108 protein-coding genes (2 of these 108 cut by a window edge) are annotated in these 115,343 nt (G+C 36.5%); 41 read left to right on the top strand and 67 right to left on the bottom strand.

Annotation, left to right across the window (positions count from 1 at the left end; all coding sequences use genetic code 11):
- From rplB to rpsL, 8 genes are all read right to left on the bottom strand, one after another.
- A protein-coding gene (rplB, locus tag K1I41_RS06610; protein ID WP_220639590.1) for a 50S ribosomal protein L2 crosses the window boundary here: on the bottom strand, nt 1–14 show its 5' portion. The gene continues 811 nt to the left of window position 1, outside the view; only the first 14 of its 825 coding nucleotides appear in the window; its start codon is at nt 12–14; the stop codon falls past the left edge of the window.
- A 6-nt stretch (nt 15–20) separates the two neighbouring features.
- Nucleotides 21–311: a 50S ribosomal protein L23 gene (rplW, locus tag K1I41_RS06605; protein ID WP_220639589.1), complete on the bottom strand. Its 291-nt coding sequence runs from the start codon at nt 309–311 to the stop codon at nt 21–23.
- A 7-nt stretch (nt 312–318) separates the two neighbouring features.
- Nucleotides 319–948 (bottom strand): 50S ribosomal protein L4, encoded by a 630-nt coding sequence (gene rplD, locus K1I41_RS06600; RefSeq protein WP_220639588.1) that lies wholly within the window; start codon nt 946–948, stop codon nt 319–321.
- Nucleotides 948–1,565 carry a 50S ribosomal protein L3 gene (gene rplC / locus K1I41_RS06595; protein WP_220639587.1) on the bottom strand — a complete coding sequence of 206 codons (618 nt, stop codon included), beginning with the start codon at nt 1,563–1,565 and terminating at the stop codon, nt 948–950. Before rplC ends, rplD begins: the two co-directional genes overlap by 1 nt.
- A 115-nt stretch (nt 1,566–1,680) precedes the next feature.
- Complete coding sequence (rpsJ, locus tag K1I41_RS06590) at nt 1,681–1,986, bottom strand: 30S ribosomal protein S10 (RefSeq protein WP_114676975.1); 306 nt, start codon at nt 1,984–1,986, stop codon at nt 1,681–1,683.
- Nucleotides 1,987–1,996: 10 nt separating this feature from the next.
- Nucleotides 1,997–4,132 carry an elongation factor G gene (gene fusA, locus K1I41_RS06585; protein WP_220639586.1) on the bottom strand — a complete coding sequence of 712 codons (2,136 nt, stop codon included), beginning with the start codon at nt 4,130–4,132 and terminating at the stop codon, nt 1,997–1,999.
- A gap of 20 nt (nt 4,133–4,152) precedes the next feature.
- Nucleotides 4,153–4,629, bottom strand: a complete 477-nt coding sequence (gene rpsG / locus K1I41_RS06580) for a 30S ribosomal protein S7 (RefSeq protein ID WP_220639585.1) — start codon at nt 4,627–4,629, stop codon at nt 4,153–4,155.
- Between the two features lie 27 nt (nt 4,630–4,656).
- A complete protein-coding gene (gene rpsL, locus K1I41_RS06575; RefSeq protein ID WP_220639584.1) occupies nt 4,657–5,037 on the bottom strand; it encodes a 30S ribosomal protein S12 in 381 nt (126 codons plus the stop codon).
- Nucleotides 5,038–5,220: 183 nt separating this feature from the next.
- Between rpsL and K1I41_RS06570 the strand changes: the two genes are divergently transcribed.
- Together K1I41_RS06570 and rlmB are read left to right on the top strand one after the other, a co-directional pair.
- Complete coding sequence (locus K1I41_RS06570; protein WP_220639583.1) at nt 5,221–6,888, top strand: BamA/TamA family outer membrane protein; 1,668 nt, start codon at nt 5,221–5,223, stop codon at nt 6,886–6,888.
- A gap of 51 nt (nt 6,889–6,939) precedes the next feature.
- Nucleotides 6,940–7,674 carry a 23S rRNA (guanosine(2251)-2'-O)-methyltransferase RlmB gene (gene rlmB, locus K1I41_RS06565; protein WP_220639582.1) on the top strand — a complete coding sequence of 245 codons (735 nt, stop codon included), beginning with the start codon at nt 6,940–6,942 and terminating at the stop codon, nt 7,672–7,674.
- Between the two features lie 44 nt (nt 7,675–7,718).
- Here rlmB and K1I41_RS06560 read toward each other — a convergent pair whose 3' ends face one another.
- Nucleotides 7,719–8,513 carry a rhomboid family intramembrane serine protease gene (locus tag K1I41_RS06560; RefSeq protein WP_220639581.1) on the bottom strand — a complete coding sequence of 265 codons (795 nt, stop codon included), beginning with the start codon at nt 8,511–8,513 and terminating at the stop codon, nt 7,719–7,721.
- A gap of 95 nt (nt 8,514–8,608) precedes the next feature.
- Between K1I41_RS06560 and K1I41_RS06555 the strand changes: the two genes are divergently transcribed.
- On the top strand, nt 8,609–9,886 hold the full coding sequence (locus tag K1I41_RS06555; protein ID WP_220639580.1) for a replication-associated recombination protein A: 1,278 nt from the start codon (nt 8,609–8,611) through the stop codon (nt 9,884–9,886).
- A gap of 17 nt (nt 9,887–9,903) precedes the next feature.
- Here the strand turns inward: K1I41_RS06555 and K1I41_RS06550 are convergent, their stop codons facing one another.
- From K1I41_RS06550 to K1I41_RS06520, 7 genes are all read right to left on the bottom strand, one after another.
- Nucleotides 9,904–10,629 (bottom strand): hypothetical protein, encoded by a 726-nt coding sequence (locus tag K1I41_RS06550; protein WP_220639579.1) that lies wholly within the window; start codon nt 10,627–10,629, stop codon nt 9,904–9,906.
- Nucleotides 10,630–10,635: 6 nt separating this feature from the next.
- Entirely contained in the window at nt 10,636–11,325 is a 690-nt protein-coding gene (locus tag K1I41_RS06545) for a YjjG family noncanonical pyrimidine nucleotidase (RefSeq protein WP_220639578.1), read from the bottom strand.
- Nucleotides 11,325–11,831, bottom strand: coding sequence for a hypothetical protein (locus K1I41_RS06540; protein ID WP_220639577.1), 507 nt, complete (start codon nt 11,829–11,831; stop codon nt 11,325–11,327). The genes K1I41_RS06545 and K1I41_RS06540 overlap by 1 nt, the downstream gene beginning before the upstream one ends.
- Nucleotides 11,824–13,212, bottom strand: a complete 1,389-nt coding sequence (locus K1I41_RS06535; RefSeq protein WP_220639576.1) for an ABC transporter permease — start codon at nt 13,210–13,212, stop codon at nt 11,824–11,826. The genes K1I41_RS06540 and K1I41_RS06535 overlap by 8 nt, the downstream gene beginning before the upstream one ends.
- Complete coding sequence (locus tag K1I41_RS06530; RefSeq protein ID WP_220639575.1) at nt 13,209–13,838, bottom strand: ABC transporter ATP-binding protein; 630 nt, start codon at nt 13,836–13,838, stop codon at nt 13,209–13,211. Before K1I41_RS06530 ends, K1I41_RS06535 begins: the two co-directional genes overlap by 4 nt.
- A 200-nt stretch (nt 13,839–14,038) precedes the next feature.
- Nucleotides 14,039–14,788: an SDR family NAD(P)-dependent oxidoreductase gene (locus K1I41_RS06525; protein ID WP_220639574.1), complete on the bottom strand. Its 750-nt coding sequence runs from the start codon at nt 14,786–14,788 to the stop codon at nt 14,039–14,041.
- Between the two features lie 50 nt (nt 14,789–14,838).
- Entirely contained in the window at nt 14,839–15,420 is a 582-nt protein-coding gene (locus K1I41_RS06520) for a TetR/AcrR family transcriptional regulator (RefSeq protein WP_220639573.1), read from the bottom strand.
- Between the two features lie 218 nt (nt 15,421–15,638).
- On the opposite strand from K1I41_RS06520, the gene K1I41_RS06515 reads away from it, so the two are divergent.
- Nucleotides 15,639–16,346, top strand: coding sequence for a hypothetical protein (locus tag K1I41_RS06515; RefSeq protein WP_220639572.1), 708 nt, complete (start codon nt 15,639–15,641; stop codon nt 16,344–16,346).
- Between the two features lie 371 nt (nt 16,347–16,717).
- Here the strand turns inward: K1I41_RS06515 and radC are convergent, their stop codons facing one another.
- Complete coding sequence (gene radC, locus K1I41_RS06510) at nt 16,718–17,416, bottom strand: RadC family protein (protein ID WP_220639571.1); 699 nt, start codon at nt 17,414–17,416, stop codon at nt 16,718–16,720.
- A 97-nt stretch (nt 17,417–17,513) separates the two neighbouring features.
- On the opposite strand from radC, the gene K1I41_RS06505 reads away from it, so the two are divergent.
- Both K1I41_RS06505 and K1I41_RS06500 read left to right on the top strand, forming a co-directional pair.
- Nucleotides 17,514–18,089, top strand: coding sequence for a DUF1287 domain-containing protein (locus K1I41_RS06505; RefSeq protein ID WP_220639570.1), 576 nt, complete (start codon nt 17,514–17,516; stop codon nt 18,087–18,089).
- A 223-nt stretch (nt 18,090–18,312) separates the two neighbouring features.
- Nucleotides 18,313–19,803: a S41 family peptidase gene (locus tag K1I41_RS06500; RefSeq protein WP_220639569.1), complete on the top strand. Its 1,491-nt coding sequence runs from the start codon at nt 18,313–18,315 to the stop codon at nt 19,801–19,803.
- Nucleotides 19,804–19,862: 59 nt separating this feature from the next.
- Here the strand turns inward: K1I41_RS06500 and K1I41_RS06495 are convergent, their stop codons facing one another.
- A complete protein-coding gene (locus K1I41_RS06495; protein WP_220639568.1) occupies nt 19,863–21,221 on the bottom strand; it encodes a UDP-N-acetylmuramate--L-alanine ligase in 1,359 nt (452 codons plus the stop codon).
- A 107-nt stretch (nt 21,222–21,328) separates the two neighbouring features.
- Nucleotides 21,329–23,473 (bottom strand): S46 family peptidase, encoded by a 2,145-nt coding sequence (locus tag K1I41_RS06490; protein WP_220639567.1) that lies wholly within the window; start codon nt 23,471–23,473, stop codon nt 21,329–21,331.
- 268 nt (nt 23,474–23,741) lie between these two features.
- Here K1I41_RS06490 and lysM point away from each other — a divergent pair, with 268 nt between their 5' ends.
- Complete coding sequence (lysM, locus tag K1I41_RS06485; RefSeq protein ID WP_220639566.1) at nt 23,742–24,194, top strand: peptidoglycan-binding protein LysM; 453 nt, start codon at nt 23,742–23,744, stop codon at nt 24,192–24,194.
- Nucleotides 24,195–24,251: 57 nt separating this feature from the next.
- On the opposite strand, the gene obgE is transcribed toward lysM, so the two are convergent.
- The 4 genes from obgE to hpt are packed head-to-tail and all read right to left on the bottom strand — an operon-like array spanning nt 24,252 to nt 27,716.
- Nucleotides 24,252–25,253: a GTPase ObgE gene (obgE, locus tag K1I41_RS06480; RefSeq protein ID WP_220639565.1), complete on the bottom strand. Its 1,002-nt coding sequence runs from the start codon at nt 25,251–25,253 to the stop codon at nt 24,252–24,254.
- Nucleotides 25,254–25,305: 52 nt separating this feature from the next.
- Complete coding sequence (locus K1I41_RS06475) at nt 25,306–26,580, bottom strand: hemolysin family protein (protein ID WP_220639564.1); 1,275 nt, start codon at nt 26,578–26,580, stop codon at nt 25,306–25,308.
- A gap of 11 nt (nt 26,581–26,591) precedes the next feature.
- Nucleotides 26,592–27,167 (bottom strand): adenylate kinase, encoded by a 576-nt coding sequence (locus K1I41_RS06470; RefSeq protein WP_220639563.1) that lies wholly within the window; start codon nt 27,165–27,167, stop codon nt 26,592–26,594.
- A 21-nt stretch (nt 27,168–27,188) separates the two neighbouring features.
- On the bottom strand, nt 27,189–27,716 hold the full coding sequence (hpt, locus tag K1I41_RS06465) for a hypoxanthine phosphoribosyltransferase (protein ID WP_220639562.1): 528 nt from the start codon (nt 27,714–27,716) through the stop codon (nt 27,189–27,191).
- A gap of 193 nt (nt 27,717–27,909) precedes the next feature.
- Here hpt and K1I41_RS06460 point away from each other — a divergent pair, with 193 nt between their 5' ends.
- Complete coding sequence (locus K1I41_RS06460; RefSeq protein WP_220639561.1) at nt 27,910–28,473, top strand: HEAT-like fold family protein; 564 nt, start codon at nt 27,910–27,912, stop codon at nt 28,471–28,473.
- Here the strand turns inward: K1I41_RS06460 and K1I41_RS06455 are convergent.
- Nucleotides 28,470–29,759: an MFS transporter gene (locus K1I41_RS06455; protein ID WP_220639560.1), complete on the bottom strand. Its 1,290-nt coding sequence runs from the start codon at nt 29,757–29,759 to the stop codon at nt 28,470–28,472. The two genes, K1I41_RS06460 and K1I41_RS06455, sit on opposite strands and share 4 nt — an antisense overlap.
- Before the next feature lie 190 nt (nt 29,760–29,949).
- On the opposite strand from K1I41_RS06455, the gene K1I41_RS06450 reads away from it, so the two are divergent.
- Genes K1I41_RS06450 through K1I41_RS06430 form a run of 5 tightly spaced genes read left to right on the top strand, consistent with a single transcriptional unit; the run spans nt 29,950 to nt 34,187 of the window.
- Nucleotides 29,950–31,104, top strand: coding sequence for a 5-(carboxyamino)imidazole ribonucleotide synthase (locus K1I41_RS06450; protein ID WP_220641823.1), 1,155 nt, complete (start codon nt 29,950–29,952; stop codon nt 31,102–31,104).
- 1 nt (nt 31,105) lies between these two features.
- The gene (purE, locus tag K1I41_RS06445; protein WP_220639559.1) at nt 31,106–31,594 is read left to right on the top strand and encodes a 5-(carboxyamino)imidazole ribonucleotide mutase; all 489 of its coding nucleotides are present in this window, start codon (nt 31,106–31,108) and stop codon (nt 31,592–31,594) included.
- Between the two features lie 32 nt (nt 31,595–31,626).
- Nucleotides 31,627–31,857 carry a hypothetical protein gene (locus tag K1I41_RS06440; protein ID WP_220639558.1) on the top strand — a complete coding sequence of 77 codons (231 nt, stop codon included), beginning with the start codon at nt 31,627–31,629 and terminating at the stop codon, nt 31,855–31,857.
- The gene (locus tag K1I41_RS06435) at nt 31,854–32,144 is read left to right on the top strand and encodes a type II toxin-antitoxin system RelE/ParE family toxin (protein ID WP_220639557.1); all 291 of its coding nucleotides are present in this window, start codon (nt 31,854–31,856) and stop codon (nt 32,142–32,144) included. Before K1I41_RS06440 ends, K1I41_RS06435 begins: the two co-directional genes overlap by 4 nt.
- 15 nt (nt 32,145–32,159) lie before the next feature.
- Nucleotides 32,160–34,187: a M3 family metallopeptidase gene (locus K1I41_RS06430; protein WP_220639556.1), complete on the top strand. Its 2,028-nt coding sequence runs from the start codon at nt 32,160–32,162 to the stop codon at nt 34,185–34,187.
- Nucleotides 34,188–34,244: 57 nt separating this feature from the next.
- On the opposite strand, the gene K1I41_RS06425 is transcribed toward K1I41_RS06430, so the two are convergent.
- From K1I41_RS06425 to K1I41_RS06405, 5 genes are all read right to left on the bottom strand, one after another.
- Nucleotides 34,245–36,008, bottom strand: coding sequence for an aromatic amino acid hydroxylase (locus K1I41_RS06425; protein ID WP_220639555.1), 1,764 nt, complete (start codon nt 36,006–36,008; stop codon nt 34,245–34,247).
- A gap of 246 nt (nt 36,009–36,254) precedes the next feature.
- Nucleotides 36,255–38,567 carry a DUF7619 domain-containing protein gene (locus K1I41_RS06420; RefSeq protein ID WP_220639554.1) on the bottom strand — a complete coding sequence of 771 codons (2,313 nt, stop codon included), beginning with the start codon at nt 38,565–38,567 and terminating at the stop codon, nt 36,255–36,257.
- A 129-nt stretch (nt 38,568–38,696) separates the two neighbouring features.
- Nucleotides 38,697–39,224 carry a DUF4136 domain-containing protein gene (locus K1I41_RS06415; protein WP_220639553.1) on the bottom strand — a complete coding sequence of 176 codons (528 nt, stop codon included), beginning with the start codon at nt 39,222–39,224 and terminating at the stop codon, nt 38,697–38,699.
- Nucleotides 39,225–39,284: 60 nt separating this feature from the next.
- Nucleotides 39,285–41,273, bottom strand: a complete 1,989-nt coding sequence (gene hutU / locus K1I41_RS06410) for a urocanate hydratase (protein WP_220639552.1) — start codon at nt 41,271–41,273, stop codon at nt 39,285–39,287.
- A 73-nt stretch (nt 41,274–41,346) separates the two neighbouring features.
- Entirely contained in the window at nt 41,347–41,520 is a 174-nt protein-coding gene (locus K1I41_RS06405; protein WP_220639551.1) for a C1orf53 family protein, read from the bottom strand.
- 28 nt (nt 41,521–41,548) lie between these two features.
- Here K1I41_RS06405 and K1I41_RS06400 point away from each other — a divergent pair, with 28 nt between their 5' ends.
- The 3 genes from K1I41_RS06400 (at nt 41,549) to K1I41_RS06390 (ending at nt 43,635) form a co-directional block, all read left to right on the top strand.
- The gene (locus K1I41_RS06400; RefSeq protein ID WP_374106906.1) at nt 41,549–41,875 is read left to right on the top strand and encodes a hypothetical protein; all 327 of its coding nucleotides are present in this window, start codon (nt 41,549–41,551) and stop codon (nt 41,873–41,875) included.
- A 76-nt stretch (nt 41,876–41,951) separates the two neighbouring features.
- Nucleotides 41,952–42,434 carry a DUF1761 domain-containing protein gene (locus tag K1I41_RS06395; protein ID WP_220639550.1) on the top strand — a complete coding sequence of 161 codons (483 nt, stop codon included), beginning with the start codon at nt 41,952–41,954 and terminating at the stop codon, nt 42,432–42,434.
- Nucleotides 42,435–42,492: 58 nt separating this feature from the next.
- A complete protein-coding gene (locus K1I41_RS06390; protein ID WP_220639549.1) occupies nt 42,493–43,635 on the top strand; it encodes a GNAT family N-acetyltransferase in 1,143 nt (380 codons plus the stop codon).
- On the opposite strand, the gene K1I41_RS06385 is transcribed toward K1I41_RS06390, so the two are convergent.
- On the bottom strand, nt 43,628–44,512 hold the full coding sequence (locus tag K1I41_RS06385) for a diacylglycerol/lipid kinase family protein (RefSeq protein WP_220639548.1): 885 nt from the start codon (nt 44,510–44,512) through the stop codon (nt 43,628–43,630). The genes K1I41_RS06390 and K1I41_RS06385 overlap by 8 nt on opposite strands.
- A 66-nt stretch (nt 44,513–44,578) precedes the next feature.
- Here K1I41_RS06385 and K1I41_RS06380 point away from each other — a divergent pair, with 66 nt between their 5' ends.
- Nucleotides 44,579–45,547 carry an App1 family protein phosphatidate phosphatase gene (locus K1I41_RS06380; protein WP_220639547.1) on the top strand — a complete coding sequence of 323 codons (969 nt, stop codon included), beginning with the start codon at nt 44,579–44,581 and terminating at the stop codon, nt 45,545–45,547.
- A 79-nt stretch (nt 45,548–45,626) separates the two neighbouring features.
- Entirely contained in the window at nt 45,627–45,887 is a 261-nt protein-coding gene (locus K1I41_RS06375; protein WP_220639546.1) for a hypothetical protein, read from the top strand.
- Nucleotides 45,888–45,944: 57 nt separating this feature from the next.
- Here K1I41_RS06375 and K1I41_RS06370 read toward each other — a convergent pair whose 3' ends face one another.
- Nucleotides 45,945–47,849: an ABC-F family ATP-binding cassette domain-containing protein gene (locus tag K1I41_RS06370; protein WP_220639545.1), complete on the bottom strand. Its 1,905-nt coding sequence runs from the start codon at nt 47,847–47,849 to the stop codon at nt 45,945–45,947.
- A gap of 54 nt (nt 47,850–47,903) precedes the next feature.
- Between K1I41_RS06370 and K1I41_RS06365 the strand changes: the two genes are divergently transcribed.
- Nucleotides 47,904–48,299, top strand: coding sequence for a DUF983 domain-containing protein (locus K1I41_RS06365; protein WP_220639544.1), 396 nt, complete (start codon nt 47,904–47,906; stop codon nt 48,297–48,299).
- Here K1I41_RS06365 and K1I41_RS06360 read toward each other — a convergent pair.
- The 7 genes from K1I41_RS06360 to topA form a co-directional block, all read right to left on the bottom strand.
- Nucleotides 48,289–49,329 (bottom strand): NAD(P)/FAD-dependent oxidoreductase, encoded by a 1,041-nt coding sequence (locus tag K1I41_RS06360; protein WP_220639543.1) that lies wholly within the window; start codon nt 49,327–49,329, stop codon nt 48,289–48,291. The two genes, K1I41_RS06365 and K1I41_RS06360, sit on opposite strands and share 11 nt — an antisense overlap.
- Nucleotides 49,330–49,393: 64 nt before the next feature.
- Nucleotides 49,394–50,320: a type IX secretion system ring subunit PorN/GldN gene (gene porN / locus K1I41_RS06355; protein WP_220639542.1), complete on the bottom strand. Its 927-nt coding sequence runs from the start codon at nt 50,318–50,320 to the stop codon at nt 49,394–49,396.
- Nucleotides 50,321–50,364: 44 nt separating this feature from the next.
- Nucleotides 50,365–51,915, bottom strand: coding sequence for a type IX secretion system motor protein PorM/GldM (porM, locus tag K1I41_RS06350; protein WP_220639541.1), 1,551 nt, complete (start codon nt 51,913–51,915; stop codon nt 50,365–50,367).
- Between the two features lie 53 nt (nt 51,916–51,968).
- Nucleotides 51,969–52,604, bottom strand: a complete 636-nt coding sequence (porL, locus tag K1I41_RS06345) for a type IX secretion system motor protein PorL/GldL (RefSeq protein WP_220641821.1) — start codon at nt 52,602–52,604, stop codon at nt 51,969–51,971.
- 65 nt (nt 52,605–52,669) lie between these two features.
- The gene (porK, locus tag K1I41_RS06340) at nt 52,670–54,052 is read right to left on the bottom strand and encodes a T9SS ring complex lipoprotein PorK/GldK (RefSeq protein WP_220639540.1); all 1,383 of its coding nucleotides are present in this window, start codon (nt 54,050–54,052) and stop codon (nt 52,670–52,672) included.
- Between the two features lie 149 nt (nt 54,053–54,201).
- Nucleotides 54,202–55,353 carry a formimidoylglutamase gene (locus tag K1I41_RS06335; RefSeq protein ID WP_220639539.1) on the bottom strand — a complete coding sequence of 384 codons (1,152 nt, stop codon included), beginning with the start codon at nt 55,351–55,353 and terminating at the stop codon, nt 54,202–54,204.
- Between the two features lie 6 nt (nt 55,354–55,359).
- Nucleotides 55,360–57,876, bottom strand: a complete 2,517-nt coding sequence (topA, locus tag K1I41_RS06330; RefSeq protein ID WP_220639538.1) for a type I DNA topoisomerase — start codon at nt 57,874–57,876, stop codon at nt 55,360–55,362.
- 404 nt (nt 57,877–58,280) lie between these two features.
- Between topA and miaB the strand changes: the two genes are divergently transcribed.
- The 9 genes from miaB (at nt 58,281) to K1I41_RS06285 (ending at nt 67,867) form a co-directional block, all read left to right on the top strand.
- Entirely contained in the window at nt 58,281–59,726 is a 1,446-nt protein-coding gene (gene miaB, locus K1I41_RS06325; protein WP_220639537.1) for a tRNA (N6-isopentenyl adenosine(37)-C2)-methylthiotransferase MiaB, read from the top strand.
- 53 nt (nt 59,727–59,779) lie between these two features.
- Nucleotides 59,780–60,151: a GxxExxY protein gene (locus tag K1I41_RS06320; RefSeq protein WP_220639536.1), complete on the top strand. Its 372-nt coding sequence runs from the start codon at nt 59,780–59,782 to the stop codon at nt 60,149–60,151.
- Nucleotides 60,152–60,211: 60 nt separating this feature from the next.
- Complete coding sequence (locus K1I41_RS06315) at nt 60,212–61,492, top strand: sigma-54 interaction domain-containing protein (RefSeq protein ID WP_220639535.1); 1,281 nt, start codon at nt 60,212–60,214, stop codon at nt 61,490–61,492.
- 10 nt (nt 61,493–61,502) lie between these two features.
- Complete coding sequence (locus K1I41_RS06310) at nt 61,503–62,006, top strand: LptE family protein (protein ID WP_220639534.1); 504 nt, start codon at nt 61,503–61,505, stop codon at nt 62,004–62,006.
- A gap of 21 nt (nt 62,007–62,027) precedes the next feature.
- Nucleotides 62,028–62,891: a tetratricopeptide repeat protein gene (locus tag K1I41_RS06305; protein ID WP_220639533.1), complete on the top strand. Its 864-nt coding sequence runs from the start codon at nt 62,028–62,030 to the stop codon at nt 62,889–62,891.
- A 6-nt stretch (nt 62,892–62,897) separates the two neighbouring features.
- On the top strand, nt 62,898–63,248 hold the full coding sequence (secG, locus tag K1I41_RS06300) for a preprotein translocase subunit SecG (protein WP_220639532.1): 351 nt from the start codon (nt 62,898–62,900) through the stop codon (nt 63,246–63,248).
- 147 nt (nt 63,249–63,395) lie between these two features.
- Nucleotides 63,396–63,671, top strand: a complete 276-nt coding sequence (locus K1I41_RS06295) for a co-chaperone GroES (RefSeq protein ID WP_220639531.1) — start codon at nt 63,396–63,398, stop codon at nt 63,669–63,671.
- Between the two features lie 38 nt (nt 63,672–63,709).
- Nucleotides 63,710–65,344 (top strand): chaperonin GroEL, encoded by a 1,635-nt coding sequence (groL, locus tag K1I41_RS06290; RefSeq protein WP_220639530.1) that lies wholly within the window; start codon nt 63,710–63,712, stop codon nt 65,342–65,344.
- A gap of 141 nt (nt 65,345–65,485) precedes the next feature.
- Complete coding sequence (locus K1I41_RS06285) at nt 65,486–67,867, top strand: hypothetical protein (RefSeq protein ID WP_220639529.1); 2,382 nt, start codon at nt 65,486–65,488, stop codon at nt 67,865–67,867.
- 69 nt (nt 67,868–67,936) lie between these two features.
- Here the strand turns inward: K1I41_RS06285 and K1I41_RS06280 are convergent, their stop codons facing one another.
- From K1I41_RS06280 to xrtF, 5 genes are all read right to left on the bottom strand, one after another.
- Complete coding sequence (locus K1I41_RS06280) at nt 67,937–68,281, bottom strand: heavy-metal-associated domain-containing protein (RefSeq protein WP_220639528.1); 345 nt, start codon at nt 68,279–68,281, stop codon at nt 67,937–67,939.
- A gap of 57 nt (nt 68,282–68,338) precedes the next feature.
- Nucleotides 68,339–70,594: a TonB-dependent receptor gene (locus K1I41_RS06275; protein WP_220639527.1), complete on the bottom strand. Its 2,256-nt coding sequence runs from the start codon at nt 70,592–70,594 to the stop codon at nt 68,339–68,341.
- A gap of 68 nt (nt 70,595–70,662) precedes the next feature.
- Nucleotides 70,663–71,085 (bottom strand): HYC_CC_PP family protein, encoded by a 423-nt coding sequence (locus tag K1I41_RS06270; protein ID WP_220639526.1) that lies wholly within the window; start codon nt 71,083–71,085, stop codon nt 70,663–70,665.
- A 55-nt stretch (nt 71,086–71,140) separates the two neighbouring features.
- Nucleotides 71,141–71,581 (bottom strand): exosortase F system-associated membrane protein, encoded by a 441-nt coding sequence (locus tag K1I41_RS06265; RefSeq protein WP_220639525.1) that lies wholly within the window; start codon nt 71,579–71,581, stop codon nt 71,141–71,143.
- Nucleotides 71,559–72,110: an exosortase family protein XrtF gene (gene xrtF, locus K1I41_RS06260; RefSeq protein ID WP_220639524.1), complete on the bottom strand. Its 552-nt coding sequence runs from the start codon at nt 72,108–72,110 to the stop codon at nt 71,559–71,561. Before xrtF ends, K1I41_RS06265 begins: the two co-directional genes overlap by 23 nt.
- Nucleotides 72,111–72,187: 77 nt before the next feature.
- On the opposite strand from xrtF, the gene K1I41_RS06255 reads away from it, so the two are divergent.
- From K1I41_RS06255 to K1I41_RS06245, 3 genes are all read left to right on the top strand, one after another.
- Nucleotides 72,188–72,643 (top strand): XrtF-associated fRMsr-like GAF protein, encoded by a 456-nt coding sequence (locus K1I41_RS06255; protein ID WP_220639523.1) that lies wholly within the window; start codon nt 72,188–72,190, stop codon nt 72,641–72,643.
- A 138-nt stretch (nt 72,644–72,781) separates the two neighbouring features.
- Nucleotides 72,782–73,051 (top strand): 30S ribosomal protein S15, encoded by a 270-nt coding sequence (gene rpsO / locus K1I41_RS06250; RefSeq protein ID WP_220639522.1) that lies wholly within the window; start codon nt 72,782–72,784, stop codon nt 73,049–73,051.
- Nucleotides 73,052–73,206: 155 nt separating this feature from the next.
- Nucleotides 73,207–75,483, top strand: coding sequence for a polyribonucleotide nucleotidyltransferase (locus K1I41_RS06245; RefSeq protein ID WP_220639521.1), 2,277 nt, complete (start codon nt 73,207–73,209; stop codon nt 75,481–75,483).
- Nucleotides 75,484–75,566: 83 nt separating this feature from the next.
- Here the strand turns inward: K1I41_RS06245 and K1I41_RS06240 are convergent, their stop codons facing one another.
- Nucleotides 75,567–76,451 carry a hypothetical protein gene (locus K1I41_RS06240; protein WP_220639520.1) on the bottom strand — a complete coding sequence of 295 codons (885 nt, stop codon included), beginning with the start codon at nt 76,449–76,451 and terminating at the stop codon, nt 75,567–75,569.
- Nucleotides 76,452–76,488: 37 nt separating this feature from the next.
- Here K1I41_RS06240 and K1I41_RS06235 point away from each other — a divergent pair, with 37 nt between their 5' ends.
- From K1I41_RS06235 to rpe, 5 genes are all read left to right on the top strand, one after another.
- On the top strand, nt 76,489–76,851 hold the full coding sequence (locus K1I41_RS06235; protein WP_220639519.1) for a TM2 domain-containing protein: 363 nt from the start codon (nt 76,489–76,491) through the stop codon (nt 76,849–76,851).
- Nucleotides 76,852–77,086: 235 nt separating this feature from the next.
- Nucleotides 77,087–77,950, top strand: a complete 864-nt coding sequence (locus K1I41_RS06230) for a sigma-70 family RNA polymerase sigma factor (protein ID WP_114677033.1) — start codon at nt 77,087–77,089, stop codon at nt 77,948–77,950.
- A 337-nt stretch (nt 77,951–78,287) separates the two neighbouring features.
- The gene (locus K1I41_RS06225; protein ID WP_220639518.1) at nt 78,288–78,761 is read left to right on the top strand and encodes a response regulator transcription factor; all 474 of its coding nucleotides are present in this window, start codon (nt 78,288–78,290) and stop codon (nt 78,759–78,761) included.
- 77 nt (nt 78,762–78,838) lie between these two features.
- Nucleotides 78,839–80,116: an aspartyl protease family protein gene (locus K1I41_RS06220; RefSeq protein WP_220639517.1), complete on the top strand. Its 1,278-nt coding sequence runs from the start codon at nt 78,839–78,841 to the stop codon at nt 80,114–80,116.
- Between the two features lie 154 nt (nt 80,117–80,270).
- Entirely contained in the window at nt 80,271–80,933 is a 663-nt protein-coding gene (gene rpe / locus K1I41_RS06215; RefSeq protein ID WP_220639516.1) for a ribulose-phosphate 3-epimerase, read from the top strand.
- A gap of 2 nt (nt 80,934–80,935) precedes the next feature.
- Here rpe and K1I41_RS06210 read toward each other — a convergent pair whose 3' ends face one another.
- Nucleotides 80,936–82,654, bottom strand: coding sequence for a patatin-like phospholipase family protein (locus K1I41_RS06210; RefSeq protein WP_220639515.1), 1,719 nt, complete (start codon nt 82,652–82,654; stop codon nt 80,936–80,938).
- A 10-nt stretch (nt 82,655–82,664) separates the two neighbouring features.
- A complete protein-coding gene (locus K1I41_RS06205) occupies nt 82,665–83,903 on the bottom strand; it encodes a coiled-coil domain-containing protein (protein ID WP_220639514.1) in 1,239 nt (412 codons plus the stop codon).
- Between the two features lie 245 nt (nt 83,904–84,148).
- On the opposite strand from K1I41_RS06205, the gene K1I41_RS06200 reads away from it, so the two are divergent.
- Both K1I41_RS06200 and K1I41_RS06195 read left to right on the top strand, forming a co-directional pair.
- Nucleotides 84,149–86,389, top strand: coding sequence for a TonB-dependent receptor (locus K1I41_RS06200; protein ID WP_220639513.1), 2,241 nt, complete (start codon nt 84,149–84,151; stop codon nt 86,387–86,389).
- 9 nt (nt 86,390–86,398) lie between these two features.
- Nucleotides 86,399–86,899, top strand: coding sequence for a thioredoxin fold domain-containing protein (locus tag K1I41_RS06195; RefSeq protein ID WP_220639512.1), 501 nt, complete (start codon nt 86,399–86,401; stop codon nt 86,897–86,899).
- Nucleotides 86,900–86,910: 11 nt separating this feature from the next.
- On the opposite strand, the gene K1I41_RS06190 is transcribed toward K1I41_RS06195, so the two are convergent.
- The 15 genes from K1I41_RS06190 to K1I41_RS06120 form a co-directional block, all read right to left on the bottom strand.
- A complete protein-coding gene (locus tag K1I41_RS06190) occupies nt 86,911–87,711 on the bottom strand; it encodes a zinc-dependent peptidase (protein WP_220639511.1) in 801 nt (266 codons plus the stop codon).
- A 55-nt stretch (nt 87,712–87,766) separates the two neighbouring features.
- Nucleotides 87,767–89,044: a kynureninase gene (gene kynU, locus K1I41_RS06185; protein WP_220639510.1), complete on the bottom strand. Its 1,278-nt coding sequence runs from the start codon at nt 89,042–89,044 to the stop codon at nt 87,767–87,769.
- A 101-nt stretch (nt 89,045–89,145) separates the two neighbouring features.
- A complete protein-coding gene (gene queA / locus K1I41_RS06180) occupies nt 89,146–90,195 on the bottom strand; it encodes a tRNA preQ1(34) S-adenosylmethionine ribosyltransferase-isomerase QueA (protein ID WP_220639509.1) in 1,050 nt (349 codons plus the stop codon).
- Between the two features lie 151 nt (nt 90,196–90,346).
- Nucleotides 90,347–91,597 carry a 3-phosphoshikimate 1-carboxyvinyltransferase gene (locus tag K1I41_RS06175; RefSeq protein ID WP_220639508.1) on the bottom strand — a complete coding sequence of 417 codons (1,251 nt, stop codon included), beginning with the start codon at nt 91,595–91,597 and terminating at the stop codon, nt 90,347–90,349.
- 35 nt (nt 91,598–91,632) lie between these two features.
- Nucleotides 91,633–91,842 (bottom strand): hypothetical protein, encoded by a 210-nt coding sequence (locus K1I41_RS06170; protein WP_220639507.1) that lies wholly within the window; start codon nt 91,840–91,842, stop codon nt 91,633–91,635.
- A gap of 41 nt (nt 91,843–91,883) precedes the next feature.
- Entirely contained in the window at nt 91,884–92,210 is a 327-nt protein-coding gene (locus K1I41_RS06165; protein WP_220639506.1) for a nucleotide pyrophosphohydrolase, read from the bottom strand.
- A gap of 2 nt (nt 92,211–92,212) precedes the next feature.
- Nucleotides 92,213–94,180, bottom strand: coding sequence for a DUF3858 domain-containing protein (locus K1I41_RS06160; RefSeq protein ID WP_220639505.1), 1,968 nt, complete (start codon nt 94,178–94,180; stop codon nt 92,213–92,215).
- A gap of 18 nt (nt 94,181–94,198) precedes the next feature.
- Nucleotides 94,199–96,217, bottom strand: coding sequence for a DUF3858 domain-containing protein (locus tag K1I41_RS06155; protein WP_220639504.1), 2,019 nt, complete (start codon nt 96,215–96,217; stop codon nt 94,199–94,201).
- On the bottom strand, nt 96,218–98,233 hold the full coding sequence (locus K1I41_RS06150) for a DUF3858 domain-containing protein (RefSeq protein ID WP_220639503.1): 2,016 nt from the start codon (nt 98,231–98,233) through the stop codon (nt 96,218–96,220).
- A gap of 24 nt (nt 98,234–98,257) precedes the next feature.
- A complete protein-coding gene (locus K1I41_RS06145; RefSeq protein WP_220639502.1) occupies nt 98,258–100,156 on the bottom strand; it encodes a DUF3858 domain-containing protein in 1,899 nt (632 codons plus the stop codon).
- Between the two features lie 47 nt (nt 100,157–100,203).
- The gene (dtd, locus tag K1I41_RS06140) at nt 100,204–100,656 is read right to left on the bottom strand and encodes a D-aminoacyl-tRNA deacylase (RefSeq protein WP_220639501.1); all 453 of its coding nucleotides are present in this window, start codon (nt 100,654–100,656) and stop codon (nt 100,204–100,206) included.
- A complete protein-coding gene (gene rsgA, locus K1I41_RS06135; protein ID WP_220639500.1) occupies nt 100,657–101,622 on the bottom strand; it encodes a ribosome small subunit-dependent GTPase A in 966 nt (321 codons plus the stop codon).
- Nucleotides 101,623–101,670: 48 nt separating this feature from the next.
- Nucleotides 101,671–102,756: a bifunctional 3-deoxy-7-phosphoheptulonate synthase/chorismate mutase type II gene (locus K1I41_RS06130; protein ID WP_220639499.1), complete on the bottom strand. Its 1,086-nt coding sequence runs from the start codon at nt 102,754–102,756 to the stop codon at nt 101,671–101,673.
- Between the two features lie 252 nt (nt 102,757–103,008).
- Nucleotides 103,009–103,656: a hypothetical protein gene (locus K1I41_RS06125; RefSeq protein WP_220639498.1), complete on the bottom strand. Its 648-nt coding sequence runs from the start codon at nt 103,654–103,656 to the stop codon at nt 103,009–103,011.
- 250 nt (nt 103,657–103,906) lie between these two features.
- Complete coding sequence (locus K1I41_RS06120; protein WP_220639497.1) at nt 103,907–104,842, bottom strand: Na/Pi cotransporter family protein; 936 nt, start codon at nt 104,840–104,842, stop codon at nt 103,907–103,909.
- Nucleotides 104,843–105,021: 179 nt separating this feature from the next.
- On the opposite strand from K1I41_RS06120, the gene gldA reads away from it, so the two are divergent.
- Entirely contained in the window at nt 105,022–105,924 is a 903-nt protein-coding gene (gene gldA, locus K1I41_RS06115; RefSeq protein ID WP_220639496.1) for a gliding motility-associated ABC transporter ATP-binding subunit GldA, read from the top strand.
- Here the strand turns inward: gldA and K1I41_RS06110 are convergent.
- Complete coding sequence (locus K1I41_RS06110) at nt 105,921–106,676, bottom strand: head GIN domain-containing protein (RefSeq protein WP_220639495.1); 756 nt, start codon at nt 106,674–106,676, stop codon at nt 105,921–105,923. The two genes, gldA and K1I41_RS06110, sit on opposite strands and share 4 nt — an antisense overlap.
- Before the next feature lie 4 nt (nt 106,677–106,680).
- Nucleotides 106,681–107,778, bottom strand: coding sequence for an acyloxyacyl hydrolase (locus K1I41_RS06105; protein ID WP_220639494.1), 1,098 nt, complete (start codon nt 107,776–107,778; stop codon nt 106,681–106,683).
- Between the two features lie 134 nt (nt 107,779–107,912).
- On the opposite strand from K1I41_RS06105, the gene K1I41_RS06100 reads away from it, so the two are divergent.
- On the top strand, nt 107,913–108,926 hold the full coding sequence (locus tag K1I41_RS06100; protein WP_220639493.1) for a hypothetical protein: 1,014 nt from the start codon (nt 107,913–107,915) through the stop codon (nt 108,924–108,926).
- On the opposite strand, the gene K1I41_RS06095 is transcribed toward K1I41_RS06100, so the two are convergent.
- Together K1I41_RS06095 and K1I41_RS06090 are read right to left on the bottom strand one after the other, a co-directional pair.
- Nucleotides 108,923–109,450, bottom strand: coding sequence for a hypothetical protein (locus K1I41_RS06095; RefSeq protein ID WP_220639492.1), 528 nt, complete (start codon nt 109,448–109,450; stop codon nt 108,923–108,925). The genes K1I41_RS06100 and K1I41_RS06095 overlap by 4 nt on opposite strands.
- A gap of 105 nt (nt 109,451–109,555) precedes the next feature.
- A complete protein-coding gene (locus K1I41_RS06090; protein ID WP_220639491.1) occupies nt 109,556–109,999 on the bottom strand; it encodes an OsmC family protein in 444 nt (147 codons plus the stop codon).
- Between the two features lie 644 nt (nt 110,000–110,643).
- Here K1I41_RS06090 and metK point away from each other — a divergent pair.
- Nucleotides 110,644–111,894 carry a methionine adenosyltransferase gene (gene metK / locus K1I41_RS06085; RefSeq protein WP_220639490.1) on the top strand — a complete coding sequence of 417 codons (1,251 nt, stop codon included), beginning with the start codon at nt 110,644–110,646 and terminating at the stop codon, nt 111,892–111,894.
- A gap of 68 nt (nt 111,895–111,962) precedes the next feature.
- Here metK and K1I41_RS06080 read toward each other — a convergent pair whose 3' ends face one another.
- Nucleotides 111,963–114,716 (bottom strand): TonB-dependent receptor, encoded by a 2,754-nt coding sequence (locus K1I41_RS06080; protein ID WP_220639489.1) that lies wholly within the window; start codon nt 114,714–114,716, stop codon nt 111,963–111,965.
- 56 nt (nt 114,717–114,772) lie between these two features.
- On the bottom strand, nt 114,773–115,343 hold the 3' portion of the coding sequence (locus tag K1I41_RS06075) for a GLPGLI family protein (RefSeq protein WP_220639488.1). The gene runs 323 nt beyond the window's last position; only the last 571 of its 894 coding nucleotides appear in the window; its start codon lies off the right edge, out of view; the stop codon is at nt 114,773–114,775.

Here is a 115,343-nt window from a genome sequence, read left to right as displayed (position 1 = left end):
TTTCTTACTGACATTTTATCTTAGATATTGTTGTAAAAATCTATTGTTTCTCCTTCTTGTACTTGTACAATTGCTTTTTTATAAGCATTTGTCTTTCCTGATATTAAACCACTCTTAGTGTATTTAACCGATCTATCAGCTCTGTAATTCATCGTGTTAACACCTACTACAGAAACCCCATAAGCAGCCTCAACAGCATTTTTTATCTGGATTTTGTTAGCTCTCTTGTCAACAACAAAACCAAAGCGGTTAAAAATCTCTCCGTCCTTAGTTATTTTTTCAGTGATGATAGGCTTAATTATAATGCTCATAATGCTATTATTTGCTTAAATTTTCTACAATCCCTTCTAACGAACTCTCTGCAAGAACTAAACTATTTGTATAAACAATTCCATAAGTGTTTAATTCTGAAGCAGTTATAACGCTAGAGTTTTTTAAATTGCGTGACGACAAATATACATTTTTATTTGTATCGCCCAACACAAATAAAGATTTTTTATTATCTAACCCTAAAGCTTTCAAAACATTAATGAAATTTTTAGTGTTTGGCGCATCAAAATTAAAATCTTCAACCACTACTAAATTAGCTTCTTTTGCTTTTAACGTTAATGCTGTTTTTCTTGCTAAACGCTTAAGGTTTTTATTAAGTTTAAAAGAATAGCTTCTTGGTCTTGGACCGAAAACTCTTCCTCCACCCTTAAATAAAGGGTTTTTAATACTACCTGCACGAGCTGTACCTGTTCCTTTTTGCTTTTTTATCTTACGTGTACTACCTGTTATCTCAGCTCTTTCTTTGGCTTTGTGAGTACCCTGTCTTTGGTTAGCAAGATATTGTTTAACATCAAGGTAAACAGCATGTTTATTAGGCTCGATTGCGAATACTGAATCAGAAAGGGTTACCGTTCTGCCAGTTTCTTTTCCGTTGATATCTAATACTTTTACTTCCATTACTTCTGAATGATTACATACGAGTTTTTATGTCCTGGAACAGCACCTTTAACAACAAGAAGGTTCTTATCTGCCACAACTTTTAAAACTGCAAGGTTTTGTACTGTTACATTTTCTCCACCCATTCTTCCTGCCATACGCATACCTTTAAATACCCTTGATGGATATGATGATGCACCAACAGAACCTGGAGCTCTTAATCGGTTATGCTGACCGTGTGTTGCTTGACCTACACCGCCAAAGCCGTGACGTTTTACAACACCTTGGAAACCTTTACCTTTTGATACTCCTTGTACATCTACAAATTCGCCCTCGCTGAACAAATCTACAGTTAGAACATCTCCTAAGTTATGTTCTTCTTCAAATTCCTTGAATTCAACGACTTTTCTTTTACCAGAAGTACCTGCTTTTTTAAAGTGACCTTCGGCCGCTTTTGTTACGTGTTTTTCTGATTTGTCATCGAAACCAAGTTGCAACGCATTATACCCGTCAACCTCATTGGTTCTGACTTGGGTAACGACACATGGACCTGCTTCGATTACTGTACAAGGAATGTTTTTCCCGTTTTCGTCGAAAATGCTAGTCATGCCGATTTTTCTTCCAATTAACCCAGACATATTAAACTAATTATTAATTACTATTTATTAAATTTTAATTTGGTAATACGATATAAGAATTGAGTACCGAGATAATACTCAGTACTCAACCTTTATAAACTCAATTACTTTGTAATTATACCTTTATCTCTACTTCTACTCCACTAGGAAGCTCTAATTTCATTAAAGCATCAATAGTTTTTGAAGATGAGCTATAGATATCTAAAAGCCTTTTGTAAGAACTAACTTCAAATTGCTCTCTTGATTTTTTGTTTACGTGCGGAGAACGCAGTACTGTAAAAATCTTTTTGTTAGTAGGTAGTGGTATAGGTCCTGTAACTACAGCTCCTGTACTTTTTACCGTTTTTACAATCTTCTCTGCAGACTTGTCTACAAGGCTATGATCGTATGATTTTAATTTTATTCTGATTTTTTGACTCATTTTCTTTAAATTAAGCGGTTCCTTTTGCTTTCTTGATTACCTCTTCTGCAATGTTAGAAGGTGTTTCAGCATAGTGAGAGAATTCCATTGTAGATGTTGCTCTACCTGAAGATAATGTTCTTAGGGTAGTTACATAACCAAACATCTCCGAAAGTGGAACGTCTGCTTTTACTACTTTAGATCCAGCTCTGTCATCCATACTGTTTATCTGACCTCTTCTTCTGTTAAGGTCACCAACAATATCACCCATATTTTCCTCAGGCGTTAATACCTCTAGTTTCATAATAGGTTCAAGGATAACAGCCCCTGCAGCTTTTGCAGATTCTTTATAACCCATTTTTGCAGCTAGCTCAAACGATAGTGCATCCGAATCTACAGGGTGGAAAGAACCATCCTTTAGCGTTACTTTTAAGCTATCAACTTCATAACCTGCAAGAGGTCCTGCTTTCATAGCTTCTTTAAATCCTTTTTCTACAGATGGTATGTATTCTTTAGGAACGTTACCACCTTTAACCTCATTTACAAACTGAAGTCCTACAGGAACTTTTCCGTCCACCTCGTCAGCAGGCTCAATTGTGAAAACGATATCTGCAAATTTACCACGTCCACCAGATTGTTTTTTATAAACTTCTCTGTGATTAGCAGATTTGGTAACAGTTTCTTTATACTCCACTTGTGGCTCACCTTGGTTTACCTCTACCTTAAACTCCCTCTTCATACGATCTACAAGGATATCTAAGTGAAGCTCACCCATTCCTGATATAATTGTTTGTCCTGAAGCATGGTCGGTTCTTACTGTAAATGTTGGATCTTCTTCAGCAAGTTTAGCCAAAGCCATACCCATTTTATCTACATCAGCCTTAGTTTTAGGCTCAATAGCGATACCAATTACTGGATCAGGGAAGTCCATACTTTCAAGTACTATAGGATGTTTTTCATCACATAGTGTATCCCCTGTTTTAATATCTTTAAATCCTACAGCAGCTCCAATATCTCCAGCCTCTATATATTCAATTGCATTTTGCTTGTTAGCGTGCATTTGATAAATACGAGAGATACGTTCTTTATTACCAGAGCGTGTATTGAATACGTACGAACCAGCATCAAGACGACCTGAATATGCTCTAAAGAATGCTAAACGACCAACAAATGGGTCGGTAGCAATTTTAAACGCAAGTGCCGAGAATGGCTCTTTTACAGATGGCTTACGTAAAACAGGCTCTTCTGTATCAGGATCTGTACCTTCAATCGCTTCTTTATCTAAAGGAGAAGGAAGGAATTTACAAACAGAGTCTAGCATAAACTGAACTCCTTTGTTTTTAAATGAAGAACCACATAACATTGGTATGATAGCCATATCAATTGTAGCACTTCTAAGCGCATTATTTATTTCTTCTTCTGTTATAGAGTCTTCATCCTCCATAAACTTCTCAAGAAGATTTTCGTCATAAGCCGCAACCTCTTCAATAAGTTTTGCTCTTAACTCTTTTGCTTCTGCTACAAGTTCCTCAGGAATTGGCACAACATCAAATGTAGATCCGTAGTTGTCATCATGCCATACAATAGCCTGATTTTTTATAAGATCAACTACACCTGTAAAGTCAGCTTCATCACCAATTGGCAATACAATTGGCACAGCGTTGGACTTCAACATATCTTTAACCTGCTTACATACTGCAAGGAAGTTAGATCCCTGACGGTCCATTTTGTTTACAAACCCTAAACGTGGTACTTTATAGTTATCAGCAAGTCTCCAGTTCGTTTCAGATTGTGGCTCAACACCATCAACAGCACTAAAAAGGAATACAAGACCATCTAATACTCTCAACGAACGGTTTACCTCAACAGTAAAGTCAACGTGTCCAGGAGTATCAATAATATTAAAGTGGTAAGGTTTAGACTCTGGTAATGCTTTACCTTGCTCTGTAGGAAAGTTCCAGGTACAAGTAGTAGCTGCCGAGGTAATTGTAATACCTCTTTCCTGCTCTTGCTCCATCCAGTCCATAGTAGCAGCACCGTCGTGCACCTCACCTATTTTGTGAGACATTCCAGTATAAAAAAGGATACGCTCTGTTGTTGTTGTTTTACCAGCATCAATGTGAGCCGCAATCCCTATGTTTCTAGTAAATTTTAAATCTCTTGCCATTGTTATTTTTTCTTTATGAATTAAAATCTAAAGTGAGAGAATGCTTTATTAGCCTCTGCCATTTTATGAGTATCCATTCTCTTTTTAACAGCAGCACCTTCTTCTTTAGCAGCAGCTAAAACCTCAGAAGCTAACCTTTGAGCCATCGATTTCTCATTCCTTTTCCTTGCATAAAGTATTAACCATTTCATCGCCATAGATATTTTTCTATCTGGACGTATTTGCATTGGTATCTGAAAAGTAGCACCACCTACTCTACGGCTTCTTACCTCTACATGAGGCATAACATTTGTTAGAGCATCTTTCCACAACTCTAATGCTGTTTTTTCTTCGTCCTGCTTTTTAGCTTCCACGATGTCTATTGCATCATAAAACACTTTAAAAGCAGTAGATTTTTTACCGTCCCACATTAAGTTATTTACAAAACGTGTTACCAGTTGGTCGTTAAACCTTGGATCCGGTAAAAGAGGTCTTTTTTTGGCCTGTCTTTTTCTCATGTCTTCTCTTTAAAACTCTTTAAAAATTTACTTTTTGTCTTTAGGACGTTTAGCACCATATTTAGATCTTCTCTGTAACCTTCCGCTAACACCGGCAGTATCCAGAGCACCACGAACAATGTGGTATCTAACACCTGGTAAATCTTTAACCCTTCCACCCCTAACTAATACTATCGAGTGCTCCTGTAGGTTATGTCCTTCTCCAGGTATGTATGCATTTACTTCGTTACCATTCGTTAAACGAACCCTTGCAACTTTACGCATTGCAGAGTTTGGTTTCTTTGGCGTAGTAGTGTAAACACGTGTACAAACCCCTCTTCTTTGAGGACAAGAATCTAAAGCAGCCGATTTACTCTTCTTAGTTATCTGGGTTCTCCCTTTTCTTACTAATTGTTGAATTGTAGGCATAATTATTATTAAAAATTTCTTATAATTAAAAAATCCCGCTTTTTTCGGGGTTGCAAATGTAGGAATTATAATTAATAAAACAAATCATAATTCATTAATTTTCAAACACCTCTGCAACATAAAATACCCTTTATATTTTTTCAGGTTTTTTTACGTTATTTTTACCGACAACTGTTTTTTACATTGAAGAATTTCTCCCTCATATTTATACTATTTATAACCTGCTTTTCGATAAAAGGACAAAACCTTTACCTCGAAGTTGAAGGTGCTAGCGTTGCCGAAACAAAAGTTATCGACTCGATTTCGTACAGTAAGGTTCACGAAAATGCTAAATCGGTGAGTAACGAAGCTGCACGCCTATCCGAAACCTTAATGCAAATCGGGTATTTAGAGAATCGAGAAATGAATCGTGCAAAGGTAAACGACTCTGTTTTTAAATACACCTTTTTTGTAGGAAACAGAACAAGTACTATACATATATATACAAGCAAACTTTCAGCCTTTCATAAACAACTTTTAAATATAGATAATGACACTATTGTGATGCCTATATTGGAAACTGAAAGGTTTATGAAAAATAGCATTAGTGTACTGGAAAAAAAAGGGTATTCGTTAAGTAACCTACAACTTACCAACCAAGAAGTAACTAATGGAGTACTTACTGCTTATTTAAATGTTACAATAGCTAAAAAGCGAACGCTTGATGCATTGATAGTAGAAGGCTATAAAAAATTTCCCGAAGGGATACGCCGAAACATTTTACGAAAGTACAGAGGCAAGACATTTAATAAAGAAAATTTGGAGCGGGTATATAACGATTTTAATGCCATACGGTTTATAAACCAACTGCGCTACCCCGAAATACTGTTTAAAGAAGACACTACTAAAGTATATGTGTATCTTGAAAAAGCCAAGCCTAATACGTTTGATGGTTTTATAGGTTTCGCCAACGATGAAGACGAAGGCAAGGTACGTTTTAATGGCTACCTGGATTTACTCCTTAATAATGTATTAAACTCTGGCGAGAAGTTTAACCTGTACTGGAAAAACAATGGCGAGGAGCAAACTACCTTTAATGCAGCGTTGGAGTTGCCTTATATATTTAAAAGCCCCATTGGGGTAAAAGCCAGCTTAAACATTTTTAAGCAGGACAGTACTTTCCAGACTACTGTTACCGACCTTAATGTGGGGTATTATTTTAGTTATAACTCGCGGGTGTATTTGGGGCGCAAACAAACCGAATCAGTCGATATTCAGAATATAGACAATAGTACACTTAGTGATTATTCGAGTACCTTCTGGACGTCTACTTATGAGTATACCAATTACAATTTTGGTGATTTTTTGTTTCCCGAAAAAACAACTGTTTTCTTAAAAGCAGGTTTTGGTACACGAGAAACCAAAACAACCGATACCGACCAATATTTTATAGAAGCTGATGTTTCGCAAAACATTTACTTAAACAAACGAAACATTATAAACCTAAAAAATGAAACATTCTACTTAAAGAGTAACTCCTATATTATTAATGAGCTTTTTCGCTTTGGAGGCATTAATTCCATACGTGGATTTAACGAAAATAGTTTACAGGCAAGTTTGTATACGGCACTTATGGCAGAGTATCGTTATGTACTATCGCCTAACCTATATATATACTCTATTACCGACTATGGTTATTTTCAAGATAAAACAGCCGAACTAAACGATAATTTACTAGGGCTTGGTTTTGGTTTTGGGTTACTTACCAAAAACGGTGTGTTTAATATTGTATATGCCAACGGCAGTACAAAAGGCAATAGTATTAAACTAGCCAACTCCATAGTACACCTAAGTTTTAAAACCCAATTTTAGCACATAGCATATAGTTACTGTTTGCACTAAGCAAATTACTATATTTGCGCTATGGAAAAAGAGCACCAAATATTCGGGATACGCGCCATTATAGAAGCTATACAGGCAGGCAAAGAAATAGATAAAGTTTTTGTACAGAAAGAAGCACAGGGCGAATTGATGCGCGACCTTATGAAGGTACTAAAACGCAACAGCATTAACTTTAGCTATGTACCTGTAGAGAAACTAAACCGCCTTACACCAAATAACCACCAAGGTGCTGTGGCAACCATTGCTCCTGTATCGTTTCATGACCTTGAAACATTGGTAGAGCAAGTGTTAGAAAGCGGTAAAACCCCTTTATTTTTAGTGCTCGACCAAATATCGGATGCGCGTAACTTTGGTGCCATTATTCGTACAGCAGAGTGTACAGGTGTAGATGGTATTATTGTCCAGAAACAAGGCTCGGCACCTGTAAATGGCGATACCGTAAAAACATCGGCTGGTGCTGTATTTAATGTGCCCATCTGTAAGGTAGAACATATTAAGGATGCTATATTCCATTTTCAGGGCTCAGGTATTAAAACCGTTGCTGCTACCGAAAAAACAGACGATACTATTTATGATATTAATTTTAACGAACCTTTAGCCATAATAATGGGTTCGGAAGACAGGGGCGTTAATCCATCAGTACTTAAAATAGTAGATAATAAAGCAAAGCTACCCATGTTTGGTAGTATTTCATCGTTAAATGTATCGGTAGCTTGCGGTGCATTTTTGTACGAAACGGTACGACAAAGAAGATAAAAATAGGAAAGTTCAGGTTTTAAAAAGATTGAATTATACTCTAGCTATAATTCATCATTAGTATCTTGCTCTTCTTCTACATCATCGTTTTTAGTATACGTATATACAACAGTTATACGTGGCATAGTAGCAGATGTAGGTTCTTGCAAATCTACCTCCTCTGGTGCTGGTTTTGGTGGGTTTACAAAGTTCCCGTTTTCATCAAACCGTTTCATAAATGGGTCATCTTCAGGGTTAAAATCAGGTTTTTGCCAATCATAGGTTATCGGTTTTTGGTAATCGGGAGCATCATACCATCGAGAGAAAATTAAACCTGTAATTAAACCTGCCAAATGCCCTTCCCACGATATACCTTTTTCTACATCAGGAAAAACATACCATATCATTCCGCCATATAGCATGATTATGGTTAACGATAAAGCCACCAAACGGTAATACCCTGTTTGTATACCTTTAAAAAACATAAAACTTACCAATACATATATAAGTCCGCTCGCCCCAATGTGGTACGCATCCCTAGCAATAATCCATGTAATAGTACCCGATAACAAAATACCGTACCCCATAACCTGCAACGCATGTTTACGATAAAAATAGCGTAATGCAGCAACGAGTACTAGTAAAGCTATGGAGTTATTATACAGATGTTCCAAACCACCGTGTAAAAAAGGACTAAAAATAATGCCTCGTAATCCTTTTAAAGTTCGAGGGTATACGCCATAATGGCTAAGGTCAATAGGAACTCTTATTTCTATCCAATACACTACCCATAATGCCAACACAAAATAGAGTGGCCAAGCAAATACTGATGTGGAGAATTTAAAGCGATTATCGTTCACGGCATGTAAAGTTATATTGAATATGGTATTGGTTAGTCAAGAATTTAACCACTTTTTATATCGTGCAATTTTGTCATAATGTGTAATTTTACGGTATGGAAGCACCTTTAGCAGAACGCATACGCCCACAAAACTTATCTGAATACATCAGTCAGCAGCATTTGGTAGGACCACAAGGCTCGTTAACCCATCAAATTGCAAAAGGCATAATACCATCGTTACTCCTTTGGGGACCTCCAGGAACGGGTAAAACCACCCTAGCCCAAATTATGGCGGAAGAGTCCAAACGCCCCTTTTATGTGCTGAGTGCTATTAACTCGGGTGTAAAAGAGGTACGCGAAGTAATTGAAAAAGCGAAACAAAGCGGTGGGCTTTTTACGGCTAAAAATCCTATTTTGTTTATTGATGAGATACACCGTTTTAGCAAATCGCAACAAGACTCTTTACTAGCAGCCGTTGAAAAAGGATGGGTTACACTTATTGGGGCTACTACCGAAAACCCGAGTTTTGAGGTAATACCCGCCCTATTGTCAAGATGTCAGGTATACGTACTAAATCCGTTTTCACGAGAAGATTTAGAGGCATTACTGCATCGGGCTATGGAAAAAGATGAAGTACTGCAACAAAAAAACATCACGCTAAAGGAAACCGAAGCCCTCTTACGATTATCGGGTGGCGATGGCAGAAAGTTACTTAACGTTTTTGAACTTGTAATTAATGCTACGGATGGCGATACGATTGAAATTACTAATGATAAAGTAATGCAGCTTGCGCAGAAGCATACGGTACTTTATGATAAAACAGGCGAACAACATTACGATATCGTATCGGCATTTATAAAATCGATGCGAGGCAGTGACCCTAATGGAGCTGTATATTGGTTAGCTCGTATGATTGAAGGTGGCGAAGATTTAAAGTTTATAGCCCGACGCATGCTTATATTGGCAAGTGAGGATATTGGGAATGCTAACCCAACGGCATTAATTATGGCGAACAATACTTTTCAAGCGGTATCGACTATTGGTTATCCAGAATCGCGGATTATTTTGAGCCAATGTGCGGTATACTTAGCAACATCGCCAAAAAGCAACGCCACCTATATGGCAATTGGTAAAGCGCAGCAACTGGTAAAACAAACTGGCGATTTGCCTATACCACTACACTTACGCAATGCGCCTACTAAATTAATGAAGGAATTGGGATATGGTGATGAGTACAAATACGCACATGATTACACCAATAATTTTGCTGAACAGGAATTTTTGCCTGACGAAATAGCCAACACAAAATTGTATGACCCTGGAAGTAATAGTAGGGAAAACAGTACCCGTGACTTTTTAAAAAACAGGTGGAAAGGTAAATATGGATATTAGTACCCCCCCCTTAACTTTTAAAGCTTAATATCTAGTTTTTCGCTAATTAGTTTTTCGTTTTCGTAAAACTCAAAAAACCAACTGCCCCCCTTTTTAAATACTACCCCGCTTCTATCACCCATAACTCCTATGTAAACATCGGGTTGCGATGTATTATATATTTTTAAAACTACTTTAGGCGTACTATCTACCAACTGATAACCGTTACGTATGGGCTGCCCGTATAGGGTTAAATTACCGTTACTATCCACAGCATTTTCAGGTTCAGCCGTTTTTGCAGTCTCTTTTGTAGGTTGAGCAACATTTTTAGCATTAGACCCGTTGTATTCGTAAACAAGCGCATCCAAAGAATACGATGCTTTGCGCAGGGCTTCGTAGTAACCGCGTTGAATATCTTTTTCCTTACTAATTCCTTTTTCAGAGATAAATACCTCTCTATCCCAGCAATCTTTAATCCTGATGCTTACCGCTGTGGTAAGCATACCCGAATCGTCTACTAACTCCGCATACAATGCTTTACATTTATCAAAGTATAACTCATCAGGTAATTTGTCTTCAGGATAAAAGGTAACAAATCCTTTTTTATCGAAAATACCTTTAAGGAGTTGATTTAAGTTATACTGACCCGCTTTTTTCTGAAAATCAAATTTTTTGGGTACAATTAAATACTGGTAATCACTTATATTTTGTGAGAAAGCCGATGTTGTAATTAAGATAAGGAATAAGGATATAAATTTTCTCATAGTGTGCTATAGTATGTTTTTAAGATCGAGCAAGTGGTTTACTTGCTTAATATTGGTGGGGGTTTCGTTATTAAATTCATTAAAGTAAATAGCATCCAAGCCAAAATCGAGTGCGCCTTGTATGTCGGCTTCAATGCTATCGCCTATCATAATACTGGTTTGTTTTTGGGCATTGGCAAGTTTAAGGGCAAATTCGAAAATACAACGGTGTGGTTTTTTACACCCTGCCAACTCAGAGTTGGTTACTGTTTTAAAGTAATGCTGAATATTTGAGTTTTTCAATTTGGTGTCCTGCACTTCTTGGAAACCATTGGTAATAATGTGCAAATCGTATTTTGGTGCTAAATACTCTAACACCTCAATAGCTCCATCATATAAATGGTTATTTAAAGGCAAGTGCTTAATATAGTCTTGCGATAAGGTATTTATCATCGCATCTTCTACAGTATACTCTAAAATATCAAATACCTCTTTTAATCTGTTGTATCGTAGTTCCTGCTGGTTAATATTACCGTCACGATACAGTTTCCAGTACCGTAAATTAATGGGTACGTATTGTGTTACAAAATCGGGTACATTAACTGGAATATTGTGCTTTTGTAAAATGGTATCGAAAGCCAATGCCGAGTTTTTTTCGAAATCCCATAAGGTATGATCTAAGTCAAAAAAAATAGTTTCTTTATTTACTATTCGCATTATTTACCTTTTACAATAATAGCATTTTCTATATGGTATATCCAATCGTCTACATCCGAATCGTTATAACGGAAAGTTCCTTTTAAGGTTACATATTGGTCGGTTTTTAGCCGAACTGATGCATCTTTAAACTTAATACCCATAATGGTTTCTGGTCCTGCCTGTCCGCAAAAAAAGCAAGCAGCAAATACATTTTTACTAAGCGCATAATTTTTATTATCGATAGGGATAATAAAGCCGCTCATTACAATTTCTTTTTTATTTTTTGTTTTTAATGTACTGTTTATTTTTGGGTACATTACCCCTTCTGGGTACTCTTTACTTGGCTTTTTTTCGTATTGTATACGCCCCAATAGTTTCCAACTTAACGTATCGGCAAAAACTGAAGGGGTTGAATTTATGATACTATACGAATGCCCCGCACTGGTACTTTGTGGTGTACTTAATGCCGTAAGGAAAAAACCTGATAGTATAAGTGTTGTTATTATAAAAAATGTTTTACGCATTTGCGAGTGTTTTTGATATGTTTAAACTGTATGCTTTTACGGCTGGTATAACGGCTGCAATAACACCTACTGCAATAGTAAGCAGAAATAAATAGCCTTCCTTATCCCAAACAAATTCCATGGGGTTGAAAGTCATTTTAAACTCTTCTTCCGATGAGCCCGAAATTAGCATTAATGCTATTCTTCCAACAATCGTTCCAAATAAAAAGCCCGTAATACACAAAAGTAAACTTTCTATAAGTACTAGTGCTAGTAATTGGAAACGGCTTGCTCCGTTAACGCGTAATAAAGCAAATTCGTATTTTCTTTCTTTTAACGTGTTGTACAGTGCTATAAAAATACTAATACCTGAGATGAGCATGATACCGTAGGCTAGGTATTGTAAGGCTTGTAAGCCAATACCAAATAATGAGAATAATCGGTTAATTTCTAACCCTGGCGATGCTGCTTGCATTTTGGTATTCATGGGTATCATACGTTGCCACGAGAAAATTGCCATTTTATTTTTCATTTTTACGAGCACAGCAGTTATTTCTTTCCCCTCTTCGCTTATTGGTTTGTCGTGGTCATGTGCATCATGACTATGCCCTTCATGATCGTGATCGTCGTGGTTGTGTGTATCGTGCAAAGCTGCTACTTGGGTATCATCATGGTCGTGATTATCCCCTTTATGGTTATCCTCGTCGTGATTGTGATTATGTGCTTCATCATGATTGTGTGCATCATGATCATGCTCTTCATGGTCGCCATGGTCGTGTCCTTCATGATCGTGATCGTGCATTGCCCAAACACTTTGTACATTACACAATATTAAATTATCGGCAACTTTACCTGTTTCGGTAGCAATACCTACTACTACATAGGCTTGGTCGTCGTGCACTTCGCCCTCTTCGCTATCGCCATGCGAACCAAAAAAAGTATCGCCCAATTTTAATTGCATTTTTTTGGCTACTTCGCTCCCTACTACTACCTCAAAATTTTTATCGAAAACTTTACCTTGCGCTATTTCAGCGTTGTATTTCTTTAAATATTCAGGTGTAGTACCTACTATACGGAAACCTTTATAATTATCGCCAAATGCTAATGGTATAGCGGTTTCTACAAACGGATGGTTCATCCATTGTTTTGCCTCTGTATAACTAATATTTCCTGTGGGCGCATCTACCTGATATACGGACGATAGTATTAATTGCAGTGGGCTACCTTGTGCGCCAATAACTAAATCAATACCATCTATATTACTATTAAATTTCTTCTCAAACTGCTCTTGTAACAGTATTAGTAGTGTAATAATAGCTACACTAGCCGTTAGTAGTATAATACTAAGCAATGTATTAAGGGGCTTAAACCAAATGTTTTTCCAAGCTATTTTTGTAATCATAGTAATGTTATTTGGTTCGAAAAACGATCTTTCAACCTCTGGTCGTGCGTTACAATAATAAGTGCGGCCCCATACTGTTTTGCCAAGCCCGAAAGCATATTGGCTACGATAAACGCATTTTCGTCATCAAGACTCGACGTAGGCTCATCTGCCAAAAGCAATTTGGGTTCGTTTATAATAGCGCGTGCTATAGATACCCGTTGTTGCTGCCCTATACTTAATTGTGAGGGTAACTTTTGTATTTGGTCTTCTAAGCCGAGTTGGGTTAGTAATTGTTGTGCTTTTTGAGTGGCTTGTTTACCTGTTGCCAACCACGATGCCAAAACAACATTTTCTAAAACACTTAGCGATTCTACGAAATACGATTGCTGCAATACCAACCCGATATTCTTACCTCGAAAATGGTCTAGCTTTTTATCTGAAAGTTTTGCTATATTAACATCTTCAATATGTATATCGCCCGATTTTGGTTTTATTAAACCGCCCAATAAATGTAGTAACGTAGTTTTACCTTTACCGGACCCTCCTGTTATAAGGAGTGTTTCGCCACGTTGTATTGCTACATCGGGAAACGTAAAATTGGTGCCTTTTCCGTAAGAAAAATGAATGCTTTTTGTACTTATCATGCAGTAACCATTTATGTGCTTGGCAAGTTACTTAAAAACTGGGTATTATAAAATACGGTAAAATCACAATTGTTGTTAAATTACATAGCTATTGGTTAGGTTACGTTGTTCTTTTTTTAAGAACTGTTACTATTATCCAAAACAAAAAAGCCTCAGTTTAACTAAAATTAAACTGAGACTATATAATTATTGAAAACGATTTATAACTGGCTCAATCCTCCATCAACTTCTATTTCAACACCGTTAATGTACGATGCATCGTCCGAAACTAAGAATAAAGCTGTGGCAGCAATTTCTTCCGAAGCTCCAAACCTACCTAAAGGCACTTGAGCTGCAAAATCTTCGCCTATACTATCAAGCACATCTTGTGGCAATCCCATTTTACCATAAATAGGCGTTTCAATAGGTCCCGGGGCTATTGTATTTACGCGTATTTTTCTGGATTTAACTTCCGACCCTAGTACACGTGCAAAAGCGCTCAAGGCACCTTTGGTTGCCGAGTATACCCCAAAGCCATCAAATGCTTTTTGATTAACAATAGAGCTTGTAAATAAAATAGTACCCCCATCGTTTATATGAGGTAGTGCGGCTTTAACAGCCAATATGGGTCCTTTTACATTGGTATTAAAAACCTCATCATAATGGCTTTCTGTAATTTCATTAGTTGGCGTAGGAGGTGCTATACCCGCATTTAAAAACAGGATGTCTATTTTACCAAAATGGTTTGTTGCCTCGTTAATAAGCCTAACGTTATCTTCGGGTTTAGCAACATCTGCTAAAACGGTTATAAAATCGCCTGTTAAATCTTTGGCAACTTCATCTAATGCTTCTTGTCGTCGTCCAGAAAGCACCACTTTTGCACCTTCTTTTAAATAGAGTTTAGCTGTTGCTAAACCAATTCCGCTGTTTGCGCCTGTTATAATAGCGACTTTGTTTCTTAGTTTACTCATGATTACGCTTTTATTTTGAAACGTTCGTTTCAAATTTGATTAAAAAAAATTTAAATTAATGTTTGTATTGTTGTGTTTATAACACTTTGTAAGTCGTTTTTATTTGATATTAAAATTCCTATTGTTCTAAATCCTTGTATGGACGAAAACAAATACAAGGCATATTCCTTTGGAGTTCTGTTATCATTTACCCCCCCTTCTCGTTGCCCTTTAGCAACCAAATCTTCTAGTAGAGCCAAAAATGTTTCTTGATTCCTGTTTAAAAACTTAGTAATACACGCCTCATGATGTGCCATCTCAGATTTGCAATTTGTTAGCATACACCCCCTATCATCAGGGTCGTTAATAGTATCCTGCAAATACAAATCAAAAATAAGCTCAATAGCATTTAGGGAGTTTTCCGCTTTTTGCAATACCTCCGATATTTTTAGCATGTACCCATCTTGGTAGCTTTTTAAACATTCCATATACAAATCCAGTTTACTCCCGAACGAATTGTATAGGCTAGATCTGTTCAAACCAGTAGCATCCACCAAGTCCTGCATCGACGTAGCATTGTAACCCTTATCGTGAAATACGGCTGTAGCTTGTTTCAATACTAACTCTTTATTAAATGTTTCTACTCTCGGCATATTTAATTGAAATGAACGTTTCAAAATTATAAAATTAATGAAATGCCCGAACATAAATATATGTTAAAGTTTAATCATGACTTCTAGCATCTTTTTGATGAATAAATGTTAATTGCGGAAAAACCGCAATCGAATGACTTTTGTACTATTTATATTTGCGCCGCATTTAGTGTTGACAACCAACATGCTATTAAAAATAATTTAAAATTATAACTATTATGTTAAAAAGAATTTGGATGCCTTTTATAGCATTAGTATTTGTAGGTTGCTCTAGTGACTTAAACGAGAGTGAAACCAATACTAACCAGTCAATTTCTCTTAAAAGCAATGGACAAATGACAATTGATGATTTTGCATACAACCATTGTATTATCAGCAAAGCTATTGTGGCTGTTTGGGAGGATGAGGCTAATGCTGGACGTTTTATAAATGAGGTTGCATTACAAGAAATAGGAAATGCTAAATCTGAAATAGAATTTGAAAATATTTTAGTCAATAATAGTGTTGACAGAAGAAACGCAATAAAAATAGTTCAGTTAGCAAAAGATCAAATAACCAATTTTAATAATTTTTTAATTAGTAATCCTGACTTCAAAAACAAAGATAGAACTTCGCAAGAAAATGCAATTGTTGAAGCTATTGATAATACTTTAACTTTAAATCCTGGAAACATATTTTTATTTGGTGATACCAATGGGCCTAATATACACCCATGCGACAGGGATAAAAGAAATGGTTTAAAAGACTGTTTTGATGATGCAGCTAAAGAACTGGGAGCTGGTCTTGTGAGTTCAATACTAGGTGGTGGTGGTATAGTAGCTCTAGGAAGTGCCATATATGCAACCGTTGAAGGTGAAATTTGTAAAAAAAGAGTTATACGAGATTGGCATAACTGCCTAGATGATGCTGGTATCGCTATACACTAAATAATTTATATAATGAAACAAGAGATAATCAACAAAAAATCAATATTAGCACTTATATTGTTTATTGTGTTCTCAATTCTTTCGTCTTTCAAAGGTAAAGTCTTTTTTTTGCTTAGCTTATTAGTTATGTGCGTTATATCGACTATGTCGATAATTACGCTGATTAACTCGCGTTCAGATAAAAAAATTAATACGTTTATTTTTTATTTGGGCTTTTTGGTTATAATAATTGCTACTGCTTTTGTAATTTATCTTCTCTATAAAAAATATTTTTTGTAATTCTATTTATATAATAAAACAGGGATGGCTCATAGAACCATCCCTGTTTTATTAACATACTATGTAATTGAACCAAGAAAGATTACACTAGTTTATAAAATACCCTCATCGGCAAAACTATAGTAACCATTTTCGGTAACTATAACATGATCGAGTACCGAAATACTTAAACTTTTACCAGCTGCCTTTAACTGGCGAGTTATTTGCTTGTCAGAATCACTAGGTTGTAATTGTCCCGATGGGTGGTTATGCACCAAAATAATACTTGTTGCATTTTGCTCTAGTGCTGTTTTAAACACAATCCGAACATCAACCAATGTACCTGTAATACCTCCTTTGCTCAGTTGATTTTTGTAAATTACCTTATTGGAATTATTTAAGTAAATAATCCAAAATTCCTCGTGAGGTAATTCGCCAATTATGGGCTGCATTAGCTCGAATACGGCACGACTCGAGGTAATTTGCTTCAAGTCAATTCCAGCCTCTTCCCTGCGCCTACGCCCCAATTCCATAGCAGCAGCAATGCTTATTGCTTTTGCCTCGCCTATCCCTTTAAATTGCATTAATTGTTGTATTGATAATTTACCTAATGCGTTAAGGTTATTGTCTACACTTGCCAATATACGCTTACTAAGCTCTACAGCACTTTCGTTACGGCTGCCCGAGCCAATGAGTATGGCTATCAGTTCGGCATCACTTAACGTTGCTTTGCCTTTTTGCATTAATTTTTCACGAGGTTTGTCGTCTTCAGACCAATGTTTTATAGAAAACGGACTTGTAGTTTGTTCCATAGTAATTTTTTGAGGGTGGACTGCTAATATAAGTCTTTTTTAAAAGTAGTTATACTACGTATAAATATTCTTACGTTTTACTACAAAATCAACTTATATGAAATACCTCATACCTCTATTTTTTCTGCTACTTAGTCCAAATCAGGATACTTTTTACAGTAAACTATCTGATGCTGCACTGTTATTAACAAAAGACCATGTAATATACGATGGTAGCTATTGCAAAATACCTTACCCCAACGGTGACGTAGCCAAAAACAGAGGGGTTTGTACTGATGTTGTTATACGTGCTTACAGAAAGCTAGGTATCGATTTACAAAAGGAGGTACATGAGGATATGAAGGCTAATTTCTCGAAATATCCGAAAATATGGGGATTGAAACATACCGATACGAACATTGACCATAGACGTGTGCCGAATTTGGAAACTTTTTTTACTAGAAAAGGAACTGTTTTACCTGTAACAAAAAGAGCTAGCGATTATAAACCAGGTGATATTGTAAGTTGGCGGTTGCCTGGCGGCTTACCACATATTGGTATTGTAGTAAACAAAAAATCTACAGATGGAAAACGTTATAAATTAGTACACAACATCGGTCGCGGTCAAGAATTAGAAGATTGTATTTTCAATTATACTATTACAGGTCATTATAGGTATAAAAAACAAACATAAAATAGCTTATACAGTTTTTTAACTTACATCTTACACAATTACTAGAACCCTCTCTATAAATACTATTACTTTTAGGGTTCCACTCTTAAACAAATTGACATTTTTTAGTAAACTAGAGCATTTATTTACTTTTAATAAAATCTACAGCATTATTTAATAACAATTTAAATAAAACTGTAACACTCAATAACAAAAGCAGTCTTTATAGTAAACTTACTAAAAAATGAAACTAATAAAATTTTTAATTCTTGTTCTTTTCCCATCTCTAATTTTACTGAATTCTTGTAAACAAGAAAGTATAAAAACAGTGATTAATAAAGAAGGCTCACTTACTCAAAGTGAAATGCTTGAAGATTATGACCTTTTGAAATCTATTTACATAAATGCTAATGCAGGGTTATATAAATATCATACAAAGGCAGAAATTGATAGTGTGTTTGCCTCAAATAAAAAATTAATTACCAAAAAATTATCCTATCGTGAATTCTACACCGTTCTATGGAATGTAATAGATTATACTGGTAGTTGTCATAACACTCTGAAATATCCTGATTCTTTAGACAAAAAATTAAGTAAGCAAAAAATATATTTTCCAATACCATTAAAATATATTAATAATAAGCTTTATACAAATCTAGATTACAAAGGAATTCCTCTTGGTAGTGAAATAATTTCGGTAAACAATATGCCCGAAAATCAGTTTTCGACTCTTATCTCAAAATATGTTAGTACGGATGGTTTCAATAAAACTGGAAAATATGCAGGTATTGAAACAGATTGGCTACCATTCTACATTTACTTGACATTAGGGGCACAAAATGAATTTAAATTAAAATACAGAACGCAAAACTCAAGTAGAACTCAAGAATTAAAAATAGCAAGTGTTACATGTAAAGATTTTTATAAAAATTACAACCAGCGATTTTCAAAAACCTATGAGAATAGAAAAAATGAAGATTATACCTATAAATATCTAGACAGCATAAATACTGGGGTTTTAGAGGTAAATACTTTTGCAATGGGCGGCCCAAAATCTAAAGGACATAAAAAATATGTGAAATTTTTAGACTCAGTGTTTACAAATTTAAAGACTAATAATATTCCGAACCTTATTGTCGATATTCGTGGAAATGGTGGCGGAAACGATCCTAACGACCTGCTGCTTTATTCTTTTTTAACAAAAAGGAGCTTTAAAGAAAATACTACTGCTTTTACCTTATTTAATGAGGTTCCGAATCAAGAATATTATGTTTATGATGACATCAAAGAACTAGCTAGTGAATTGGCAGAAGAACATTCAATTCTTAAAGATGGGAAGTATTACCAAAACAGCACTTTCAATAAGACTTGGCATCCTAATAAAAATGCTTTTAACGGACGCATTATATTACTCATTGACCCATTTGTAGCTTCTGCAGGTTCATTATTTGCTAGTTTATTAAAAAGTGACCCAAACACCATAATAATAGGAGAAGAAACGCTGGGCGGATATTATGGACATACTGGACATATCCCTGTAACCTACGAACTACCAAACTCCAAGTTAGATGTAACTTTTTCAATCGTTGATTTAGAGCAAGATGTAGAACAATTATTAGATGAAAAATATGGAGATGGAGTTAAACCCGATTTCAAAGTTACCCAAACCTATCAGGATTTTCTAGACAATAAGGATACAGAATTTAATTTTGCCATTGAGAAAATAAAATTATGAGGTTTCGATAACACTAAAAAGGGGAGCTAATAGCTTCCCTTTTTTATACATAAAATAGTTTATAATAATGTTTTAACCTCATCAAAATTAAGCCCGCCATAATTACCTGAACTCATTAATAACAATGCTGTTCCTTTATCTTGTTTCTTTAAACTGAAAAGATATTCTTTAAACTCATCAGGATTTGTATAGATAATCAAATCTTCACGATTAAAAGCCTTAGCTATTTGTTCGTATGTTACTTCTTCCAGTTGTTTTATTTTAACCGCATCTGGCGAGTAAAACACTATTGCTACATCAGCACTATCCAAAGCGCCTTCGTATTCTTTTAAAAACTCAGCATTAAGGCTGCTGTACGTATGTAGTTCTAGGCAAGCCACAAGTGTTCGGTTTGGGTATTGTTCTTTTACGGCTTTAGTAGTAGCGGCAACTTTACTGGGCGAGTGTGCAAAATCTTTATAGGCAACATTAGTACCATTTTCAGCTATTTTTTCAAGGCGTTTGCTTGCTCCTTTAAAAGTTGAAATCGCTTCATAAAAATCAGCTTCATCTACACCCATATTTTGGCATATCCACTTTGCTCCTGCAAGATTGTTTAGGTTATGCGCTCCAAACACTTCTATAGGCATAGGTCCTTCTGGAGTTTCTAAGTAGGTAGTACCATTGTCCACAGTATAGTCGGGAGTTGTGTATGGTAGTTTGCGAATAGGGTTTGCAGTTGTTTCAGCTACTCTTTTTACTTCTGCATCATCTTCATTATACACTAAAATCCCACCGTTAGTTATCTGCTCCACAAATATTTCGAACTGCTCTACATAATTACTATATTTAGGGAATACATTGATATGATCCCATGCTATACCACTTATTAAAGCAATATTGGGTTGGTACAAATGAAATTTAGGGCGTCTGTCTATAGGAGAAGATAAGTACTCGTCGCCTTCAAGAACAATAAAATCGTTTTCCTCAGTAAGTCGAACCATAGTATCAAACCCCTCCAATTGGGCACCCACCATATAATCTACATCTATATTGTGGTAATGCATTACGTGGAGTATCATACTCGTAATTGTAGTTTTACCATGCGATCCGCCTATTACCACACGGGTTTTGTCTTTACATTGTTCGTATAAAAATTCGGGGTACGAGTATATTTTTAAGCCTAATTGTTGCGCCTTCAATAATTCAGTATTATCGGCTTTGGCATGCATTCCCAATATTATAGCATCAATATCATTCGTTATTTTTTCTGGAAACCACCCCATTTCGTCAGGCAACAAGCCTTTACTTTCCAGTCGTGTTCGCGATGGCTCAAATATAGCATCATCACTACCTGTTATTTTATATCCTTTTTCGTGAAGTGCCAAAGCCAAATTGTGCATTGCTGCACCACCTATAGCTATAAAATGTGTACGCATGTTTTTATTTGTTTTTTCAAAAGTAGGAAAACTATTAATGATACTGAAACTAAAAAAAACGTCCTGCAATTGCAGGACGTTTTTAATTTGAACCAATAATTATATAATTAACGTACAAGTGTCATTTCATCAACAATATGTTTTGCTCCTGCATACTTATCTATAATCCAAAGTACGTAGCGAATATCAACATTAATAGTACGTTGTAAATCCTTGTCAAAAATAACATCACCTGCCATAGCTTCAATATTACCATCAAAGGCAAGCCCTATAAGTTCTCCTTTACCGTTAAGTACTGGCGAACCTGAGTTACCTCCTGTAATATCGTTATCCGTAAGGAAGTTTACAGGCATGTGCCCTGCTTTATCAGCATACTGACCGAAGTCTTTAGCGTTATAAAGTTCTAATAATCTTTTAGGAAGGTCAAATTCTTGGTCGTTGGGCTTATATTTAGCCACTTCACCTTTCATTGTAGTATAGTAGTTTACTTCTGCATCATTTCTCTTATCAGCAGGTAACGAGCGTACTTTACCATACGTTAGTCGTAATGTACTATTAGCATCAGGATAATATTTCTCTTTCGGATTTGCTTCTCTCATTCCTTGTACTAAAAGGCGGAATGCTTTCGAATAATCTGCTTCAAGTTGTGCCTCTTCATCTGTTTTGGCTCTGTACTGCTTAATAATAGCATTAGATAGCTTGTACAATAAATCGTTGTTTAAAGCCTCAGTATCTGGATTTTCTAACCAAGCCATTACTTTTTCTTTGGTTGTAAAAATACTATTATCAAAAGCTTCACTTACATACGATGTATAATCGTAATCGTTTGCCTTACCTACTTCATCAATATAAGATTCTGTTGGGTAACCTTCTGACTTTGTAGCATACAGGTTAAGCTGTGCTGCAAGCACATCTTTTTCTAACGGTAAGTATAGTGTTTTATACGCTTCGTTAACGCCTTCTTTTATTTGTGGTAGCATAGCAGCCCTACCGTTTTCGTTAGCATTGGCATACGCTGTAAGCCCTCTGCCTAAACTGTATGGGAGTACTGCAAAAGTACTGGTACGTAACAAACCTATAAGGTAGTTATCGTGGCGTGCTTTCTCGTTAGTTTTTGCGTAATACTTATTTATGGTAGGTATAACATTACCATATCTTGCTTTGTTATTTTTCTTGTTTGCCCACTTATTAAATTTTTCTTCAGCCTCTGCCTTAGTAGCAGCTGTTTTATGTTTAGTAAGTGCATCAATCATACCCTGTCGGTTTTTCCAGTAATTGGCTACTTGGGCGTACTGTGATGCATAGTTTAAACGAACCTCGTCGCTTTCGTCCATATGCACTTTCATTTTATCCATACCTAGTTTTGACGACTCTACCCATGCTGGATAAGCGTACTTAACGTTTTGCTCAATCCCTCCCGATGGCATCCAACGGTTGGTACGTCCTGGATACCCCAATATCATAGCAAAATCGTTTTCTTGGATACCTTTCATACTTACTGGAAGGTAGTGTTTTGGCTTTAATGGCACGTTATCTTCTGAGTATTCTGCTGGGTTACCGTCTTTATCTGCATAAATACGGAACATAGAAAAATCTCCTGTGTGGCGTGGCCACTCCCAGTTATCAGTATCGCCACCAAATTTACCAATGCTTTCTGGTGGTGTACCTACTAGGCGTACATCTGTATAATCTTCGTAAACAAAATAGTAGTACTCGTTACCTTGAAAGAACGAACGCACAGAAACGGTATACCTACCATCTTCACTATTTTCTTTTTGTATGATGGCAATTTCCTGATTGATAGCTTTTTCTCTTTCTATTTCACTCATACTATCATCTACTTTACTCAATATTCTTTTAGACACGTCGTCCATCCGAACAAAAAAGCGTACGTATAATGATTTTGGCTTTAGCTCAGCTTGGCGGTTTGCTGCCCAATATCCATTTTTAAGGTAGTTTGCCTCTGGCGTAGAAAGCTCTGCAATAGCGTCGTACCCACAGTGGTGGTTGGTAAGTACCAATCCTTCTTTAGAAATTACCTCTGCAGTACAACCACCGTCGAACTGAACGATAGCATCTTTAAGACTATGGTTGTTTATGCTGTAAATTTCTTCAGCCGTAAGCTGTAAGCCCATTTTTTGCATATCTCTGTGGTTCAAACGCTCTATGAACATTAAAAACCACATTCCTTCGTCTGCCCTTACTGGCAGTACCATGATGAACATGGTTACGAATAAAACTAATTTTTTCATCAATTTGATAGAAGTTAAGGTTAATAGCTAATAAGTATAACGATTGTACAAATTGTTACAGCATACTATTAGCAATGTGTTATTTTATGTATTGCGAAGATAGGTTTTTTTGAGAATTTCGTAAAGCAATATTTAGCAAATAGCCTTATATGCGAGGGTTATTTGTTTACAAAACATAAATGTTTATTAAATATAAGCTGATAATTTTATTTTTGGTTTGTTGTTGAATAATTTTAGATAAAAATAAACTTATAAAAAACAACCTATTATGAGAACATTAAATTTTAATACTAGCGCTGGGAAACAGATTTTTGGAAATTCGAATAATTTATCTGGAGACAGTGAGAATATAAAGGCAGGTGAACTTTTGACCTATATAAAGGAACTTGGTTTAACTTACAAAAACATAAAGATAAATACCAAAGGTAGTGATGTAAAAATAGAGGGTGAGGTAGAAAAACAGTCTGATGCCGAAAAAATAGAACTGGCTGTAGGTAATGTTAAGGGTGTAGGTTCGTTAGAAAACAACATGCGTGTAACGGAAACTAAACCAAAATCTGAATTGTATACCGTAGAAAGCGGCGATACACTTTCGAAAATTGCTAAAGAATTTTATGGCGATGCCAATAAGTATAATAAAATATTTGAAGCTAACCAACCTATGCTTTCTGATCCTAATAAAATTTACCCAGGACAAACTTTACGTATCCCTACTGAGTAAATATGAATACAATTAGCACAATAAAAAAGGAGTCTAATAGACTCCTTTTTTATTGTGCTATACGTTAAGCATTTGCCACAACTTATCTTTAAGCTCCACTAGCCCTTGTTGTGCTACGGATGATATAAACATGTATGGAATGCCTTTAAAATCTACATCCAATTGCGCTTTCATTTCCGCTTTTAACTCGTCGTCCAACATATCACTTTTGGATATGGCTACTAACCTATCTTTATCTAACATTTCGGGGTTGTAACGGCGTAACTCATCCAATAATATATCGTATTCTTTTTTAATATCTTCTGCATCGGCAGGTACTAAAAATAGCAAGGTCGAGTTTCGTTCAATATGCCTCAAAAAGTAATGCCCTAATCCTTTTCCTTCGGCTGCTCCTTCTATAATCCCTGGTATATCGGCTATTACAAACGATTTGTAATCTCTATACGCTACAATACCCAAATTGGGTTTTAGGGTTGTAAACGGATAATCGGCTATTTTAGGTTTGGCTGAGGTAAGTACTGAGAGTAGGGTTGATTTGCCTGCATTTGGGAAGCCTACCAAACCAACATCGGCTAGTACTTTAAGCTCCAGAATAATATCAAGCTGCTCACCTGGTATTCCTGGTTGTGCGTAACGGGGTGTTTGGTTGGTAGAGCTTTTAAAGTGCCAGTTACCCAAGCCGCCTTTACCGCCTTTAGCTAGTATTTTTTTCTCGCCATCTTCGGTTATTTCAAAAAGTACTTCGTTGGTTTCTTTGTCCCGAACTACGGTACCTAGGGGTACTTCAATATACTTATCATCGCCATCTGCACCTGTACTACGCGCACTACCGCCATCGCCTCCGTGTCCTGCTTTTACGTGGCGTGCAAATTTTAGGTGGAATAATGTCCATAACCCTTTATTACCTACAAGGTATACGTGACCTCCACGTCCGCCGTCGCCACCATCAGGACCACCCTTGTCAATAAATTTCTCTCTGTGCAAATGCGTAGATCCCTTACCTCCTTTACCAGAGGCTACATATATTTTTACGTAATCTACAAAATTCCCTTCTGTCATTTTTTATTGTTTAGTCTTTAAAAGTACTATGCTTTGGCAATACTCCCTATTTTTATTCTTTTATGGATTTTACGCGAACTTTATCAATTTTTACACCATCCATTTTTAGTACTTGTAACTCGTATAAATTCCAAGCTAGTTTTTCACCCTCCTTAGGTATGTACGATAATTCGGTCATTATAAGTCCGCTTACCGTAGTTACCTCATATTCGCTAGTGAGTTCATCCAAATCGAAGTAGGTAAGAAAATCGTGTAATGGGTAATGTCCGTCTACTGTCCAAGTACCATCGGGATTTTGCAGTAGCTGAAGTTCGTCGTCATAAAAATCAGATGCATCGCCTACTAGGGCTTCCAATATGTCGTTAAGGGTTATTATACCCTGAAAAACGCCATATTCGTCGGTAACAAAAGCATAATGCACTTTTGTGTTTTTAAATATCTCTAGTGCTTTATATGCCGATGTATGTTCTATTAAGTACACAGGCTCTTTAGTAATTTCGCGAAGGTTAAACCCTACTTTTTCGTAGTTGGCAAAAATATCTTTTAATGATACCACACCTACAACATCGTCTAAATTATCGTCACAGACGGGATATATTGAGTGCATTTCATCGAGCATTAGCTCTTTGATACGTTCTTTATTCGAATCGAAAGTAAGATAGGTTACTAGCTTTCGGTGTGTCATCAACGAATTGACTTTTCTGTCGCCAATATGGAAAACACGCTCCATAATATCGTGTTCTATCTCCTGTACTTCTCCTCCTTCTGTACCTTCTTTTATTATGGCTTTAATTTCTTCTTCTGTTACTTTTCCATCTGCTGTAGGGCGTATGTTAAATAACTTCATTAAAAAGCCTGTTGAGGATGTTAGCAACCATATAAAAGGCGCTGTAGCTATAGATACGTATTTCATTGGTAAAGCTACTAACCTTGCTATTGCTTCGGGGTAAATAAGCCCTATACGCTTGGGCAATAACTCGCCTAACACTAACGAGAAAAAGGTTAGTATTACCAATACGGTAATTAATGCTAAGTTTTCGGCGTAGGGTTGTAATGCCTCAAAACCATTAAAAAAAGTTTCAACATCGCCCGTAACATTATCGCCACTATAAATACCTGTAAGAATGCCTATTAAGGTAATTCCTATTTGTACGGTAGATAGAAACTTGTTGGGTGAATTGGCTAAATTTAAAGCCGCAACAGCACTTGCATTTCCTTTTTTGGCCGCACTTTCTAAGCGGTTTTTTCTTGCAGAAATTAGTGCAATCTCTGACATGGAGAAAACTCCATTGAGCAGTATTAAGAATAATATTATAGCTATTTCCAATCGCTAATTTTTTAGTTAAGCTTATCTAATACCGCGCTTAGCCTTTCGGTTACTTCGGTAACAGATCCTATACCATTTACAGTATAAAATTTATCTTGCTTTTGGTAGTACCCCATTAAGGGAGCGGTTTTTTCGTTATACTCTTGGTAGCGGTTTCGTATCAGGTTTTCATCTTGGTCATCGGGTCTACCGCTTGTTTTACCACGCTCTAGTAAGCGTTGTACTAAAATTTCATCATCAGCTTCTAAAGCTACTGTACCTGTTACTTCCCATCCTTTGGTTGCCAAAAATGCATCTAGGGCTTCGGCTTGTGCAATCGTTCTTGGAAAACCATCAAATAAAAATCCTGCTGTATCGGTATTTTTCTCTACCTCATCTTGTAGCATTTTTATGGTTATCGAGTCAGGTACAAGGTCACCCCTATCAACATATACTTTTGCTTCTTTACCTAGCGCCGTATTGTTTTTAAAGTTGTAACGAAACACATCACCAGTAGAGATGTGTGTAAGGTTGTATTTTTCTTTTAAAAACGCTGCTTGTGTTCCTTTTCCTGCTCCGGGTTTCCCGAATAATACGATATTAATCATTTAGTTATGTATTGTTGTTTGTTACTTTAATTGGTAAACTTCGGGTAGGTTGCGCCCTAGTCCATCATAATCTAAGCCAAAACCTACTATAAATTTGTTTGGTATTTTAAAACCAATATAATCTAGCTTTACATCTTTAGTATATGCTTCTGGTTTAAAAAACAGTGTTGCTATTTTTAATGCTTTTACGCGTTTTGCCTCAAGTGTTTTTTTGAGTTCCACTACAGTATTACCTGTATCTACAATATCTTCAATTATCACAACCGTTCTGCCCTCTAAATCTTGGTTAAGCCCTATCAATTCTTTTACATCATTGGTAGAGGTAGTACCTTCATACGAGGCTAATTTTATAAAGCTTACTTCGCAATCCTTTTTGTACTGTTTCATAAAATCAGAAACTACCATAAAAGCACCGTTAAGCACCCCTATAAAAACAGGTGTTTCGTTATCCATATCGTTTTGTACCTCTTGTGCCATTCGGGTTATTACGGCATAAATTTCGGTTGCGGTAATAAAAGGCACAAAATGTTTATCGTGAAGCTGTATCAATTTTCTATTGTTGGTTAGCAATAATCTGCAAATATACTAATTACAGTACAGCTCTTGGTAAACTCAGGCTTATTTTATAAAATTTAATATGACAATAATTTAACTAATAGTAACACATATTGCTTTAAAACGATTACGTGTTTTTTTACGATATTTGACTTTAGATTACAACTAAAGATTTCTGTTCGGGTTTATGAATATTACTTTATACAACAAAATAGCCTATAGTAGTGGCTGCCGTGATAGCCGCGAAGAAGTAGCCAATATGGTGTTAAACGATAAAAGTTTACTTGCTGATTTGGTACATGTTGCCCTTGATACGACCGATAAACACCACCATAGGGCGTGCTGGATATTAGAATTGGTTTGCGAAGCTAAAATAACGTGGTTAAAAGAGTACTTACCCCATTTTTGCAGCAAACTATCGTACCTGAAAAATGAAAGTGCTATACGCCCTATGGGGAAAATTTGCCTTTTTGCTGTAAAGCAAAATGATAAAAATAGTGGTTTTATTAGTGAGGAAGAGTTGCAGCAAATAACTGAAGTTTGTTTTGACTGGCTAATAACGCCTAACCGAAAAGTAGGAGCCAAATACTACGCCATACATACCCTTTATATATTGGGCAAAAACAACAATTGGATATACCCCGAATTACGCCCGATACTGGAACAAGGGTTTAACGAGCATACGGCAGCCTATAAAATAGCCGCACGGGATATACTCCGTAAAATTGATAGCGCAAATAACAAGCGTTAGTCCTCTTTTTTATCTTCATGGTCATCAAAACCAAACCTGCGTAATTGTGGGGCTGTAAAAAAGGTTATGGCCACTACACCTAATGTAAGGCAACCGCCTACTACAACGGCACGTACTGTACCCAGCCAATGTGCCATAACACCACTTTCAAAATCACCTAATTCGTTAGACGAACTTACAAACATGGTATTTACCGATGCTACACGACCCCGCATATGGTCGGGCGTTACCAATTGCAATATTGTACCCCGAATTACAACACTTATAGCATCAAACATTCCTGAAAACAATAGCATAAAAAAGGAGAGTAGAAAATTAGTAGAAATCCCGAAGACTATTATGGATAACGCAAACCCTGTAACAGCAATAAATAATTTTCTGCCTGGGTAGGTGCGTAAAGGTATAAAAGCCAATATTACCATGGTAACTATTGCTCCTATACCAGGGGCAGCACGCAAAATACCAAAGCCAACCTCATCTACGTGCAATATTTCTTTCTGGTATACGGGCAGCAATGCTACTGCACCGCCAAAAAGTACCGAAAACATATCTAGCAACTGTGCCCCGAGCAATTCGGGTGTTTTTAGTACAAACCGCAGCCCCATAGTAAGGCTTTGCAGTATGGGTTCTTTTTCTTTCTTAAGTATTGGTTTAACACTTATGGATAATAGCGGAATTAGTAATAATAACTCTAATACTACTACCGCTAGCATACCCGCCTCTATACCATCAAACGCAATAAGTATTCCTGCTGCAACAGGACCCAAAACCAAGCCCATTTGCCTAATCATGCTACTCCAACTGGTAGCATTAACATAGTCTTTTCGGGGTACTACTAAACCAAATAACGAAAATATGGATGGTCCTGTAAACGAACGAATAATACCGCCACAAAACACAAAAAAGTAAATTAAATACAAGGTATTATTCAGCCCTAAGGCTTCAAAAGCATACGGTGTGGTAAGTGCAAACAACCCCAACCCCAAGAGTACGTAGGTGATAACGCAAATAAGCACCATTTTTCTTTTCTCAACAAGGTCCACGTAATGCCCTGCAAATAACGAGAAACCAACGGCGGGTATTACTTCTGCGAGCCCTACATAACCTAAAGCTAGTTTATCTTCGGTTAACTGGTATACCCAATAAAATATAATGGTTATTTGCATGTTTAGGGCGAAAATAAGCCCAAACCGAACACTTAAAAAGGAAAGAAACTCACGAATTTTCAACGCTGGATTTTTCTCAAAAAAACCAGTTTTGGTAGTATCCTTATCGTCTTGTTTCATACCTCATTAAAATTTGCCACAAATATACAATAGTATATTACTTATGGCAGGTTTATTTTGTAAGGACATTACTATAAAAACAAAAGCTACAAAACTGCTATATACAATAGTAAAACGCATAAATATTGTTATTTAATAGCAAAATTTTATGGCTTTAAGTATCTTTGGCATTACTAACAACAACGCAACAATGAACTATTTTTCTTCAGATTTTAAACTAGGAATTTTAGGTGGCGGGCAGCTTGGTAAAATGCTGCTAACCGATACCCGAAAATTTGACATACAAACCTACGTGCTGGACCCAAGTGAGGAAGCCCCTTGTAAAATAGGTAGCAATAAATTCTTTAAGGGCGACTTAATGGATTTTGATACCGTTTATAATTTTGGGAAACAGGTTGACGTACTTACTTTTGAGATAGAGCACGTTAATGTAAGTGCATTGGCAAAACTAGAAACTGAGGGTGTTAAAGTATACCCTTCGGCAGCTACTTTAAAGTTGATACAAAATAAGGGGAGGCAAAAAGATTTTTACGTTAAAAATAATATCCCTACTGCCGACTATAAACATTTTGAAGCACTAACAAGACTTGAGGCAGCGGTAGAAGATAACGAGGTTACATTGCCTTTTGTATGGAAAAGTACACAATTTGGTTACGATGGTAACGGTGTAAGGGTAATCCGCTCAATACAAGATTTTGATGGGTTACCTAATGTAGAATGTATTGCCGAAAAAATGATTCCGTTTAAAAATGAATTGGCAGTTATAGTAACACGAACGCCGTCGGGAGAAATAAAAACCTACCCCGTAGTAGAGATGGAATTTCACCCCGAAGCCAATCAGGTAGAATATGTAATTTGTCCTGCACGTATTGATGCCACTGTAGCCGAAAAAGCAAGAGCTATTGCATTAAAAGTATCAGAAAAATTTAATCATGTTGGTTTGTTGGCTGTAGAGATGTTCCAAACCGAAGATGATGAAATATTAGTTAACGAAGTAGCCCCACGCCCACACAATAGCGGACACTACTCCATAGAGGCAAGTTATACCTCGCAGTTTGAGCAACACCTTAGAGCAATATTAAATTTACCACTAGGTAATACCGATAGTAAAGCTGCTGGCATTATGGTAAACCTTGTAGGAGCCGAAGGGCATACAGGTGATGTAGTTTACAAAAACATAGAAAAGATTCTGGGTAAAAATGGTGTAACACCACACATATACGGAAAAAAGCAAACACGACCCTTTAGAAAAATGGGACACGTAACCATTGTGAACGAAGATATTACAGAAGCCAGACGTATAGCCGAAGAAGTTAAAAACACTATTAAAGTAATTAGCAATTAGTATGAAAGTAGGAATTATAATGGGAAGCATATCGGATATGCCCGTAATGCAGGATGCCATTGATATATTAAAGGAATTAGGAATTGATACGGAGGTCGATATTGTATCGGCACACCGTACACCCGAAAAATTATACGAATACAGTAAAGAGGCACATACCAGAGGCGTATCGGTAATTATTGCAGGTGCAGGCGGCGCAGCCCACCTACCGGGTATGGTAGCATCAATGTCGCCACTACCCGTAATTGGCGTACCCGTAAAATCGAGCAATTCCATAGATGGTTGGGATAGCGTACTCTCTATACTACAAATGCCAGGGGGTGTACCTGTAGCTACTGTAGCACTTAATGGTGCTAAAAATGCAGGGATATTGGCTGCACAAATTTTAGGAAGCCACGATAAACTGGTACAAGCAAAAATTATTGCTTATAAGCAAGAACTTAAAAACAAAGTAATTGCCGCCTCAGAAGATTTAAAAAACAAACAGTAGTTTTTTGTAACTTTGATAAAAAAGGACGTGTTATGGATATTCAAGCATCGAAAATAGAAGTTGTAAAAATGATTTTAGAGCTAGAGGATAATTCTGTTTTAGAAAAAATACTTAGTCTTTTAAAATCAGAAGAAAAACTTACTTTTAAACAAAAAAAAGGACTCAATGCTGCTATAGAAGAATTTGAAAACGGACAAGGTATTTCACATGATATGGTAATGGAAGAAACGAAACAACGTTACGCCAAATATTTTGACAAATGATTATTGAATGGTCACCATTAGCAAAATCAGATTATTGGAAAAATATCGAATATTTAGAAAAAAATTGGTCTCCTAAAGAAGTTGTCTCTTTTATAAAGGAAGTAGAATATCATATAATGCTACTTCAAAACGACACTGTACATTTTACAAAAACAGGATATAAGAATGTTTTTAAAATAGTTGTTGTTAAGCAAATTTCACTCTTTTACAGAATTAATAATACAACAATAGAATTACTCCGCTTTTGGAATAATTATCAGGACTTAAACAAGTTCAAGTTAAAATAACGCTTCTAAAACACTATGAATATACTCACCCAAAAGTTTACTACAAAGCACGATACTGCTCCGTTTACTCAAATAAAAAACGACGATTTTTCACCTGCTTTTAAAGAAGGGATTGCTTCGGCTAAAGCAGAAATTGATGCTATTGTAAACGCTACGGAAACCCCAACATTTGAAAACACTATAGCAGCTATGTCCTATAGCGGTGCAATGTTAGATAGAATTTCGAATGTTTTCTTCAATCTGCATTCAGCAGAAACAAACGATGAGATACAACAAATAGCGCAAGAGGTTTCTCCGTTATTATCAGAATTTAGCAACGATATACGACTCAATGCAGCCCTTTTCGAAAAAGTAAAGGCGATTTATGATAGAAAAGAAACGCTAAACCTAACTGCTGAGCAGGAAACATTACTAGACAAGCAGTACAAAAGCTTTTCGCGCAATGGTGCTAACTTGCCCGAAGAAAAGAAAACAACATTGCGAGCATTGGATATGGAATTATCCAAATTGAGCCTTGAGTTTGGGGAGAATGTATTAGCAGAAACCAATGCTTTTCAATTGCATGTAACTGACGAGAAAGACCTTTCGGGCTTGCCCGAAGGTGCTATAGAGGGTGCACGTGAAATAGCTAAAAGCGTGGAAAAAGAGGGTTGGGTATTTACACTCGATTACCCCAGTTATATCCCTTTTATGACGTATGCTGATAACCGTGAACTTCGTAAAAAGTTGGCTTTAGCTTTTGGCTCAAAAGGTTTCCAAAAAAACAAGCATAATAATCAGGAAATCGTACTAAAAATAGTAAAACTACGCCACGAGCGTGCGCAGCTATTGGGCTATAATTCGTATGCTAATTTTGTTTTGGAAGAGCGTATGGCAGAAAGCCCTGAAAAAGTACATAGCTTTTTAAATGATTTGTTGGAGAAAGCAAAACCCGCAGCAGAGAAAGAGTTTAAACAGCTTACTGATTTTGCAAGGGATTTAGACGGAATAGACCAATTGGAAAAATGGGATGGTGCTTATTATTCCGAAAAATTAAAACAGCAATTATTTAATTTGGATGATGAGAAGTTAAAACCATACTTTCAATTGGAAAAAGTGCTTAACGGTGCTTTTACCATAGCAGGAAAATTATATGGGCTTACATTTAAGGAGGTACACGATATTGAAAAATATCATGATGATGTAACTACCTATGAGGTTAAGGACGAAAATGGGAACTTTATTGCCATTTTTTATGCTGACTTTTTCCCACGAAAAGGAAAACGTAACGGTGCTTGGATGACATCGTATAAATCGCAATACGTAAAAGATGACAAAAATGAAAGACCACATATCTCCATAGTTTGCAACTTTACGAAACCTACAGAAACTAAGCCATCGTTACTTACATTTAATGAGGTTACTACGCTGTTCCATGAGTTTGGGCACGCCCTACATGGTATGCTAGCCAATACTACCTACCCAAGCCTTTCGGGTACGAGCGTATATTGGGATTTTGTAGAGCTACCGAGCCAAATAATGGAGAACTGGTGTTACGAACCCGAAGCCTTAGCCCTGTTTGCGAACCATTATAAAACAGGCGAGATGATTCCGATGGAGTACATCCAAAAAATAAAAGAAAGTGCCAGTTTTCAGGAAGGGATGGCAACACTAAGGCAACTTAGTTTTGGGATGTTGGATATGGGATGGCATAGCAAAAATCCCAACAACATAAACGATGTTAAAGCATTTGAATTGGAACAATTTGCTAACACCCAATTATACCCCGATGTACCTGAAAATGCTATGAGTACCGCATTCAGCCATATATTTCAAGGAGGGTACGCCTCTGGGTATTATAGCTATAAATGGGCAGAGGTGCTGGATGCTGATGCTTTTGAATTATTCCGAGAAAAAGGAATTTTTGATACTGAAACTGCTACCTCATTTAAGGATAATGTTTTAAGCAAGGGCGGCACAGAACACCCCATGAAGCTATACAAACGTTTTAGGGGACAGGAACCAAAACCAGAAGCTTTACTAAAACGAGCAGGGTTACTATAATAATTTAGCCTTTATATAAAATAAAACAGGATGCTTATTTAAGCATCCTGTTTTTGATTAATCAAGTGATTTCTCTTTTTCAAAAATGAGCTCTAGCCCTCCGTCAATCAAATGTACCACTTCGGGACGTTTATTTTTAACCGCATCAAGATGAGCCATTACCTCATTCAATACATCTGTAGTATTATTTTTTTGTAATAGCTCGGCAATTTCTACCGATAGTAACCAATCGTTAGGGTGATTTTGTTTTACCTTATTAAATAGCTCTGGTAACGCTGTTGCGGATGCTTTACCATCCCGAATATCTCTAACGCTTTGGTACATTCCTTCTAACTCCTCACGTGTAGCCGATTTTTTGGGCTTTATTGTTTGGCTTGATGGAACATGCGTTATTAAATCGAAACTACTTACATCTGCTGGACCAGAAAAGGCAGAAATAACTTCTTTACCTACAGCCATATCGTAAATTCCCCATTCAGGTTGGAATAATATAGTATCGTTGTGGGTTACCGTACAATCTTTAAAACTAATAACTATTATTTTCCCTTGCAGGTTACGGGTTCCTGTTATTATAGTTCCCGATACTTTTATATTGCCTTCAAACTCCAATGTTACATGCTCGCCTTCGTAAATAGCATATGCCTGTAAATCTCTCGGGCTCATGTCTTCTATAGCAAGGTTAATTCCTTTTAGCTTTCCTACAGGGCTACCAAAACCTTCGGCATGGTAAAGTGTACCATGCCCTACCAATTCTTTCTCCCTATGCGATAATGCCGTGCCTCCCGTAGTCTGTATGTATATGGGTTTGCCGTTATCGGCAATTGCATTGCTAAAAATACCCGATACTTGTAGTCCTGTACTAAATTCTATTGTACCCAGCGCTTTAGAGGCTATTAATTTATTAATACCATCTAAGCCACCTCGGCGTAACGCCATTTTATTAGCAAACTCTTCCAATACTCCGTTAAGGTAGGCAAAACTAGGAGTTACGTATAATTGGGGTTGCGGTTTTGTAATATCAAAACTCTGGTAAGCTGCATTAATATCGTAGGGTAGTTTTTTTACATTGTCCGTCATACACCATGTACTCTCACCTATAGACGATAGTAAACCAGCACCATATATTTTAGGATCGTCAACCGTACCTATAAGTCCGTACTCTACCGTCCACCAATGTAGGTTACGAATTAAAGCCATTTCCGATAATTCGCCCATATTATTCTGTAGTTCATCAACACGCTTTTCAGCAGCTTCAATTTCTTCTTGTGGTGTACCTTCTGCTTCTTTTAATATTGAGAGTAAACGAATAGCTTCATACATTTCGTAATCTCTAGCCGATGATATGGCTTTACAGCCTATTTCTCCAAAACGACGCAAATATTCTGCATACTCAGGGTTGGCAATAATAGGTGCGTGCCCTGCGCCTTCATGTATAATATCGGGTGCAGGGGTATATTCTATATGCTCTAACTGGCGAATGTCTGAGGCTATAACCAACACATTATAGGCTTGAAATTCCATAAAGGCATTTGGCGGAATAAATCCATCTACAGCTACGGCTGCCCAGCCTATTTCTTTTAGTATTCGATTCATACCATACATACTTGGTATGTTATCTATCTCGATACCTGTTTTTTTAAGTCCTTCGAGGTACGAATTGTGTGCCACTCTGCTGAGGTAATCTACATTTTTGCGCATTACATAACGCCACACCGCTTGGTTAATAGGCGTATAATCATTATAGTCCTGTGGTTTTATAAATTGCCTTAAATGGTTGGGCAGTTTATCTAGTAGCGGGTTGGTTTCTATTGTTGCACTCATAATTACCTCGTGTTGTTGTTATATTGTAAAATTACGAAATTCTCAGGATTTGCAAATATCTAGCAACAATTATATTTTTATTTTAATTAAATACTGTTTTCGCTTAAAAATAAACAATTGTACACCTAAAAAAAGCCACAGTATATACTGTGGCTTTCCAGAAAGTAAAACAAAAAGTAATTAATGAATCTATAGCCTTACTAACTACTTACAAGTTGTTTTTAGTATGCTAAAATTCTTAAATTTTTATTTTTTAACATGCTTAGTTACTTTGCTACCACTATCTGTAATTATTTTGATAAAGTATAAGCCCGTAGGTTGATTAGTAATATTGAGAATTACATTTGTATTATTTCCTTTTGTAACAGATACTAACCTTCCTTGCACATCGTATAGCTCTATAGTATTTATAGTGGTATTAGCTGAAATAGTAACATTGCCCTCTGAAGGGTTAGGATATAACGTTACTGAGTTATCTACTTCAAAAACATCTGTACTTAGCAATGCAAATACTGTATTTGCTTCGTTTGTAATTATAGGGAAATTATAGTCGAAATAGATGTTGGCAAACTGCATCACATTGTCATCTACTTGTAATATATTATTGGTTTTTATTTTATAAACAATGTTTCCTTTTCCGCCATTAGCGGCTAAATTTATATCATCAAAGTAAAACTCCAATTTATTACCTGTTAAGCGTGTTTCAACATCGTGAGAAGCATATAAAAGTTGTAAAGTACTTAAATCAAATTGTGCTTCGTTTATTTCATTAGTTACAGTAATAAAGGTTGCGGGTGCTGTACCTGTATTCTCAAAATTGATGTTGTAATGCAGGTACTCGCCTATACTATCGGGGTGTACTGTTTCGCCTTCTAAGCAGGTAATATCATTCGGGTCATAAGAGCCAATTACTATTTGGTCAAGATTAAATGTGTTGTTTGATGGAGTTTCGTCACTTGCAATTGGTGTTATGCTTGCTGTAAATGGTAGCACGTCGTCTATATTAATAGCTGGTGTTTCCATTGGACTATTTACATTTAATGTTATGTATATAATTCTACTCTCAAAAGGTTGTAAATCGCTGTAGTTCCACGTAAGTGAGCCTGTACCTGATGTTGCTTCTGTTGGTGTAGCCTCTAAAAAATCGAGCACAATATCATCATATGTAAATGTTATAGCTCCCGATAGGGTTTGATTTCCTTTGTTATTGTAAACAATTTGATAAACAGCATCAAATCCTGGCTGCGCAGGTAGTGTAGGAACTATGGTAACTTCTACATCTGGGTGTACACCATTAGGTGTTACACAAAAGTTTTGAGTTTCTGTATTGTTGTTATCATCGGCAAAGGTTACGGTGCTTGTTGCAGGGGTTATGGTAAACCAGTCGCTATTCTCAATACTTGGGGCAAGGGTGAATATGCCTTCATTTGAGTAGAAGTTATACTCTCCGGAGTAATTACTAAAAACGGAAAATTCTTCTTCATTTTCGGTAGTAATGTCCATGCGGGTATGGTTGATAAAAGCATCATTAGCATCACATCCGTTACTGTTGCCATCAAAAGTGAAGTTTCCAGTTATCGTATTGTAATTGCCTCCTGGTGTGAAATTACAATAGGAACTAATAAAAACATTGGGGTCGTTTAAAACGGTTTCGGAAAAAAGGGTATCATTTCCTTCATCAATACATACATAAACGGGTTGAAGATTGCCATTATTAAGTATTACCGTAAAAGAATCATAAGTACTTATACCATTTTTTAAATTTAAAGTCCTGAAAGGGATAGGTATTGCCGCAACAGCTTCATCAAAACGTAAAAAAAGATTATCCAAAGCAGTACAACCACTAAGGTCGATATCACTAACAGTACCTATTCCTCCATTTAAATTTAAATTTAAATAAGTTAAGAACGGCTTATTACCAAGCAAAAAATAATCAATATAGTGAGGATTGGTTATTGATATATAACTTAAATTATTATTAGCACTCAAATCAAAATATACCGATGTACCATTCAATATTAGACTCTCCAAGCTTGGTAATTGGCTAAAATCTATATCAAAATCCATATCTGTAAAATTGATATGTGTAAGATTATTCACTCCTGAAACATTTAAAACAAGCATGCTACCACCGCCTCCTGTTAATTCATTAAAATTTATATTTTCAAGATTACTTAAACCGTTAAGATTTATACTTTCAAACGCATTACTATCACTTATTGATAACTGAGTTAGTTGGGTAAGTGCTGTTAAATCGAGGTCTGAAAGCTGATCGGCTTCATAAATTGATAGTTTGGTTAAATTTGAAAAACTTCCGATTCCCTCTAATGAAAAGACCTGATAGCTAAACAAATCAATGTTAATTTCAGCCACATTAAGTGCTTCGCTAAGTTGAATTTCATCATCATTATTTGCATCTACTGAAATTATATTTCCAGTACTATCTCTACCATTAGCAGATAAGAGATAAGTTTTAAACCCAGCATCTGGTATATTCACAATTTGGGCACTCGCAACTGCCGTTATGAACAGTAAAAGGAAAAGTAATTGTTTTTTCATAACATTATTTTTTTGCTAAAATAATAAAATTTTGAACTTTTTGAACTTTATAAAGTTGTTATTATTTAATTTTCAATTAATTGCATAAAAAAAACCCTCTAATAGGAGAGTTTTTTTTATACAATTAATTTATTTCTTTTCTGGCGGAAATTGCGCTATTATTTCAGCAACAAACTCGTTAATACGTTCTTGTTTCTCATCGCGGTCAAGGGTTAATACGCCTGTACCTATACCTTGCCATATCAAATCTTTTTTTCGGGCATCTATAAAGTCTATGTATAGCGTTCCTTCTGTTACGGTACTAACTGTGGTAAAGTTACCGCCCCACATCCAAGGGTTCCAACCCCAGCCCCATGCGCCACCCCACTGGTCTACATCTACTCTTTGGTTGGAATTTGTAAACATATTAACCAATATATCGGGATTTTCACTTTTAATGAAGCCTTTCTTTTGCATCTCGGCGTCTATAGCACGAAGTATGCGTTTTTTATCGAGGTCGGATATTTTAGCTTTATCGATACCTTCCTTAAAAAAGGCATAGGTTTTATAGGTACTAAAATTAACTTCGTCATCATAGTCTGTAGCAACCCGAATAGGACTGCATGAGGCTACGAGCAAAGCAATAAAAACGAGTGATAGCAATTTTATCTTTTTCATAATCAAATAATTTATGGGTAACAAAATAGCATCATCGTTTAAAATAGCCGTTACAAACTTTTATCCTAGCAGAGTATCATCTACTTTATTGGGTAATGTAACTTGTAGTAATGGCTGATTCTCCATTGCACGTTGTATAGCAAAAATAGCTTCGTCGTTTCGTGCCCAACTTCTACGTGCTATACCGTTGTTAACATCCCAGAAAAGCATTGATTCTAAACGTCTTGACGCTTCTTTAGAGCCATCAAGAACCATACCAAATCCGCCATTCATCACTTCTCCCCAGCCTACGCCACCACCATTATGGATGCTTACCCAAGTAGCTCCTCGAAAGCTATCGCCAATAACATTGTGTATTGCCATATCGGCTGTAAAGCGTGAACCGTCGTATATATTAGAGGTTTCTCTGTACGGAGAATCGGTACCGCTTACATCGTGGTGGTCGCGCCCTAATATTACCGAACCTATTTCGCCTTTTGCAATTGCTTCGTTAAACGCTCTGGCTATATTAATACGTCCTTCGGCATCTGCATATAATATGCGGGCTTGCGAGCCTACTACTAATTTGTTTTCCTGTGCTCCTTGTATCCATTTAATATTATCTTGCATTTGTTGCTTAATCTCATCAGGAGCTGTTTTAGCCATTTCTTCTAAAACGTTAGCTGCTATAGCATCTGTTTTAGCTAAATCTTCTGGGTTACCCGAAGCACATACCCAACGGAATGGACCAAAACCATAATCGAAACACATGGGGCCCATAATATCCTGTACATAACTTGGGTATTTAAAGTTAATACCATCATCAGCCATAATATCGGCTCCTGCACGCGAGGCTTCTAATAAAAATGCATTACCATAATCAAAAAAATACGTTCCCCTATCGGCATGCTTGTTAATAGCAGCGGCATGCTTACGCAATGTTTTTTGTACTTCTTCTTTAAATTTAGCAGGATTGGCAGCCATTAGGTGGTTCGATTCATCAAAAGATAATCCTACAGGATAGTATCCTCCCGCCCATGGGTTATGCAATGACGATTGGTCGCTACCCAAGTCAATATATACATTTTCGGTATCAAACTTCTCCCAAACATCTACTATGTTACCTTGATAGGCTATGGATACGATTTCTTTAGCTGCTTTTGCTTTGTTAACACGTTCAACCAGTTCATCCAATTTGGTAATTACCTCGTCTACCCATCCTTGCGAATGGCGTGTATGTACTGCCTTTGGGTTTAGCTCGGCACAAACCGTAATACAACCTGCAATGTTACCTGCTTTAGGCTGTGCACCACTCATACCTCCTAATCCAGAAGTTACAAATAGTTTACCCGCTAATCCTTCGCCGTTTTTGGTTATTTTTCGTCCTGCGTTTAATACTGTTATGGTTGTACCATGCACAATACCTTGTGGACCTATATACATGTAACTACCCGCCGTCATTTGTCCGTATTGGGTTACACCCAATGCATTAAACTTCTCCCAGTCGTCTGGTTTAGAGTAGTTGGGTATCATCATACCGTTGGTTACTACTACTCGTGGTGCCTCGGTATGCGATGGAAATAGCCCCATTGGATGACCTGAGTACATAACCAATGTTTGCTCATCGGTCATCTCGCTAAGGTACTTCATAGTAAGCCTGTACTGCGCCCAGTTTTGGAATACTGCACCGTTACCGCCATAGGTTATTAACTCATGTGGGTGTTGTGCCACAGCATAGTCAAGATTATTCTGAATCATCAGCATAATGGCTTTAGCCTGCTCTGATTTACCAGGATATTCCGATACGGGTCGGGCATACATTTTATAATCAGGACGTAGCCTATACATGTAAATTCTGCCGTAGTTTTCCAGTTCCTCTGTAAATTCTTTTATTAATTCTGCATGATCTTTTGGGTTAAAATAACGTAGTGCATTGCGTAGTGCCAGCTTCTTCTCATCAGCCGTTAGCATTTCTTTACGCTTTGGTGCATGGTTTATAGAAGGGTCATACGGTTTTGGTTGTGGTAAAACCGCCGGGATTCCTTCTTGTATCTGTTCCTTAAATGTCATATATCAATAATTTTTGGTGTCAGTATCAGTATTCCGCTTTAAATTGCAACCTGTTACTGCTTGCTCTTGTTATTTATTTTTTAAATGTTCCTGTTTTTTTATTGTAGCCGTAGGCACAATGTCTGCAGCCATTTTTACAGCAATAGCCACGTTTTAAATGGTATTTTTCTGTAAAAACTTTATAGCCTTCGGGCGAAAGGTAATAATCTTCTCCCTCAATCAATTTATCAGTAAATCGGTCATCCATATGCACAAATTTATAAACTTTACAGCGAATGATTATAATTACTACTAAATATTTAATTCCTAAAGGATATACAAGCATAGCCTTGTTTCCTTTTATTTTGATTCGTGACTATAAGTATATGGAAGATAAAACACTTATTAATCATGAAAAGATTCATTTGCGACAGCAAGCTGAGTTACTTGTGCTACCGTTTTATATATGGTATGTAGTAGCCTATTTACTGTTATATATAAAATACCAAAACCACAAACGGGCATACAAAAGTATCTGTTTTGAAAGAGAGGCTTACACTAACGAATCTGAATTGGACTATTTACCTAGTAGGAAGCCGTATAATTTTATCAACTATTTTTAATGATAAAAAACTAAACAATTGTTAAATTTTAAAACAAGAAATTTATATTTGTATAAAAATATAAAAATTCAATAATATGGAAATCAATTTTTTAGCAGTAATTGTAGCAGGGCTATCTACTATGGTAATAGGCTCTGTATGGTACAACGAAAAAGTATTTGGTGCCGCTTGGATGAGAGAAACAGGCATGACCAAAGAGAAAGCAAAGGGCGCTAACCTACTAAAGATATTTGGTCTATCAATCCTTTTTGCAATTATGATTGCTTTTGTAATGCAATTTATGGTTATACATCAGTTTGGTGCGATGGGAATGGTAGGTGGTGATATTGAAGCAGCAAAACCATCGTATGAAGCTTTTATGGCTGATTATGGACACTCCTACCGAACATTTAAACATGGTGTGCTGCATGGTGCAATGGTAGGTGTTTTTATGGGGCTACCTATTGTAGGCACCAATGCGTTGTACGAAATGAAAAGTGGTAAATACATCCTTATAAACAGTGGTTACTGGATTATATGCTTTGCCGTTATGGGTGGTATTATTTGTGCATGGAAATAGCTATATTTACATTTTTAATAACTAAATCTCCTACGGGAGATTTTTTATTTACTTTATTTTGATCGATAAGCTTTCGTATACGCTTTACACTACAACCTCTAACCTACCCACCGAATGGGATGTAGTTACTAAACCAAACATCTTTCTTTCGCGTAATGCACTTGCTGTATTGGAGAAAGCACCTCCAAAAAACATGGAGTGCCATTTTGTAGGGCTTTTTAAGGAGAACTCGCTTTGTGGCGTAGCATTAATACAGTTTATTGATTTAAATAATGTTACCACCTTTCGTGAGCAACAAAAAAAGAATCATCTTAAAGATTATTTGTTTAAAAAGTTCACATCGCACATTTTATTTATCGGTAATAATACCTTAACTGGACAAAATGCTTATTTGTATACCGATGCTATAACAGAAACGGAAGCATTGCAACTAATGCAAGCAGCAATGCAAGAGGTAAAAAAGGACTACCACAATAAGGGGATTACAATAAACCTTATTACAGTTAAGGATTTTAATACTGAGGAGTTCCCCGATTTTAATAGGGCTGGTTTTAAAAACTATTTTACATTTTGTACGCAGCCTAATATGATATTTAATATTAGAGCGGACTGGGAAAATATAGAGGATTACCTGTTGGCGTTAAACACTAAGTACAGAACGCAATACAAGCGTGCCAGAAAAAAAGCGGAAGGCATAACCAAGAAAAAATTAAATGCTGCCGAAATACAAGTATACCAAGAGCGTATAAACGAGTTATATTATACGGTAGCCAACAAGGCTTCGTTTAACACGTTTTTTTTACCTGAAAATCATTTTGAGGTAATGAAAAAGGAGCTTAACGATAACTTTTTATTTTACGGTTATTTTATAGATGATACCCTTATTGGTTTTAATACCCTAATTAAAAACAACACCGATATGGATACTTATTTTTTAGGGTACGATGAATCGGTACAGCAACAAAAAATGTTGTACCTAAATATGTTATACGACATGGTTGCCTATGCTATAAAAAAGAGATATAAGCGGGTAGTTTTTGCACGCTCGGCAATGGAGATAAAAAGTAGCATTGGTGCCGAAGCCGAAGAGGTGTATGGTATTATAAAACACACTAACCCCATAGTAAACCTATTTATGGGGAAGCTGTTTAATTACTTTGAACCCAAAGTAACCTGGAAAGCCCGAAACCCTTTTAAGTAAGCTTTGCTGGAACAGCAACTTTTAACTGTTGCGGTAGTATTTTTACATCGAGTTTTTGTTCCTTTCCGCAATACTCGCCATCTACCTGAAAACTAACGGGAATGTTTGTTGTAATACAAGCCTCAGATGTAGATAGTACTACCACATTTTCATCCAAAGGTATGTTACCCAAAAGTATTTTACCAATTACCGATATATCTAAGTTTTTGAGTATTACAATTTCAAACTTGCCATCGTTCATTTCACCAATAGGGTTAATAGTAACCCCTGTACCATAACGGTTGGTATTGGCTATAACTACCATACGTGCTTCGGTTGTAATAGTAGCATCATTAGCTTTAATTGTTGCCTCAAAAGGCTCTTCAAGTTCTATAAGTGTATTTAGTATTTGAAGTGCATAACCTAATTTTCCTCGTACCGTTCCGTTTTCGTAGTTCCGAATCAACTCAGCGTTAACACCAATATCGCTAAGGTGGAGGCTACGCACGTTATTAACCGTTACAATATCCATATACTGTACCATGCCATTAAAAGCTATCTCAAGATTTTCCTCTAACGTATCAGGCAGGTCTAAATCCACCGACAAACCGTTGGCAGAACCCGCCGGAAGGATGCCTATAACTATATCGTACTCCTCTATAGCTTCGGCAACCATTTTTATAGTACCATCGCCACCTGCTACTAATACGCGCTTCGGTTGGTACTGGTTAACATAGTGCTTTATAGCCAGTTCATCATCCTTACCCGTTGTTTCGTATTGTATTAATTTTATAGTACGCTGCTCGGCATATTGCTCAACCATACCTACAAGTTCCGATTTATCGATACCGCCAGCGATAGGGTTAATTATTAATAAAAAAATCTCTTGCTGAGCCATGTTACTTTTTTGACTAAAATTAATTAAATTGTATCGCTTAACGTCTTATTAAACTTATAAATTTTAATGAAGCCTATTTTAAAACTCTATCGTGGGTATGCCAACGATCAGGAACTCATTGTTTTCGGTCATGTTTTTACCCCCAATTCGGTAAACGATTACGAATTTGAGAAAAAACGTTTTAAAAATGCACGCTCCATTATAAAAATGTTCAGAGTAAAAACAATAGCAAATACAGCTGTTTACTTAAAGCATAACGATAAAAAAATACATACCAAAACATTAAAAGACGGTTATTTTAAATTTTGCATCCCTTTGGACAAAACAATAGATGCTGGTTGGAAAAATTATACCGTAGGTGCTACGTATGGTAACGAGGTAATAGAGGAAAAAGGCAGCTACATAAAACCTTTTGAGGGAAACTTGGGTTTTATATCGGATATTGATGATACATTCTTAGTATCGCACACCGATAATTTTTTTAAAAAACTATATATACTACTATGGAAAAATGTTAATAACAGGAAAGTTTTTGAGGGGGTTGTTCCGTTTTACCAAGCCTTAAGTAATGAGGGTAGAGATAGTAAAGAAGAGCAGAATACTTTTTTTTACGTATCTAGCAGCGAATGGAATTTGTACAATTTTATTGTAAAATTTACCAAAATACAACAACTACCTCGTGCCGTAATGTTGCTTAAAGATATTAAAACAAGCCTAACGGATTTTTTGGCAACAGGCAGAGGCAACCACAACCATAAATTTGAGAAAATAAAGCATATTTTAGAGTTTTATCCACGCCTCAAGTATACGTTACTGGGTGACGATTCGCAGCAGGATCCGTATTTGTATGAGAATATTTGTAAAATATTCCCGCTTACGGTAAAAGCAGTTTACATAAGGCAAACAGGCAAGGCAAAAAAGCAGAAAGTAGAAGACACCCTTACCAATATAGCCTCCATATCTATAGCGGTGTGTTACTTTAAGGATAGCGACGAGGCTATAGCCCATGCCAAAAAAACAGGGCTAATTTCTTAAATTTAAGTTATTTTAAAAGCATATATACTATTTAATGAGTAAATTGTGGCTTGAATTAACCTAAAACTTATTTAAACGTATGAAAAAGTTACTCTTATTATCAGGAGCTATGGCGCTTATGTTATTTGCTTCATGTAAGGATAAAAAAGAAACAACACCTACTCCACCAGAGGTAGAAGATCCGGCACCACCACCAGCACCTGAACCAGCGGTTGAAGAAGATGGTACATCAGTAAGCATTAGCGATAAAGGTGTAAGCATTAAAGATAACGAAGGTGAGACTAAAGGTGATATAACTATTACCGAGGACAAAAAAGAAATAGAGATTAAAACTGATTAATCATAAAAAAAGCCCACTTTAAAGTGGGCTTTTTATTTTGTGTGCAAATACGAATATTTATGCATTTTCTATTTCTTCTTGTACCTGTTCCCACTTTTCCATAAGTGCGTCCAACTTGCTTTTTTTATCCTGATACGATTTAAAAAACGTTGCATCGCTCATTAGCTTCTCGTAATCTTGCTCCAAACGCTTATCATCTTCGGTTATCTCCTTTTCAAGTTGTTGTATTTGGCTTTCTACTTTAGATAACTTATTCTGTAGTGCTTTATTCTTTTTTTGCTCTTGGTAAGATACCTGCTTGTTCTCTTTAGGCGCTTCCTTAACTACATCTCTTTTCTCTACCTCGCGCATGTTTTGCAAATTACGCTGCTCCAAATAAAAGTTGATATCACCCAAGTATTCTTTTATTTTTTGGTCTTTAAACTCATACACAATGTTAGACATGCCTTGCAAAAAGTCCCTATCGTGCGATACTAGTAACAAAGTACCCTCAAACTGTTGTAGTGCTGCTTTGAGTACATTTTTAGATTTTATATCCAAGTGATTGGTAGGCTCATCCATTACAAGCACGTTTATGGACTGTAATAACAATTTACACAATGCTAAACGATTCCTCTCGCCACCCGATAGTACTTTTACTTTTTTCTCTACATCATCTCCTCTAAATAAAAATGCACCAAGCATATCGCGTACTTTACTACGGTTAGTATCGGTAGCTGCATTTTCCATCGTTTCTAAAAGCGTTATTTCGCCATCCAAATACTCAGCTTGGTTTTGGGCAAAATAACCTAGTTGCACGTTGTGCCCTAGCTTAATTGTACCTGTATAATCTATATCATTAGTAATGGCTTTTATAAGGGTAGATTTACCTTGCCCGTTTTGCCCTACAAAAGCAATTTTACTACCACGCTCTACCAGCAAATCAATAGCCTTTAATATGGTTTTATCACCATACTTTTTAGTAACATCCTCTGCTTCAATTACCACTTTACCTGGAGTCACCGATACTGGAAAGGATATATTCATTACCGAATTGTCATCTTCGTCAACTTCAATACGGTCTATTTTATCTAATTTTTTTATGAGCGATTGTGCCATCGAGGCTTTAGATGCTTTGGCTCTGAACTTCTCGATTAGTTTCTCGGTTTGCTCAATTTTTTTACCCTGATTTTTTTGTGTAGCCAATTGCTTTTCGCGAAGCTCTTCGCGCAATACAAGGTACTCTGAATAGGGTTTATTAAAGTCGTATATTTTTCCTAGTGATATTTCTATAGTACGGTTGGTAACGTTATCTAAAAACATTTTATCGTGCGATACTATAATTACAACCCCTGGATAATTTCTTAAAAATTGTTCCAACCAAATAATACTTTCAATATCCAAGTGGTTGGTAGGCTCATCCAGTAACAATACATCGTTGTACTGTAGTAATAGCTTGGCTAGCTCAATACGCATACGCCATCCACCCGAAAAAGTATCGGTTAGTTTATCAAAATCTTCACGTTTAAAACCTAAACCTAACAGTATTTTTTCGGTATCGCCTACATAGTTATACCCTCCTAAAATTTCGTAGTGGTGGGTATAATCGCTAAGGTCTTCTATAAGCTTTGTATAATCTTCACTTTCATAATCGGTACGAGTAGCAAGCTCATTATTAATCTTCTCAATTTTGCCTTCTACTTCTTTAATTTCCACAAATGCCTGATAGGCTTCATCCAATACTGTTCTGCCTTTAACAAAGTCGATATCCTGCTTTAAAAAACCTATCTTAACTTCTTTTTCGGTAGCAATAACCCCCGAATCAGGTTCTAGCTCTCGTGATAGAATTTTGAGCATGGTCGATTTTCCAGCACCATTTTTACCTACAAGTCCTACCCTATCGCCAGCTCCTAAGCGAAATGTAACTTCTTCAAATAAGTACGTTCCTCCAAAAGAAACCGATAAATTATGTATATTCAGCATTATTACTATGTCTTATTTATGTCGTAAATTTGGATATACCAAATGATTTTGCAAATGTTAAAAAAAGGATCCAAATTATATAGTATTTTAACAGGAACATGCCCCAGATGCCATCAGGAAAGTATGTATTTAAACAAAAACCCGTATAATATTGGCTCTGTATACAAAATGCACAACAATTGTAGCCATTGTGGATTACATTATAAAATAGAGCCTTCGTTTTTTTATGGTGCTATGTATGTAAGCTACGGTCTTGGTGTTACCTTTAGTGTTGCTGCGTTTATAATTACAAGGGTGTTTATAGGTACAACACTAAAAAACTCTTTCTTTGCCATTATAGCTACCCTTATTATTTTTATGCCCATAATTATGCGACTGTCCCGCAACATTTGGATTAACTTTTTTATTAGCTATAAAGATGACTGGAAAGATAGGCAACCTAAACCTTAAACCGATTTAAGTTTATTGTTTTAGGGATAGTTGCTCCGTGTACTACTGAATTGAATAGTGTTAACGCCATAGATGGCCCTAGCATAACCCCACGTGTACCAAGCCCATTTAATAAATGTACTCTTGCATAATTAGGGTGCGTACCAATCAATGGCTTTCTATCTTTAACAGTAGGGCGTACCCCTGCTAAATGCTCTATAATCTTATAATCGCAAGTAATTAGTTGCTCTAATTTTTCAACCAATTCACTTTTACCAGCATCGGTTGGCGTTTGTGTTTTATCATTCCATTCGTATGTAGCCCCTACTTTATAGTAATCATTCCCCATAGGAAGGATAAATATACTGGCATTTACTATAGCATCAAGTTTTAAATCAGGAGCTTTAATTAATAGTAGCTCCCCTTTAGTACCATCCAATGGTAATTCTTTAAAATAAGGGTTTGAATTTACCCCATATCCTTCAGCAAATACAATATGTTTGTATGATATATTTTTATATCGCACGCCATCGTTTGTAACTTCTAATGCATCGTAATCAAAAGTTTCTTCAAGTAAAGAACCATCTTTTTTTAATTTGGACGAATATACCTGTACAAATGCGTTTGTGTCCATGTAACCCGTACCGTTTACACTACCAAAGCCGTAAGAGGCTGGTAAATGCGGGTAGTTTTTATGGCTAATTTCAGGATTTAAAAAAGGAGTAAAACTAGGTTTATCCATAGCCTCAAACCAGTTGTTCTGTTCTTCTACAGATGCAAACTTTCTGTATACAGGAACATCATACATAAATTTAACCGAGAGCCTTTGCTCTATGTTTTTATAGAAAGGTGCCATGTACGCTATATGCTCTGCAGCGTCGGCAGGTAAGCTGAATCTTTTTAAAATAACAGGATTGTAAATCCCTGCAGCAACCAACGTCGAGTTGTGGGATGCATCGCTAATAATAACGTGCGATTTATTATTAAGAAAACAGGTTTCGGCAAAATTTATACCTGCCAAACCATTGCCTACAATTAGAAAATCTATCATGATACAAAAATAAAAAAACTCTTACCATAGTGGTAAGAGTTCCTTTATATAGTTATGAGAATTATTAGTAATTCCACATATCTTGTTCAAAATTACGTATCTTATCTTTTATACGCTCTGATTCCAAAAGTTGTAGCTGGGCATTGTCCTTAAGGTACTCCTTAATAAGTCTGTCCCCGTATACATTCTCTTCCTTGTATATCATAGCACTAAAACGTCTAGAGTTTAACAAGTGATCAAATGTAATTGGCATTGCAGAATTTTTCTCATTAAAGGCTTTAGCTTGGTGTAGTACGTCTCTAGCACCCGGATAAAACACCCAGAATAGTTCGATTGGTTCTGCACTTTCACCCATTCTCAATTTACTCAATGCATCAACAGCCATAGGGCAAATACCAAGTATTCTGTACTTAAGTTCGCCTTGTCTCTTATCAAAGTACCAAGTTCCTACTATTCTGTATGCTGCAACATCGTTTGCAGTTACTTCCTGAGTATCAAAGTGCTCAGCAGTAAGTATTCCTTGTTCCTTAAGAGATTCTTCGGTTTCACCTGGGTACTGGTTCATGGTAGTTACACCGTAACTGTTTAACATACTTACGTAGAAGTTCTCTTGAATTTCTTCTAAAGTTTTCTTCTCAGTAAAGTATGAGTCACCATATACCTCGGTAAGTCTGCCATCTTTGATTCCATTTAAAAGGACAGTAAAAAGCGATTTTCTATCATCACCAATATTTTCTTCTACAGGAAATAACATCGGAAAGTTAACTCTTTGATTAAGGTCAATTACTTCCCAAACTTTTCTTGCAAATAAAATATCTCTGTCTCCTACATAACCGTAAGGTAACGGGTTATCGTTATCTAACAGCTCCTGTTCAGCAGTTTTTTGTCCTATCTCATCTGGTGTTTTTGCATTCAGCAGATTAGACTGAGCCATTGATGAACCAACACCTGCAAAAAACAACGCTGCTAATAAAAAACTTTTGCTATTCATATCCTTAATTTATGCTATAAAAGAAAAACGTTCTTTTAATTATATTATTGTACTTCCCAAATAAAAGGCGTGGAATCTCTAATTCTGTAAGTAGAATTTCCTACTAATTTGGTTTTAATGTTTGTGATTGTAATCTGGTCTCCTCTTCTTGCTTTATTGATAGCAGCCTGAGCTCTTCCATCAAATTTATTACCCTGAACAATCATACCTGGATTACCGGGAACGTAAAGTTCGAATGACTTAACAGTAACACTTAAATCATAAACGAAATCAGGGAATTCAACATTTACAGTAGATACTGATAAATCTTGCGCACGACCTTTAGACGAGTTTATTTTACCTCGAATAGAAGGTGCTGGAATTGGTATATCTCTAACGTTGAATTCTTTTTTAGAGGTTACAGCTTTGCCATCAGGTAACTTACCTGTTACTGTTATTGTAGCTTTTGTACCAGAAACTCCTGTAACGTTCCAGTTGTATTTACCTGCTTTACCTGACTTTTTAAGTCCAGATGCTGAGGCGTTAACATCACTATCAGCAATACCTGCAAATGAAATCGTCATTGGGTTATCCACACCTCTATACACAGAGTTCATTTTATCAGCAGAAATTGTAGCTTCGTTAGGGCGTGGTACAACTACGTAATTTCCTTGAATTGGTATTTCCACTTCTTTACCGTCTTCAAGAAACACGAATTGACCATTTATTTCTTGCTCGCCTATTGAACCAGCATTGATTTGGAATTTTGCTTGTCCATTTTCCATAGTAACTTTTCCACCATCTACACCTACTCTTGTAGGAACAGTAGCATCATCATAACGACCAAGAACAACTTTACCTGTAACTTCTTCACCTGAGAAGAAAGCAGATTTATCAGTAACAACTATAGCTTTATATTTATTCATAGAGGTAGCCTCAATAGCTGCTTTACCAAGTGCTATGTTGTACACGTTGCTTTCAATCGTTTCTACGTTGTTTTGCATTGCAGAAAGCTTAGTTAATGAAGCAATTGCAGGAAAACCTTTAAAGTGATAATCGAGGTATTTTTTTGACACTCCTTCATTATTTTTAATGTTTTCTGTATCAAACTTACTCTGTATTTCCTTCTTAAGTGCATTGTATTTATTTTCCTTACCAAATGCAGCAATCATATCCTTCTTGTATTGATTGATGGTTGCTACTATTTCATTCCCTTTATTGGAATAGCCATCTCCAGCAAACCAAGCTTCATCAATCATTTCTCCTTTATCCATTGCCTCGTAAGGAAGTTTCCCGTTTTCTCTCTCGAAATTTTTAGTAATATCTCCCTTGAGACCTTCTAAATACAAATAAAAATTATTGGAAATTTTTTTAACTTTATCTGACATGTTTTTTGCTTCGACAAACTGAGGTGACTCAGAAGCCTTTAATGCTAATACATCGTAAAGATCTTTATTTGTTTTTTTAGCCTGGGTATTTGCTTCCTCAAACTGTTCATTCATCAATCCAAAAGCGGATAGTACCTCTTTGGACATATTTAGTGCCAACATCGCGATGAAAACCAGATACATCAGGTTAATCATCTTTTGTCTAGGGGTTAATTTTCCTCCTGCCATATCTAATTAGTCTTTCTGTTTTTTGTAGTTTAATAAAATAAGAACCTAATTAATTAGGCTTTGTTGCCCATTGCAGAAAGCATACCTCCGTAAACGTTGTTTAATGAAGCGATGTTTTTAGTCATAGACTGCATTTCTTGTTGTAGTTTTGCCGTGTTGTCAGCAATTTCTTTGTTTGCTTCAGCATTACGAGCTGCACTCTCTAACTGTATTTTATAAAGACTGTTTAGTGATTCCATTTGAGCTGCTGCCATAGACATTTCTTCACTGTATTTTTTCTGAGAAGATATAGAGTCTACTGTTGGCGATATTCCTTTTGCTGCAGATTCGAAATTTTTAATACTCGCACCAAGGCTAGCCATTAACTGACCATCAATCTTGGCTTCTTTTAACATGTTATCAAGTTTTTTAGAAAGTAATCCTTGTGCATCTTCTGGAGTTTCTTTTTTAGCATCTTTTTTCCTTGTATCACCACCTGCTAATTCAGGATATACTAGAGACCAGTCTAGTTCTTTATCAACAGGATCAAAAGCAGAAAGACCAAAAATTAATGCTTCAGTTCCCAATCCTACAATAAGCATTGTACTTGCTCCTGGCCAGTGCATTAACTTGAAAAGTGCTCCGATGATAACAACTGCTGCCCCCATACCATAGGCAAAATTCATAACTTTTTTAGGTAGTGCCATAATAAAAATAATTTAGTTTTTAGTTAAGTTAAATATTCAAAAATATAAGTTGGTTAAATAATTATTGATTACTGGTTTCCTGTATTTTGTGTACCCATGTAATCTTGTACTGTTCTGAAACCGATGTAGCTACGTGCAGAGTCAGCATACTCCCAGTCTCTTGTGCTTACTTGTAGGAAATAAGCAACGTCTTTCCAAGAACCACCACGTGTTACTTTTCTTCTATTAGAAGGGTCTGGTGCATTGGGGTTCATGGTAGAAACGTATTCGTAAGATGCTGCATCATAAGATGAGTCTGTCCATTCTGCTACGTTTCCTGACATGTTGTATAGATTATAGTCATTAGGATCAAATGATCGTGCTTCTACTGTATAGAGTGCTCCATCGGCTGCATAATCGCCTCTGTTAGGTTTAAAGTTTGCTAGGAAACACCCTCTATCGTTTTTAGTGTATGTATTACCCCAAGGGTACGTAGCTGATTGCATACCACCTCTTGCAGCATATTCCCACTCAGCCTCTGTTGGTAAACGGAAAGAGTTTACAAACTGTCTTCCTTTATCTTTTTGGTAAGCATTTTTGTATAGTGTTCTCCATGCACAAAATGCTTTTGCTTGCCTCCAAGTAACACCTACTACAGGGTACTCGCCGTAAGCTTGGTGCCAAAAATAATCATTATGCATTGGCTCATTGTACGAGTACGAGAAATCTTTTATCCATACTGTAGTATCTGGATATACTTCTACTTGCTCGTGCTTCATGTATTTACTACGTTTAGCACGTGTATTTTTAGATTTATCTTTAGCTGCTGATTGTATATCCATCCAAGAGTACTTGAATTTCAACTTTGAAACATCTATTGTTCTTAATCCGTTGTACGATTCTGAAGCTGGAAGATACATCGAATCCATTACCTCAACATAATACTCATCAGGATATTTTTGTGGATCTTTTATTAGTTTTGGTTTATGGTTTAGCTTTCTCCCTGCATACGGATCATCTCCATCACCAATACTATAATAGTTTTCATACATGTACTTATCGTATGGCGATTGCTCTTCTCCTTCACCTAATTGGTCTTTAAAAGCAAACTCACCGATTCCACCTTCTCCACCTGGGGTCTGACCCATTTCGTCAGCTAAAATAGCCAGTCTAGTTCTTATCGTAGAATCTTTAACCCACTCTACGAATTGACGGTACTCACTATTGGTAATTTCAGTTTCGTCCATGTAAAAGGAACGAACAGTTACTGTTTTTGTAGGAGCATCCTGCACATTAGCCAAATCATCGTCTGATTTACCCATAATGTATGCGCCACCCGGAATTAAGGTCATACCATACGGCTTTTCAGGCCTCCACTTTTTTCCTCTAACACCTACCAGTTCCCCGCGGTCGCTAGAACCACAGCTGATTAATAATGATAAAGTTGCTGTTAATGCAATGAACTTCTTCATAAATTTGGGTTATTAATGTAATTCTATTTTTAAGGGCGTAAACCTATTTATTTATTTTTAAAAAAACAATTTTTTTATTAAAAAAACCTTAACTAAAAGCAAAGATTTTGGTACTTAATGAAATAGATGGCTGTTTTATAACAAATATTTTAGATTATGTTTTTTCGCTGTGCTTTCCATAATCGTTCAGGAAAAACACCATCACAAGCCTCCAAATAATCATCGTGCGTACATGGTAATAACGTGTTTCTCTTTAATTTATTATTAACATTCGTTACAAAAGGAACTACTATCCACCATCTATCTGTTTTATCGCTCTTATAAAAAACAAGTTCTTCATCTTCTATCAAAACTATGTATTTTATATAATCATCTTTAGTATTGAAAGGATATTCGTTAGAGCGGTAATGAACTCCTTCAATAAAATACCAAAGTATTTGTGCAATTAAGAGCGACTCTTGCTTTGTATCATGATGGTTAAATATACCAAAAGACGTAACCTTATCGCTTATACCTGCATAGCGTGCTAATGTACAAATTTCTTTTCCATTAAAACCATTTGGCAAAAAATTAACAAAATTTCCTGAATCTCCTGATTTTATTGCACCCATATCTACACTTACGATATCGGCATCCCTAAAAACAGGTTCTGCAATTGTTGGGTTCGCCATAACCTCTCCAAGCCTATAAGCGTCAAAATACAGTTTTTCTATTAAATCTATCTCTTCTTGCGCATTGAAGTAGGTTTGATAGCCAATATTACTATAATTGAACAAGTTGTTAGGAGCATCTACTATAATAGGTGTAAGATAGGAATTAGCATTTATGGCTTCGTTTTCTTTACCAAAATCGAATTTACTATCTATGGCAACTAAATTAACCATTTGCTCAAGGTTATCGTAACCCCGGTACATAGCATAGGTTATATCTTGCCCTCCTCCTATTATAACAGGTAATATATTCTTTTTTATAAGCTCTTCAACAAGGGTTTTAACTACATAATACGTATCCTGCATAGTGTTACCAGATACTACATTACCTAAATCGGCAATCGTTTTATCCCAATTACCAGGGTACAATGCATACAATTGTTCTCGTATATAATTAAGGTGTACTACATTATCTTCAGTATTTACCCCTCTGTTATCTAAAACACCCAGTATTGCTATGGCAACCTGATCCATTTCTGGAAAGGCATCCTCAGCATGGAATATTGTATTTTTACCCAAGCACTGAGGAGGTAACGTTTCTATATAATCCAGAAACGCATCATCTAATGGTTTTAAAAACTCAAAAGCCATAAATAATTATTTCTTTTTAGCTACTGTTTTTCTAGTTGTAGTCTTTTTAGCGGTAGTTTTCTTGGCTGTTGTTTTTTTAGCGGGTGCTTTTTGCTCAATAATAGCTTTAACCTCATCTAAACTTAGGGCAGCAGCATCTACATCTTTACTAAGCTCTATTTTTGTTTTCCCTTTTATAATTACAGAGCGTCCCCAACGGGCTTTTTCTACACGGATGCCTTCATCCTCCCAGTTATGGATTACCTTATCAATTTCTTTCTGTATCTTTTCTTCTATTAATGTAACAATATCTTGATGCGAAAGGTTATCGAAATCGTATTTTTTATTAACGTTAATAAACATACCGTTCCATTTTAAGAAAGGACCAAAGCGCCCTACTCCTTTTTGTACTGGCATGTCTTTATACGTGGCTATTGGTGCATCTGCTTTTTCTTTCTCAATAATAAGTTCTTTAGCTCTATCAAAAGTTACATCCAATGGGTCTTCTCCTTTAGGTAAGGAAACAAAGGTTTTACCAAAGCGAACGTAAGGACCAAAACGACCATTATTTACCTCTACTTCTTCTCCTTTATATGTACCTAAGTTTTTAGGGAGTAAAAATAACGTTAGTGCTTCATCTAATGTAATTGTGCCTATATTTTGCTCAGGGAGTAAACTTGCAAATTGTTTTTCTTCGTCTTCTGCATCGCCTATTTGTGCCATTGGTCCGAATTTACCTAAGCGTACGCTTACAGGCTTACCACTTTCGGGGTGTTTGCCCAGTATACGTTCGCCCGATTCGCGTTCGGCATTTTTTTCTACATCTTGTACTGTTGGATGGAAATGGCTGTAAAAATCGTCCATCATTGCCGTCCAATTCTCGTTGCCCGATGCTATTTCATCAAAATCTTGCTCTACTTTAGCAGTAAAATTATAATCTAATATAGTATCAAAATGACTCACTAAGAAATCGTTTACGATAATACCAATATCGGTTGGGACTAGTTTCCCTTTATTGGAACCTGTAATTTCGGATAGCTCCTGAACGTTGACTTTATCATTTTGCAAGGTTAATTGTTTGTAGCTACGCTCCTGCCCTTCAAAAGTACCTTTCTCAACATAATTTCTGCTAATAATGGTAGATATGGTGGGTGCATAGGTAGACGGACGCCCTATACCTAACTCCTCCAGTTTCTTTACCAATGCAGCCTCTGTATAACGGGCGGGTGGTCGGCTAAAGCGTTCCGTTGCGGTAATGTAGTTGTTAATTAATTTTTCGCTTACGCGGAGTGCAGGCAACATGCCCTCTTGCTCTACATCTTCATCATCACTACCTTCAAGGTACACTTTCAGGAATCCTTCAAATTTAAGCACTTCTCCAGATGCCGAGAATACTTCGCTATGATTATTGGCTTCAATTTTAACATTGGTACGTTCTAGCTGTGCATCGCTCATTTGCGATGCTAGCGTACGTTTCCATATTAAATCGTAAAGCCTTGCTTGGTCACGGTCTATATTTACAGTATGGCGTGTCATATCTGTAGGGCGTATCGCCTCGTGTGCCTCTTGCGCCCCTTTGCTTTTGGTAGCGTAGTTGCGTGGCTTACTGAATGACTGCCCATACGATTTTATGATTTCTGCTTCGGCAGCACTCATGGCATCGTTAGATAGGTTTACACTATCTGTTCTCATATAGGTAATTAGTCCTGCTTCATACAGTCGTTGTGCCAACATCATGGTAACACCTACAGGAAAGTACAGTTTACGTGCTGCTTCCTGTTGTAATGTAGAAGTTGTAAAGGGGGCTGCTGGCGATTTTTTACCAGGCTTAGTTTCCAAATTGGACACCTTATATATAGACCCTATATTTTTATTCAGGAAATCTTGTGCTTCTTCTTTCGTCGAAAAGTTTTTAGGCAACTTTGCTTTAAATGTTTTTCCGCTCTCGTTTGCAAATTCTGCAGTAACGCTATACGATGGTTGCGAATCAAAATTTTGTATATCGCGTTCACGCTCCACAATAAGTCGTACAGAAACCGATTGCACACGCCCCGCCGAAAGTCCTGTTTTAACCTTCTTCCACAATACTGGCGAAAGTTCGTACCCCACTAATCTATCCAACACGCGGCGTGCTTGCTGCGCATTTACAAGATTGTAATTAATATCTCTAGGGTTTTCTATTGCTTTTAAAATTGCCGATTTGGTAATTTCGTGAAAAACAATACGCTTTGTTTTTTCTTTATCCAGTTTAAGCTCTTCGGCAAGGTGCCATGCTATTGCCTCTCCTTCACGGTCTTCATCACTTGCTAGCCAAACGGTTTCGGCAGATTTAGATAAATCTCTGAGTTTTTTAACTAACGATTTTTTGTCGGGCGATACCTCATATTTAGGCTGAAAACCATTGGCTACATCTACCCCTATTTCCTTAGAGGGCAAATCAGCAATATGCCCATAACTCGACTCCACGCGGTAATCTTTTCCTAAAAATTTCTCTATAGTCTTTGCCTTAGCAGGCGACTCAACAATCACTAAATTCTTTGCCATCATACGTTTCTTTGTGTCGCAAAAGTATGTGATTTTTTTAAATATTGGTTTTCGGTATTTTTAAAATCAACCTTTTTGGCTAAACATTAACCTTTTACAAACACACAAAACAACTTATGTATCAATAGGTTTACATATACTTTTGGGTATAAAAATATAGGGGCAAAAAAATTATAGCACTTATTATCTAACAACAATACTAGCCGTTTTAAAATAACATCGTAAACAAAACAAACTCTCCTTATAATTGTAAAGCACTCCTTACTATTATATAACAAATTAAAACATACATAAGTACCAACAGAACTAGTGTTAAGAGGGCTTAAACAAATATGACAACTTGACATAGTTTAAAAATTAAATAGTATATTTGTGAGTTCAAAAAAGCACTACAGTCGCAGATTATGGAAAAGATAATTGAAGAAAAGAAACAAGGACAAAGCCTTGTTTTAGAGCAGAAAGAAGGAAATACAAAAAAGCTTTTTATAGAAAGTTATGGTTGCCAGATGAATTTTTCTGACAGTGAAATTGTTGCATCCATACTTGCTGAACAAGGTTTTAATACAACACAACAGCTTGAAGAAGCTGACTTGGTTTTGGTAAATACGTGCTCCATACGTGACAAGGCAGAGCAAACTGTTAGAAAAAGACTCGAAAAGTACAATGCTGTTAAAAAGATAAACCCAACTATGAAGGTGGGTGTTTTAGGTTGTATGGCAGAACGACTTAAAAGCAAATTTTTAGAAGAAGAAAAAATTGTAGACCTTGTAGTAGGGCCCGACGCGTACAAAGATTTACCTAACTTATTGGAAGAGGTTAACGAAGGGCGCGATGCTATAAACGTAATTCTGTCTAAAGAGGAAACGTATGGCGATATTGCTCCTGTTCGCCTCAACAGTAATGGTGTTACTGCTTTTGTATCGATTACCAGAGGGTGCGATAATATGTGTACGTTCTGTGTAGTACCTTTTACACGTGGGCGTGAGCGTAGCCGCGACCCTCAAAGTATATTACAAGAAATTGCCGAACTAAACGAGAATAATTATAAAGAGGTTACCTTACTAGGGCAGAACGTAGATAGCTACCTGTGGTATGGTGGTGGGCTTAAAAAAGATTTTGATAAGGCTAGCGAAATGCAAAAAGCTACTGCCGTAGATTTTGCACAGCTACTAAACATGACTGCCGAAGCATTCCCTAAAATGCGTTTCAGATTCTCGACATCCAACCCGCAGGATATGCACGAAAGTGTATTGCACGTTATTGCAAAGCACCATAATGTGTGTAACTACATACACCTACCCGTACAAAGTGGTAGTACACGTATATTAAAGGAGATGAACCGCCAACATACACGTGAGGAGTATATGGAACTTATTGATAAGGTACGCGCTATTATACCAGGATGTGCCATATCACAAGACATGATTACTGGATTCCCGACTGAAACGGAAGAAGACCATCAGGATACACTCTCGTTAATGGAATACGTAAAATACGATTTTGGATATATGTTTGCCTACTCGGAACGACCTGGTACTATGGCGGGACGAAAAATGGAAGATGATGTACCAGAGCAGGTTAAAAAACGTAGGTTACAAGAAGTGGTGGATTTACAACAGAAGCACAGCTTTTTCAGGACACAACGTTTTGTAGGAGAGGTTGTAGAGGTATTAATTGAGAAAGAGTCTAAAAAATCGGATAAACATTGGAGCGGACGAAACTCTGAAAACACAACAGTAGTATTCCCCAAAGAGGAATATAAAAAAGGTGACTTTGTGAATGTAAAAGTTACCGATTGTACTTCGGCAACACTAATTGGTGAAGCTGTTGGGTATAGCAATATGAACTGATACATTATATGCCACAAATTACACAGATTCTACTAATTATTATTCAACAATAAATGGAATTAATTCAGAAAGAGGAATATTATAAAATAGTAGGGATTTGTATGGAAGTACATAGAGAATTGGGTGGTGGATTATTGGAAGTAGTATATAAAGATGCTTTAGAGTATGAATTTAGAAAAAACAATATCCCATTTGAAAGAGAAAAAGAATATTTAATTCAATATAAAGACATTGTTTTGCCGCATAAATTTTATGCTGATTTTGTTGTGTATGATGATATAATTTTAGAAGTAAAATCGGTCACTGATATTGTTAATGCACATATAGCACAAACATTAAACTATATACGCTTAGCATACGGAAGAATTGGCATTATAGTTAATTTTAATGGGAAATCGCTGCAACACAAAAGAATTATACGATAAATTTTAAACGAATATTACAAGAATTTGTGCAATCCGTGCAATTCGAGGCAATACAATAATATGGAAAACATACAAGCCATAAAACAGCGTTTTGAGATTATAGGTAACGATCCTAAACTAAATCGTGCTATTGAAAAAGCCATACAGGTAGCTCCTACTGATATTTCGGTTTTGGTTACAGGTGAAAGCGGTGTAGGTAAGGAGAGTATTCCAAAAATCATACACGCATTATCCCACCGTAAACACGGTAAATATATTGCCGTAAACTGTGGGGCAATACCCGAAGGGACTATTGATAGCGAATTGTTTGGGCACGAAAAAGGTGCATTTACAGGTGCAACAGCTACCCGCGAAGGGTATTTTGAGGTAGCCAATGGTGGTACCATATTTTTGGATGAAGTAGGTGAATTACCACTAACTACGCAAGTACGATTACTTCGTGTACTGGAAAACGGAGAATTTATAAAAGTAGGATCATCCAAAGTACAAAAAACCAATGTTCGTATTGTAGCTGCCACCAATGTAAATATGATAGAGGCTATAGAGAAGGAAAAGTTTAGAGAAGATTTATACTATCGTCTTAGTACGGTAGAAATTACACTACCCCCATTACGTGAACGTAAAGACGATATTCATTTACTGTTCCGCAAATTTTCGTCTGATTTCGCACAGAAATATAAAATGCCTGCTATAAAGCTAGATGCCGATGCAGTACAACTGTTATTAAAATACCGCTGGGGCGGAAACGTAAGGCAATTGCGCAATATTGCCGAACAAATATCGGTGCTGGAAACTAACAGAGCTATTAGCATAGGAACATTAAGAAGTTACCTACCCGAAGCAGGAAATAATTTACCCGCTATAGTTCGAGATAAAAAACCCGAGAGCGATTTTAGTAACGAGCGGGAAATACTATACAAGGTGTTGTTTGACATGAAGGCAGATTTGAACGATCTTAAAAAATTAACCATGGAGCTTATGCAAAGTGGTAATAGCAATAAGGTACAAGAATCCAACAAACATTTAATACAGCGTATTTACGGCTCGGAGGAAGAAAACAATACTAATTTCGAAGACGGACGCCGTACCGAAATGTTACCATCAAAAACCACTCCTGCCGCTGAGCCTATTATAGAGCATCATGAAGATGAAGACGATGATAGCAATTATTTGTTTGCAGAAACCGTAGAGGAAGAAGAAACCCTACGCCTTGATGAGAAAGAAGTAGAGCTTATAAAAAAAGCACTAGAGCGTAACAAAGGAAAACGCAAGGCAGCAGCAGACGAGTTAGGAATATCTGAAAGAACACTTTATCGAAAAATTAAACAGTATGACCTTTAATAAAAGCGTAATGAGAACATTAAAATTAGGTATGGTGTTAGCCGTAACGCTTATTGTAAACAGCTGTGGCATTTACAACTTTACAGGTACAGGGGCTATAGATGCCGATACGTTTCAGGTTAATTATTTTCAGAATAATGCTGATGTTGTAGAGCCAGGTATTGAGCGTGATTTTACTTTGAGGCTACAGGACTTAATACAAAATCAAACCAACCTAAGCCTAACAAATACCGATGGCGATTTGTTGTACGAAGGCGAAATAACACAGTTTAGGGTTACTCCTATGACGGCTACTGCCGACCAAAGAGCCTCGCAAAACCGATTAAGTATTACCGTAAACGTTAGGTTTACTAACAGAAGAAATGAGGAAGATGATTTTGAAAAGCCTTTTAGCTTTTTTTACGATTATCCTGCCAACGATATTCTTGCTGGGCAAGTATTGACTACAGCCCTCGATGAAATTTTTGAGCGTATAACACAAGATATCTTTAATGAGTCGTTAGCCAAATGGTAAAAAAATAATTACAAATTAAGTTTGAATACAAAAGAGTATATAACACTATTAAACAAGCCTTATAGCACAACCGAAAGGCAAACTTTGGAGTTGGAAAATATCCTGTCGGAATTTCCGTACCTCCAAAGTGCGCGTACTATTCATTTAAAAGGACTATATAATCAGGATAGCTTTCGTTATAATACCGAACTCAAAAAAACAGCAGCATTTACTACAGACCGCTCTGTGCTTTTTGAATTTATTACTACCGAAAACTTTAAGGGTATTGATAAAACACAATTTGAGGAAGCAGAGAAAACGCTATCCGAAATCCCTGTTGTAGCAAGCGAAACGGTAGTACCTGATACAAATAAACTGGAAGAATCCATAAAGCGTACCGTTGAGGAAGCAGAGGAAGAAATAATTTCGGAAACCGAAACAGTAACTAGTACACCCGAAAATAGTATTGACGTAAATAGCACTACAAAAGAAAAGTTAGCTATTGGCAAGCCCATACCCTTTACAGAAAAAGAAACGCACTCGTTTTCGGAATGGTTACAGCTATCTAAAATAACACCTATAGTACGGGAAGAAAAAACAACGAATCCCCCTCAAACAGAAAGAGGTTTGGATACAAAACTAGACCTTATAGATAAGTTTATAGAGGCTAACCCCAAAATAACCCCTGTAAAAAACACATCTACTAGTAACACCCCAACAACAAGCAATAGTAATAATGATAGTAGCCTGATGACGGAGACGTTAGCTAAGGTTTACTTGGAGCAAAAAAAATACGCCAAAGCAATACAGGCATACGAAATTTTAATTTTGAAATATCCAGAAAAAAGTGTTTTCTTTGCAGACCGTATTGCGGATATTAAAATAGTACAACAAAACAATAATTAATATACAATGGAATTTTCAATTTTTTTAGTCCTAATAGCAGTAGTAAGTTTCTTACTCGTTGTTGTAATCATGGTACAAAACCCTAAAGGAGGTGGTTTATCATCTAGTTTTGGCGGATCGCAAGTAATGGGCGGTGTGCAAAAAACTAACGATTTTCTTGACAAAGGTACATGGACGCTTGCAACAATACTTATTGTATTAATTCTACTATCATCATTAAGTTTCTCTAGCGGATACTCAGATGATAGCAAGTTAATCGATGAGTCTGCCGTAGAAACATCGGCAACAGTACCAGCTGCTACTGATGCAGAAGGTGCTACTACACCAGCTACAGAAGAGGGTGCTACTGAGGAATAAAAAACACAACATATTACATTAAAAATGCCAGCAACTGACATGCTGGCATTTTTTGTTTTTATACCCTGTCAGTTTACTGAATTGGCATAGTTTCTGAAAAACAGAAGGCAAGATTATTTAATAACAAACTAAAAAAACAATATCATAATGGCTTTAAACATTAAACCGCTTTCAGACCGCGTTCTTATAGAGCCGGTTGCTGCAGAAACACAGACTGCTTCTGGAATTTACATTCCCGATACTGCAAAAGAGAAACCACAAAAAGGCATGGTTGTAGCCGTAGGTAACGGAACAAAAGACCATGACATGACGGTAAAAGTGGGCGACACTGTATTGTATGGTAAGTATGCTGGTACTGAACTTAAATTTGAGGGTAAAGATTACCTGATAATGAAAGAAGAAGAAATTTTCGCAGTACTCTAAATCGAGTTTAATCAACTAATAATTTAACAAAAAATACAATGGCAAAAGAGATAAAATTTGATATTGAAGCACGCGATGGTTTAAAGCGTGGCGTAGATGCACTAGCAAATGCTGTAAAAGTAACTTTAGGTCCTAAAGGACGTAATGTTATTATAAGCAAATCGTTTGGTGCGCCAACAGTAACAAAAGATGGTGTATCGGTAGCGAAAGAAATTGAGCTAGAAGATACATTAGAAAACATGGGAGCACAAATGGTTAAAGAGGTAGCCTCTAAAACCAACGACCTTGCTGGCGATGGTACTACTACCGCAACAGTATTGGCACAAGCAATTGTTAAGGAAGGACTTAAAAACGTTGCCGCAGGTGCTAACCCAATGGATTTAAAAAGAGGTATAGACAAAGCCGTTGAAGCTATTGTGGGCGACCTTGCAAAACAAACAAAAGAAGTAGGTAGTGCTACCGAGAAAATAAAACAAGTAGCATCTATATCAGCTAATAATGACGAGGCAATAGGCGAACTTATTGCTACAGCATTTGGTAAAGTAGGTAAAGAGGGTGTTATAACTGTTGAAGAGGCTAAAGGTACCGATACGTATGTAGATGTAGTTGAAGGTATGCAGTTTGACAGAGGATACCTTTCGGCTTACTTTGTAACCGATTCTGAGAAAATGCAAACAGAGCTAGAGAACCCTTACATATTGTTATATGATAAGAAAGTATCTGCTATGAAAGATTTACTACCCGTATTGGAGCCCGTAGCACAATCTGGACGACCATTATTAATCATTGCAGAGGATGTAGATGGCGAAGCATTAGCTACACTGGTAGTAAACAAATTAAGAGGTTCGCTAAAAATAGCTGCTGTTAAAGCACCTGGTTTTGGCGACAGAAGAAAAGCATTATTAGAAGATATTGCTATACTTACAGGAGGTACTGTAATTGCCGAAGAACGTGGCTATACATTAGAAAACACTACGCTTGATATGCTAGGTACTGCCGAAAAGGTAACTATTGATAAAGATAATACTACACTGGTAAACGGTGCAGGCGAAGCGGAAATGATTAAAAACCGTGTAAACCAAATTAAAGCACAAATTGAAACTACAACGTCTGACTACGATAAAGAAAAGCTACAAGAGCGTTTGGCTAAACTAGCAGGCGGTGTTGCAGTACTTTACGTTGGAGCGGCATCTGAAGTAGAAATGAAAGAGAAGAAAGACAGAGTAGATGATGCTTTGCACGCTACAAGAGCAGCGGTAGAAGAAGGTATTGTAGCTGGTGGTGGTGTTGCATTATTACGTGCTAAGCAAGTACTTGCTGATTTGGCTACTGAAAATGCAGACGAAGCTACTGGAGTACAAATTGTAGCACGCGCTATAGAATCGCCTTTAAGAACCATTGTTGAAAATGCAGGTTTAGAAGGCTCTGTAGTAGTAGCAAAAGTAGCAGAGGGAACTGCTGACTTTGGTTACAATGCTAAAACAGATGAGTATGTAGATATGCTTTCGGCAGGTATTATCGATCCTAAAAAAGTAACGCGTGTAGCACTAGAAAATGCTGCTTCGGTTTCAGGAATGATATTAACTACAGAGTGTGCGCTTATAGAAATTAAAGAAGAAAATTCAGCAGGTGGCGGAATGCCAATGGGCGGCGGAATGCCAGGCATGATGTAATCTATCATAAAAGGATAATTTGAAGAAAGGGGTACACAAATTGTGTATCCCTTTTTTTCGTAAAAAAAATAAAATGTGTGCTATTTTATAGCACAATAGCTATATTTTAGCGTTGTAATTAACCATCTATAAATTACGTTAATGAAAAATATTATTCCATCCAAACTTATAGTATTACTATTCCTACTTATAGGTATTAGCAATAACGCACAAAATACAGATACGAAAAAAATTGCTATTGCAGAAAAACTAAATGATTACTTTTTTTTAGAACGAGAAAATATACACGTACACTTTAATAAAGATATTTATTTGACTGACGAGTCCGTTTGGTTTAAAGGATACACGTATCACCGAAAAAGCAACAACCCATTTTTTTCGTGTGTGAATATTTTTGCTACACTTATGGACGACGAGGGTAAGGTACTAGAAAACCAATTACTGTATGGCAACATGGGGTCGTTTTCAGGACGGTTTGAATTAAAAGACTACATGAAATCAGGGCGTTATTATGTGCAGTTTTACACTAACTGGATGAATAACTTTACAGAAGACGAATCGTTTATAGGCGAAATTACCATTGTAAATAAAAACATAGCACCCTCACTATTCAATAAACCAAATTACAGTAAAGTAAATATTGATTTGCATCCTGAGGGAGGTACACTCGTAAACGAAATTACAAATACTATTGGTATTAGTGTAACCGATTGCAACCGTAAGCCCATAGCCGCAAAAGAAGCTAAAATTATAAATGCCAATAATGAGGTAATAAAAACAATTAACCTTAACGAGCAGGGTTATGGCAGGTTTAATTTTACCCCTATACGAGGGCAACAATATACCATTACAACTACTGTAGTAGACGAAGTGCACGAAATAGCCATGCCCCTAGCCCAACTTAAAGGTGTTGCAATAAGTACTAATGGCTACACTGTACCCAACAAAACAATAATTACAATACGCGTTAATGAGCTAATGCAAGAAGCGTTATCGGGTAAGCCGTTATATTTAGTAATACATAAAGACGAGAAAGCGACCATATCTGACATAAAATTTACTGCTGATAAATTAAGTGAAGTTGTTGCTTTTGCTAACGACGATCTTTTTGAGGGTATTAATACAATACGTATACTGGACAACGAACTTAACGAAGTTGCACAACGAATCATCTACATTTCTAAAAAGCCAGGTATTGGTATGGAAGTAACAGAAACCAAAGAAACCGTGGAGCATATTGAGGTAAAAGGCAAGGTTAATTATGGTAACATGAATTTGAGTATCTCCATGCTTCCCTCCAATACAATAGCGATAAAGCCACATAACGACATTTATACATCACTATTGATAAACCCTTATTTGGATAATCAAAAAACGTTGGAAGCGAAAACGTACTTAAATACCATTTCGAGAAAAAACCAATACGAAATGGATTTATTCCTGCTCAACCAACATAGCAAATACAAATGGCGCAATATTAGGGATAACCCTCCTAGTAGTAAGTACACGTTTGATATTGGGCTTTCGTTAAAAGGAATAATAAATGACAAGGGGAGCCTTAACCGATACAAAGTAAACATATCTTCGTTAGAAGGGCGAATTAATGAAACTGTTGAGATTAATCATAAAAATGAATTTTTCTTGGATAATTTAATTCTTGCCGATTCGGTTAGGCTTGATTTCCATTTGATTAAAGGCGATAAAAAGAAAACTATAAAATTATATCCACACCTATCCAATACAAACAGGATATACAACAAGCAGTACAAACCTATTATAGCAGAGTGTGCCGCACCAGAAGGGGAAAATGCTATTACGGAATTACCTGAACTGCCTGATAATGTTAATACTGATGCAATTATGTTGGAAGAAGTAGAGATAACAGGTACTTCTACAGAGCTAAAATATGAGAGGGCTTTTGGTAACTCGCAGCTACGTGGATATAAAATTTCGGATACCGATAACCGAAACTTTATGTTTATAACCGATTTAATACGCTATCATGGTTTTGATGTAGAAATTAATAATGGTAAAGTAGGTATTTTTGGACGTACAGTAAATACTTTTCAGGGACAACGAACACAACCCATGATTTATATTGATAACATGATTGTAATGAGTTTTGATATACTATGGCAAATGCAGACCGAAGATGTTGATGAGTTTTATATTAACCAACATGCTGTTTTTCCTTCTGTAGATAATCGGATGGGGATTATACGCATATACATGAAAAAAGATTTTTCATACAGAAGCAAGAAAAAATCCCCTACCTCCTATGTAGTTAAAGATGGTTTTAAGCGTATTATACCTTTTGAGAATACAATGTACTTATCTACAGCTACAAAGGGTTTTGAGAATTTTGGCACTATTGATTGGAAACCTCTTGTTACCACTAACGAAAAGGGTGAATTTGAACTGGAATTACCTATAACGGGTCAGGATAGTGTTAAACTATTAATAGAAGGTTTTAGCCCCGATGGTAAACTTATATCAGAAGTAAAAACAATTTATTTAAACTAAAAAACATATCTATAAGTAAAAAAGCCTCTAACTAGTTAGAGGCTTTTTTATATAAAGTATTTTTATTACTTATTCTCTTTTATACTGGCAGCAATCATGCAGTCCTTTATAGTCTGCATCCTTAGCTTTAACCTTGTCTGTGTCATGACCTGTTTTTGCAATCGCTTTACGTACATCATCAATCGTACATTTATTTTCGTCTAAAATAAGATGAAGATCCTGATGGTGCTCGTGCCAAGCTGCATATTTAACACCCGAAACGCCAAAAGCTGCTTTTTCAATACGTTTTTTACACATATCGCAATTACCTTTAACTTCTATCTCATATTTTGCATTCTTTTTTTTCTTCTTTTCTTGTGCTTGTACTGTTACCCCCATTAGTGTAACCAGTAACAATAAAACTAATTTTTTCATAATTGTATTCTTAGTATTAAAAGTTCTTAAATATATAAAAATTTCAATTCTTTTAAGTTACTTAATCTTAAACCTTAACCCTGAGTAATACATCTGCCCAAAAATAGGCGCGTATACTATAGAGGTATCAAATGTAGAGCCAAACGGGTTATTTGCACCCAAAATAGCCCTGTCCTGCTGGTAGTTCCCTATATTTTCTCCTCCTACATATACTTCAAAAACACTAGAGAATGTACGTGTTATTTGTGCATTCATTAAGGAGAACGATGGCGAATACCTACCAAGTCGGTCTTCCTGAGGGTTACTACCCGTAAAAGGCAAGCGTTGTTTACCCAGCCAGTTAAATGTAAAGTCAAACTTCCATTGTTTCCCACCTTCTACTATATGGGTTTCGTAACCTATGTTGGTAAAAAAGCGATGTCTCGGCTGCAATGGCATTTCGGCAGTACCCGATTGGTAATCTGTAGTTACATCATAGTATTTGTACGCTGTACGAATATTAAAATGTTGGGTTATCTCGTAATTTAAATCCAACTGCAAGCTATTAGCAGAGGATGCCCCGTCGAGGTTATAAAACTGTACTTGTTGTGGCGATGCATACACATCAACTACAGCACGATTTTCAAAGTCTGTTCTGTAAAAATCAACTGTAAATTGTGCATTCTTATTAAACAATGTAAAGCATTGTGTAAAACTAAGCCCATAGTTCCAGGCAATTTCAGGGTCAAGCCCGTATATTTTGCCACCATTGCTTAAAACGTTGTACTGGCGCGAACTACCAAAGTACCCTTGGTTCTCGGCAAATATATTGGCTGCACGTTTCCCTCTACCTGCCGAAGCTTTTATTACAGCTTGGCTCCATGGGTTATAGCGCATGTGCATTCGGGGGGTAAAAAACGCACCCAAACGGTTGTGTACATCAAAACGTCCGCCTGTTACAATAGTAAAATCGTTACCATCGTTGTAAGTATATTCAAAAAAGGCACCTACCGAGTTATCAACCCTACCAACATCTGTAGTACCTACAAACTCGTCGTAGTTATCGTAGGTAAAATTAATACCTGTAGCAAATTTGTTAAGGGTATTGCTAATAATAGAATTGAATATTAAATTGGAGTAAAAACTCTTTTGGTCGATATTATACTGTCTGAATCCGAAATACGATTCTTGCCGGTGCCAATTGTAGGAGGTTTGTAATCCTATGCTCTGAAAAGGCATATCGGGGAAAACATAACCTAATTTTGCCGAAAGGTCCAACTTATCGGTATCAATTTCCGAGCCCCAAAAATTAGTAGTAAACTTATCCCTATCGGGGTCAAAATCAAGTTCGCCTGTTTGTTTTTCATCACGCATGTAACGTGCATTAATAAAACTTACCCAACCTTTATCGGGGTTGGAATACTGCCAACGGTTCATTACATTAATTTGTCGCGATAATGGGTTATCCAAAAAGCCGTCATCGTTCATATCATTTTTTATCACGTTGGTATTGCCGTGTACAAACAATGTGCTACTCCATTTATCGGACACTTTTTTGTTAAAGTGTGTATTAAGCTCAAAACGGCCGCCTGTAGAGCCATAGGCGTTTAGGAAAAACGGAATATCATCTATTGGTTTTAGCAGCTCGTAATTAATTTGCCCCGATATACTTTCGTAACCATTAACAACAGGACCTGCGCCTTTTGTAATTTGGATGCTTTCTACCCAAGTACCTGGTACAAATGATAGCCCGTAGGCTTGCGACGCGCCACGTACAGCAGGAATATTTTCTTCGGCAATTAACAAATATGGGCTTGTTAGCCCTAACATTTTTATTTGGCGTGTTCCCGTAAGTGCATCCGAAAAGTTAACGTCTATAGAGGGGTTGGTTTCAAAACTCTCGGCTATGTTACAACAAGCCGCCTTTAATAGCTCTTTACTACTCATATTGGTAGTATTGGTAGCTTTTATTAAAGAGCGTTCCAAACCTTTTACATTTTTCTCTATCAATACATCATCAAGCACTTCTGCTTCCGAAGGTTTCATGATGTAGCTAATATAATCGGGTTTGGTTATGGTTAAGGTATCGGATTGAAAACCAAGATAGGAAATTACAAGTTTTTTGTATTCTTTTTTGTAGGGTAAGGTAAAAACACCGTCTACGTTGGTAGATGTACCTACAATGTTGTCCATACTGGTATTTGTGCTTAGCCAATATAAGTTGGCTCCTGGTAGCGGTTGTTTTTGGTCGTCTACTATCTCTCCGCTAATGGTTTGCTGCGCTTGTGTGTAGGCAGCGGTAAGTAATACTAATATTATAACTATTTTACGCATAAAGTAAAGTGTAATGTTAATCTTAATTTTTTCTGTACGTGCACAGAATAAAGTTTTATAACATTACATTACGCATATAGCATATAGCTACAGTAGAGTTTAAAAAGTGGTGGTGCATTGGGTGCACAGTAATAAACGGTTGCTTGTTTATTAACACAAGGTGTGTTGCCATAAAATGCAACCGACTTCCACTCGTTAATTGGGCAAAAACTAGCAAGGTCCAACTGTAACGATTTTACAAGGATAATATCCTCCGTAGTATCGTCTAGCTCAACTACGTCGTTTTTGCAGCAACTTTTATGGTTTTCTTGGGCAACAATACCACAACAAGAGTTTACTTTATGGTGTTCGTTACAAGGTCCTTGTGCTTCGTAAGCAAAAGTAACTTCTGATATTTGCCCTTTGCAATAGTGTACATTTAGCATTAGCCCCATATTGGCTACCAATATCAGGAACGATAAAATTAAGCTTATGTACTTTTTTATTTGCATTGCACTACAAAATTAAATATTTACAGCTTATACAACAGTTATTTAGGTTAAAATTTTAATTGCGTACTTTTTTCTGGTAATAAAATGCAGGTAAAAACAGAATTAAAAATAAGGGTTGTATTAAAAACCGTCGTACGTAAAACAGTAATAGTAAATCTACATTGTTGGCAGTAATAACAATATAAAATACCGTAAGTAATACCATAAAAAAGGCTATGTATAAAATACTACAAAGCTTTAAAATAGCTTTATCTCTAAATACCAAGTAGATTATGCCTAACGATAGTATGCTGTTAAGTAAGTAACGAAATGCCAAGCCACCTAATAACTTGGTAGTATCGTAGCTAGGGAGCTCCTCTTTGCCCTCCGCTTTAAAAAATGCCAATAGTGGGTCGTAAAACAACTGGTTCTGGAAAACCCGTACCAGCACAATTAAAATGAGTAGTAGTACTATTGCCATAATAGTACCTGCACTAAGATTTATTTTTTTTTGCATTGCCTGAAAGTTTCATTACCCATAACACCCACAACATAAACACTACACCGTATATAAATAACGGAAAAAGTATATCGTGCATTAACTCCTCCTGCTCGGGATAGTAGTAAAAGCCAAGCCCTAGTAATGCTATACGCATTACATTAAGTACATGTATTACCAACACACCTGCTATTATATATAAGGTAGTACGCTTAAAAGTAGTTGAAAATGCTATTATAAAGGCTACAAACAATATCATAACACTAACCGCATTACACCCCTCTACAATTCGGGAAACACTTTCGCCATTAACATGAAAAATATAAGAAGCCTCTTTTAAATGTGGTTTTATATACGATGGTTTACCCATAGCCTCTACAAAACTGCTAGATTGTTCTGCCACCAAAGTAGTCATCCCATCTACTTCAAAATTCTCAGTATCATATTGATTGAGGTAAAGCGAATAAAGTACTGATAGTACAAGATAACTCAGCCCAAACTTAATAAGAAAGAGGAAAAACGGACGGTTTTTTTGCCACACAGTCATTAGATAATTTTTAACAAAAATAAGTAAAATAACATACGTTTAATAAATACATTTGCAATAAAAGAAATAGAAAAACAATGACATTTGAAGCATTAAAACAAAAGGTTACCGATATACTCCACCATGATGATACATTACGTGATGAGAAGTTATTACAAGTATGCCACCTACTAAAAGATAATATAGATTATTATGACTGGGTAGGGTTTTATTTTAAAAACGGAGATAAGGAAGAGTTGCTGCTTGGTCCTTACGCTGGCGAAGCGACCGACCACAAGGTTATTCCGTTTGGCAAAGGTATTTGTGGGCAAGTAGCCGTATCCAATCAAAACTTTGTAGTACCCGATGTAAGTGCACAAGATAATTATATTGCTTGTAGCATTACTGTAAAATCGGAAATAGTGATACCACTGTTTGTAGAGGGTGAGAATATAGGACAGATTGATATAGACTCTAATGTTAAAGACGCTTTTACAGCAGAAGACGAAAGTTTTTTAGAATTTGTAAATGCAGAAGTAGCAAAATTGTTTTAAAGCCTACAGGTTTTAGGTAAAATTGTTACAAAAAGCTAATTCGTATATAATTTATTGCCGATATCAAAAATATAATTACCTTTGCAGCCAATCGGGAAAAGCCTGATTATACATAATAATTATTTAAATAATATTGGCATGTACTTAACTAAAGAAGTTAAAGAAGAGATTTTTGCTAAACATGGCAAAAGTGCTACAGACACAGGATCGGCAGAGGGACAAATTGCATTGTTCACACACAGAATTAACCACCTTACAGAACACCTGAAACAAAATCGTCACGATTACAACACAGAGCGTTCGTTAGTAAAGCTAGTAGGTAAAAGAAGAAGCCTACTCGACTACCTGAAGAAGAAAGAAATTAACAGGTATCGTGAGATTATCAAAGAATTAAACATCAGAAAATAATCGAGATGAAAAGAGGTGCCTGCGCGCCTCTTTTTATTTTCAGATATATATGTAATGCAGAAAAAGTTTTGGTTTTTCATTGGGTTTTAAACAACTACACACAACAACTACAACACAACTAGAAACCCATTGTTTAATCAAAGTATTAGAATTTTATGATTCCAAACGTAACAAGAGAAATTATCGATCTGGGAGATGGAAGAAGCATCTCGATCGAGACTGGAAAACTTGCGAAACAAGCTGATGGTGCTGTAGTGGTACGTATGGGTGATGCCATGCTACTTGCTACAGTAGTATCTGCAAAGAGCGCGAGTCCTGGAGTAGATTTTTTACCCTTAACGGTAGATTATCGTGAAAAGTTTGCGGCAGCAGGTCGCTTTCCAGGTGGCTTTTTTAAGCGCGAAGCAAGACCAAGCGACAGCGAAGTATTAACCATGCGATTAGTAGACCGTGTTTTACGACCACTTTTCCCGAACGATTACCATGCCGAAACGCAGGTAATGATACAATTAATGTCGCATGACGACGAAGTAATGCCCGATGCATTAGCAGGGCTAGCAGCATCAGCAGCATTAGCAGTATCAGACGCTCCATTTAGCACACTTATATCAGAAGTACGTGTTGCAAGAGTAGATGGTGCATTTATAATAAACCCAAGTAAGGCGCAATTAGCGGCATCTGACATCGACATGATGATTGGAGCTTCTGCAGATTCTATTGCTATGGTTGAGGGTGAAATGGAAGAAATTTCTGAGCAAGAAATGGTAGAAGCCATTAAGTTTGCCCACGAAGCTATTAAAGTACAAGTTGCTGCTCAGGAAAAAATGAGAGCAGCGGTGGGCAAAGAACGCAGAACGTATGAAGAAGAAAGAAGCGACGAAGCAATTCATGCAAAAGTCCGTGAGCTTTCTTACGATAAATATTTTGAGATAGCCAAAGCAGGTTCTTCTAAACAAGAACGTTCTGAGAAATTCTCATTATTAAAAGAAGAAGTTAAAGAAGCATTTACCGAAGAAGAACTACTTGAAAACGGTGACTTGGTTGGTAAATACCTATCTAAAACACAAAAAGAAGCCGTACGTAACGTTATTCTGGATCTTGGTTTACGCCTTGATGGAAGAAAAACAAACGAAATACGCCCAATATGGTGCGAGGTAGATTATTTACCATCTGTACACGGTTCAGCCATATTTACACGAGGAGAAACACAAGCACTCGCTACCGTAACACTTGGTACATCACGCGAGGCTAATGTTATTGACTTACCAACGGATCAGGGTGAAGAGAAATTCTATCTACACTATAACTTCCCTCCTTTTTCTACTGGAGAGGCAAGACCGTTGAGAGGAACATCCAGACGAGAAGTAGGTCATGGTAACCTTGCACAACGTGCCCTTAAAAAGATGATACCTGAAGAGAACCCGTACACAGTACGTGTAGTATCTGAAGTGTTAGAGTCAAATGGTTCATCATCTATGGCAACAGTATGTGCTGGTACATTAGCACTTATGGATGCTGGAGTACAAATGAAAAAACCTGTATCGGGTATTGCCATGGGGCTTATCTCTGATGAAGAGACTGGCAGATGGGCTGTACTATCTGATATTCTTGGTGATGAAGACCATTTGGGTGATATGGACTTTAAGGTAACAGGTACTGCCGACGGTATTACAGCTTGCCAGATGGACATAAAAATTGATGGTCTTAACTACGAGATTATGGAGCAAGCCCTCAATCAGGCTCGCGACGGACGTTTGCATATATTAGATAAGTTAACAGAAGTTATTGATACTCCTAGACCAGAAGTTAAACGCCACTCGCCAAAAATTATTAAGGTTACTATACCTGGCGATTACATTGGTGCGCTTATTGGTCCTGGCGGAAAAGTAATTCAGGAGCTACAAAAAGAATCAGACACTACTATTGTAATTAATGAGGTAGATGATATGGGCGAAGTAGAAATACTAGGTACAAGCCCAGAAGGTATTGATATGGTTTTACGTAAAATAGATTCGATTACCTTTAAACCTAAAGCTGGCGAAACCTATAGCGTAAAAGTTATTAAAATGCTAGACTTTGGTGCAGTAGTAGAATATAACGATGCTCTTGGTAACGAAGTATTATTACACGTTAGTGAAATAGCATGGGAACGAACTGAAAATGTATCGGATGTTATTAATATGGGCGATGTATTTGATGTGAAATACATTGGTATAGACCCTAAAACGCGTAAAGAGAAAGTTTCGAGAAAGGCATTACTACCACGCCCACCTAGAGATGAAAACAGACCACCTAGAGAGGATCGCCCTAGAGACAATAGAGGAAGGGACGACCGTAGAGGGAGAGATGACAGAAACGCTAGAAACAGGGATGATAGAAATAATGACAGAGCGCAAAAAGAAGATGGAAATAACGATACTAAAGAATCGTAACCCACTAATTTTTTAACTCCTACAAAAAACCCTGCTACATTTTTTAGCAGGGTTTTTTATTTTAAATAGAGATGATAAAATTACTATTGCCTATTTTTTAATATGGTAATTGTGGCAGCTTCTCCCTCTTTTAAACTTGACATTAATTCAAAATTACGATTATTATCAATAAGTCTAATCATTGCTGTATTAGGCTTGTATTTACCTTCGTTGGTTGCAATAATCCTAAATATATTTTCTTTTTGTATAGAAATGGTTATTAATTTTTTCTTGTTAGTAATTTTATAATCTTTTAGTACCAATTCATTATTGTGATATAACTGAATAATATCCCCATCTTCTTTTCCAGCATCCCAAACCTCAAGTACTACTGTATCAGATTTTACAAATACATTCAGGTTCTGATTCTTAATTAGATTGTTAACTTTAAGACTATCCAATAGGGTTAGTGGATTGGCTTTTCGTTTTGTTTCATCATCAAATCTTTTCGATTTCTGAATCTTACGATTCATTTTGTGCATCTTCTTATATAATTTTTTAGAACCTATAAGCTGTATAGTTCCATCTACACATTTTGTATTATCTTTAAAAAACCCCTTAAAACTACCTTCTAGTTTACTGTTATCATCTACCGATTTTACTTTGCCAGTAAAGTTAATAAAACAAAACATTTCATCATTTATAGTTGATTTAGTATAAAGTATATCTTCCTCCTTAAAAGTAAATTCTTTTGTTTTTTTATTATACGAACCACTTATTAAATTTTTTGTTTCGTGCTCGCCCGTTAAATCAGTTACAGAATACCCTGAAATTTTACCATCTATTTCCGTAAAAACCAAACGATAAGATATAACTGACTTGGTATCAGAACCAAAACTTATAGCTCCAAAATACTCGTACTTTTCTTGCGAAAACAATAGCGTTGTTATGAAACAGAAAAATAAACTTAAAATTTTCTTCGTGTACATATTTTTATATATTTGAACAAACTTAAAAATTTTTAATATGAAATTAAAACTATTATTTTCTCTAATTGCTATCTTTTTCTTGTCAGTAAATGCTACTTATGCATCTTTTCCAGTACAGAGAACAGCTACTAATAGTACAACTATAGTAGAAGAACAAAGTGACGAAGAATTTACTTCTCCTGCTGCTGCTGCAGGTTCCAAAAGTCAAGTTGTAGCACTATTGCTCTGCTTTTTTCTTGGTTTACTTGGTATTCACCGTTTTTACCTTGGTTACATTTGGCAAGGCGTTGTTCAGTTACTTACATTAGGTCTGTTAGGAATATGGACTATAATAGATTTTGTTAGAATCGTTACTGGTGATTTACAACCTAAAAACGGTAGTTACGATAAAACGCTTTAAACACTACTATTAAAATTGATTATAATAAAAACTCTACTAATTATAGTAGAGTTTTTATATTATTATACCTTCATGAACTGTTAATTCGAGTGTATAAGTTAAGTTAAAAAACTGATTTGGATTTATGTATTATACTTTGACAACAATTAATTAAACTTTTTTTGAATTTAATGTAACTTTTTGGTACTTCGTTGCGTATAACTATTTACATACTTAAAGTGAGGATTTTTATTAAATGAGACAGCTTAAAATAACCAAGCAGGTAACCAATAGGGAAACTGCATCTTTAGACAAGTACCTTCAGGAAATTGGAAAAGTAGATTTAATTACGGCAGATGAGGAGGTAGAGTTAGCACAACGTATTAAAGCTGGAGACCAGCGCGCACTTGAAAAACTTACAAAAGCCAACCTACGTTTCGTAGTATCGGTAGCAAAGCAATATCAAAATCAAGGATTAACACTTCCCGACCTTATTAATGAGGGTAATTTGGGGTTAATTAAAGCTGCGCAACGTTTTGATGAAACACGTGGTTTTAAATTTATATCCTATGCGGTATGGTGGATTCGTCAGTCGATATTGCAAGCACTTGCCGAGCAATCGCGTATTGTACGACTTCCGCTTAATAAAATTGGCTCCATAAACAAAATTAATAAAATGTATGCTTTGCTTGAGCAAAGTAGTGAGCGTGCGCCTTCGGCAGAAGAAATTGCCAAAGAGCTTGACATGACTGTTAATGATGTTAAGGAGAGCATGAAAAACTCAGGGCGTCACCTATCTATGGATGCGCCGTTGGTTGAGGGTGAAGACTCCAATCTTTATGATGTATTGCGTTCGGGCGAATCGCCAAACCCAGACCGTGAGTTGATACACGAGTCGCTTCGTACAGAAATTGAAAGAGCATTGGAAACGCTTACACCACGCGAGGCAGATGTTGTGCGCCTTTATTTTGGATTAGGTGACCAGCACCCAATGACACTAGAGGAAATTGGTGAAACTTTTGACCTTACTAGAGAGCGCGTACGCCAGATTAAAGAAAAGGCAATACGAAGATTAAAACATACCTCTCGTAGCAAAATACTAAAAACCTATCTTGGATAATCGTTAAAATTTTTAACCCAAAATTTTATTTTTTATTTAAAATTTGTATTTTGGCTGCTAAATTTTACGAATATACGTTATAACGATATAGAAAGCACTTACAGTTCAATAACTGTTCGTTTTTTGATTGATGATTGAACTCCGGCTGATTACCGGAGTTTTTCTTTATATATAAAACCCTAAAAGCTTCTCCATTAATTTGCCTTAAACCTTAGTCTAATTTTTTGTGCTATTATAAATTTCCTCCTTTTGTAAAATTCAATAAATGATAATGCTCTACAATTCATTTTTAAATTTATTCGTTATTTTACGGAGCAAAAAATAATAAAAACTGTCAATGCATAAATTCTTAAACCAAAAACTAACGCTTATACATCTCATTACTGTTTTAGTAATAGCTATAGGCATTTTATTAATTATAAATGGTAATAACAAGAAAGAAAACGTAGCCTCTTATGACAACGGAAATGTTACTGTAGCGGTAATAGACTTTAGCCAACCAAAACCCGAACCCAAAACTAATTATAAGTTACTATCAGGTATGGTTTTAATAGCATTAGGAGTTGTTGTTTTTGCTAAAATGTATTTTACTAAAAACCATACACCAACCACTGAGCCTTTAACAAAACTTACAGAAAAAGAAAAAGAGGTAACCTATTTAATACAACAAGGTAAAAGCAATAAAGAAATTGCAACAGAACTAAGCATTAGTTTAAGTACTGTTAAGACTCATATTAATAATTTATACAAAAAACTCTCTGTAACATCAAGAACAGAACTTACTGATTTAATGAGAGATAAAGAGGTCTAGTCCCAAAATCCAACCTGAAAAATTAGTTATTTACTTTTTTCAAACTCATATTTGTTTCCAATCAAAAAACAACAGATATGAACATTTCAAATCAATTTTTAAAAATCACTTTCCTATTTATTGCATTTAACTTTACAATAGTTGCAATGGCGCAAGATGTAAAAGAATGCAAAAAAATTGTACAAATTACTGCCGAAGGAATTAATACCAAATCGTCAGCAGTATTAGAAACTAAATTAGCTCCAGATTTTAGCATTGCAGGTCAAACAGGTTCCATTGCAAAAATGGTGCTACAACAACTATTTGGTCAGTTAAACGATCAGGTAGAAAACTATAAAGAAATTAACCAAACTAATACGAGTAAAGGGCTAGAGCTTGGGTATAATTTTTTTTATAAGCAACGAGGGGCAGTAGAAACCACTTTTGTATTTAATAAACAAAACCAACTTACAGATCTTCAGCTTTTTGGCATGCAAGTAAAAACAATGAGTGCTGATACCGAAATTCAGAGAAATAATGATAACGTTATTGAAGTTCCGTTTGAGATGGCAGGAAATTTAATAGCTGTAGAGGTTTTACTAAATGGAGTGCAACGAAAATTTATAGTAGATAGTGGTTCGCCAAGAGTAATTTTAAACACTAAATATATTGCAGGACAAGATAATGAGGGAAAGACAAGAATATCATCGACTACTAGTGGTGTTAATGGTAGTATAAATGGTATGGACATTGGTAAGGTTGAAGAATTGGATTTTGCAGGAATTAAATTAGAGAACCAAGAAGTTATTACTCTAGATATCTCACATTTAGAAGAAGATTTGGATACCGAAATTTACGGTTTAATCGGGTATGACTTAATTCAAGACTATGATGTGTTATTTGATTATGAAAATAAAAAACTTGTACTCATCAATCCAAATCATTTTGATAACTATAAGACCACACATTTACCTAATGCCAAATTAGAAACCGTCCCATTTTCTTTAAACCAGCATATTCCAGTAATTGAAGCGCAAATAGGAAGGAAAAAATATACCTTTGGAATTGACTGTGGAGCCGAAGCCAATTTAATTCATGAACCTTTGTTTGAATCACTTAAAAGTAATTTAAAAAATATTGAATTAGATAGTTTAATAGGAGCCGATAATAATCCGGTAGTAATAAACACAGCAGAAGTAAAGAGCATGAAAATTGGTAGTAAAAACTTTAAGCGTTTAGTAACTGCCTTTAGTAACATTTCACATTTAAACCAAGGGTATGGTTTGAATCTGGATGGATTAATAGGGTATGAAGTATTATCGAAACAAAAAACACTACTTTCTTTCAAAAGAGGTGAACTTGTTTTTATTGAATGATAAAGATGAATTTTCAATAATTCATCACTCAGTAGTTGTATTATAGTGTTCTTGTACTTATTGGAATTTTTATTTATATAGATTTCGGAAATTAAGGCTTTCAAAGCTAAAATCATAAAACTATCTTTGCAGTACAAACACTCACAACACTACAATGAAAAATACTTTAATAGCCCCATCTGTTTTATCGGCAGATTTTGCTAACCTGCAGCGCGACATTGAAATGATTAATAACAGCGAAGCCGATTGGTTTCATGTTGATATTATGGATGGTGTTTTTGTACCCAACATTTCGTTTGGTATGCCTGTTCTAGGTGCAATTACACGCCATGCAAAAAAAACAATTGATGTACACTTGATGATTGTAAATCCTGACCAGTATGTTAAAACTTTTGCACAACTTGGAGCTGCCAACCTAACAGTACACTTGGAGGCTTGTACACACTTACACCGCACACTGCAAGCTATAAAAGCTGAAGGAATGAAAGCTGGGGTTGCTATTAACCCACATACCAATGTAAGTTTATTAGAGGACGTTATAAAAGATATTGACCTAGTTTGTATAATGAGCGTTAACCCTGGTTTTGGTGGGCAATCGTTTATTGAAAACACATATAGTAAAATTAAGCAGCTTAAAGCAATAATAGCAAAACACGATGCCAACACTTTAATTGAGATTGATGGCGGGGTTAGCGATAAAAATGCAGTGCAATTGGTAGAAGCTGGTGCTGATGTACTTGTGGCAGGTAACTACGTTTTTGGGTCGGATAACCCTACTGCAACTATAGCAGAGCTTAAAAAAATAACTGCTTTATAATATTAGCGTTTTTTAATCATTAAGTTCCAATCGAACATCGATTTTTTTATGGCACTTAATGTTTTGTTGGTAAGCATTCTGCGCAATACCACTTTTACACCTATAAATAGTAAAGCCTTGTTAATAAAATTTAGCTTTGCTAAATTCATGATAATCTTTTCTGCCCTGCGTTTTACGTGGGGCTTTAGTTTATCTATTTCCTGCTCTTTAATTAAGGGCCAATTACTACCGTTAGCAAACGTTGGCATCGGAAAATATCCTTCCTCAGGATAGTCTGAGAATATGGGTATTATCTGGTAGCTGTCATCTTTAGTCGATTTAAAATGGTCGATATTAATTCCTGCGTAGCCATTTTTAAATACAGGATTATTATCAATAGCCGATTTAGGGATGGTAAAATAATCTCTCAGAAATATTTCGCAGTTAAATCGTCCTAAATAATAATCATGTACCCTAAACTCTTTACTAATAAACCCTCCAAAGCCTCCTAGTGTACCACAAGCTATAGCATTTTCGCCAAAAGCATCTACTTGGTTGCCTTGGGGATTTCTAAAATACCGCGAGGGCGATACTAAAAACTGGCTGGCATAGGTAGATTGCATAGCAAGCATATAATCTTCTGCCTTAACTTTCATTTGGTTGGTTACTGCTCCTAACAGTTTGCCAAATACCGAAACAATATCTTTATCATAATTAAATGGTGCACTGTCTTCTTTTGCCTTGCTCGGAAAAGGATCTATCATTAATACGGTATTGGAAAAAGTATCGTATTCCATATTCATTTTAACAAGCTCCTTTTTATCTAGTTTAGGTATTCTTTCTCTAGTAATATCGTCTAGCACTTCCCTAACCTTTTCAAAAGGCTCATTATTAATCATTCCGCCATCTACGTTAAGTGTTTTATGGTTTTCGGGAATATTCGGAATTTGGATAAAATCATCTCTAAAAAAGGGAATTTTACGTATATCGTCTGCTTTTCGCTCTAAAACCCTCGACTCTAAACCTATAGGGAATGCACCTGTTGCCATGGCGGCATTTTTAGCTATAGTCGTATTTTCTTTTTTTCTGAAGTTAAGCGGAATCCAACCTTCTTGTATTTGTTGCTTTTGTTCTGGTGTATCGTAAAGTCCAAAACAAGTATAATCGTTATGCACCGTCATTACATACTTCTCTCTCTTTATTGAGGAATTAAAGTCAATATTATAATCGTACCCCTCTAAATTAGATAATGTAGTGAATAATTTTACAGGATATTCAAAATACGGTCGCTCTGGTTTGGGTGTATTAGTAGCTGTTTTTACAATTTTATCGGCAATCTCGTCTATAAACTGTGAGTTAAGTAATGCTATTACGTTATCTTCCTTTGCGATATCGGAGGTGTTTAGCATTTTTTGGAACATATCTTCTCCTAAAAGGTCTACCCAAGTATTGTAGAATCTGTTTTCTGGGTGCTCTTTTAATATCTCGTTGGTAGCAGGTACGGGTACTTTTTGTATGTTGCCTTCTAGTGCCGATGCTGCAACTATACCCGTCATTCCACCTGCGGATGCACCACCAATAACTGGAATGGTTACTTTATGGGTAGGCACACCCGCTTGCCCTCTGCGGTTTTCCCATTCTTGGAGTGCTTCTAGCAAATAATCTACCACGCCTGCGGTGTATGCACCTGCCGAAACGGCACCTGCCATACATAGCCCTACCCTAAAAGTATCGTTTTCCATACTGTTTGTTTTAGTTCTCAAAAAAGCCCGATAGTACCTGTATACCAAATACTACATTGCCGCTTCGCAACGCTTCGTCCGAACCAAATGTATTGGTTGTAAACGAAAAACGGAAACGGTTATATACAGTTACCCCTACAATGAGCTGACCAAAACCAAATGGTTTTTCTTCTAAATTTAAGGCATCGTAAAACTGGTTGCCACCAAAATACATTCCGTAATTGGCATTGGCAAAAAAGTTAAATTCATTTTTATCGGTAGAAATACTTGTATAAAAATTTGCCCCAACCGCTCCGTTAGCGGTAGAGGTATCTATATCGTTACTAATTTCAGCAAAATCTACCGAGCCCTTTCCGTAAGCATTTAAGTAACCTACCCACGCACCTTCGTGAGCAAATAAAACGGGTAGCTCTGCATTTAAAAACACATTACCGCCACCTGCTAATAAACGCTGAAAAGCTTCTGTATCACCTGTAGCTATCAATTGTTCAGGTTGTTCTTCACCGTTTTCATCTGTTGTTGTTTGGTTATTAGCCGAGTTGGATATAAGTGTTCCGAACGATATACGCCAAGCTCCTAAAAATGCCGATGCAAGCTCACTCTCTATCGTATTAGCATTATCGTTTATTTGCAATGCTGCATTATTTACAAAATAAAAGTCCTTGTCGCCTTCTTTACTGTAAAGCATGTTATAAAACGACTCTTTGTGTTTTTTATAACTACTCGGAAAAAAATAAGGCGCTCTATTATTTTTCGCTACACGGGCTATATCTTTTTCTACGTTTTTAAGCAATTCTTCTTTATCGGCAATAGCTAACTTAATTGTTGTTAGCCTGCCAGTATCATCAAAACCAATATCCTCTTGCTCCATAGCTTCGTATTCGCGCTCCAATTCTTTTTCTAAATGCGCAATATCTGCCTTGTATTTATTTTGCTTAATTTTTAAATAGCGTAAATCATTTTCAAGGGCTATTTCTTGCTGCCGCAACAAATCGCGTTGCACTCTTAATTTTGCTATCGAGTCCGTAACTTCATCTTCTGATAGTGTACCAAAATTTTCTTTAGCTACCATATCAATGTACTTATCCAATTTTGCGTTTATGGAATCTCTTCTCTCAAAGTAAGCACTTAAATCGGGAGAAACACGTACTGTATTCCCACTTCGGTCTGCCTGTTTTATACTTGGTATTTGGGCATAGCTATAACAAGAAATTAGAATAACTGGAATAAGAAAAGTAATTTTCTTCATGGGTTTACTGTTTGGTTGGTTATCAAAATTAGTTGATTATTTCTTTAAAATAGTACCCAATACTAGGTATTTATATACACTCTCCTATGCACAGTAATAAATTTAACTTTATGGTAATATAACTTAAAACGTGGTTTACAAACAGCCTATTACGAAAAATCAATTATTTTTATCTAAATATTTTTTTAGGCTAAACTAAAAATGTATTTTTGCGCTGTTATTAAAAATTGTTCTAAACAAAAATCATGAGAATTTATTACGTATTGATATTGCTTGTTAGTAGCATGGCGTTTTCGCAAAACGGAACCATAAAGGGTAAAATAACATCCAATCAGGGCGTGGTTCCATCGGTAACGGTATCGATACAAAAGTTAGATGTTATGATTGTTGCCGATGAAAATGGTAATTATGAAATTAAAGATGTACCGCTTGGTACACATAGAGTAGTATTTAACTTTATAGGATTTAAAACCGAAACGAAAACGGTTAAAGTTACTAGCCCTACTCCAATGGTAGTAAACGTAACACTACAAGAGGATACTATGGCGCTTGATGAGGTAGTAATTACGGGAACAATGAAAGAGGTTAGGCGCTCCGAAAGCCCGATACCTGTAGAGATTATAACCCAAAAATTATTTAAAAAAAACCCAACACCTAGTCTATTCGAAGCTGTAGGAATGGTTAATGGTGTACAGCCACAATTAAACTGTAATGTTTGTAATACGGGCGATATACACATTAATGGTATGGAGGGTCCTTATACGCTTATACTTATAGATGGTATGCCTATAGTAAGCGCACTATCTACAGTATATGGGTTAAATGGTATACCCAACAGTATGGTAGAGCGTATAGAGGTTGTAAAAGGACCCGCATCATCACTATACGGTTCCGAAGCTATGGGGGGTATTATTAACGTAATTACTAAAAACCCAAGTAAAGCTCCTGAGCTTAGCGCTGATACGTTTTTAACAGACTGGGGCGAACTTAGCGTTGATATGGGGGGTAAATTTAGTGTTGGTAAGGCACATGGGCTTATTGGATTGAATTACTTTACTTTTGATAGCCGTATTGATAATAACAACGACAACTTTACGGATATGACACTGCAAAACAGAATATCGGTATTTAACAAGTGGAGTTTTGATCGTAACAATAACAGAATAGCTAGTATTGCTGGGCGCTATGTGTATGAAGACCGATGGGGTGGCGAAATGGATTGGACGAGTGCCGCAAGGGGTGGCGATGAAATTTATGGGGAGAGTATTTATACCAAACGGGCAGAGTTAATTGGAATGTACCAATTGCCTACGGAGGAGAAAATATTTACGCAATTCTCTTATAACTTTCACGACCAAAACTCATTTTATGGCGATGTACCCTATATGGCAGAACAGCAAGTAGCTTTTGTACAAACCTACTGGGATAAGCCTATAGGCGAAAACCATACCTTACTACTGGGTGCTGCAATGCGCTATACGTATTACGACGATAATACTCCTGGTACAGCATCGTCAGACGGAACTAGCAACCGACCATCGGAAACACCACTACCAGGTATTTTTATACAAGACGAATGGAAAGTAAACGAAAAACATACTTTACTAGGTGGATATCGTTTTGATTATGACGAAAACCACGGGGGCGTACACTCGCCAAGAGTAGCCTATAAATTTTCGCCAAATAACAACAATACGGTGCGAGCTAGTTTTGGTAGTGGGTTTAGAGTGGTAAACTTGTTTACGGAAGACCATGCGGCATTATCAGGTTCACGCGATGTTATAATTGCTGAAGAGTTAGACCCCGAACGTTCGTACAGTGGTAATTTAAATTACGTACTAAAAGTACCTACCGATAGTTTTTATCTTGGGTTTGATGTTACTGGTTTTTACACCTACTTTACCAATAAAATTGTAGGCGATTTTGATACGAACCCTGATGCCATTATATACGATAACTTGCGCGGTCATGCCATATCGCAAGGGGTGTCATTAAATGTAGATGCTACTTTTACGTTTCCATTAAAAATAATGGCAGGCGTTACATGGATGGACGTTTTCCAGATAGAGGAAAATGAAGCAGGCGATTTAGAACGTTTACAGCAAATACAGGCTCCAAAATGGTCGGGTACGCTGGTAGCCACGTATTCGTTTCCTAACAACTATAGCATCGACGTAACAGGGAACTGGTACGGACCCATGCGATTGCCTATATTGCCCAATGATTTTAGACCCGAGTATTCGCCTTGGTTTTTAATTGCAAACATACAAGGGACAAAAAAATTTGATTCTGGATTGGAATTTTACGGAGGCGTTAAAAACCTACTGGATTTCGTACCCGATAACCCCATTATCCGTCCGTTTGATCCGTTTGATAGAAATGTTGATGTAGATAATCCAAACGGTTATACCTTTGATCCTAATTACAATTATGCATCATTACAAGGTGCAAGAGCTTTTTTAGGAATGCGTTATAACTTATTTTAAAAAAGGATTATGCCTACGAGCAAAAAGCAAGCATTTTATTCACCAACGCTACAACAATTTTTTATTGTTGTAGCGTTAGTGGTTTGTATTACTACTTATGCACAAAAAAGCTATAGCACTACTTTTGAGTTATTGCCCAAATTAATGGAGGCGAACCCAAAACCCATAGTAATAAAATTACATGCTAGTTGGTGTGGCATTTGTAAGATACAGGACAAAAAAATTGAGAAAGACAAGGAGTTGCAAGAACTACTAAAAAACTCTTGCTACTTTATTGAATTGGATGGCGAATTAAAAGAGACTATACTATACAACGGTAAAGAGTACGGTTATAAAGCCTATAGTAAAACCAATGTTAGTAACGAATTGGCAACCGAACTCACACAAGGTAATCCTTCTTACCCGCATTGGATATTTATATCGGCGAATTATGAAATTATCGATACTTATGGTGGCTTATTAAAAGCTGACGATTTAAAAGCGATACTCCCCAAATTAAGTAACTACTAAACAGCCATAAATTAGCCTTCACGATAGTTTATCATACTCCTAACGTACACATATAGCTTCGGGAAGTGCTGGCGCAACTCGTGTGGCGTTTCAAAAAAATGTTCAAGTAATACCGCTGTAAACTCAAAACGGTTGGTATAGGCATAACTGCGGAGATAGTTGGACTCTAACAATGCCTCTCTGTTTTCTGGATGTTGTATGTAGTGCCATATCTTATCAAGCGTATCGCTAAAAATAACTAATGAGCTGCCTATTCTGCGCCTGCGTTTGGCATCTAAATGCAGTACATGGGCAAACTCATGCAACCCCAAGTTTATATTATCGTTGTCATGGTATAACCCTTCTTCAAAGTGTTTCCACGAAAAAACAACTGCTCCCGCCAAAGGATTAAATTCACCTTTGTGGTAATTACCCGTTCGGGATAAAAAAGCATCAGGATAGATTATAATTACCCTAAAAGTACTGTGCAGGTACCTGCGCATGCCAAAAGTAAGCATTATGGCTGTTGCTGCTATTTTTAACTGCATCTCGCGGGTAACGTCAAGCTCGTTACGCCCCATAAAGGTGTACTTATTTATAAATGTAGCTACACGATGCTCAAAGTAGGTTTTACGTTTTTCTGAAAGGCGTTTGTAAAAAGTAAAATTGTTGCGGAGTACTCTTTTATCATTAGCATCTAACTCGTGCTTTACAGGATAAAAATGCACGTATACTGGACGATTGAAAAGCAGAATATAGGTAGGCTCTATAATTAGCGTGAACAAAAACACAACAAATAGAGCTAAAAAAAATAGTATAATAATTACGTCCATAGTAGTACAAAGCCAGATACAGCAATAACTACATCTGACTTTTATTTATTGTATTTTAAGTTGCTAAAATACCTTTTTTAAGTATTTGCCCAAACTCGTACATATCCTCGTACGAGCAGTAAAAGGGCACAGGTGCAAGGCGTATAACATTGGGCTCTCGCCAGTCTACAATTACGCCATTTTCCATAAGGTAATCAAACAAAGCTCTGCCCTCTCCGTGTAAAAATACCGATAGTTGGCAAGCACGTTCTTCTGGATTGGTAGGTGTTATAATCTCAAAGGTACTATCTACTTCCTTATCAATTTCTTGCAATACAAATTCTAGGTACGATGTTATTAAATCCCTTTTTTCAATTAATGCAGGCATCCCTACCTCATCAAACATGCATACTGATGCTAAGTAAGGTGCTAACGATAGTATGGGCAAGTTACTAACCTGCCAACCATCTGCACCGCGTACAGGGTCAAAATTAGGTTCCATTAAAAAACGACGCTCTTTGTTGTGTCCCCACCATCCTGCAAAGCGAGGTAAATCCATGTCGTTATGGTGTGTTTCGTGTACAAAAGCCCCCGAAGCATTACCCGGACCAGAGTTCATGTATTTGTAGCTACACCAAGCAGCAAAATCCACATTCCAATCGTGTAATTCAAGATGTATATTACCTGCTGCATGCGCCAAATCCCAACCTACATAAGCACCTGCTTCTTGCCCTGCTTGGGTAATGGTTTTAATATCGAAAACCTGACCTGTGTAGTAATTTACCCCTCCTATTAACACAAGAGCCAACTCATCGCCTACTTGTTTTATTTTATCGAGTACATCCTCTGTACGAATGTTATGCTCGCCTGGGCGTCTTTTTATTTCGATAATCGTATCGTCAGGATTATAGCCATGAAATTGTACTTGGCTCTTAATCATGTATTGGTCACTCGGGAACGCTTTTTCCTCACAAATAATTTTATACTTTTTATCGGTAGGGCGGTAAAACGTTACCATCAGTAAATGCAAATTAACCGTAAGTGTATTCATCACCGTAACCTCTGTGGGCAATGCACCGACTACTTTACTTAAGGGTTCTGCAAAACGCTCGTGGTAGTCCCACCAAGGTCTGTCAGCATAAAAGTGTCCTTCTACGGCTAATTTTGCCCAATCTTCCATTACCTCATCTACATAGGCTTTTGATTGTTTGGGTTGCAGCCCTAACGAGTTTCCTGTAAAGTAAATTACTTGTTTGCCTTTTATATGCGGAAATAGGAACTCTTCCCGATATTTAGCTAACTTATCTTGTGCATCTAGTTGTTGTGCAAATTCGCGCGTATTCTGAAATTCCATTGCTGTTTGTTGTTTGAAGCGTAAAAATAAACAATTAAAAAACAGCATAAAATAAAAAATCCCGCTATTACAGCAGGATTTTTATAAATTATTTAAATAGATTACAATATTAGCATGGCATCACCATAGGTATAAAAGCGATATTTTTCTTTTACTGCCTCCTCATAGGCTTCGCGCATAAGGTCGTGCCCCATAAATGCCGAAATCATCATTAATAGTGTTGATTTTGGTGTATGGAAGTTGGTTATCATACAATCGGCAACGCTAAAATCATACGGTGGAAAGATAAATTTATTGGTCCATCCTCTGTATGGATTTAATGTTTGTTGCGACGATACTGAGCTTTCCATAGCACGCATTGTAGTAGTACCTACAGCACATATTTTGTGTTTGGCTGCTTTGGCATTATTTACGGTATCGCAGGCATCTTGGTTGATAATTAATTCTTCCGAATCCATTTTGTGCTTCGATAAATCTTCTACCTCAACAGGGTTAAATGTACCTAAGCCAACGTGTAGGGTAACTTCGGCAAAGTCTACACCTTTTATCTCAAGCCTTTTTAATAAGTGTTTCGAAAAGTGAAGTCCTGCAGTAGGTGCTGCAACAGCGCCTTCTTCTTTGGCATATATGGTTTGGTAACGCTCTGCATCTTCTGGTGTTACTTCTCTGTTAATGTATTTTGGTATTGGTGTTTCGCCTAGCTCTGTAAGCTTTGCTCTAAACTCTTCGTACGACCCATCGTATAAGAAACGTAATGTTCTGCCGCGTGATGTTGTATTATCAATAACTTCTGCTACTAACGAATCGTCTTCGCCAAAGTATAGTTTATTACCAATTCTTATTTTTCGAGCAGGGTCTACCAACACATCCCAAAGGCGTTGCTCTGCATTTAGCTCTCTTAATAAAAAAACTTCTATTCTGGCACCTGTTTTTTCCTTGTTACCGTAAAGACGTGCTGGAAAAACTTTTGTATTGTTAAGCACCATAACATCACCCTCATCAAAGTAATCCAATACATCTTTAAAAAGTTTGTGCTCTATTTTTTTTGTTTTCCTGTCTATTACCATCAAACGCGCTTCGTCTCTGCTCTCGGCAGGAAATTCGGCAAGTAATTCTTCAGGTAAATCAAAATTGAAGTTTGATAATTTCATATTTGTATTTCTAATTTAAGCGCTAATAGGAATACGCTATATTAATGTGATTGCAAATATACTATCGTAAAGCAGGCGTTGTCAAGTGTTTTGCAATATATTTATTGGAATATGCTACGGATTTCATATAAATTAGGCATTAAGAAAAGTTTTACAGCTTAGTAGCAGCAAAACCCAGCTTTTGAATGGCTTCCCAAAAATCAAGAAATGATTTGGATACAACTGCTGCGTCCTCTATAATAATAGGTGTTTTTAACGCCAATGGGGCAAATGCCATAGCCATACGGTGGTCGTTATAGGTAGCAATGCTAACAACCTTGTTAGCATTCTTATTATCTGAAAATAAACTGTGTGGCTGCATGCTAAAACTATTGTTAGTAATAGTTACTATTGCGCCTAGCTTCTGCAATTCTGTTTTAAGGGCTTGTAGCCTATCCGTTTCTTTAATTTTTAGTGTGTGAAGTCCCGTTAAGTTACACCCTACCCCTAAACCAAAACAGGTTGTTGCTATGGTTTGAGCAATATCTGGAGTGTTATTAAGTGTAAGATTAATTGTAGAAGGGATTGAGGTACTACTTTTAGTTAAGGTAATAGTAGTATTGTTATGGAAGTGTGTGGTAACACCAAAGTTATTATATATGGTTGCTAAAGCAGCATCGCCTTGCAGGCTACCTTCTTTAAATGAAGACAGACTTACCGTACTCCCCAACGGTGCCAAAGCTACTATGGCATAAAAGTAGGATGCCGAACTCCAATCGCTTTCCACCACAATATTTACTGGTTTCGGGTTAACGCCTATAGGTTGCACTGAAATTGTATTGCCTTGCATTTTAGCCTCTATACCTACTTGGTTTAGTAGAGCAAGCGTCATGTTTATATAGGGTAACGATGTTATTTCGCCGCTAAGGGTAAGCTGCAGTCCGTTTTTTAGTTTTGGGGCAATTAATAATAGTGCTGTTATATATTGGCTGCTTACGTTGGCTGCAATACTAACTGCACTAGCTTTTATTTTTTTCCCTGTTATTTGCAATGGCGGGTAACCCTCTGTACCTAAATAGGTAATTGTTACTCCTAAACTACGCAATGCTTTAACCAGTACACCTATGGGGCGTTGTTGCATCCTGCTAGAGCCTGTTAGTACTACTGTTTTGTTTTGTTGTATGGCAGAATAAGCGGTAAGAAAACGCATTGCTGTACCTGCATGGTGTACGTTTATAACGGCATCAGTATCATTTAATGCGTTTTGCATTACAGTACTATCGTCTGAATTTGAAGTATTGGTTATGGTTATGTGCGGAAAAAGTGCTTGGAGTACTAAAAGCCTATTGGTTTCGGACTTACTGCCCGATAGTGTAACGTGTGCAGTGGTAATGCTTTTTATTGGGCTTAACTTTATATCCATTAACTAATAGGTTGTTTATTTTGCGTAAAAATAGCCTATTGTTGTTGTTTTGCTGCTTTTTTTGCAGCTAACTTTTTACGGAGGGGTGTAATTAAAAACACATCCACCAACGCCATGGAAACTGCCCAAAAGACAATAAACTGCCATTTGTTGGCAATATCCTTATCTGTTGCCAAAATAATTAAATAGCCACCCAGACCATATAATACAAGCCCTCCTACAAAATGCCCTGCTTTCTCTTTCATAATCTATTATTTTTGAATGACTTATTCCAAAAATAAAAAAATTATTTCAATTTTTCGTTGTTATGATGCCTGTCGTGGTCGCGCTTTGTTTTAACATCCATCTTTTTATCAAAAGCCTCTTGCAGGTTAACGCCCGTTTGGTTGGCAAGGCATAGCACTACAAAAACAACATCGGCAAGCTCCTCGCCCAAATCTTTATTTTTGTCGCTTTCTTTTTCGCTTTGTTCACCATACCTACGGGCTATAATACGGGCAACTTCCCCCACCTCCTCAGTAAGTTGTGCCATATTGGTAAGCTCGTTAAAATAGCGTACGCCATGCTCTTTTATCCAGTTATCTACTGCTTGTTGGGCATTATTTATATCCATAACTATATTTTTTTGAGTACTATTTTTTCGTTTTGCTTTTTAATCATATCACTAAAAAACACTTTTAATTTTTGGTAGTGTTTAGGCTGAATACTCGCGGTATTTATACCATAAAGTACTACTATTTGTATTTGCCTCCCTTTTTGTGCTACATTAAAATTAAAGGTACAAATCCCGTCTTCCAAAACCAATCTTGCCGATTCGGGTAAGGTTTCCAGTATATAGCCATCGGGTATGGTAATACTTATACTGAACCTGTCGCTACGCGGATAGCCAAAGTCTATAGGGTAAACCCGATTTTCTTCTGTAAAAGGGTTTTCGGTAACGGTATAAAATAGCATGGGCGATAGGTATATTTTATTGCCAATTACATCGGTAGCCATAGTACTTTCAAACGAAAAGCGTTCTACCACAGGGTTTGCATATTCTTCTTTACCCGTAAGTTTATAATCAAACAGTTCTATGTTATTTAAGTTAGTTTCAATTTCAGCAATACGGGTATCTTCATTTTCTGCAAGATGCGTTCTTCTAAACCTATAGGCATTATATTTAGCGTATTGTTTTCGGGCTTGCCCTGTAATATTGCCATCGGCACTTAGGTTGGCTACTACAGTAATATTATCTGTAGAGGTTACAGTGGGTACTAGCGATACTTGCTTGGTTTCGTATTCGTTTTTAATCATCCTGCCATAACCGTTTAATGCTCGTATAGGAAGTAGTCCAGGTGGTGACTCTTTGCTGGTAGCATCCAATAGTGTTAACCTACCAATACTCTCTAGCCCTACCACTACGTAATTGTACGATTGTAAACTCTGGAATGTTGCAATACCATTGGAGCGTGTACTTAACAAAACGGGGTAGGCATTATAGCCTGCATACCGTAGCATTGCAACTAGCATTAAGTTAATTTCGCCTACGTTGCCTGTTTTATTTTCGTATGCGTATTCTGTGCCCATAATACAATCGTAACCATAACTTTCATTCCACGTCATTCTGTTTTTAACATAGTTGTATATGGCTGTTAGTTTATTGTCGCCAACATTATCTGTAGCGAATAAACTATCTATATCTTTTTTAAAATATTCTGTATGCCTTAGTTGTCCACCAAATGTAACGTCATTTTCCAGTAGCATTGCTATGGAAGACCAATTGGTAGCATACTCTCTTTTCAATCCTCTTAGGGATTTGTAACCCGAAAGTTCGTGTTTAACAAAAGGAAGGTAATTTAAAATGTTATCTACATAGGATTCTTCTTTATACGGAGGAACATTCTCTGCTTTATAAAACTTAGCTGTTTCGGAATAAACTGTTGTATAAATGCCAAAACTTATTTCTTTTTTTCGAGTATCGCGCTCTTCAGCTATGTTTGCACCCGACTGATTGAGGATTCGGTTGTACACCAAAAACTGGGGTAACCAAACATCGTACGCTATGGTTTTGGCAGGAATATCGTATTGAAAATACCAAGCGGGTAATAATCCTATACGCGGCGATTTTATAATGTATTTGTATTCTATTACTGAGCCTTCTTTTATATTAGGCATCACTAATTTTTTTACCTTGCTCCTTTCGGTTATTTCTTCTATAAATATACCTTCCTCCTCCAGCTTTGTTTTCTCAATGTTACCGCCTAAAATATTATATGTGTATGCATCTGAAATTACCACTTCTTCCTGTATGCTATTCCAATCGTAGTATGGAATCTGAATTGTAGCACTATCATACCCTAATTTGTTGTAAATTTTTAGGCGTACCACTACCTCGGTAATCGTAATCCATCCCATAGCAGAGCGTACCTCAAAGGTAGTAGTTCCTTTTTTGTAGAGTATTGCAGCGGCAGCATCAGGGTACTGCGGATGGGCTTTTTCGTGTAGCTCGTCCGCAGTAACTGCTCCTAATTTAAATTCCTGAGCAATACCTATGGTACTATACAGTAGCAGTAGGTATGGTAATAGGATTTTAAGATGCATTTGCTATTTGTAAAATAGTTATTGTTTTTTAAGTACTATTTTTTCGTTTTGCTTTTTAATCATATCATTATAAAATACTTTTAATTCCTTGTAAGAATCCGAAGCTAACATGGCTACATTAATACTTTTAACTGTTGTTATTTGTATTTGATTTGCTTTTTGTGTTACCGTTAAATTAAAAACGCAAATATTACCATCCATAGCTATGGTTGCTGTTTCGGGTAACGACTCTACGGTATAGCCTTCGGGTACGGTTATACTAATATTGTAACGTTGTTGGCGTGGGTATTTAAAATCGATAGGATAGGCACGCTCATCTTGCTTAAACGGATTTTCGGTGGTAGTGTAAAACAACATTGGTGACAGGTATATTTTATCGCCAATTACATCTACTCCTGTGTTGCCTTTAAACGAAAAACGCTCTACGGCTGGCTTATCCAGTTTTTCGGCATTGGTAACTTTATAATCTGATAATATTATATTCCCAAATTCATTTTCTGTTTTGGCAATATGCGTATCCTGATTTCTGCTCGAATATTTATTTCTAAAATCATAAGCACTGTAATCCGTATATTGCTTGCGTACCTGACCTTGAATACTACCATCGGTATTTATAGTTGCCATTACAATAGCACTTTCTAACGATGTTTTTTCGGGAGCAAGATACACTTCTTCCGATGAAAGATTTTCGCGTATTACTCTACCTGTTCCGTTTAAGGCACGTGTTGGCAGTAATCCTGGAACTCCATTTTTTGATGTAGCGTCGAGCAACTTAATACCATTTTGCGACTCTAGACCTGCTACTACATAATTAAATTCTGTTTGGTTAACAAACGACACATGTCCGTTACTACGTGTGCTTAACAGCACAGGATTGGCATTTAGCCCCGCATAACGCAACATAGCAACCAACATTAAGTTAATTTCGGCTACGTTACCCGTTTTTGCGTTGTACGCCTTGCGCACGCCTTGCTCACACTCGTAACCGTACTTTTCGTTAAATGTCATTCTGTCCTTAACGTAGTTGTATACAATGTTTACCAACTCGGTTGTAGTAGGATTTTTTTCGCCTACAAGTTTGCGTAAATCTTCTTCAAAATACTCTTTTTGCTCTAACTGTGTACCAAAATTTTGGTCAGAATAAATCAATCTTACAACGCCATCCCAATCCGAAGCATAATTCTTTTCTTTTTGGTTTGGAAATTTCGTTTTAGCCAATTCGTGCTTTACAAACGAAAGGTAGTTTTTAATATTATCTACGTAATCTTCCCCTTTTAAAGCGGGTACATTTTCGGCAGTATAGTTTTTTATAATTTCGTAAAAACTTACACTACCTACTTCGTTTTTAAGTACCGAGCTTGTTCTGCCATACGCACCCTTAGTATACTTACTGTTGTGTACTTTGGTTGCTCGTTCTGTATCTTCCTCTTCCTTAATTGGTATGTATGGGCTTAGTATTCTGTTATAGGTAAAGTACTGTGGTATACGAATTTCGTAATCAATATTATTTACAGGTACTTCCATCTGAAAATACCATGTAGGGATATGGCGTATAAAAGGCGACTGTATCTCGTAAGTATACTCTATAACAGAGCCTTCTTTTACAGCAGGAAGGACTATTTTTTTAATTTTCCAATTATCGTCTTGCTTCTCTTCAAATTCACTTTCATTTTTAAGTTTGGTTTTTTCTACTTTACCCCCCTCCAAATTGTAGGTAGCGGCACTCAAAAAACTTACTTTTTCCTTTTCTAAGCCTTTTTCGTAATAAGGTACCGCTACAGTAGCCAAATAATACCCATCGGTAGTATAAATTTTAGCTTTTACGGCTACTTGGGTTATAATTATCCAGTTACCCGAGTTATCAAAATCAAAATAGGTTATTCCTTTTTTTTGCAAGATGGCTGCTGGTGCCGACGGATCGGTTTTATGCTGCTCTTCTTGGAGTTCTTTAGTGGTAACTTTATCTAGCTTAACCTTTTGTGCAAAAGTGTTTACTGATACTAAAACGATAATAAATAGTGTGATTATAGTTCTCATTTAACTCTTTTTAGCAATAATAATCTTTTCATTTTCTTTTTCAATCATTTTATGAAAGAAATCTTTTAATGTGGGATAAAATTCTTTAGGTATTGATGCATAGTTGATTTGCAGCACGGAACGCACCATTATTTTATTACCATTGGCAATAACGTTGTAACTAAATGTACCAATATTTTGTTCCATTGCGATAGAAACACCAGTAGGTACAGTTTCTACAGTATACCCTTCGGGAATGGTTATACTAATCATGTACTTATCTTCGCGCGGATAAATGAAGTCTACAGGATACTCGCGTTCTTCTTGTTTAAACGGGCTTTCGCTATGGGTTAGAAATAGCATTGGACTGATATAAATTTTATCGCCAATTACATCGGTATTGCTACCGCTATGTGTAAACGAATATTTTTCTGAAATGGGTTTTGTAAAGTTTTTTACATTTTTAGACTCGTACTCTTCAATTGCAATTCCTTCGTAATTCTCCTCTATACGCTCAATTGTGCTTTTTTCAGTAAGATTACCATAACGTTCTCTAAAAGAATATGCATCGTAATCGCGGTATTGTTTTTTAACTTGTCCTTCTAACTTTCCTTGGGCATCCATGGTAGCTAAAATTGTATTGGACTCTGAGGATGGTTTTGTTGGGATAAGTGCTATTGATTCTGATTTACCATCCTTTTTTATTAGTCTGCCCGTCCAATTAATGGCTCTAAAGGGCAATACGTTTACGGCAGCCGATTTTGAAGTAGCATCAAGCAATACTGTTTCGTCATTTATTTTTACTGCTACAATAACGTAGTTAAATGCTTCTCGGTTTGGGAATAAAGCAATTTTGTTAGAACGGGTTGTTACCAATACAGGGTTAGCATCTAACCCGGCATAACGTAACATTGATGTTAGCATTAGGTTTATATCGGCTATATTACCTACTTTGCTTTTGTACGCTTTTCGTACCCCTTCTTGACAGGAATAACCGTTATAATCGTTCCAATTCATTCTGTCTCGAACGTAAAAATACAATGCGTCCATTTTTTGTTTGTGGCTTGATAATCCTGATAGTAGGGCATCAACATCCTCCTCAAAATAGCCTGTTTTTTTAAGTTCAGTTCCAAAGTTACTGTTATCGTATATGGATTTTGCAACGTCTTCCCATGTGCCAGCTACCGATTTTATGGGTTGGTTGGGGTATTTTATTACCGTAATTTCATGCTCCACACTACTCCTGTAATTGTCTATATTATTTACAAAAGCCTCCGATTTCATGGCAGGTAGGTTTTCGAACTCGTAACGCGTAACAATTTCCTGATAATTGGATTTACTGTTATTAAATGTAGTAACCTGATTTTCGTTTCGTTGTTTGTTTGTAAAATTAATAGTTTTGGTATTGCTTTCCTTAGTTACTTTGGGCGTGTGATAGCCTCTGAAATTAGGAGTATACACAAAGTACTCTGGTATTTTGGTAGCATACCTAGAGTGGTTTACTGGTATACTTTCCTGAAAACGCCACTCGGGAAAGGAATGGATTAAAGGTGATGTTATTTTATAATGATATTCTACTATACTACCCTCCTTTACTTCGGGCATTACAATTTTTCTGAGTTTCCAATATGGGTTTGGCTCTTCTGTAAACTCGCCCTCACTTCTTAACTTGGTGCGTTTTACTTTACCATTTACAAGATTATAGGTATAGGCTTTAGATATATCTACTTTCTCTTTGTTTTGCCCGTGGTGGTAGTAGGGTATTGTTTTATTAGCCCAATTGTATCCATCTTTATTGTATATTTTTATTTTCATGGATACTTCGGTAATAAGGTTAAAACCATCTCCATTAAAATAAACCATATAGGTTTCGGCATCACTAAACAAAATGGCTGCTGGAGCATCTTTATCTGTTGGGTGACTGGTTTCGGACAATTCTTCTTTAGTAACCTCACCTAATTCGTATTCGTACTGTTGCGCTTGCACAGTAGTGTAACTTATAATAACAAATAATAGGGTTAGTAATCTGGTACTCATAATAATTTGGTTTGGGGTTTTGTTTTAATTTTTAACGAGTACCGCTTTGGCATTATCGTTACGTGCTATTTTCTCTCTAAAAAGTCGGTAGTTATTATATTCGGTACTATCGTAAAGTCCGCTATTAATAATTATAGAGCGTTTGTATACCATTGTGGTTGGGTTTGTTAAGATATAGGTTGCTTTATACTCGCCGAATTTGTTGGTAATAGTAACATCGTTTGGTTTTGCCTCTACAGTAAAACCTTCTGGCAATTGTATGGTTATTTCATCTTCATCATAAAAACCTGTTGGTATTTCTAAAGGTGTCTTTCTTGTTCTGTAGCGTTGCGGCACGCTAGAGGTTTGGTTGAATGCGTTTACGGCAAATATTATTCTGTTGCCTGTTTTATTGCCGTATCCATTCGCCTCAATAGTAATATCTTCTACAATTTTTTTAGCATCAGTATCATTTTTAATGCTTGTTTCTTTTAATTTGATATCGTTAATATTATCAAATCTGTTTTTATAGATTCGTTCCATATCACTAGGCGAAGTTGTTTCGTACGCATATTTATCGTCATACTGTAGCCCTTCCGATACTATTTTTATGTGTCCCGTAATAGCACCATCTTCGGCTATACTATATTGCCCTTTAGAAAATTGCACATTATTTTTGGCATTATACACGTGTGTGCGTACTACACAACTTTTTTCTGGTTTAACCAAAAGTGCCATTCTATCATCAGTAAAATCACCCTGAAAACCAAAGGGTAATTGCTGGCTGGTACATTCCAACCAAACCAATTCTTCATTATCGGGTATTGCTAATATAACATGGTTACCCTGCATAGAAACAAAATCTTCTTTAATGTCTCTGGAGCTTCTGTCGCCATAAATAACAGCATAATATGCCTCTACACCCGCAGCATTTAAAAGTGCGCGTGTATAGTTGGTTAGCGCTTTACAATCGCCATAACCAAGCCTATCAACATCTTCTGCCAACATGGGTTTCCAACCGCCAATACCCAGTTGTATACTTATGTAACGGGTTTTGTTTTGCATGTACTTGTATACCATTTTGGCTTTCTCCATAGGGTCATCAGTAACCGATGTAAGCTTTTGTATCTTGGTAACTGTTTCCTCAGGGAGTTCGTCTGTACCTGTTAGCAAATTATTGTACATCCATGTACCAAACGATTCCCAAGTTGTAGCATCGCCCTCTACCCCTTCCAGATTAAAGGTTTGGAGCCCAAAGAGTACACTAGGGAATATTTTATGTGATGATGGCGCATAGTCCTCATACCTGTAGGCGGTAAGGTTTTCTGCTGTTAGGGTAAGTGTATTGTCTGCTTGGTTCGTTTGCAAAACGCCTTCGTCAAAATTATAGGCTTTGTACTTAAAACCCAAGTCAGGGTCAGACGTTATACTCATGGTAGCTTTCTCGGTACTGGCATAGTAACCATCCAGAGGCGACCAACTCGGTATAAATGCCGTGTTAGAGGTTTCTGTTTCGCTAGTGTATACTACCGTAAACGGATATTTTATAGGTGTATAATCAAGATACAACAGCCTGTTACTTGTTATTATAGAACCTTCGGAGATAGAACGCTCTCTAAAATCTTTCTTCTTTATTTTTTTTATTTCTTTACCAAAAGCATCATAAATTAATGCTTGCATGGATTTGATACGCGTTGATTTACTGAAAAGTTCAGCAGCATTAATATAGCGCATCCCATACTCGTTAAGGACAGTAACTATCCTTTTGGTTTTGATGTTCATTGATTTTTTTGAGGAAATTGTAATTGTTTTTTCCTCCAAACGTATAACTGCGTTGGCGTTTTGTTTTAATGTATCGGGAAGTGTTAAGGCCGATACATTATCCTGAGCACTAGTATTTTGGTATAGTAATAATAGGAGTAGTGCCGAAATTCTTAAAAGCATATTGAAAATTTTGGCAAAAGTAATGGAATTTAAAGCAATAGAAAATTTTATTCCTTTATTTTACTATCTATTAATATAGTAACAGGCCCGTTGTTTACCAAGGTAACTTTCATATCAGCACCAAATTGTCCTGTTTGGACTTTCTTGCCCAAATTCAGTTCCATTGTTTTTATGAAACTTTCGTACAACGGAATAGCAACATCGGGGCGTGCTGCTTTTATATACGACGGTCGATTCCCTTTTTTAGTGGCTGCATGAAGTGTAAACTGACTAACCACAATAATATCGCCTCCTACATCCTGAATTGAGCAATTCATAATGCCATCTTCATCTCCAAATATTCTGAGTTTTGCTATTTTGGCGGTAAGCCAATCAATATCGTTTTGGCTATCGGCTTCTTCAATACCTAATAAAATTAGTAGTCCGTTACCTATTTCAGCAACTTTATTATTACCTATAATTACCGATGCTTCGGTTACGCGTTGTAATACTACCCTCATTTATTGGTCGTTATTTTTGCCATCGCCATAAATATCAGTACGATAGTTTTCGTCGTCACCCTCCAATATTTGTATGTAACTACGGTAGCGCGACCATGCTATTTCATCTTCGTCTAGCGCATCTTTTACAGCACAATAAGGTTCTTCTTTATGCAGGCAGTTGTTAAACTTACATTGATCTTTTATGGCAAAAAACTCTGGAAAGTAATCGCCAAGTTCATCCTTTTCCATATCAACAACTCCAAAACCTCTAATACCTGGTGTGTCTATAATTTTAGCATCAAAATCCAAATCGTACATCTCGGCAAAAGTGGTAGTATGTTGCCCTTGGCTATGTTGCTCTGAAATTGCTTTTGTTTTTAAACTTAACGAGGGTTGCAATGCATTAACCAGCGTAGATTTACCTACACCTGAATGCCCCGAAAACATGCTTACCTTACCTTTCATGGCTTCTTTAAGTTTCTCGATTCCTTTCCCTTCTGTAGAGGATACTTTTAGGCACGTATAGCCAATGCGACTGTAAATGTATTGTAGGTACAGTTGTTCATCTTCGGCTGCGCTATCAAAAGTATCTATTTTATTAAATACGAGTATGGCATTAATACCATAGGCTTCGGCAGTAACCAAAAAACGGTCGATAAAACTTGTTGTTGTGGGTGGGTTATCAATAGTTACAAGTAAAAACAGGGTATCGATGTTGGAGGCAATAATGTGTACCTGCTTGGATAGGTTTACCGATTTACGAATAATGTAATTTTTACGCTCGTGTATGTTGGTAATAACAGCATCTACATCATCGCCCGTTGCTTCAATTTTAAAATCGACAATATCGCCTACCGCAACAGGATTGGTACTTCTAATTCCTTTTATGCGAAATTTACCTTTTATACGGCATTCGTAAAAAGTACCGTTGTTGGCTTTTACCGTATACCAACTGCCTGTAGATTTGTAAACAAGTCCTGTCATAAGGGCAAATATAAGGACTTTGAGCCATTACGTAGTCTGTATCGTGAATTAGTCGGCATTGAATATTTTTTCTTGATGCTCTATACTCTCTTGGTGTATCGCCCTAAACAATCGGTCAATAAAATCTTCGGTAAGCCCTTGCGCTAACCCCATACTGTGCATACGCTGCCTAACCTCGTTCCAACGTTTGTTTTGTAGTACTACTACGTTGTTCTCTTTTTTAAGTGCGCCAATATCTTCGGCTATTAGCATGCGTTTGCCTAGTGCTTCCATCATTTTAGCATCATAACCATCAATACGCAAACGTAAACTTTGCAGCTTTGTATTAAACGCATCGTTTTCGTTTGTTTTTTCCCGTACTACTAAGTTATCTAATATCTGTTTTAGCGCAGTTGGAGTAACTTGTTGGGCAGCATCACTCCAAGCTTTATCGGGATTGTTATGCGTTTCTATCATTAACCCATCAAAATTCAAGTCAAGGGCTTGTTGCGATACTTGCTGTATCATATCGCGTTGTCCTGTAATGTGCGACGGATCGCAAATAATAGGCAAATCAGGAAAACGGTCGTGCAACTCAATCGGAATTTGCCATTCGGGTATGTTACGGTATTTGGTTTTTTCGTAGGTAGAAAAACCTCTGTGTACTACACCCAGTTTTCGTATTCCTGCATTGTAAATACGCTCTACACCGCCAAGCCACAAAGCAAGGTCAGGGTTTACGGGGTTTTTAACTAAAACTATCTTATCGCTACCCTCTAACGCATCGGCTATTTCTTGCACTGCAAAAGGGTTTACGGTAGTACGTGCTCCTATCCAAAGAACATCGATATCATGCTCTAAAGCTAATTTTACGTGGCTGGCATTGGCAACCTCAACCGCCATTAACAAGCCTGTTTCGGCTTTTGCTTTTTGCAACCAACCCAACCCAATAGCACCAACGCCTTCAAAATTACCCGGTCGGGTACGGGGTTTCCATATCCCAGCACGGAATATGCTTGCATCAGATGCTTTTAATTGCCTTGCAATATCCAATACTTGCTCTTCTGTTTCGGCACTGCAAGGTCCTGCTATTACTAATGGATGCGACAACTTTAAGTCGTCCAGCCATTGCCTCATTTCACTGTTATTTTCCATCTGCTCCGTTATACTACAAATTTAATGCTTTTGTACCGCATAGTAAAGTAAAACAAGCTATGTTACGTTTTTATTTTTTGAGAAAAAGCAATTTGTTAACGCCCTTTTTTAAAGGAATGCCTATAGTATGGGCATGGGTGGTTACGTAGTTTTGTATTTAACTTTGTGTATACATTGCTAAACTGAAAACCAATAAATTTTGAGAAGCGGTACTAATAAACCGCTATTTATAGCTATTATTAGCCATTGTTTTTATATTTCGGACTCTATTTGACTGTTTACTACAAATTTTCTGGATGCTTCGCCTTCTTCAAGGCTGTATAGTATCTGCCTAATTTTATTGGTTTTAATTCCATTCTCGTAAACTGGAAATTTTTGTCCCAAATAATTTTCAACTACCGAAAATTCATCTTGTCCGTTATAACCTTGATTAATTTTTGTGTTTTGATCAGTGGGCTGAAAATATACGGTACTCATCGATTTTTTATTGTTAACGGAAAAAGCATAAACGTGTCCTTTGCTGTTGCTTTTATCTAGTGTGTAAACAAACAACTCTGGCGAACCATCGGAGTTAAGGTCTGCAACTTCTGCACTAGTTACAACTTGATTCTGAATATTAAAAACCTCTCCGTACTCGTACGGAAGCCCATCGGTAGAAACAGCTAATTGGTTTGACCCGTCTTTGGTATTAGTAGAAACGTCGAAATTCACGTTTTGCAATTCCAAAACTTCATGAAATTGTGTTATTTCCAATTTTTCAACTGGATTTTGTTCTACTGTTTCTTCTTCTTGTTCTACTTGTTCTTGTTCTTCAAATTTATTTTTGTTTTCCGATTTGCAGCTCGTTATAGTTATTGATACTGTTACAAATGCGATTAGGATAGTTTTTATGCGTTTCATATTTTTTATTGGAATTAATGACTATTAGGATGCGTAACAAAAGTCCTAATTATTTTTATTACTGCTTTTTTAAAGCTAAAGCAATTTTAACTAAAATCAAAAGTACTCAAAAACTTTTAATACCCGTTTAAATAATGCGCATACAGCTTTTTGGGTTTTAGTTTTACAAAAACACATAATAGCATTATACATTACCATAAATTTCGTAAAAAAAATAACATGTTATATTAAAAACTCAACTTTCTGAATGTTAATCTTTGTCGGGCAATAAACTGTTTAACAGCTTTTCGAACAGGGGTACAAACCAAACAAATAGTAGTACGCCACCAATATTAAAAATCATGTGGGCATTAGCTACCATGTTTCCAATATTATCACTACTCCCTATTTGGGTTACTAATTGGTTTAGAGGTTCAAAAAGTAATAACCCAATTATTATAGAAAGTATGTTAAATATAAGATGAAACAACCCTGTTTTTAATGCTTGCCTGTTACTTTTTATGGTAGCCAAAAGCGTGTCGCTACACGTGCCCAGTTCTGCGCCAAGCATTATGGCAATACCACCCGATAACCCGAGCATACCCTTTTTTGCTAGTATTATTGCCATACCCATAGTAGCGGAGGAGGATTGTACCACTAAGGTAGTAATAGCACCCACCAAAGCACCATAAATAGGCGACTCTACATTTTCCATTAGTGTTGCAAAGTAAGCCTCATCCCGTAATGGTTCTACCGCCTTTTCCATAGTAAATAATCCGAAAAACAATACACCAAAGTATAATACGATTTTTCCAGTACTGCTTAGTTTTTTAGATTTTGATATGAATAAAAGTAAAAACCCAATTAACAACAATACTGGCGAATACTGCCCCACATCCATAGCTATTATTTGGCTGCTTACAGTTGTGCCAATGTTTGCACCCATAACAATACCCATAGCCTGTCTAAAGTTTAATACTTTGGAGTTTATAAGTATAATGGTAATAATAATTACTGCCGATGAGGAATCGACTATAGTAGTAACAATTGCGCCTGTGAGTATGCCCGAAAACACATTTGAGGTAAAGCGCGACAGCCACTTTTTTACATTATCGCCTACAACATCCAATATGGTTTCGGATAAACTGAAAACAGCATACAAAAACAGCACAAGCCCAGCAACGATAGACAATATAATTTCAGTCATGTATAAGATTATTAAGGATTCAACATCTCATACATTCAAAAGTACTACCTGCAAAACAGAACTGTATTAAGCTAGTATTAAAACACAATATGGTAATAATACTAAATAAATATCATTACGCGTTGTAATGGCTCCCTTGAAACTATTTTTTCTTATTACTTTTGTTCAAAATCAATACTATGTCAATAGCGGTTAAAGATATTTCTAAAAGTTATGGTACGCAGCAAGCACTCGATGCTGTTTCGTTTACGATTAATAAGGGTGAAATTGTTGGTTTTTTGGGTCCGAATGGAGCAGGAAAATCGACTTTAATGAAGATATTAACCACTTACTTGAGTTCCGACTCAGGTACTGCATTGGTAAACAATAGTGATGTAGCCTTGCAACCCAAAGCGGTGCAGCAAGCTATAGGATATTTACCCGAACATAATCCGTTATATCTGGATTTGTATGTACGTGAGTATTTAAGTTTTAATGCCGATGTATACAAAGTAGCTAAAAACCGTATTGAGGAAGTAATAGCACTAACGGGTTTAACACCTGAGGCGAATAAAAAAATTGGACAACTCTCTAAAGGATACCGCCAACGGGTAGGGCTTGCTACAGCATTGTTACATGACCCCGAAGTATTAATATTGGACGAGCCTACTACGGGGCTTGACCCCAACCAGCTTGTAGAAATTCGTGAATTAATTAAAAATATTGGTAAGGACAAAACAGTATTTTTATCTACGCATATTATGCAAGAGGTAGAAGCTATTTGTGATAGGGTTATTATTATTAATAAGGGTAAAGTGGTTACCGACCGAAAATTGAGCAGCCTGCGAGACGGCGATAGTCAAATAATTGAAGTTGGTTTTGATTACAGAATAGAAGAACCTCTTATAGCAACCATTCCGCATTTGGTATCGTATAAAAATACGTTTGATTTTACGTGGGAGCTTACTTTTAGTACCGATAAGGATATGCGCCCTGCAATATTTGATTTTGCACACGATAACGGACTAAAAATACTACAACTTAACCAAAAGAATAAAAATTTAGAGGCGTTGTTTAGAGAGTTAACAACCTCAGAAGATTAATCTACATCGTACACCAAACGCCCTGTATAAAGTTGCTCGATGCTAACTACAGGAGGCTCATTTTTAAGTACTACATTCCCCGTAGAATAAATGGTGCCTCTTATTTCCTGCTGTGGGTTTACAATAATATCGTTAGTACTGCGCTGAAAAACCTCTATGTTTTGCGCCACGAGTTGGCTTGCCTCAAAACGGGCATCGCCATCGTATAATTTTATGTTTAGGTTATTTACTGTTCCTTTTAACTCGTAGTAGGTCGATTGGTCGTCTTCAATTAAAAGATTATCAACCGCCAAATCCAGTTCGAACGTACCCGATGCTGTTTCGCTAAACAAGCCCGATTGTAGGGTTAACGACGGAAATGTTAGTACCCCATTTGATTTTACAGCAAATTGCGATGCTGAATATATCTTCTCTAAATTAGGTGTGGCAATATATACTGTGGTAGTGTTGTAATCGCGTGTCCAATTACAATTATTGGCATTGGTAAGCAGTAGTTCGCCATCAGTTACCTCCGCTTTAATATATTCGGTAAGGTTTTCGCCTGTGTGTACGGTAACGCGTTGGGGTCTACCCTCTGTTATTACCAACTCGATACCTGGCGAAGTATGAATGTTGGTAAAATCTGGCACAGCAATATCATACGTAACAGCATTACCCGCTGTACGGAAACATTCGGGTGCCGAGCTGCTATCGCAAGCCATTAAAAGCTGTAATACAATTATAATTATTGTAAGTCGGTTTAATAGTTTCATAATGCTATAATCTTACCCCCATGCTAAATTCCAAAGCTTCGGCTTTGGCACCGTGTGTTTTTAATGCTATACCACCAAATAGTTTTTTACTAAAATAATATTTCATTCCTACACGCTGGTACATACTCCCTGTCGATTTAAACGGTTCGTACACATATACACCCGCCTGCCCTTCTACCGATAATCGGTTAATAAACAATTCGTATCCTATAAATGTTCCTACTTTTCGGTAATCGGTATCGGCATCTACATTTTCCTCTGGGAATGCTACCGATTTAAATTTTATGTATTCTTCCAGATATTTCGCCCAAAAAACATCAACCCCTAACTGGAATGCGCTTTTTCTGCTAATACGTTTATCCGCGTAAAACGATAATGCGTAATACGGGTATTGTCCGCTGCCAATTACATCACTTTCGTTCAGCCCACCTCTAACGGCTATGTTATACTTTATAGGCTCGGTATACCGAACAGTATCTTTTTGTTGTAGGATATATACATTCGTTTCATCGCGCTTAAACGTATAGATAACGCCCACATTTACGGCAAAGGTGTTGGTACTGGTATTGGGCGATTTCATACTAGCATTACTATGATGAATGAACGATAAGCCTGCTTGTACTCCTAACCCTTGCCAAATATCGGGTTTAGCATAATTGAGCATAAAATAAGTAGTAGGCATTATGCTTGCACCGTAAGCGTAATTCCTAAAATTAGTTTCCTTATCGTAGGGGTTAGTATTATAGGCTATACCCTGCCCTATACGAAACATTAAGTTTCGTTTAAAAAAGTAAAAGTTATAATGTCCGTACAGTCCGTACATTTCGCCTAACGATTGGTTTTTCATGTCCTGATAATGAAACGACACTCCGTAATCGGGGTAATTGTATGCCGATTCCCATGCTTTTTTACCAAAGGTTTTTCGGTTAAAACTCAAAATTATACCTTCGGGATGGTGGGTAATAAGGTGCTGTATGGATTTACGATGCGGTACTATGTTACCGTAAAAGTAATTGGCATCAATAGTATAACTGCCTTCAGCTTTTTGCTGAGCCAATACAAATGTGGGTAATAGCAGTAGTAGGTATATAAAATGCCGCATTAATAATGTTAATGCGACAAATATAGTAGAATTTAGCTTATTTAATTCAAAACATACACAAAGTAAAACACCTATAAAAAAAGATACAAATTAAATTCTAATAATTATATTTATCTAACTCTAATAATTACTATATGAATATCGATAAAGCATTAGCTAAAGCATTTCAGGATTGCAAATCAAATGGTATTAATTCTATAAATACTTGCTTTTACCCCAATTGTAGTGAGAAATCGATAAATTCACATATTCTACAAAAAAATGGTATTATATCTTCAATAGCAGAAAATAGTCATGTGATGGAAATGCAGATTAGCAAATTCAAAGAAGAAGAACATTTTTTCAAAAGAACTGGAATAAATATAGCATTTTCTTTTCCTTGTTTTTGTAACAAACACGATACAGAGTTATTTGAATTAATTGAAACTAAGGAAATAGATTTTTCTGACTATAAAAGTTGTTTGCTTTTCACTTTGAGAACTATTTACAATGAAAAATATAGAAAGTTAGTCAACGTCTCTATGAATAGATGTCTAATTGAAAACCATTCTGATTTATACGATGAGGAAGTTTTAAAAATTTCATTAGATCAAGAAAAAATGGGTATAAGTGATATTGAAAAAACTGAAAGATTAATATGGGATGATTTAAATAATGGAACTGAATCTTTCGTATTTCAAACTAGGAAAATATCAAAAAAAGAAATATGCTTATCATCATTCTATAATTATGAAACCACAACCGAAATGGAGGAATATTTGAAAAAATATGGAACCCAAAAAGAAGATGTGATAGATGTTTTTATAAACTTATTCCCTTATAAAAATGATTCAATACTGATGATGGCTTATAAGAAAAAAGATGAAGTCATAGTAAAAAAATATGTAAATGATTTTTTTGCTGTTAATGAAAAAAGATTAGAAAGAAAAATAACCAACCTCCTTATGTTCCTATGTGAAACATGGATAATATCACAATCTTTATACAAAAAAAGAATAGAGGGTAATGATGCTTTCTTTGGAGAGGCTGCTGAATTTTCATACAGAAATATGGATGAGAGGAGATTCTTCGATATCAATATTTTCAGGGATAATTTTTGTTCTAAATTTAAAATATGGAGAAAAAATTTTATAACACTTAAGTTTTAATTTATACTTATTGGTCTTTGCTTTTCAGCGATTTCAACTATCGCCTCATACAACTCTTCTATTGCTAATACCTTACTACGCATTGTATTTACAAAAGTATATTCTACCTTGTGTGTTTCGGCTAAAAATCGAATGCCTTTCTCAAAGCTATCGGGTAAAAATTGTAGGGTTTCATTTATTGATACTAGGTTAAACCCATTCCGAATAAAATCCAGATAAGCCGCTGCAAGTTGGGTGCTGGCAGTAGCATCTACAATTACAACATTTTCCAGTTTATTTTCCATAATATACAGCATAACATCGTCCAGCTTAAACGGTACGCCAAACTGAATAAAATTAGCTTCCCAAGAAAAGTTAGCACCTTCTTTTTCAAAAAAAGCAACGGTAGCATTGGTTATTATGGGTACTCTAATATCTATTTTAGCGTCTAAAATCAAATCTTTTCGTTCTCGTAGTATTTTATTAATTAAAGCACTACCTATAGTACCTATACCAAACAGGATAACATTTATTTTATGGTTCATAACAATCTCTTTTTTTTATTACTTAAAAGAGACTGCCTTTGGTTGCCCAAAGGCAGCTCTCCTAAATAAACAAACAAACAAAAACAACTTATAAATTCAACTAACTTAGTTGTAAGCAAACTCTTTAAACAACAATAAATCTACTGGGGTATTATTTACCAGTGTGTGGTAGGCGGGGCTACGTTGTTGTACCTCATCCAACCAATTTTTTAAAACCGCCAACGGTACGGCTGCCTGTGGCTTTAATTTTATTTCGATACGGCTAAAGCCTGGTTTAGCAGTATTAACGCCATCTTGTTGGTTTAGGTTGCCCGTAATTTCTATTTGCAAAGAGCGTAGGGTTATCCCCTGCTCTTGTGCAACAATTTGCCCCAATGCATTAATACAGCCTGCAAAGCCTGCCAGTATGTATTCGTAGGGGTTGGGTCCTTCCAATTCTGGGTATTGCGTGTTTTGGTTAATCCTTAAATCGGTATTAAGGGTTTTTACAACAAATTGTTTGTTGTTACTGGTGTAGCCAAGTACATTTATGGGTTGTGCAGCATTCATAATATAGTATTTTGTGTTGATTACGATTAATAAAAAAAGGCTCTTTTGGAAGTGTTACCAAAAGAGCCTGAACATGAATTATAAACTAAATATCAAATTGTTCTTTGCTTTGGCAACAGGGCATACAACCAGTGCATCCATGTTTTTAACATGGTTGTATTGGATTTTTTTGATATGTATATAAAATACGATTGCATTGCTGTAGGTATATTACCAATTATATTGCATAAAAAAAGCCCTCCTAATTATTGGGAGGGCTTTGTGTATATATTTATCTGGAAATTTAATATAAACCAATAGCAGCCTCCCTGTGGATGTTCCACATGGTGTAAGAAGAATGCTTTTTGATTATGAATTTCATTTTTATCCTTTTTTGTTGAAACAAATCTCTGAACTATTTTACTACCAAACAAGAAAAATTTTAAACTTTAACACTATAACCTTTTCGTTACAGATGCTAATAAAATACTAAAACGCCAATGGTACTTTTTTTATTTGCGATAGGTTTTATACATTTGTTGCACAAATTACGAGGAAAGATTTGTACTGATTGCAACCTCACTAAAAAATGCTAAAGCAGGATACTCTCCCCCTTTAGCTTACAAGTTGCACACCACTTTCCTCTACTAACTTTAAATTAATTTATGGCATATTTATTTACGTCAGAATCAGTGAGCGAAGGGCATCCTGATAAAATAGCTGACCAGATTTCCGATGCGTTAATCGATAATTTTTTAGCTTTCGATCCTGATTCGAAAGTAGCTTGCGAAACTTTAGTAACTACAGGACAGGTAATACTGGCAGGCGAAGTAAAATCGGAAACTTACCTTGATGTACAACAAATAACACGAGAGGTTATACATAAAATTGGTTATACCAAAAGTGAATATATGTTTGATGCAAGCTCGTGCGGTGTACTATCGGCAATACACGAACAATCTAAAGATATCAATCAGGGAGTTGACCGAAAAAGCAAAGAAGAGCAAGGTGCAGGCGACCAAGGAATGATGTTTGGTTATGCTACCAACGAAACGGAAGATTATATGCCGTTGGCATTAAACTTATCGCACAAATTGTTACAAGAACTTGCTGCTTTGCGCAGAGAGAACAACGAAATTACGTACCTGCGCCCTGATGCTAAAAGCCAGGTAACGCTAGAGTACGACGATAATAACAAACCAATACGTATTGATGCTATTGTAATTTCTACACAGCATGACGATTTTGCTGACGAGGCTACAATGCTAGCCAAAATAGAAAGGGATATTAAAGAAATCCTTATTCCGCGTATTATAAAAAACAATCCGCAATACGCACATTTGTTTAACGATGCTATTAACTACCATATTAACCCAACGGGTATTTTTGTAATTGGCGGACCACATGGCGATACAGGGCTTACAGGACGTAAAATTATTGTAGATACCTACGGTGGTAAAGGTGCACATGGTGGTGGTGCTTTTTCGGGTAAAGACCCTAGTAAGGTTGACCGAAGTGCTGCTTATGCCACACGCCACATTGCCAAAAACTTGGTTGCTGCTGGGGTTGCCAACGAAATATTGGTACAAGTATCGTACGCTATTGGTGTGGCTAAACCTATGGGTATTTTTATTGATACGTATGGTAGTAGCAAAGTAAGCCTAACCAATGGGGAAATTGCTAAAAAAGTAGAATCTATTTTTGATATGCGCCCTTATTTTATAGAGCAGCGTTTAAAATTAAGAAATCCTATTTATAGCGAAACGGCTGCCTACGGACACATGGGACGCAAACCCGAAACGGTTACCAAAACGTTTACAGCACCCAGTGGAGAGCAAAAAACAATGGATGTTGAATTGTTTACTTGGGAAAAGTTAGATTATGTAGATGAGGTTAAAAAAGCCTTTGGATTATAATACCGTATTAAAAAAGCCTATCTTGTTTGGATAGGCTTTTTTAATGATACACAGAATTAATTGAGGTTTTACAAATTATACCTAACCGTAAATAACAAATAGCGGGGTTGTACCGTATAACGCGATGTATAGGTAGAGAACTGATTAAAACTATCGTCGTTAAGTGATGTAGTGTTTAACAGGTTGGTACCGCTTACTTTAAACTCCCAATGGCTATCTTTTTGGCGGTACATTATATCGGCATTTAAAAAGTCGTATTCGTTATCCGATGTACCATCGCTATTGTAGTAGTGATTGTACTCATAATCAACCCTAACGGTAAAGGCATCCCAAAAGAAATAATTTAGGTTCGCAAAAGGGCTTTCGGTGTAAAACTTACTATCAGCATAATCGTTAACACTATAACCATACCCTACCTCTATGTTAGGAACTTCTTGATAGTTTGTAGAAAAACTTGCTCTGTAATTTTGGGTAAACTGCTCGTTAACCTGCCTAGTAGCATTTTCAATCGTTGCAGGTTCAGTTGTGCTTATATCATCATTCCTAAAGTTATTAAACTTGCTCCAGCTTACGTTAGCATTAACACCTGCTTTGTAAAAACGGGCAAAACTCCTGTTATACCCAGCCGAAGCTATTAAATTCTCATCAGCAAATGGAGAATTTGCCAATGTACCTACCTGATTAATACCAGCAAACGATGACAAGCTTTTTATAGCATCGGTTTGGTGCGTATATGTAACATTACCGTATAACTGCGTAAAATTGAACATATCGTACCTAAAATAGGTTAGTGAGTGGTTTTGATACAATCCATTATCCAACTCTGGATTACCCTGAAATAAGGATTTATAATTTCGTAATACCAGCCCTCTGGCAAAATCGGAGGCATCCGTAAAGTTTGCTGTCATGGTATAGTTATAAATTAAACGTTCCATTTTTTTAATCTGAAACTGTACAAAAACATCGGGTAGTACCGTTACAAAATCATTGCTTGTTTTAGTACCCAATTGCTCGTTGTAAGTAGTATAATTGTGGAGTGTTACACCTGGGTTAAACTCAAATTTACCCTTTATAAAGCGGTAGTGCACTCCTAAAAAAGTATCGTTAAATACATAGTTAACATCATTATCGGTAGTATCGTTCATATCGTTTGTGGTACCATCGTCTAACAACTGAAACATGGATGTATTGTAGTTTTGATACGAATAAGTATTACCCAGCGTAATATTTAGGCTACTTTTAGGGGTAACCATGTAATAGTAGTCCAGTTTTGCATCGAGCTTATTAGTGGTTACAAAACTGTTTTGGGTAATATTGTAACGATTAGCGGGTAATAGCCCCAACGACAGTGAAGGGTCGGTTCCTGCAACATCAGGAAATGGGTTGTTACCTAAATTGGCACTGTACAAAGGGTCTTCGTCCTGATACAAGTGTTGCGCTTCGAAAGCAAAAATATTATCATCGTTAAGTGTATAATATAAGTTTATGTTTTGGTTGAATGAGAAAGGTTGCTGCTCTTTATCGGTAAAAACATCCTGACTCTGTTCTGTTTCGGGAGTAACGGTAGATAATAATGAATTGGCTTCGTCTTGGTTGGATGTTTTTAATAAAAAATCGTAATCAAATTGTAGGTTTTGATTGGGCTTGTAGGTAGAACTCATTTTTACAAGAGCGAATTGGTTGCGTTGTAATGCTGTTTCCTCTACATCCTGTATGGTTTCAGGTTCGCCCGTTTCTGTATCTAACAATACCGTACGGTTTATGGTTTCCATCTCGGTATCACTTGAGTTGATAATGGCAAAACCACTCAATGTTAGCGTTTCGGTTGGGTTATAACTAAAGTTGGCTGCTCCAAATTTGGTTTCTATCTCCTTAGCTCTGTTATTCCGCATTAACGACAAGCCAAGACTATTGGAACTTATATTTAATGATGTTCCGCCCCGCTGCATTATATTACGAAAGCCTCCCGTAAGTTTAAAATAGTCTTGCGTAGTAAGTGGTAATTCTCCTGTGTTGTTTAGGTTACCAATAAAGTTTAGCGTGTATTTTGGATTATAATAAAATATTTTTGGGGCTACTACATAACGCTCACCATCGCCCTCGCCGCCGCCAGCGTTTATGTTACCAAACCAAAAGTTTTTCATGCCATCTTTTAGTTTTATATTCATAGCAAGGTTATCTTCGTTATTCTGTACCCCACGCAATTGGTCTACCTCACTATAATTTCGGAGTACTTCTACTTTACTTACAGCATCGGCAGGTATGTTTTGTACGCCAAGCTTAGTGTCGCCATCAAAAAAGTCTTTGCCCTCTACCATTAGCTTGCCTACTTTTTTGCCTTCTACCTCTACTTCGCCATCGTCGTTTACTTCAACACCAGGTAATTTTTTAAGCACGTCTTCCAGCTTACGCTCAGAGCCATTGGTAAACGAATCGGCGTTGTACACTATTGTATCCCCTTTTATACTCACGGGCATTTCGTGTACTATCTCTAACTCCTCTAACTCAACCCCCTCGGCAAGTACAACATCTTTAGTACTATCTTCCTTACCTGTAGTAAACTCTTCTTCAAAAGTGGTATAACCAATGTAACTGACTTTAATAATATAGGTGGTATTGGCTTTTAAGGATAGTTGATATTTACCCGCATCGTTTGTTATTGCGTAGGCTTCCATGGCATTGGTTTCTTTATCTATAGCCATTACGTTTGCCATTTCTAGGTTAATACCATCAGGGTCTTTAATTACACCTTGTAGCCGTATATTTTGTGCAAAAGTTATTGCCGAAAACAGCAACAAAAAGGGTATAAAAAATCGGATCATGTAGCGTTTGTGTTACAAGAGTTATGTATTCGGATGTGTATAAATTAGGGTAAATATTAGCCACCGATGCGCATGCCTGAGCGCCCTTTGCCTGAACCACCGTACATTTGTTGTAGTTCTTGCATTTTTTTAAGCATAATTTCTTCAAACTCGGCTTGTGTAACTTTTTTACCTTTTTTGGGTGCCTTTATATCCTTTTTATCTTTTACATTAAGCACTACTTTGGAGCATAACATTGTAGTTTTCCCATCAGATACTTCTAGTATTAAACCTGGTAAACCCCAATAGTTTTCGGGTCCTTGGCTAACGGGTATTTCGGGTGCATACCAAGCGGTTATAGTTTTATCTTTTGGTGCCTCTACCATATCCATAAAGTTGGTTTTACCCAACTCCTCATCTGTTTTGTCTTTTAGCTTTTCCTCCACTCCTTCTTTGGGACGATAATTCATCATGTTCGATTTGTCTACAGGTACCAATGCCGTTGCTTTGTAGCACGTATAGTTTCCTATTTTTCGGCTTTCCCCTTCCATCTTCCAAACTATTTTTGGCAACGTATCCGAAACTAGAAATTCTTTACCAAAAATCTCTTTTTCAATAAGTAGTGTTTTATCTTTTATGTTTTTATAG

This window comes from Flavobacterium litorale (assembly GCF_019613795.1).
Lineage (GTDB): Bacteria > Bacteroidota > Bacteroidia > Flavobacteriales > Flavobacteriaceae > Flavobacterium > Flavobacterium litorale.
This window is presented reverse-complemented; position numbering and strand designations above follow the sequence as displayed.

Coding starts and splice junctions, on each gene's coding strand:
- rplW (WP_220639589.1), bottom strand. CDS start 311: ATGAGCATTATAATTAAGCCTATCATCACTGAAAAAATAACTAAGGAC.
- rplD (WP_220639588.1), bottom strand. CDS start 948: ATGGAAGTAAAAGTATTAGATATCAACGGAAAAGAAACTGGCAGAACG.
- rplC (WP_220639587.1), bottom strand. CDS start 1,565: ATGTCTGGGTTAATTGGAAGAAAAATCGGCATGACTAGCATTTTCGAC.
- rpsJ (WP_114676975.1), bottom strand. CDS start 1,986: ATGAGTCAAAAAATCAGAATAAAATTAAAATCATACGATCATAGCCTT.
- fusA (WP_220639586.1), bottom strand. CDS start 4,132: ATGGCAAGAGATTTAAAATTTACTAGAAACATAGGGATTGCGGCTCAC.
- rpsG (WP_220639585.1), bottom strand. CDS start 4,629: ATGAGAAAAAGACAGGCCAAAAAAAGACCTCTTTTACCGGATCCAAGG.
- rpsL (WP_220639584.1), bottom strand. CDS start 5,037: ATGCCTACAATTCAACAATTAGTAAGAAAAGGGAGAACCCAGATAACT.
- rlmB (WP_220639582.1), top strand. CDS start 6,940: ATGGAAAAAGAGCACCAAATATTCGGGATACGCGCCATTATAGAAGCT.
- K1I41_RS06555 (WP_220639580.1), top strand. CDS start 8,609: ATGGAAGCACCTTTAGCAGAACGCATACGCCCACAAAACTTATCTGAA.
- K1I41_RS06550 (WP_220639579.1), bottom strand. CDS start 10,629: ATGAGAAAATTTATATCCTTATTCCTTATCTTAATTACAACATCGGCT.
- K1I41_RS06545 (WP_220639578.1), bottom strand. CDS start 11,325: ATGCGAATAGTAAATAAAGAAACTATTTTTTTTGACTTAGATCATACC.
- K1I41_RS06540 (WP_220639577.1), bottom strand. CDS start 11,831: ATGCGTAAAACATTTTTTATAATAACAACACTTATACTATCAGGTTTT.
- K1I41_RS06535 (WP_220639576.1), bottom strand. CDS start 13,212: ATGATTACAAAAATAGCTTGGAAAAACATTTGGTTTAAGCCCCTTAAT.
- K1I41_RS06530 (WP_220639575.1), bottom strand. CDS start 13,838: ATGATAAGTACAAAAAGCATTCATTTTTCTTACGGAAAAGGCACCAAT.
- K1I41_RS06525 (WP_220639574.1), bottom strand. CDS start 14,788: ATGAGTAAACTAAGAAACAAAGTCGCTATTATAACAGGCGCAAACAGC.
- K1I41_RS06520 (WP_220639573.1), bottom strand. CDS start 15,420: ATGCCGAGAGTAGAAACATTTAATAAAGAGTTAGTATTGAAACAAGCT.
- K1I41_RS06515 (WP_220639572.1), top strand. CDS start 15,639: ATGTTAAAAAGAATTTGGATGCCTTTTATAGCATTAGTATTTGTAGGT.
- radC (WP_220639571.1), bottom strand. CDS start 17,416: ATGGAACAAACTACAAGTCCGTTTTCTATAAAACATTGGTCTGAAGAC.
- K1I41_RS06505 (WP_220639570.1), top strand. CDS start 17,514: ATGAAATACCTCATACCTCTATTTTTTCTGCTACTTAGTCCAAATCAG.
- K1I41_RS06500 (WP_220639569.1), top strand. CDS start 18,313: ATGAAACTAATAAAATTTTTAATTCTTGTTCTTTTCCCATCTCTAATT.
- K1I41_RS06495 (WP_220639568.1), bottom strand. CDS start 21,221: ATGCGTACACATTTTATAGCTATAGGTGGTGCAGCAATGCACAATTTG.
- K1I41_RS06490 (WP_220639567.1), bottom strand. CDS start 23,473: ATGAAAAAATTAGTTTTATTCGTAACCATGTTCATCATGGTACTGCCA.
- lysM (WP_220639566.1), top strand. CDS start 23,742: ATGAGAACATTAAATTTTAATACTAGCGCTGGGAAACAGATTTTTGGA.
- obgE (WP_220639565.1), bottom strand. CDS start 25,253: ATGACAGAAGGGAATTTTGTAGATTACGTAAAAATATATGTAGCCTCT.
- K1I41_RS06470 (WP_220639563.1), bottom strand. CDS start 27,167: ATGATTAATATCGTATTATTCGGGAAACCCGGAGCAGGAAAAGGAACA.
- K1I41_RS06460 (WP_220639561.1), top strand. CDS start 27,910: ATGAATATTACTTTATACAACAAAATAGCCTATAGTAGTGGCTGCCGT.
- K1I41_RS06455 (WP_220639560.1), bottom strand. CDS start 29,759: ATGAAACAAGACGATAAGGATACTACCAAAACTGGTTTTTTTGAGAAA.
- K1I41_RS06450 (WP_220641823.1), top strand. CDS start 29,950: ATGAACTATTTTTCTTCAGATTTTAAACTAGGAATTTTAGGTGGCGGG.
- purE (WP_220639559.1), top strand. CDS start 31,106: ATGAAAGTAGGAATTATAATGGGAAGCATATCGGATATGCCCGTAATG.
- K1I41_RS06440 (WP_220639558.1), top strand. CDS start 31,627: ATGGATATTCAAGCATCGAAAATAGAAGTTGTAAAAATGATTTTAGAG.
- K1I41_RS06435 (WP_220639557.1), top strand. CDS start 31,854: ATGATTATTGAATGGTCACCATTAGCAAAATCAGATTATTGGAAAAAT.
- K1I41_RS06430 (WP_220639556.1), top strand. CDS start 32,160: ATGAATATACTCACCCAAAAGTTTACTACAAAGCACGATACTGCTCCG.
- K1I41_RS06425 (WP_220639555.1), bottom strand. CDS start 36,008: ATGAGTGCAACAATAGAAACCAACCCGCTACTAGATAAACTGCCCAAC.
- K1I41_RS06420 (WP_220639554.1), bottom strand. CDS start 38,567: ATGAAAAAACAATTACTTTTCCTTTTACTGTTCATAACGGCAGTTGCG.
- K1I41_RS06415 (WP_220639553.1), bottom strand. CDS start 39,224: ATGAAAAAGATAAAATTGCTATCACTCGTTTTTATTGCTTTGCTCGTA.
- hutU (WP_220639552.1), bottom strand. CDS start 41,273: ATGACATTTAAGGAACAGATACAAGAAGGAATCCCGGCGGTTTTACCA.
- K1I41_RS06405 (WP_220639551.1), bottom strand. CDS start 41,520: ATGGATGACCGATTTACTGATAAATTGATTGAGGGAGAAGATTATTAC.
- K1I41_RS06400 (WP_374106906.1), top strand. CDS start 41,549: ATGATTATAATTACTACTAAATATTTAATTCCTAAAGGATATACAAGC.
- K1I41_RS06395 (WP_220639550.1), top strand. CDS start 41,952: ATGGAAATCAATTTTTTAGCAGTAATTGTAGCAGGGCTATCTACTATG.
- K1I41_RS06385 (WP_220639548.1), bottom strand. CDS start 44,512: ATGGCTCAGCAAGAGATTTTTTTATTAATAATTAACCCTATCGCTGGC.
- K1I41_RS06380 (WP_220639547.1), top strand. CDS start 44,579: ATGAAGCCTATTTTAAAACTCTATCGTGGGTATGCCAACGATCAGGAA.
- K1I41_RS06375 (WP_220639546.1), top strand. CDS start 45,627: ATGAAAAAGTTACTCTTATTATCAGGAGCTATGGCGCTTATGTTATTT.
- K1I41_RS06370 (WP_220639545.1), bottom strand. CDS start 47,849: ATGCTGAATATACATAATTTATCGGTTTCTTTTGGAGGAACGTACTTA.
- K1I41_RS06365 (WP_220639544.1), top strand. CDS start 47,904: ATGTTAAAAAAAGGATCCAAATTATATAGTATTTTAACAGGAACATGC.
- K1I41_RS06360 (WP_220639543.1), bottom strand. CDS start 49,329: ATGATAGATTTTCTAATTGTAGGCAATGGTTTGGCAGGTATAAATTTT.
- porN (WP_220639542.1), bottom strand. CDS start 50,320: ATGAATAGCAAAAGTTTTTTATTAGCAGCGTTGTTTTTTGCAGGTGTT.
- porM (WP_220639541.1), bottom strand. CDS start 51,915: ATGGCAGGAGGAAAATTAACCCCTAGACAAAAGATGATTAACCTGATG.
- porK (WP_220639540.1), bottom strand. CDS start 54,052: ATGAAGAAGTTCATTGCATTAACAGCAACTTTATCATTATTAATCAGC.
- K1I41_RS06335 (WP_220639539.1), bottom strand. CDS start 55,353: ATGGCTTTTGAGTTTTTAAAACCATTAGATGATGCGTTTCTGGATTAT.
- topA (WP_220639538.1), bottom strand. CDS start 57,876: ATGGCAAAGAATTTAGTGATTGTTGAGTCGCCTGCTAAGGCAAAGACT.
- miaB (WP_220639537.1), top strand. CDS start 58,281: ATGGAAAAGATAATTGAAGAAAAGAAACAAGGACAAAGCCTTGTTTTA.
- K1I41_RS06320 (WP_220639536.1), top strand. CDS start 59,780: ATGGAATTAATTCAGAAAGAGGAATATTATAAAATAGTAGGGATTTGT.
- K1I41_RS06315 (WP_220639535.1), top strand. CDS start 60,212: ATGGAAAACATACAAGCCATAAAACAGCGTTTTGAGATTATAGGTAAC.
- K1I41_RS06310 (WP_220639534.1), top strand. CDS start 61,503: ATGAGAACATTAAAATTAGGTATGGTGTTAGCCGTAACGCTTATTGTA.
- secG (WP_220639532.1), top strand. CDS start 62,898: ATGGAATTTTCAATTTTTTTAGTCCTAATAGCAGTAGTAAGTTTCTTA.
- K1I41_RS06295 (WP_220639531.1), top strand. CDS start 63,396: ATGGCTTTAAACATTAAACCGCTTTCAGACCGCGTTCTTATAGAGCCG.
- groL (WP_220639530.1), top strand. CDS start 63,710: ATGGCAAAAGAGATAAAATTTGATATTGAAGCACGCGATGGTTTAAAG.
- K1I41_RS06285 (WP_220639529.1), top strand. CDS start 65,486: ATGAAAAATATTATTCCATCCAAACTTATAGTATTACTATTCCTACTT.
- K1I41_RS06280 (WP_220639528.1), bottom strand. CDS start 68,281: ATGAAAAAATTAGTTTTATTGTTACTGGTTACACTAATGGGGGTAACA.
- K1I41_RS06275 (WP_220639527.1), bottom strand. CDS start 70,594: ATGCGTAAAATAGTTATAATATTAGTATTACTTACCGCTGCCTACACA.
- K1I41_RS06270 (WP_220639526.1), bottom strand. CDS start 71,085: ATGCAAATAAAAAAGTACATAAGCTTAATTTTATCGTTCCTGATATTG.
- K1I41_RS06265 (WP_220639525.1), bottom strand. CDS start 71,581: ATGCAAAAAAAAATAAATCTTAGTGCAGGTACTATTATGGCAATAGTA.
- xrtF (WP_220639524.1), bottom strand. CDS start 72,110: ATGACTGTGTGGCAAAAAAACCGTCCGTTTTTCCTCTTTCTTATTAAG.
- K1I41_RS06255 (WP_220639523.1), top strand. CDS start 72,188: ATGACATTTGAAGCATTAAAACAAAAGGTTACCGATATACTCCACCAT.
- rpsO (WP_220639522.1), top strand. CDS start 72,782: ATGTACTTAACTAAAGAAGTTAAAGAAGAGATTTTTGCTAAACATGGC.
- K1I41_RS06245 (WP_220639521.1), top strand. CDS start 73,207: ATGATTCCAAACGTAACAAGAGAAATTATCGATCTGGGAGATGGAAGA.
- K1I41_RS06240 (WP_220639520.1), bottom strand. CDS start 76,451: ATGTACACGAAGAAAATTTTAAGTTTATTTTTCTGTTTCATAACAACG.
- K1I41_RS06235 (WP_220639519.1), top strand. CDS start 76,489: ATGAAATTAAAACTATTATTTTCTCTAATTGCTATCTTTTTCTTGTCA.
- K1I41_RS06230 (WP_114677033.1), top strand. CDS start 77,087: ATGAGACAGCTTAAAATAACCAAGCAGGTAACCAATAGGGAAACTGCA.
- K1I41_RS06225 (WP_220639518.1), top strand. CDS start 78,288: ATGCATAAATTCTTAAACCAAAAACTAACGCTTATACATCTCATTACT.
- K1I41_RS06220 (WP_220639517.1), top strand. CDS start 78,839: ATGAACATTTCAAATCAATTTTTAAAAATCACTTTCCTATTTATTGCA.
- rpe (WP_220639516.1), top strand. CDS start 80,271: ATGAAAAATACTTTAATAGCCCCATCTGTTTTATCGGCAGATTTTGCT.
- K1I41_RS06210 (WP_220639515.1), bottom strand. CDS start 82,654: ATGGAAAACGATACTTTTAGGGTAGGGCTATGTATGGCAGGTGCCGTT.
- K1I41_RS06205 (WP_220639514.1), bottom strand. CDS start 83,903: ATGAAGAAAATTACTTTTCTTATTCCAGTTATTCTAATTTCTTGTTAT.
- K1I41_RS06200 (WP_220639513.1), top strand. CDS start 84,149: ATGAGAATTTATTACGTATTGATATTGCTTGTTAGTAGCATGGCGTTT.
- K1I41_RS06195 (WP_220639512.1), top strand. CDS start 86,399: ATGCCTACGAGCAAAAAGCAAGCATTTTATTCACCAACGCTACAACAA.
- K1I41_RS06190 (WP_220639511.1), bottom strand. CDS start 87,711: ATGGACGTAATTATTATACTATTTTTTTTAGCTCTATTTGTTGTGTTT.
- kynU (WP_220639510.1), bottom strand. CDS start 89,044: ATGGAATTTCAGAATACGCGCGAATTTGCACAACAACTAGATGCACAA.
- queA (WP_220639509.1), bottom strand. CDS start 90,195: ATGAAATTATCAAACTTCAATTTTGATTTACCTGAAGAATTACTTGCC.
- K1I41_RS06175 (WP_220639508.1), bottom strand. CDS start 91,597: ATGGATATAAAGTTAAGCCCAATAAAAAGCATTACCACTGCACACGTT.
- K1I41_RS06170 (WP_220639507.1), bottom strand. CDS start 91,842: ATGAAAGAGAAAGCAGGGCATTTTGTAGGAGGGCTTGTATTATATGGT.
- K1I41_RS06165 (WP_220639506.1), bottom strand. CDS start 92,210: ATGGATATAAATAATGCCCAACAAGCAGTAGATAACTGGATAAAAGAG.
- K1I41_RS06160 (WP_220639505.1), bottom strand. CDS start 94,180: ATGCATCTTAAAATCCTATTACCATACCTACTGCTACTGTATAGTACC.
- K1I41_RS06155 (WP_220639504.1), bottom strand. CDS start 96,217: ATGAGAACTATAATCACACTATTTATTATCGTTTTAGTATCAGTAAAC.
- K1I41_RS06150 (WP_220639503.1), bottom strand. CDS start 98,233: ATGAGTACCAGATTACTAACCCTATTATTTGTTATTATAAGTTACACT.
- K1I41_RS06145 (WP_220639502.1), bottom strand. CDS start 100,156: ATGCTTTTAAGAATTTCGGCACTACTCCTATTATTACTATACCAAAAT.
- dtd (WP_220639501.1), bottom strand. CDS start 100,656: ATGAGGGTAGTATTACAACGCGTAACCGAAGCATCGGTAATTATAGGT.
- rsgA (WP_220639500.1), bottom strand. CDS start 101,622: ATGACAGGACTTGTTTACAAATCTACAGGCAGTTGGTATACGGTAAAA.
- K1I41_RS06130 (WP_220639499.1), bottom strand. CDS start 102,756: ATGGAAAATAACAGTGAAATGAGGCAATGGCTGGACGACTTAAAGTTG.
- K1I41_RS06125 (WP_220639498.1), bottom strand. CDS start 103,656: ATGAAACGCATAAAAACTATCCTAATCGCATTTGTAACAGTATCAATA.
- K1I41_RS06120 (WP_220639497.1), bottom strand. CDS start 104,842: ATGACTGAAATTATATTGTCTATCGTTGCTGGGCTTGTGCTGTTTTTG.
- gldA (WP_220639496.1), top strand. CDS start 105,022: ATGTCAATAGCGGTTAAAGATATTTCTAAAAGTTATGGTACGCAGCAA.
- K1I41_RS06110 (WP_220639495.1), bottom strand. CDS start 106,676: ATGAAACTATTAAACCGACTTACAATAATTATAATTGTATTACAGCTT.
- K1I41_RS06105 (WP_220639494.1), bottom strand. CDS start 107,778: ATGCGGCATTTTATATACCTACTACTGCTATTACCCACATTTGTATTG.
- K1I41_RS06100 (WP_220639493.1), top strand. CDS start 107,913: ATGAATATCGATAAAGCATTAGCTAAAGCATTTCAGGATTGCAAATCA.
- K1I41_RS06095 (WP_220639492.1), bottom strand. CDS start 109,450: ATGAACCATAAAATAAATGTTATCCTGTTTGGTATAGGTACTATAGGT.
- K1I41_RS06090 (WP_220639491.1), bottom strand. CDS start 109,999: ATGAATGCTGCACAACCCATAAATGTACTTGGCTACACCAGTAACAAC.
- metK (WP_220639490.1), top strand. CDS start 110,644: ATGGCATATTTATTTACGTCAGAATCAGTGAGCGAAGGGCATCCTGAT.
- K1I41_RS06080 (WP_220639489.1), bottom strand. CDS start 114,716: ATGATCCGATTTTTTATACCCTTTTTGTTGCTGTTTTCGGCAATAACT.